Below are 115,343 nucleotides of genomic sequence, written 5' to 3'. Positions count from 1 at the left end.
CCGCAACCGAAGGCCGAGGCCAAACGCACGCCGCTGCTGCAACAGCCACGCGTGCAGCGCATCGCCTATCCACTGCTCGTCGGCGTCGTGCTGGTGGCGCTCTGGCAGGGCGTCGTGACCGCGATGGAGCTGCCGCCGTACCTGGTGCCATCGCCCTACCTGATGATGCAGACGCTGGTCACCGACTGGATGCCGCTGGGCATGGCGCTCCTGGTGACGCTGAAGATCACGGTGCTCTCGTTCGTGCTCGCGACCATCGCGGGCGTGCTGATCTCGTTCCTCTTCGTGCAGAGCAAGCTGATCGAGACCGCGCTCTTCCCGTACGCGGTGCTGCTGCAGGTGACGCCGATCGTCGCGGTCGCGCCGCTGATCATCATCTGGGTCAAGAACCCGACCGCCGCGATGGTGGTCTGCGCGGCGCTGGTGGCGCTGTTCCCGATCATCAGCAACACCACGCTCGGCCTGCGCAGCGTGGAGCCCGACCTGCAGAGCTACTTCAAGCTCAACCATGCATCGCGCTGGCAGCAGCTGGTGCGCCTGCGCATCCCGAGCGCGCTGCCCTACTTCTTCGGCGGACTGCGCATCTCCAGCGGCCTCGCGCTGATCGGCGCAGTGGTGGCGGAGTTCGTCGCGGGCACGGGTGGCTCCGGCGCGGGGCTGGCCTACCAGATCCTGCAGGCGGGCTTCCAGCTCAACATCCCGCGCATGTTCGCCGCGCTGCTTCTGATTTCACTGACCGGCGTCGCGCTGTTCGTCCTGATGGCGTGGCTCACCAAACTCGCACTCGGTTCCTGGCACGCCAGCGAACTCTCACAGGATTGAATCGATGAACGCACCCGTTTCCCCGATCGAGCGGCTTCACCTCGAACTGCCCGAGCTCGACTGGATCACCGACCCGAGCCGCATCGCGCGGCTGTCGCAGGACTTCGCCTGGTTCAGCCCCGTGCTGGACCGGCAGCTCAAGGACAAGCGCGCCGATGCTGTCGTGCGTCCACGCACCGAAGAAGAGATTCGTGCGCTTGTGAGTGCCTGCGCGCGCATGAACGTGCCGATCACGATCCGCGGCAGCGGCACCGGCAACTACGGCCAGACGACGCCGCTGGCGGGTGGCGTGGTGCTCGACATGACCGGCTACAACGCGGTGCAGTGGGTGCGCCCCGGCGTGGCGCGCGCGCAGGCGGGCATCCGTCTCGGCGAGCTCGAGAAGCACGCCAAGGCCAGCGGACAGGAGCTGCGCTGCCTTCCTTCGACCTATCGCAGCGCAACGCTGGGCGGGCTGTTCGGCGGCGGCTTCGGCGGCGTGGGCTCGATCAACTACGGGCCGCTCGGAGCGCCGGGCAATGTGCTGGGACTGCGGGCGATGACGATCGAGCCCGAGCCGAAGATCGTCGAACTGCGTGGCGCCGAGGCATTGCGCATGCACCACCTGTGGGGCACGAACGGCCTGGTGCTGGAGCTCGAAGTGGCGCTGGCGCCCGCGCATCCGTGGCTCGAAAACCTCGTCGTCTTCGATGCCTTCGACAAGGCGCTCGGCTTCGGCAATGCGCTCGCGAACGCACCGGGCATCGTGAAGCGCGAGGTCGCGTTCCTGGCGAGCCCGGTGCCCGACCATCTCGCGCAACTCGCGCAATACCTGCCGAAGGGCTGCCATGCGGTGCTCTCGCTGGTCGATGAATCGTCCGAATCCACGATGCTCGAATTGATGCAGGCGCACGGCGGCACGATGAGCTACCGCAAGACGGCCGAGGAGGTGCGCAAGAGCAACCGCACGCTGATGGAGTTCACCTGGAACCACACGACGCTGCACGCGCTGAAGGTCGACAAGTCGCTGACCTATCTGCAGAGCAGCTTCGTGCCGGGGCGGCAGGTCGAGCAGATCACCGCGATGGAGAAGCTCTTCGCGGGCGAGATCCTGATGCACGCGGAGTTCCTGCGCAATCTCGATGGGCTCATCACCTGCAGCGCGCTGCAGCTGGTGCGCTTCACCACCGAAGAGCGGCTGGGCGAAATCATCCGCATGCACCGCGAGCATGGCGTGCGCATCAACAACCCGCACACCTTCATCGTCGAGGACGGCAAGGCCGGCGGCGCGCTGCCGCCGGAGATCATCGCGATGAAGAAGCGCTTCGACCCGCAGGGCCTGCTGAACCCCGGGAAGCTGCGCGACTGGCCGGTCAGCCGATGACGACGGTGGCCTGCACGCGCCGGCGGCGTTGCGTCCACACGGTGGCCGCCACGACGGCGAGTGCGAGCCCCCAGAGCGGCCACAGGCGCAAGCGCGAGACCCAGATGGCATAGGGCGTGAGGCCGGTGCGGCCTTCGACTTCGGCTTCGAGCACGCCGCGCGTGAGTTTCGGCAGCTGGTGCGTCACGCGGCCGCGGTGGTCGATGACCGCCGTCGCGCCGGTGTTCGTCGCGCGCACCATCGGGCGCTGGAATTCGAGCGCACGCATGCGCGAGATCGCGAGGTGCTGGTCGATCGCGACCGAATCGCCGAACCACGCGATGTTGCTCACGTTGAGCAGGATGGTCGGCGCATCGGATTCGCTCCGGAAGTTCGCGCCGATCTCGTCGCCGAAGAGATCCTCGTAGCAGATGTTCGGCGCAATGCGCTGGCCCTGCCGGCGAAGGGCGCTTGCGCGAGGCCACCGCTGTTGAAGTCGCCGAGCGGGATGTTCATCATCTCTGTGAACCAGCGGAACAGACCCGGGACGAATTCGCCGAACGGCACGAGGTGGTGCTTCTCGTAGCGATAGGGCTGCGACTCGCCGGGGCGGAAGCCCACCACCGCATTGCTGTAGCCGTTGCGGTCGCCGAGCGGCAGGCCCACGATCGCAGCCTGGTTGCCGCTCGTGTAGCGCGCGGCGATGGCTTCGAGGTAGCCGGGGGGCAACTGCGAAGGCAGCAGCGGCAAGGCAGTTTCCGGCGTGATGACCAGCGGCGCGGTGGCGGCGTGGAGCTGTTCGCCGTACCAGCGCAGCGCGGTCGCGATGCCGCCGCCGGGGATGAACTTCTCGTCCTGCGGAATATTGCCCTGCAGCAGCGCGATGCGCAGGTGGCCGTGCGATCGCGCGGTGTCGTCGGCAGGCGTGCCGCGCACGGCGATCAGCAACGCCGGCACGCACAGCAGGACCAGCGCGAGTCCCGCGTTGGCCGCGAAGGAGCGACCTCGGGCGCGGCGGAGGGCGATTGGCGCAAGCGCTGCGATGGCCGCCGCCACCGCGCCGATGCCGTAGACGCCGATCCACGGCGCATAGACGGCCAGCGGGCCATCGACGTGCGCATAGCCGCCGGCGCCCCAAGGAAAGCCGGTGAACCAGCTCCCGCGCACCAGCTCCGCGAGCGTCCACAACGCAGCGAAGAACGCAGCCGAGCCGAGGGCATTCGCAGGCGCAAAGGCCACGTAGAGGCCGCATGCGGCCGCGTAGTAGAGCGAGAGCGCCGCCGCCAGGGCGAAGACCGCGATCGCGGCCAGCGGTGCCGGAAGGCCGCCGTAGGTATGCATCGAGATGAAGAGCCACCAGAACGTGCCGCAGAGCCATGCCGTCGTGAAGATCCAGCCCCGGAACGCGCCGCTGCGCCATGCGCGCCCAGGGCCATCGGCGTTGCGAAGGCCATCGAGCTGCCAGATGAGCGCAGCCAGCGAAAGAAGCTGGAGCCACCACTGCGGCTGGCCGTTCCACGGCGCGGCGATGGCAGCCGCCTGGGCAAGCCCCGCGAGCCCGAAGCCCAGGGCGCGGACGAGCGCGTTCAAGCGGCGGCGGCGTCGCCGCGCGCCGGCGAGACCTTGAACCAGCGCACCGCTCCCCCTTGGTGTGCAGCACGACGAAATCGAAGCTGCCGATCGCATAGTGCTCGCCGCGCTTGGGCACGTGGCCCATCTCGTGCGCGATCAGGCCGCCGATGGTGTCGAACGCCTCGCCGTGGGCCTGGTCGTCGAAGTTGATGCCGAAGGCTTCGGCCACGCGCTCGATCGGGGTGTCGCCGGCGACGCGATAGGTGTGGTCGGCGAGGCCGAAGATGTCGCCCTCGTCCTCGGGGATGTCGAACTCATCCTCGATCTCGCCGACGATCTGCTCGAGCACGTCCTCGATGGTGATCAGGCCGGCCACGCGGCCGAACTCATCGATGACCACCGCGAGGTGATTGCGGTTGCCGCGGAATTCGCGAAGAAGATCGTTGAGTCCCTTGCTTTCGGGCACGAAGGTGGCTGGGCGCAACAGCGCGCGGATGTTCAGGCCCGGCGCACGCTGGAGCTTGAGGAGATCCTTCGCGAGAAGGATGCCGATGATGTTTTCCTTCTCGCCCTCGTAGACCGGGAAACGCGAGTGGGCCGTATCGATGACCAGGTTCAGCAGCGTGTCGTAGGGCTCGTCGATGTTGACGAGGTCCATGCGCGGGGCCGCCACCATCACATCCCCCGCGGTCATGTCGGCCATGCGAAGCACGCCCTCGAGCATCACGCGCGATTCGGCACCGATGACTTCGTTGTCTTCGGCGTCGGCGAGCGTCTCGATCAGCTCGTCGCGCGAATCCGGGCCAGGGTTGATGAATTCGGCGAGCTTCTGGAAGAAACTGCGCTTGTCTTCGCGTTCGGCGGGCGCGCGTTCAGGGTGAGGTTCGGCCACTGCAGGAGGGCGGAGTTGGGGAGGTAGAAGGATACACCCCCAGCCCCGCCCGCTTACTGGGCGGAACGATCGCGGGCGGCTCGGACACCGCTGCGGATGTCCTGCAGTTCGGCCAGGAAGGCCCAGAACTGCTTGGCGCGGGTCTTGAGCTGGTAGTCGACCTGGGCGAACTGCTCCAGCGCGATCTCGCTCATGCGACTGTCGAAAGTGGCGGCCGGGAGTTCGAGGTGCGCTTCGGATTCGGAGCCGCTGCGCACGACGGTCGCGCCGGCTTTGCGGGCGATCTTCAGCATGGCGGCGTTCTCGCTGAGCGCATGGATGAACAGCATGCCGACACCTTCGTTGCGGGCGACGACCACGGCGCGCTCGAACAGGCGGGCGCCATAGCCCCGTCCGCGCGCGTGTTCGGCGACGGAAACACCGAACTCGGCGCAATCCTGCTCCTGATCGGCAGGCGGGAAGGCCAGGTGGGCCATCGCGATCAGGTCGAGGCGACGGTTGTAGATGCCGAAGAGTTCGTCGCGGTCGAAATCGAGCCCGTCGACATAGCGCTGGATCTGCTCGTCGGAGGCGGCATAGCCGAAACGCAGATACCGGTCGTGGGGAGAAAGCGCAAGCAGGTGCTGCGCGATGCGATCGCGCTCGCGCGGTCCGATCGAGCGGATCGGAACCATCACAGGAGCGGGCGCGGCCGCCCGTGGTTGCGCCTCAATCATCGGCGCCTTCAGGAACGAGCCGACGCCGAGTGAGGCTTTGAGGAGGGCCTTGGCGGTAAGCATGACCCGAATATAAGGGTTTTCCCCTAGCCCTCAACGATGTGGGGTCGCTTTGGCGTCTCATTGGTGAACAAATACCAGACTGGGTTCAACGCGGCGTCGCTCTGTCGCATCCACGTTACACCGGGACGGCCGTCGTGGCCTTGACCCGGTCCAGCACGAAGCTGGTCTTGCAGTCCTCTACGCTGGGGTGCTTGAGCAGTGTGTCCATGATGAAGCGGCTGTAGTGGGCCATGTCGGCGACCACGACGCGCAGGAGGTAGTCCATCTCACCCGTGAGCGCCGCGCATTCGACCACCTCCGGCCAAGTTTGCACGCTGGCCCGGAACAGGTCCATGGGGTTTCTCTTGTGGCTCTCGGTGTTCTTTTCGAGCCGAACGTTGAGGTAGGCCGTCAGGCCCAGGCCCACCGATTCGGGCTTCACCAGGGCCACGTAGCGGTCGATGACGCGCGCTTCCTCCAGGCGCCTGACCCGCCGCAGCACGGCACTCGCGGAGAGGCTGACCTCTTCGGCCAGCTGATCGTAGGTGGCACGCCCATCGGCCTGCAGGCTGCGCAAAATATGTCGATCGATCTTGTCCAGTGCGTCCATAGGATGGATTGTGCAACTTTCCTGCGTAAATCGCTTTCCACGGGCCCGATAACGCCGAAATCGTGATCGCCAGCGCTTTTACAGTTGCAAACGGACGTCGCAAGCCCTGCGGCGTGAAACTGAAATCCCTCCCCGAAACCACCCCACCCCGGAGACAGCGCCATGAGCAGCACCGACACCCCAGCCTTCACGCCTTGGGAGAACCCGATGGGCACCGACGGCTTCGAATTCATCGAGTACGCCGCACCCGACCCTGCCGCGATGGGCAAAGTCTTCGAGCAGATGGGCTTCCGGGCCATCGCGAAGCACCGCCACAAGAACGTGCTGCTCTATCGCCAGGGCACGATCAACTTCATCATCAACTCCGAGCCCGATTCGTTCGCGCAGCGCTTCGCCCGCCAGCACGGCCCGAGCATCTGTGCGATCGCGTTCCGGGTGCAGGACGCGAAGGCCGCCTACGAGCGCGCGATCTCGCTCGGCGCCTGGGGCTTCGCACCCGGCGCCGGCCCCGGCGAGCTGAACATTCCGGCGATCAAGGGCATCGGCGACAGCCTGATCTATTTCGTGGATCGCTGGCGCGGCAAGAACGGCGCGCAGCCCGGCGACATCGGCAACATCGGCTTCTACGACGTGGACTTCGAGGCGCTGCCGGGCCTCTCGGCCATCGAGGCGCTCGCGCCCCAAGGCCATGGCCTGACCTACATCGACCACCTGACCCACAACGTGCACCGTGGTCGCCTGAAGGAATGGGCGGACTTCTACGAGCGCCTGTTCAACTTCCGCGAGATCCGCTACTTCGACATCGAAGGCCAGGTCACGGGCGTGAAGAGCAAGGCCATGACCAGCCCGTGCGGCAAGATCCGCATCCCGATCAACGAAGAGGGCAACGAGAAGGCGGGCCAGATCCAGGAATACCTGGACAACTACCACGGCGAGGGCATCCAGCACATCGCGCTGGGCTCGCGCGACCTCAAGCACTCGGTGGACGCGCTGCGCGCTTCGGGCGTCAAGCTGCTGGACACGATCGACACCTACTACGAGCTGATCGACAAGCGCATCCCGGGCCACGGCGAAGACGTGAGCGAGCTGAAGAGGCGCAAGATCCTCGTCGACGGCAAGAAGGGCGCGCTGCTGCTGCAGATCTTCAGCGAGAACCAGCTCGGCCCGATCTTCTTCGAGTTCATCCAGCGCAAGGGCGACGAGGGCTTCGGCGAAGGCAACTTCAAGGCGCTGTTCGAGAGCATCGAGCTCGACCAGATGCGCCGCGGGGTACTGGCCGCCGCACAATAAAGCGCCATTCATCTCCAGGAGCTCCGCATGCGTCTCGCGACTTCGCTTCGTTCATCTCTTTCCGTGGTGGCTGTGGCGTTGACGTTGGGCGGATGCGCGATGCCCACGCAGCAGGGTGCTTCGGCGACGGCTTCGCGTCTCGATGCGGTCCAGAAGACCGGGGTGCTCCGCGTCTGCACGCCGGGCGACTACCGGCCCTTCAGCTTCCAGAAGACCGATGCAAGCTACGAGGGCATCGACATCGACCTGATGTCCGCCTTCGGCGCCAGCCTGGGCGCGAAGCCCGAATGGGTCAAGACGACCTGGGCCAACCTGCTGCCGGACCTTGCCGCCGGCAAGTGCGACATCGCGGTCGGCGGCGTTTCGGTGACGACCGACCGGCAGAAGCGCGCATTCTTCAGCGCGCCGTACATGGTCAACGGCAAGACACCGATCGCTCGCTGTGCGGACGTTTCCAAGTACCAGACCGTGGAGCAGATCGACAAGCCCGAGGTGCGCGTGATCTTCAATCCCGGCGGCAGCAACGAGCGCTTCGCGCGCGCGAACTTCAAGCGCGCCAGGCTCACGCTGCACGGCGAGAACCTGACCATCTTCGACGAGATCCTCGCGAACCGCGCCGATGTCTTCGTCACCGAATCGGCCGAAGCGATCACGCAGCAGAAGCTCAAGCCGGGCCTGTGCGCCATCAACCCCGACAAGCCGCTGCAGTACGGCGAGATGGCGTGGATGCTGCCGCGCGACGATGTGGCCTTCAAGGCGTATGTCGATCAGTGGCTGCATCTGTCGCAGGCGAGCGGCGACTTCCAGCGCACGATGGATCGCTGGCTCAAGTAATCACCCGTTGGACGCTGTCATGGACGCCCCCTCCGCAGTCACGCCGGCCGTCTACGGCGAATCGGATCGCCCGCCCCGGGGCGACTATTCGCGTGGAGGCGCCGTCCTGGCGGACTACACCTGCCCGCAGGACTGGGCCAGCTATACGCCGGCCGACCATGACACGTACCGGCGGCTGTACGAAAGGCAGGCCGCGCAGCTTCCGGGGCGGGCCTGCGATGCGTTCATCACCTCGCTGCCGCTGCTCGGGGCCAAGGATCGCATTCCGCGATTCGAGGAAATCAACGAGCGACTCTACAAGGCCACGCGGTGGGAGATCGTCGCGGTGCCGGGGCTGATTCCGGAACTGCCGTTTTTCACGCTGCTCGCCAACCGCAAGTTCCCGGTCACCGACTGGATCCGCAAGCCGGAGGAATTCGACTACATCGTCGAACCCGACGTGTTCCACGACCTGTTCGGCCACGTGCCGATGCTGTTCGATCCGACGTTCGCCGACTACGTGCAGCGCTATGGCCAGGGCGGCATCAAGGCGCACGAACTCGGGGCGGGAGAGAAGCTCGCGCGGCTCTACTGGTACACCGTCGAATTCGGGCTGATTCGCCAGCCGGACGGCCTGCGCGCCTACGGCGCAGGCATCCTGAGCTCGGTCGGCGAACTGCAGCACGCGGTGCGCAGCCAGGAGCCGCGCCGGCTGCCGCTCGAGCTGATGCGCGCCATGCGATCGCGCTACAAGATCGACAGCTACCAGACCACCTATTTCGTGATCGACAGCTTCGCCCAGCTCTTCGAGATGACGGCACCGGACTTCACGCCGCTTTATGCGGCGCTCGCAAAGCAACCCGACATTGAAGCCGGGGCGCTGCTGCCCGGCGAAGTCCAGATCGTGATCTGAGCGTTTGCTCAGTCGAGCAGGGCGAGCGTTTCTCGCCTGAGCCGCTCGTCGAAGGCCATTTCGACGTGGCCCTGGCCCGGGATCAAGCGGTTGTCCGCACCGGGCAACGTGGCCACCGACGGCGGGAACACGATGTTGTCGCTGTTCGAATGCCAGCAGGTGAAGGGGACATTCCGGGCGCTGGCCTGCTCGCATTCGATCTTCTGGAGCCACTCGCCGCCCATTCGCATTTCCCTGCCGTTCGCCGTGCGGCCGAATCGCGCGAGCCGGTGCCCTTGTGCGGCGTGGCGATCGTGACGATTCGGTGCACGCGCGAGCCGTCGCCATCGCGCAGCCACGCCCTCGCGGCAAGTCCACCCATGCTGTGGCAGATGAGAAGCGGCGGCCGGCCGGTCGCTCCGGTCACGCGCAGGATCGCGTCATCGATGGTGCGAACGTAGTTGTCGATGGAGCCGAAGGGCGGCTCCAGGTTGACCGCGACGAAGGTCCGCCCGCTCGCACTAAGCTCGCGCAACCAAGGGTTCCAAAAGCCACGGTTGCCGACGAAACCGTGAACCAGCACGGCCCCTCGGCGATCGTCAGCCTGTAGTCGGTCGGGAAATGATGCCCACCGAAATGGCTGCTGCCAGCTGAAGACGCGCGGCGCGGCACAGCACTCGGCGAGCCACGCGCGGAAGTATTGCGTCATGCTCGCGCGAGGTATCGGGTCTTTCGCGCCAACGCGATAGCTTGCGATGAACTCGATCGCCAGAAACGCCGCGTGCCCGAAAAGCACCACGCAAAGGCCGCTCAGCGCGATGGCCGGCGAGGGCCTCCACCAGTAGATCACCCAAAGGATTGCGATCAAGAGTGAACCCAACACCAACCATCGTTGCAGCCGCGCAATCATGGGCGCAACTATCGCACGCGCGCCGGGGCGTTCATTTCCCTCTTAGGACAAGCCCCGTGGCAGCGGGCGGGAACAGCCTTCGACAATCCGCGCCAAAGGAGATCACATGCAAACCGCCGCACGACTGAACTATCCCCCGGGTGTCCCGCACGAAGTGCATCCCGAGCAGTACCGCAATCTGGGGCAACTTTTCGGAGAATCCTTCACGCGTTATGCAGCGCGGCCATTTTCGGTCTGCATGGAAAGGTGGATGTCCTACGGGGAGCTCGACACGCTTTCGCAAGCCATGGGGGCGTGGCTTCAGGGACGCGGCCTCGAGCCGGGCGCGCGCGTGGCCATCATGCTTCCGAACATCCCGCAGTTTCCGGTGACGATGTGCGGCGTCTTGCGCGCGGGCTACACCTGCGTCAACGTGAATCCCCTGTACACCCCGCGCGAATTGGAGCATCAACTCAAGGACTCGGGCGCCACGGCGATCGTGATTCTCGAGAACTTCGCAGCGACGCTCGAGCAGGTCATTGACCGCACCGCCATCCGGCATGTCGTCGTGGCATCGATGGGCGACCTTCTGCGTGGTCTCTATGGAACCTGGATCACGCTGGCTGTCCGGCATCTCGCCAAGATGGTCCCCGCGTACAAGCTGCCGCTGGACAAGGGGCGAACGGTGACTCCGTTCTCCAAGGCAATCGAAGAAGGCCGCGGACGCTCGCTGGCTTCGGACCCGGGCACGCTCGATTCGATCGCCTTCCTGCAGTACACGGGCGGCACGACGGGGCTCTCGAAAGGCGCGGTCCTCACCCACCGAAACATCATCGCGGCGATGCTCCAGGTAGAGGCCTGGTTCACCCCGGCACTTTCACGCGCCGGCGATCTTTCGAAGGTCAACAGCATTGCTGCGCTGCCGCTCTATCACATCTTCGCTCTGACGCTTTGTCTGCTCGCCGTCCGGCAAGGTTCACATCTCACGCTGATCCCCAATCCGCGGGATTTCGACAAATTCATTGCCGTCCTCAAGCGGCGCCCCTTTCACATGCTGCCGGCCGTCAACACCTTGTTCAACGCCTTGCTGGTGCATCCGTCGTTCAAGACGGTGGACTTCTCCTCGCTCTTCGTTTCACAGGCGGGAGGCATGGCGGCGTCGGAGGGCACTGCGCGCAAATGGTTTGAAGTGACCGGGTGCCCCATGATCGAAGGATGGGGCATGAGCGAGACCTGTGCGATCGGCACCAACAACCCGGTCTCCAACACCCAGTTCACGGGCACGATCGGCCTCCCTCTGCCAAGCATCGAGATCGCGATCAAGGACGATGAAGGGCGTTCGCTTCCGCCCGGCGAAGCGGGAGAACTTTGCATCAAGGGGCCCAATGTCATGGCCGGCTACTACAACCAGCCCGCGGAGACCGCGGCGGCGTTCACGGCCGATGGCTTCATGCGCACGGGCGATATCGCCGTGATGCAGACAGATGGCTACAGCCGTATCGTGGATCGGAAGAAGGACATGATCCTGGTCAGCGGCTTCAACGTCTTTCCCAACGAGCTCGAGAACGTGATCTCTCTGTGTCCTGGCGTCATCGAATGCGCCGCAGTGGGTGTCGCCGATGAAAAGCAGGGGGAAGCTATCAAGGTATTCGTGGTTCGCAAGGACGCCTCAGTGACCGAAGAGATGGTCATGCGCTATTGCCACGATCAACTGACCGGCTACAAACGGCCGAAACACATCGAATTTCGGGAATCACTGCCGAAGACCAATGTCGGCAAGATCTTGCGCAGGGAACTGCGGGCGGCTGCACACCAGTGATCGCGGCGAAAAAGGCGGTCGATCGATGCCGCCTTCCCATTGCAGTGGCTGGGAATCGGGAGATGGGACTCCGGGGACCCAAAAAGCAAAAAGCCCAGCCTTGTGGGGCTGGGCTTTTTGGGGCTGTAAGAGCCTGACGATGACCTACTTTCACACGGGAACCCGCACTATCATCGGCGCTGAGGCGTTTCACTGTCCTGTTCGGGATGGGAAGGAGTGGGACCACCTCGCTATGGTCATCAGGCATAAAGGGTTGTCGTGCTGGTTTTTGGTCAGCACAACGAATTCATAGAGTTTGGAATCAGTTTTGTTTGATTGCGTCAACTTGGCATAACACCTTGATCTGACAGATCAAAGTTATAGGGTCAAGCCGCACGAGCAATTAGTATCGGTTAGCTTAACGCATTACTGCGCTTCCACACCCGACCTATCAACGTCCTGGTCTTGAACGACTCTTCAGGGGGCTCAAGGCCCCGGCAGATCTCATCTTGAAACGAGTTTCCCGCTTAGATGCTTTCAGCGGTTATCTCTTCCACACTTAGCTACTCGGCAATGCCACTGGCGTGACAACCGATACACCAGAGGTGTGTCCACTCCGGTCCTCTCGTACTAGGAGCAGGCTTCCTCAAATCTGCAGCGCCCACGGAAGATAGGGACCAAACTGTCTCACGACGTTTTAAACCCAGCTCACGTACCTCTTTAAATGGCGAACAGCCATACCCTTGGGACCGGCTACAGCCCCAGGATGAGATGAGCCGACATCGAGGTGCCAAACACCGCCGTCGATATGAACTCTTGGGCGGTATCAGCCTGTTATCCCCAGAGTACCTTTTATCCGTTGAGCGATGGCCCTTCCATACAGAACCACCGGATCACTATGTCCTGCTTTCGCATCTGCTCGACTTGTCAGTCTCGCAGTTAAGCACGCTTATGCCATTGCACTATCGTCACGATGTCCGACCGTAACTAGCGTACCTTCGAACTCCTCCGTTACGCTTTGGGAGGAGACCGCCCCAGTCAAACTGCCTACCATGCACTGTCCCCGATCCAGATGATGGACCTAGGTTAGAACCTCAAACACACCAGGGTGGTATTTCAACGTTGGCTCCACAAGATCTAGCGACCCTGCTTCAAAGCCTCCCACCTATCCTACACAGATCTGTTCAAAGTCCAATACAAAGCTACAGTAAAGGTTCATGGGGTCTTTCCGTCTTTCCGCGGGGAGATTGCATCATCACAAACATTTCAACTTCGCTGAGTCTCAGGAGGAGACAGTGTGGCCATCGTTACGCCATTCGTGCAGGTCGGAACTTACCCGACAAGGAATTTCGCTACCTTAGGACCGTTATAGTTACGGCCGCCGTTTACTGGGACTTCAATCAAGAGCTTGCACCCCATCATTTAATCTTCCAGCACCGGGCAGGCGTCACACCCTATACGTCCACTTTCGTGTTTGCAGAGTGCTGTGTTTTTAATAAACAGTCGCAGCCACCGATTTCTTGCAACCCTTTCATGCTCCGTTGTTCACTTCACACTAATAGGGCACACCTTCTCCCGAAGTTACGGTGTCAATTTGCCGAGTTCCTTCTCCTGAGTTCTCTCAAGCGCCTTAGAATACTCATCTCGCGCACCAGTGTCGGTTTGCGGTACGGTCGTCAATAGCTGAAGCTTAGTGGCTTTTCCTGGAACCTCGTTCAGTCACTTCACCAGCAAGCTGGCTCGATCATGGGCCTCGGTATATGTACGCCGGATTTGCCTAACGCACGCCTACTTCCCACTAAACCGGGATATCCAACACCCGGATGACCTATTAAGATCCGTCCCCACATCGCACTATTGATCGGTACAGGAATATTGACCTGTTTCCCATCAGCTACGCATCTCTGCCTCGCCTTAGGGGCCGACTCACTCTACGCCGATGAACGTTGCGTAGAAAACCTTGCGCTTACGGCGAGGGGGCTTTTCACCCCCTTTAACGCTACTCATGTCAGCATTCGCACTTCTGATACCTCCAGCACGCTTTACAACGCACCTTCACAGGCTTACAGAACGCTCTCCTACCACTTGCAATAAATTGCAAATCCGCAGCTTCGGTAACTGGCTTAGCCCCGTTACATCTTCCGCGCAGGACGACTCGATCAGTGAGCTATTACGCTTTCTTTAAATGATGGCTGCTTCTAAGCCAACATCCTGACTGTTTTAGCCTTCCCACTTCGTTTCCCACTTAGCCAATTTTAGGGACCTTAGCTGGCGGTCTGGGTTGTTTCCCTCTTGAGTCCGGACGTTAGCACCCGGTGCTCTGTCTCCCAAGCTGTACTCTTCGGTATTCGGAGTTTGCCTTGGTTTGGTAAGTCGCCATGACCCCCTAGCCAAAACAGTGCTCTACCCCCGAAGGTAATACTTGAGGCACTACCTAAATAGTTTTCGGAGAGAACCAGCTATTTCCAAGTTTGTTTAGCCTTTCACCCCTATCCACAGCTCATCCGCTAGTTTTGCAACACTAGTCGGTTCGGACCTCCAGTACCTGTTACGGCACCTTCATCCTGGCCATGGATAGATCACTTGGTTTCGGGTCTACACCCAGCGACTGGACGCCCTATTCGGACTCGATTTCTCTACGGCTTCCCTATTCGGTTAACCTTGCCACTGAATGTAAGTCGCTGACCCATTATACAAAAGGTACGCCGTCACCCTTGCGGGCTCCGACTTTTTGTAAGCATGCGGTTTCAGGATCTATTTCACTCCCCTCCCGGGGTTCTTTTCGCCTTTCCCTCACGGTACTAGTTCACTATCGGTCGATGATGAGTATTTAGCCTTGGAGGATGGTCCCCCCATCTTCAGACAGGATTTCTCGTGTCCCGCCCTACTTTTCGTCAGCTCAGTACCACACAAGTCTTTTCACATACGGGGCTATCACCCACTATGGCCAGCCTTTCCAAGCTGTTCTGTTAAGTCTTGTGCTATCACTGACAGGCTCTTCCGATTTCGCTCGCCACTACTTTCGGAATCTCGGTTGATGTCTTTTCCTCGAGCTACTGAGATGTTTCAGTTCACCCGGTTCGCCTCGCACCCCTATGTATTCAGAGTGCGATACCTTTCGGTGGGTTTCCCCATTCGGAAATCTCCGGATCAAAGCTAATTTGCCAGCTCCCCGAAGCTTATCGCAGGCTACCACGTCCTTCGTCGCCTATCATCGCCAAGGCATCCACCACATGCTCTTATTCACTTGACCCTATAACTTTGACGTTTCTTCACAGAAACCAAAGTCAATCAAGGAATGACCAGGTCTTTCACCTGGCGCGTTATGCCGTCTTCAGACTTCGAGTTTCCTCGAAATTGAAGTTCATTTGACGCAATCAAAAATTCAAGTTGCTGACGGCACGGTGAGCCATGACGCTCTTTCCGCCAGCAACGCTGATTCGACTCTATGAATTTTTAAAGAACAGCCGATTGATCGAGAGATCTCGATCAACAACAAAAATGCCTCTTGCAAAGCATCTTTGGTGTTGATGAATTCTTGTTGGAATGGTGGAGGATGACGGGATCGAACCGACGACCCCCTGCTTGCAAAGCAGGTGCTCTCCCAGCTGAGCTAATCCCCCAGGCCCCGTGAGCACCGCCACCGCGACACACACAACCATTGGAACGAACCATTGGAAGAATTTGGTGGGTCTAGTTGGGCTCGAACCAACGACCCCCGCCTTATCAAGACGGTGCTCTAACCAGCTGAGCTACAGACCCATGTCGATGGAATCGACTTCATCCAACAACCGATAAGTGTGGGCGTTCAATTTGAACAGCTTGTTTCCAGAAAGGAGGTGATCCAGCCGCACCTTCCGATACGGCTACCTTGTTACGACTTCACCCCAGTCACGAACCCTGCCGTGGTAATCGCCCTCCTTGCGGTTAGGCTAACTACTTCTGGCAGAACCCGCTCCCATGGTGTGACGGGCGGTGTGTACAAGACCCGGGAACGTATTCACCGTGACATTCTGATCCACGATTACTAGCGATTCCGACTTCACGCAGTCGAGTTGCAGACTGCGATCCGGACTACGACTGGTTTTATGGGATTAGCTCCCCCTCGCGGGTTGGCAACCCTTTGTACCAGCCATTGTATGACGTGTGTAGCCCCACCTATAAGGGCCATGAGGACTTGACGTCATCCCCACCTTCCTCCGGTTTGTCACCGGCAGTCTCATTAGAGTGCCCAACTAAATGTAGCAACTAATGACAAGGGTTGCGCTCGTTGCGGGACTTAACCCAACATCTCACGACACGAGCTGACGACAGCCATGCAGCACCTGTGTTACGGTTCTCTTTCGAGCACTAAGCCATCTCTGGCAAATTCCGTACATGTCAAAGGTGGGTAAGGTTTTTCGCGTTGCATCGAATTAAACCACATCATCCACCGCTTGTGCGGGTCCCCGTCAATTCCTTTGAGTTTCAACCTTGCGGCCGTACTCCCCAGGCGGTCAACTTCACGCGTTAGCTTCGTTACTGAGTCAGTGAAGACCCAACAACCAGTTGACATCGTTTAGGGCGTGGACTACCAGGGTATCTAATCCTGTTTGCTCCCCACGCTTTCGTGCATGAGCGTCAGTGCAGGCCCAGGGGATTGCCTTCGCCATCGGTGTTCCTCCGCATATCTACGCATTTCACTGCTACACGCGGAATTCCATCCCCCTCTGCCGCACTCCAGCGATGCAGTCACAGATGCAGTTCCCAGGTTGAGCCCGGGGATTTCACAACTGTCTTACATCACCGCCTGCGCACGCTTTACGCCCAGTAATTCCGATTAACGCTTGCACCCTACGTATTACCGCGGCTGCTGGCACGTAGTTAGCCGGTGCTTATTCTTACGGTACCGTCATGAGCCCTCTTTATTAGAAAAGACCTTTTCGTTCCGTACAAAAGCAGTTTACAACCCGAAGGCCTTCATCCTGCACGCGGCATGGCTGGATCAGGCTTGCGCCCATTGTCCAAAATTCCCCACTGCTGCCTCCCGTAGGAGTCTGGGCCGTGTCTCAGTCCCAGTGTGGCTGGTCGTCCTCTCAGACCAGCTACAGATCGTCGGCTTGGTGAGCCTTTACCCCACCAACTACCTAATCTGCCATCGGCCGCTCCATTCGCGCAAGGCCTTGCGGTCCCCTGCTTTCATCCGTAGATCGTATGCGGTATTAGCACAGCTTTCGCTGCGTTATCCCCCACGATTGGGCACGTTCCGATGTATTACTCACCCGTTCGCCACTCGCCGCCAGGATTGCTCCCGCGCTGCCGTTCGACTTGCATGTGTAAGGCATGCCGCCAGCGTTCAATCTGAGCCAGGATCAAACTCTATAGTTCGATCTTGAAGTTTTTGCTCGATCTCTCGAGCAACTCATAAAAACGGAATTGAAGTGAACTTCACTTCTATTCTCATGAGCGTTTAAAAGTCCGAAGACTTCGTTCCGAAGAACTTGGCCATTCGCCTCAAACGCCCACGCTTATCGGCTGTATATTTTTAAGGATCCAAACGCTCAACATCTTCTGTCTTACGTCTTGCTTGCTGCGATCAGCGAAGCCCTCTACTATAACACGCTTTTCGAAGATCAGAAAAAACTTTTTAAAAATCTTTTCTCTTCTTCCCTCCGCCCAACTCATCACATCCCGAAGAACCTGATTCGCTGCCGTGTTTGGCGGAGCCTTTGATTATGACAGGGTTTTTAATATCCAGTCAACCTCTAGGGTCTTTGCGTCTTCAACTTCTCTTGCGAGTCGCTGATTCAGCGGAGCCTGCGATTATGACCTATTTTTCAACAGACCGTCAACACATCGGCTCTTTCCTCTTTCCAGCCCCTCTTTCGAGTTCCTTTCGAGATCTCTTCGAAAGGGGCCCTGAATCGCTTGCGCGCCTTCAGTCGAGCCAGTGAGTATATGCCATTTTTGCCGACTGCCAATCGGCATTGCCACCAGCGTGTTGGACCCGATCGGATAATCCGGGACACATGGCACTCATCACCCTCCTCGACGCGCAACTGGCGTTCGGTCACGTCCCGCTGCTGGATCATGCGGATTTCTCCCTCATCGAGTCCGAACGGATTGGCTTGATAGGAAGGAACGGCGCCGGCAAGTCGTCGCTCCTGAAGATACTCGCGGGGATGGAGAAGCCCGACGATGGGACGCTCCAGGTGCAGCAGGGGCTCCGGGTCACGTACGTCGCCCAGGAACCCTCGCTTGACATGGATGCGGACGTCTTCACGGCGGCCAGTGCGGGTCTCAGACATGTCATTGCGCTTCGGGATCAGTATCTGTCGGCCGCGCCCGGCGTGGATCTCGACGCCCTCCAGTCGCAGATCGAGGCATTCGATGCATGGAACTGGGAACAGCGCGTCGAGGAAACGCTTCATCGCTTGCACCTGGACGGGTCGGCGCGTGTCGGTGCCCTGTCCGGCGGAACCCGCAAGCGGGTGGCACTGGCTCAGGCGCTGGTTGCCACCCCGGACGTTCTCCTCCTCGACGAGCCGACCAACCACCTCGACCTCGACTCCATCGAATGGCTCGAGCAGTTGCTTGTCGACTTCAAGGGCAGCGTGGTGACGATCACGCACGACCGGAGCTTCCTCAATCGCGTCGCGACCCGGATCGTGGAGCTGGACCGCGGCAAGCTCACCTCGTACCCCGGGAACTTCGAGCAATACCTCTTGCAGAAACAGGAGCAGCTCGCACAGGAAGCGATCGTGAACGCCAAGGCCGACAAGCTGCTCGCCCAGGAGGAGGTCTGGATACGCAAGGGCGTGGAGGCCCGCCGCACGCGCAGCCAGAGCCGCATCAACCGCCTCGTGGAACTGCGCGCCAACCGGGCGGCGCGGCGCGAGGCGCTGGGCAGCGTGAGCATGGATGTCGCTTCCGGTCAGTCCAGCGGCAAGATCGTCGCGGAATTGACCGGCGTATCCAAGTCCTTCGGCGACAAGACCATCGTCCGGAACTTCACGAGCACGATCCTGCGCGGCGACAAGGTGGGACTCGTCGGGCCCAACGGGGCCGGCAAGACGACCCTGCTGAAGCTGATCCTCGGTGAACTCGAACCCGATAGCGGCACGATCCGCCGCGGGACCAATCTGCAGGTCGCGTACTTCGACCAGATGCGCAACGCACTCAATCTGGATGCGACGCTCGAAGACTTCATCAGCCCCGGGAGCGAGTGGATCGAGATCGGCACCCAGCGCAAGCACGTCAAGAGCTACCTCGCGGACTTCCTGTTCTCGCCGGCACGGGCGCATTCGCCGGTGCGATCCCTGAGCGGTGGCGAGCGCAACCGCCTGCTTCTCGCGCGACTGTTCGCGCGCCCCGCCAACGTGCTGGTGCTCGACGAACCCACCAATGACCTCGATATCGACACGCTCGAGCTGCTCGAGGACCTGCTGCAGAACTACGACGGGACGGTGTTCCTGGTCAGCCACGACCGCACCTTCCTCGATAACGTGGTGACGAGCACGATCGCGTACGAGGGCGATGGCCGCTGGCGCGAATATGAAGGCGGCGTCCAGGACTGGCTCACCCAATCCAAACGCGCACGCGAGATCGCGGAGCAGCGCGCGATCGCCCCGGCGCCCGCGCCTGTCGCGCCGCCACCAGCCGCGCCCGCGCCGCAGCGTGGCAGCGCCAAGAGAAAGCTTGGCTACAAGGAGCAGCGCGAGCTCGAAATGCTTCCCTCCCGGATTGCCGAACTGGAGGACGAGCAGAAGCAGATCGCCGAGATCCTCGAGAAGGACGGCGGCGCGATCTACGGAACCGATGCCTCCCGCGCGGCGGAACTCGGCGAGCGCCACGCCAGGATCGAGGAGGAATTGCTCGCCGCACTCGAGCGCTGGGAAGAACTCGGCTCCGTCGGGCAGGGGTAGCGGCGTCTTCGTCCGACTCAAGGCTGATCGCGCACGCGCGCGAACACCTTCCAGAACGTTGCATCCTGCGCGGTCGCGAAATTGATCCGCATCAGGGTGGTCGGCGGCCGTCGCGCATGGAACAGGGAGCCCGGTGCGATGAGGTAGCCCTCGTCGAGCATGCGTTGCGTCAGGGCGTCCGTATCGACACCGGTGTCGACCCAGCCGAACAGGCCGGCGGGCTCCGCCGCCAGCTTGCAGCCGGCATGCAACGCCAACTTGACCGTGCGTCCGCGCGCGCCGTCGAGCCGCAGTCGAATGCGCTCGGCATGGCGGCGCAGCTGCCCCTGGTCGATGCACCAGGCCAGCGCACGCTCGAACAGCGAAGGCGTGGTCAGGGTCGCGATCAGCTTGGTCTCCAGAAAGCGCCCGACCAGTTCCGGCGAAGCGGCAAGGAAACCGATGCGCCAGTTCGGCGCGAGGATCTTGGCGAAGCCGCTCACGTAGACGGTGCGCCGCAGGCCATCGAGCGAGCTCAGCCGCGTCGCATGTTCGGGCGCAAGATGGCTGTAGGTGTCGTCCTCGACGATGTGGAAGTCGTACTTGTTCGCAAGCTGCAGCACCCGGTGCGCACTGCCCGGCGACAGGCTGTAGCCGGTCGGGTTGTGCAGCACGCTGACGCTCACGAAGAGCTTCGGCCGGTGGCCTTCGCCGGCATTGCAGTAGCGCTCCATCACTTCGAGGTCGGGGCCGTCGGCATTCCGCGGCACGGGGAGGATGCGCATGCCGAGCGCTTCGAGTCGCGCGAATTCGAGCGCCCATCCCGGCTCCTCGACCATCACCGGATCGCCGGGCCGCAGCAGGGTGCGGCTGACGATGTCGAGCGCGTGCGTGGCCCCGACGGTCGTCACGATCTGGTCGGGACCGGCCGGGACATTGATGCGCGCCAGCTTGGCGGAGAGGCTGCGCCTGAGACCGCTGTCGCCGGCCGGTTCGCCGTACTGCAGCGAGAACTCCTGCAATGCCTTGGTGCCGGTCACGCGCCGGACCGCCGCGGGCATGAACGTCGATTCGAGCCAGTCGGGCGGAAACACGCCCATTCCCGGCTGCGGCTTGTCGCTCGGACGGTGGAACATGCCGCGAATCAGTGTGCTGGCGTCGGCCGCGACGACCGGCAGGGGCGCCGGATGGGTGACGAAGCCCATGCTCATCGCCGCCGGGCCGCCATTGACCGTCGCGGCATCGCGCACGTAAAAGCCTTTCTGTCGCCGCGCCTCGACCAAGCCCTGGGCAAGCAGCTGGTCGTAGGCCGCAACCACCGTATGGGGACTTACGCCCTGCTGCTTCGCACACTCGCGCACGGAGGGCAGGCGGGCGCCGGGGGCGAGCAAGCGATTGCGAATCCGCTCGGCAAACCGGTCCGCGAGCTGGCCGGTGAGCGACTGGGAGGAAGTTCGTGTCAGCATAGCTGTCTGTTTCTGTGCCGATCGGTGAACCAATACAGACCGGCTTCTTGTTCGACCAACTGTACTGTTACTGTAATGGTCCAAAGTTTAAAGTGCGTCCTATGAACTGGCAAGAATTCACCGCGCTGCTGGTGCTGGCCACGGCGATGAGTTTCTCGCCAGGGCCGAACACGACGCTCTCCACCGCACTGGCTGCGAACGGCGGGCTGCCGCGCGCGATGCGCTTCGTGATTGCGGTTCCCGTGGGCTGGACGCTGCTGCTCATGCTGTGCGCGGCCGGCATCGGCGCCCTGGTGGTGGCGGTTCCGTCGCTGCGCTGGGCCATCAAGGCGTTCGGCATCGTCTACTTGCTCTGGCTCGCATGGAAGCTCAGTCGCAGCGCGTCACTCGGCCAGGCGGACGGCGCTCGCCTCAGTGTCGGATTCACACAGGGCGTGCTGCTGCAGTTCCTCAACATCAAGGCCTGGCTGCTGGCGCTGACCCTGGTGGCCGGCTGGATCGCCGGGCAGCCGGATGCGATGAGCCGTCTTGCGATCGTGGCGCCTGTGATGCTGGTCTACGCGTTCGTCAGCAACCTGACCTACGCAGTCGCTGGCGCGTTGCTTCGCGAATGGCTCGCGCAGGGACGCCGGCTGGTATGGTTCAACCGCTTCATGGGCGCCGTGCTGGTTCTCACTGCATGGTGGATGCTGGGCGTATGAAGAAGATCCGGGACGAAACGCTCGGCATGTGGCTCGGCGTGCTCGGCGTGGCCTTTTTCGCGGTCACGCTGCCGATGACACGGCTCGCCACCGGAACACAGGCCGATCCGCAGCTCTCGCCGTGGTTCGTGACGCTGGGTCGCGCGGCGCTCGCTGGCGTGCTGTCGGCGATCTTCCTCGTCGTCACGCGCGCGCCGCGGCCTCGGCCGCACCACTGGCGGCCACTGGGCATGGCAGTGCTGGGAAACGCCATCGGCTATCCGCTGCTGCTGGCCTATGCGCTGCGCGTCGTCAGCGCGAGCCATGCTGCGGTCATCACCGCGCTGCTGCCGCTGGTCACGGCGGCATGCGCTGCATGGGTGCTGCACCAGCGCGCGCGGCTGGGATTCTGGCTTTGCGCCGTGGCCGGCAGCGTGCTCGTGGTCGTGTTCTCGCTGCTGCGCGCTTCGGGCCACGGCGCGGGCTTCGGTTTCGAGTGGGCGGACCTGCTCCTGGTCGGCGCGGTCTTCGCAGCCTCGCTGGGCTACATCTACGGCGCGCAGGTCACGCCGGCGCTCGGCGCGGAGCGCGTGATCTGCTGGGTGTGCGTCCTCGCGCTGCCGGTCACGCTGCCGGGCACGATCCTGCTCTGGCCAGGGCAGGCGGTGGCTACCTCGGCATGGGTCGGCTTCGTCTATGTCGGGGTGTTCTCGATGTGGGTGGGCTTCTTCGCCTGGTATCGCGGCCTCGCGATCGGCGGCGCTCTTCGCGTGAGCCAGACGCAACTGCTGCAACCCTTTCTTTCCATCCTCGCCGCCATGCCATTGTTGGGCGAGCCCCTCGATATCGTTACGCTCGGCTTCGCGGCCGCCGTCGTCGCCACCGTGATCGCCGGCAAGCGGCTTTCACGACCCGCCACGCCTGCCGCACTGGTCCCGGCTTCGCGATAGCGATTCACACCTACCTTCAAGGAGTCAAAACATGCAATGGAAACTCGCCGCACGGGCCGAAAAGATGAATCCTTCGGTGATCCGTGAAATCCTCAAGGTCACCGAACGCCCCGGCATCATCAGCCTGGCCGGCGGCCTGCCTTCGCCGAAGACCTTCCCGATTTCCGCCTTCGCCGAAGCCTGCGCGAACGTGCTGCACAAGGACGGCCAGGCCGCGCTGCAATACGCCGCCAGCGAAGGCTACGGCCCGCTGCGCGAAGCGGTGAGCCAGATGCTGCCCTGGAAGGTGGACCCGGCGCAGGTGCTGATCACGACCGGTTCGCAGCAGGGCCTGGACCTGATCGCCAAGGTGCTGCTCGACCCGGGCAGCCGCGTGCTGGTCGAAACGCCAACCTACCTCGGCGCGCTGCAGGCCTTCTCGCCGATGGAGCCCGAGCCGGTCAGCGTCGCGAGCGACGACGAGGGCGTGCTGGTGGACGATCTGGTCGCCAAGTCGAAGGACGCGCGCTTCATCTACCTGCTGCCGAACTTCCAGAACCCGACCGGCCGCACGATGACCGAGGAGCGCCGCGCTGCCGTGTCCGACGCGGCCGCCAAGGCCGGCCTGCCGATCGTCGAAGACAACCCTTACGGCGAACTCTGGTTCGACGAGGCGCCGCCGCTGCCGCTCACCGCGCGCAATCCGGAAGGCTGCATCTACCTCGGCTCGTTCTCGAAGGTGCTGGCGCCCGGCCTGCGGCTCGGCTTTCTCGTGGCGCCGAAGGCCATCTTCCCCAAGCTGCTGCAAGCCAAGCAGGCGGCCGATCTGCATACGCCGAGCTTCAACCAGCGCATGGTTTCCGAGGTCATGAAGGATGGCTTCCTGAAGAAGCACGTGCCGACGATCCGCGCGCTCTACAAGCGCCAGCGCGATGTGATGCTGACGGCGCTCACGCGCGAAATGAAGGGCCTGCAGGTCGAGTTCAACAAGCCGAACGGCGGCATGTTCCTCTGGCTGCGCCTGCCGCCGGGCGTGGATGCGGTCGCGCTGCTGCCCAAGGCGGTCGAGCGGGGCGTGGCCTTCGTTCCGGGCCTTCCGTTCTACGCCGGCGCGGGTGATCCGCGCACGCTGCGTCTGTCCTTCGTGACCGCCAGCGACGAGGAGATCGACACCGCCATCGCCGCACTGGCGGACGCGATCCGCGAACAGCTCGCGCACAGCGCAGCGGCCGAAGTGGAGCGGCAGATGGCCGCCAACCCGGGCTGAGGCCACTCCGAAAGACCCGACATGCTCAACATCTGGGGACGCATCAGCTCCATCAACGTGCGCAAGGTCGTCTGGTGCGCGCAGGAACTCGGACTCGACTTCCAGCGCACGGAAGCGGGCGGCAAGTTCGGCGTGGTCCAGACACCCGAATACCTCGGGATGAATCCGAATGCGATGGTGCCGGTCATCGACGACGGCGAGGGCGAGGACCGGGTCGTGCTCTGGGAATCGAACGTCATCGTGCGCTACCTGTGCGCGAAGCATTCGATGGGACGGCTCTACCCGGAACGGCTGGCTGAACGCTTCGACGCGGAGCGCTGGATGGACTGGCAGCAGACCACGCTGAACCCGGTAAGCGGCGGCGCCTTCAAGCAATGGGTCCGGACCCCGGCCGCGCAGCGCGAGCCCGAGGTGATCGCCCGTTCGGTGAACGCCACGGAACCGCTCTTCGCCCTGCTCGACGCCCACCTCGCCACCCGCACCTTCCTGCTGGGCGACCGCTTCACGATGGCCGACATCCCGGTCGGCTGCGAAGCGCATCGCTGGTTCGGGCTGCCGCAGACCGAATACACGCGGCCCTCGTGGCCGAACGTCGAGCGCTGGTTCGCCGACCTGCGCACGCGTACCGGCGCGCGCGGCGTTCTCGATCTCCCCCTGGAATGACCCCGATGAAGATCCGTCCCTTCAAGCAAGTCGACGTTTTCACCTCGACACCGTATTTCGGCAACCCCTCGCCGTCGTGCTCGACGGCACCGGGCTCGACGACGCGACGATGCAGCGCTTCGCGGCATGGACGCATTTGTCCGAAACCACCTTCCTGCTGCCGCCGTCCGACCCCTCGGCCGACTACCGCGTGCGCATCTTCACGCCGGGCGGCGAGCTGCCCTTCGCCGGCCATCCGACGCTGGGCAGTTGCCACGCCCGGCTCGAGGCCGGCGGCAAGCCGAAGGCTGGCCATCTCATCGTGCAGCAGTGCGCGAAGGGCCCGGTGCCGATCCGGCGCGAAGGCGAGCGACTGGCGTTCGCCGCGCCCGCGCTGCGTCGCAGCGCGCCCAGCCCGACCCTGCTGGCGAAGGTGGCGGGGGCACTCGGCATCAAGGCACAGCAGATCGTCGCGGCGCAATTGCTGGACAACGGCCCGGTCTGGCTCGGGCTGCTGCTGAACGACGCCGACACCGTGCTCGCGCTCGCGCCCGATCACCGCGCGCTGGCGGAACTCGCCCAGAAAGTCGGCGTCGCCGGGCTGTATCCGGCAAGCGCTTCGTCGCCGTTGATCACGCGCTCGAACCGCGAGGCCCGCGCCTTCCCGCGCGCGGAGGAAGCGCTTGCGCCAGCCATCGAGGTGCGTGCCTTTGCCGCTCCCATCGGCGTGGAGGAAGACCCGGTCACCGGCAGTTTCAACGCGAGCCTTGCCGAATGGCTGATCGCCGAGGGCCACATGCCGGACCACTACGTCGCGTCGCAGGGGCAGGTGCTGGGCCGCGACGGACGCGTGCACGTCACGCGCGACGGCGACCGGCAGGTCTGGGTCGGCGGGGACTCGGTCACCTGCATCGACGGGCAGGTCGCGCTCTAGCTTGGCCGGCCATGAGCCGCCGGGCCGCCCCAAGGCAAATCCCGAAGCGCCGTTGCGCGAGGGCAGTCCAATGAGCCCCCGCCCGACCGTTCCGAAGGGGGCTCGCACCGCAGTGCGGCGCATGGAGGTTATCCAATGAATGCGCGCGTCGACCATCTGGTGATCGCGGCCCGCAGCCTCGACGAAGGCGTTCGCTGGTGCGAGGCGACGCTCGGCGTCACACCGGGCCCGGGCGGCGCGCATCCGCTGATGGGCACGCACAACCGACTGATGAAGATCGCGAGTGCCGCCTTCCCGCGCGCCTATCTGGAAATCATCGCGATCGCGCCAGGCGCGAAGCCAACGCGCGGCAGCACGAAGCATCGATGGTTCGATCTGGACGACGCCCACCTCCAGGCGACGCTCGCGCGCGGCGGGCCGCGCCTCGTGCACTTCGTCGCCGAGGTGCCGGACGCACATGCAACCGTGCATGCGCTCGGCCGGACGCGACTCGATCGCGGCCACGTGATCGAGGCCTCGCGCGACACGGCAGCCGGGCGCCTCTCGTGGCAGATCACCGTGCGCGACGACGGGCAGCGACTGTTCTATGGCGCGCTGCCCACGCTGATTCAGTGGGGGCCGGTCCATCCGAGCGACAGCATGGCCGATTCGGGCGTGGCGCTGCGCTCGCTCGATCTTGCGCACCCGCGTGCCCCGGATCTCGACGTCGCGCTGCGCACCATCGGGCTCTCCGGCGTATCGCTCGCAAACGGCGCACCCGACCTCCATGCCGTGCTCGAAACACCGCGCGGCACCGTCTCGCTGCATTCAGGAGGAATCTGACGTGCTGACGCCCACCGAAATCGCGTGGTTCACCCTCGCTGCTCTGGTGCTGGTCCTGACGCCGGGGCCCAACATGGTCTATTGCGTTTCCCGCGCGCTTTGCCAGGGCCAGGCCGCGGGACTGATTTCGCTGGGCGGGGTCCTGCTGGGCTTCGTCGTTCACCTGATGGCCGCGGCCCTCGGCCTGACCGCACTGCTGATCGCGGTGCCCTTCGCGTTCGACACGATTCGCCTCGCCGGCGCCGCCTACCTGCTTTGGCTCGCGTGGCAAGCGATCAAACCCAACGGCAGAGCGCCGTTCGAAGCCCGCCTGTTGCCGCAGGACCGGCCGGCCAAGCTCTTCAGCATGGGTTTCCTGACCAACGTGCTGAACCCCAAGGTCGCGATGTTCTACCTGTCGTTCTTTCCGCAGTTCCTGCATCCGGACCGCGGCTCCGTCCTCCTGCAAAGCCTGGAACTGGGTGCGATCCAGATTCTCGTGAGCGGCGGGATCAACGCACTGCTGGTTCTCGGCGCCGCAGGCATCACCGCCTTCCTCTCGCGCAGCCGGGGCTGGCTGCTGGCACAGAGGTACCTGATGGGAAGCGTTCTCGCGGCGCTGGCGGTCCGCATCGCCTTGTCGGGCAGGAAGTGAGGCGACCGGCGGTGCGGGCACGGACGCGCTTGCGATCGCCAGAGTTCATTCTTGGTGACATTGTTCACCGAATCCACCATACTGATTCGCATCTGCCTGGGGCTTGGCTTCTGGGGACTGGTGCCCCTGTAGAATGTGTGCCCTCGTCCCCTGGGGGCCAACCGTGGCCCTCAAGAATGGTTGGATTGCATGAACAAGCGCGTCATCGTCGCCGACGACCACCCCATCATCCGGGCGGGTGTGCGCATGGTGTTGGAAAGCGCGACGAACATCTCGGTCGTCGCGGAAGCCGATTCGCCGGAAGCGCTTCTGTCGACGTTGCGCGAGACGCCCGCCGATCTGCTCATCACCGATTTTTCAATGCCGGGCGGCCAGGAGGCCGACGGTCTCGGCCTGCTTCAGCGCATCCGGCGCCTGTACCCTGATCTACCGATCATCGTCCTCACGATGGTGGGCAATGTCGGCGTGATCGGCGCGATCCTCGGGACGGGTGTGCGCGGCCTGATCGACAAGTCGGCCGGGATGGCCGAGATCTCGCTTGCGATCCAGGCGGTGGGCCAAGGGCGGGACTATGTCAGCACCACTTTCAAGCAGAGCCTTCTGCAGAGCCAGTTCAACTCCGAAGCCGGTGTGGCTGCCCGGCTGTCGCCGCGGGAAGTCGAGGTGCTTCGACTTTTCGCATCCGGCATGACGGTGTCCGCGATTGCCGATCGGCTTTCACGCAGCGTCAAGACCGTCAGTCGTCAGAAGACGGATGCGATGAGCAAGCTCGGCCTCAAGAGCGACCTCGAGATTTACGCCTTCGCGCGCGAGCACAACCTGATTTCCTGAGCAGGTCCTGAAGGACTGCGCTCACCCCGCCCCGCCCCGCGCACACAGCGTGCAACGAACGCGGTCGCGCGCTGCATGACGGACTGGAGCGCCCGGCGAGCCGGCGGATAGAGCGCCAGGGCCAGCTGGTCGGAGTGGCCGTTCTCCACGGCCTGGAATGCGCGCACGGTCTCGTCCTCGTCCAGCTGGTGGCAGGCCGAGCTCAGGCGGTGCGCGAGCTGGCGCAGGACGGCGGGGTCGGCCGCGGCGGCCGCCCGGTCCATCGCCTGCAGGTCCTTCTCGGTGGCCTGCACGAAGACACGCACCAGCTTGGCGACCTTGGCCTCATCGCCATCGCACAGCTGCATGAGGCGGCTGTAGCGCGGCGCGGTGGTGGCGCCGGCCTCTTGCTGGGCGGCACCCTGGCGCAGCACCCTGGACAGCGCCTCGCGCAGATCCGCCAGCTGCAACGGCTTGGACAGATACGCATCCATCCCCAGCGCCAGACAGCGCTCGGCCTCGCCCTGCAGCGCATTGGCCGTCAGCGCCACGATCGGCAGCCGCGGCAGGCCCCGGGCGGCCTCGCCCTGGCGAAGGCGCGCGGTCAGCTCGTAGCCGTCCAGCCGCGGCATGTGACAGTCCGTCAGCAGCATGGCGTAGCCCGCGCCGCTCGCCTGCGCCGCCTCCAGCATCTCCCAGGCCTGCTGGCCGTCTTCGGCGCAATCGCAGACATAGCCCAGCTTGAGCAACTGGCGGGTGATGACCTCGCGGTTGATCGGATGGTCCTCGGCCAGCAGCACGCGCTGGCCCCGGCCGGTGGCGTCGGGTGATGTCCCCGCTGGCGCCGGCTGCCGGGCCGCCGCATCGATGGCCAGCCGGTGCGGCGCACTGCGCCCGGGCGCGGCGCCCACGCTGGGCACCCACGGGCGCAGCGGCAAGGTCACGATGAAGCGGCTGCCCGCACCCAGCGCGCTCTCGCAGCGCACGCTGCCGTGCATCAGCTCCACCAGCTGCCGGACGATGGTCAGCCCCAGGCCCGTGCCGCCGTAGCGCCGCGTGGTGGCGATGTCGGCCTGGCGGAAGGGCTCGAACAGGGTCCTGACCGCCCGCGGATCGATGCCGATGCCCGTGTCCTGCACGGCCAGTTCCAGCTCGCCCCGGGGGTGCGCCGCGCCTGTACCCGCACCTCGCCCTGGTGGGTGAACTTGATCGCGTTGCCGATCAGGTTGGTGAGCACCTGGCGCAGCCGCACCGAGTCGCCCACCACGAACTGCGGGATCGCCGCATCGACGTGAAAGCCCAGCCCGATGGCCTTGCGCGCGGTCTCGGCCGCGAAGGTGGCGCAGACATCCTCCACGAGGCTGGCCAGCGCCAGCGGCCGGCTCTCGATGGCCAGCATGCCCGCCTCGATCTTGGAGAAGTCCAGGATGTCGTTGATGATGGTCAGCAGCGACACCGACGACTCGCGGCAGCGCATGAGCATGCCGCGCTGCTCCTCGTTCAGGGGCGTGTCCAGCACCAGGTCGATCATCCCCAGCACGCCGTTCAAGGGCGTGCGCACCTCGTGGCTCATCATGGCCAGAAAGTGCGCCTTGGCCTCCACCGCCGAGCGCGCTTCCTCGGCCTTGGTCACCGGGCTCGCCTTCAGGGCCTCTTCCTCCGAGATGTCCTTGGCGATGCCGATGAAGGAGACGAGCGTGCCGGGGCCGTTCGGGTCGTCTCGCACGGCCAGGCTGCCGCGCACTTCCACCGTGCGCTCCACGCCGTCGGGACCGCAGATGCGGAACTGCTGGCGGTAGGCGCCGCGGCGCCGGCGATACACCTCCTCCAGGCGTGCGGCTACGCGGTGGCGGTCCTGCGGATGCACGCGCAGGAACAGCTGGCGATAGGTGACCGGCTCGTCCTCGCCAAAGCCGCAGATCTCGCGGATGCGGCGGTCCGTGGTGATGGGCACGTCCAGGAACGCCGGGTCACTCAGGTGGGCGCGCGCGCCCAGGCACGCCACGGAGCGCCACACGCCCAGCCCCCGATGCTCAGCGCCAGTTCCAGGTCGGTACGCGATTGTTCGAGTTCGGCCCGGATCTGCATGTCCGCGGTGACGTCGATCGCCAACCCGACAAGGCCGAGCGCCCGCCCGTGTTGATCGTAGATGGGTTGCTTACGCGACTTGAAATTGCGCAAGACACCATCGACCTCAATCTCATCGTCATAGGTGCGCGCGACGCCCGAAGCAATCAACTCGCGGTCCTGGGCGACAAAGCGCTTCGAAAGCGCGGGCCCGAAGACGTCCCGGTCGCTCTTGCCGATGACACGCTCGGATTCGACGCGGAAGACGCGCTCGAACTCCGTGTTCAAGGCCTTGAAGCGGAGCCGGGAGTCCTTGACGAAAAGAGCGTGCGGGACTGCATCGAGAATGGCATTGAGTGCATCTCCGCGCCGCTGCGCCCGCAATGAGCTGGCGAACCGCACCACCGCCAGCGCCGCGATGCCGACCGAAATCAGGGCCATCCACTGCCAGCTCAGCTCGATGGCCGTGGGCCGCCCGAACAGATAGCTCGCAACGCCCAGGAGGCAGGTCAACAGGGTCGCGCAGATGCCGCCGTCGAACACACGCCGCAGTGGCCCGGGCGCCGCACTTGGACGGAATCTCCCACCGGAATTCGACGAATAGAAGGACGACACGAACGGATTTCACGCCGGACGGCGAAGTTGGATGCTGAAAGGATCAAACCGAGAGCGCGCAACGCGATCGGTCATGGCGATGAAGCGAAGAAGCTAGGCCGGGGCCTTGAAAGCCGGATGCGAGGCGTCCGCAGGCAGACGCGGCGCCACCGCACCCCACGGTGACGCGAACCTGATCGGTGAGCACCGGCCGCGCAAAAGAATGGAATGCGTGCGCGAGTAACGCTCCCAGGCGGATGTTTCGAAGACTTCCATGGCGCCTCGCATGCCGAGCCCGACCAGCGCCGCCAGCGAGTAGACCTTCCAGGAGCCGAAATGCATGCGCGCACGCACGGCCAACCGCTCCAGGACAGCTTCCGCATCGCTCCGCGACACATGACCGACTGCGTGCGCGAGACGGACCAGATAGGCGAGCTGCTGGATGTCCCATGCCAGCACGCTGAGGTGGCCGTGGCTCATCTCGTCGCCGGAGGCAAGCCCGACGGTCGACCGGAGGCCGGGGCGGACACCTTCGCCCCCCGGACGCTGTTCTTCGAGCCATGCGGCAACCGCCTGCATTTCGGCAGGGGAGATTTTCCCCAATTGCTCCACGCGCTGCCCGATCACCCGAAGGCAATCCGCGCGGGTCTCGATCCCCCAGTGCTCGGCCAGCAGACGCCTGACACGATGTTCGGGCAGCGCGCTCGCCAACTGGTTGAAGTTGTCGTTCATGAGCACGGCGAAGTTCGCGCTGAGCAGGCATCCGAACAGCTGCTCGGGCGACATTTCCTCGGCAGGCGCGAACTCGACTTGTCGCGAGTCGCTGCCGAGTGCGCCGGACCTCGGTCGAACGAAAGCCCACGGCATCAAACACCACGCCAGCGCGGCAGCAAACAGAACCATCATGAGAGCTCCCTGGATTTGTCTGGAATAAGGAGAGGGCGGCGGTATCGCCCAATGCGGTTCGATTCAGACTGGGACACCCACGAATCGACTGAAACTGATCGTAAAAAGGGGGCCTGGAGCGCCCATGAGAACCATCTGAAAACACTGCGGCGACCACGCGCCGAGCCGGCTCTTCGTGAACAAAGTCCCACCGCGGATCGTTGAGGAGCGTCACCGCGGTGACGCGGCGAATCGCGGCGGAAGGGCAGAATTCGCCGCATGGGAACCCTCTATCTCGTCCGCCACGGACAGGCCAGTTTCGGCGCGGCGGACTATGACCAGTTGAGCGCCCTGGGCCACAAGCAGTCGGTGCGCCTGGGTGAGTACTGGCGCGAGCGCGGCACGCGCTTCGATGCGGTGATCACCGGCACCTTGCGGCGTCACCGGCAGACCTGGCAAGGCATCGCCGAGGGGCTGGGCCTGTCACCGGACGATGTCCTCCCTGGCCGGGGCTGAACGAATACGACAGCGAGGCCATCATCGCGACCCTCCACCCCGGCAAGCTGGAGAAGGCGGATACGCCAGAGATGTACAGGCACCACTTCCGGCTCCTGCGCGACGGACTCAACGCCTGGATGGAAGGCCGCACCGCGCCGGTGGGCATGCCGAGCTACGTCGATTTCCTGGCCGGCGTGACCAGCGCACTGGACCATGTGCGCGCCCGGCACCATGGCGCGAAGGTGCTCGTGGTGTCGAGCGGCGGGCCGATCTCCACGGCGGTGGGCCACGTTCTCGGCACCAGCCCGGCCACCACGGTGGAACTCAATCTCCGGATGCGCAATTCGGCCGTCACCGAATTCGCGTTTACACCGAAGCGCCACATGCTGGTGACCTACAACACACTGCCGCACCTGGACGGGCCGGCGTACGAGAACTGGGTCACTTACTCCTGAGCACGCGGCGGCGTGCTGCCGGCCCTGAGCCAGTCCAGATAGTCGGCCGAGCCGGCCGTGATCGGCACGCGGACGATCTCGGGCGTCTCATAGCTATGCCGCCCGCGAATGAACGCCTCGAGCGCGCCATAGCGCGCGTCGAGCGTCTTGATGTGCAGAACCCATTCGGGCTCGCGGTGCAGCACGTCCTGCCAGATGTAGAGGCTGCGCACCCGCTGCACCTGGACGCATGCGGCGAGCCGCGCCTCGACGATCGCTTCCGCGAGCGCCTCGGCCTCGTCCTCGGTGCCGATGCTCGTCATCACGATGCAAACGCCTGAATCCATGTGTACCTCCCGGATGAATGGCCTAGCCTTGCCAGACGCCGTATCCCGCCTCGCGCAGCGCAATGCCGAGTTCCACCTCCATCTCGCGCGCGGCTTCATAGGGCATCGGGTTGTACATGGCGTAGAGCGCAGGTAGCAACCGCAGGCCATGATCGCGCACGAAGGCGTTGGCCTGGATGCCGGCCTTGTGCTTGTCGAACCGCACGTCGGGGTCCAGCCCGGTCATGCCGACATAGACGAAAGGCATGCCCAGCCTGTAGCCGGGGTTGACTCGCCGGAACCGCGCCGCATTCCACACGCGGTCGTCGAGTTCGATCACATAGACGTGATGGTGATGGCGGCTGCGCAACTTGCGCATTGGCATGCGACAGACCGGCGCGATCTCACTTGCGCTTGATCAGGCCGTAAAGGAACAGCAGCACGATCGCACCAAGCACCGAGGCGATGAACCCGGCGCCCTGCCCCGCCGAGTACCAGCCCATGGCCTGCCCCGCGTAGGTCGCGAGCAGCGAACCGGCGATGCCGATCAGCGTCGTGACGATGAAGCCGGCCGAGTCGTCGCCGGGCTTGATGGCGCGCGCCAGGAGGCCCGCGACGAAGCCGATCAGAATGGTCCAGACGATGTGCATACGGTTGCCCCGGTTGAGGAAGGAAGGCGGCGCGAGCTGCCGCCATGCAATGCGGCTTTGATGATAGCCGCGTGAATCGCTCCTACACACCCGCTGCGCCCCGACGCTATATAAGAACGGCATGCTCGAGAAACTCCCGGATGCGATCGGCCATGCCCTGCACGATGTGCGGGCAGGACTCGAGAAGATCGCCTTCAACACCATCGGCCTGCGCCAGGGAATGGCGTCGATCACGATGTCCAGCCTCGCGTTCGCCGATCACGCGCCGCTGCCCGCGCGCTACACGGCGGACGGCGAAGGGCATTCGCCACCACTGCACTGGACCGGCATTCCGCCCGGCGCGGTTTCGCTGGTCCTGCTGGTGGAGGACGCAGACTCGCCCACGCCCCACCCGCTGGTGCATGCGATCGCGGTGGACCTGCCCGCCACCGACGGCGGGCTGGCCGACGGTGCATTGTCGGACGACAACACTGACACGGGCGTGCACACCGGCCGCAACTCCTACCTGCGAACCGCCTGGCTGCCGCCCGATCCGCCGCCGGGCCACGGCGTGCATCGCTATGCGTTCCAGATCTTCGCGCTCGGTGCAGCGCATGCGTTCTCCACGAGCCCCGGCCGTGACGAATTGCTCGATGCATTGAAGACTCACGCGATCGCGAGTGGCCTGCTTATCGGCACCTGCGAACGGCACGATGGGTCGATCAAGATCGGCAGCGCCGTGCCGACCGGCGCCGTGCCCGCGAGCTGAGCGATCAGGGATTCGGCGCGTTGCCGATGGTCGCGAGCGGCAGACGCGAAACCTCGGCGAGCAAGGCCGCGAGCTGCGTTGCCGCGGCATCGACGAGTGCGCGGCCTTTCTCGGCGGTGGCGGCGGCGGCGTTTCCGGCGGCGCCGGCGGGGTTGTAGTCCTCCATCGCCCAGCCCAGCTTGGCGCTCTTGCCGTTGCCGAGGATCGGGTAGTCGCGCGCTCGGCTGCGCGAGGTCGAATCGAAATTCCGGGCCGCGTCCATCGCGACGCCGGCCGGTTCGAGCGCCAGCATCATCGAGGTTTCCATCTCGCCGGCATGCACGCCGAAGCGGTGCTCGTCGGCGCTGAACTGCGCACCCGCATCGCCGAGCGGCAGATTGAACCAGCTGACGCCGTAGACGATCAGGTCGTGCGCCACGCGCAGTTCGCGCGCCACGATGTCCATCGCGCCGACATGCCCACCGTGCGCGTTGAACAGCACCAGCTTCCTGAGGCCCGCGCGCGCCACGCTCGCGCCGATCTCGCTCCAGAGCCGGATCAGCGTTTCGGACGACAGCGTGAGCGTGCCCGGGAAGCGCGCATGCTCGGGGCTGAGACCGATCTGCTGCGTGGGCAGGAAGAGCACAGGGAGCTCGGCCGGCAGCAAAGGCAGCGCCGCCTCGACGATGCCGTCCACCAGCGCCGAATCCACGCAAAGCGGAAGGTGCGGGCCGTGCTGTTCGGTCGCGCCGAGCGGCAGCACCGCGACGGTCGCGGCCGGATCGAGCGCAGCGAAGTCGCGCGTGGTGAGTCGGGACCAGAAGCGGCTGGCGGGGGCATTCATGCGGGCGATCTTAGTGTCCCGGCTTCACTTCCGGGCGACGCGCCACACCGCATTGCCGACATCGTCGGCGACGAGCAGCGCACCGCCCTTGTCCAGCGCCACGCCGACCGGGCGGCCTTGCGCCTTTTCGTCGGCCGAGAGAAAGCCTGTCAGAAAATCCACCGGCGGTCCGCTCGGACGGCCATCGGCAAAGGGCACGAACACCACCTTGTAGCCGGCCATCGGCTTGCGGTTCCACGAGCCGTGCTCGCCGATGAAGGCGCCGTTCGCGAATTCCGGCGGCATGCCGCGCGGGCTCGAGAACGCGATGCCGAGCGGCGCGCGGTGCGAGCCCAGCGCGTAGTCGGGCACCACGGCCTTCGCGACCATGTCGGGGCGCTGCGGCTCGACGCGGGTATCGACGTGATGGCCGAAGTAGCTCCACGGCCAGCCATAGAAGGCCCCGTCTTTCACCGAGGTGAGGTAGTCAGGCACGAGGTCGCTGCCGAGCTCGTCGCGCTCGTTGACCACCGCCCACAGCACCTGCGTTGCGGGCTCCCAGTCCAGTGCCACCGGATTGCGCAGGCCGCTCGCGAAGAGGCGCTTCCGGCCGGTCTTCGCGTCCACCTCCCAGACCGACGCACGCCCTTCCTCGGCCTCCAGGCCGTTCTCGCCGGCGTTGCTGTTGGAACCGACGGTCACGTAGAGCCTGGTGCCGTCGCGGTTCGCGACCACGTGCTTGGTCCAGTGGTGATTGATGTCGGCGGGCAGATCGGTCACCTTCACCGGCGCCGCGGCGATGCGCGTCTCGCCTTCGGTGTACGGCACCTTGACCAACGCATCGGCGTTGGCGATGAAGAGCTCGTTGCCGACCAGCACGACGCCGAAGGGCGACACCAGCTTGTCGATGAACACCTTGCGCACATCGGCGACCCCGTCGCCGTCGGTGTCGCGCAACAGGGTGATGCGGTTGGCGCTGGGCACCCCGGCGCCGGCCCATCCCTCGACGATGTCCATCGCCTTTTCGCGGACCTTCGCGGCCAGTCCCTTGCCTTCGCCGCCTTCGGGCTTGGGCGGCCGGTTGCTCTCCACCACGAGCACGTCGCCATTGGGCAATGTGTAGACCATCCGAGGATGGTCGAGCCCGCGCGCGAAGGCGGTCACGACGAAGCCTTCGGGCGCGATCGGGCCGGCCTTGTCCGCCCAGCCGACGGGCGGCGCGATGTGGATGGTCGGGATCAGGGTCTTGACCGGCGGCGGCAGTTCGGGCGCCTGGCCGATGCCCGCCTCGGCGGGCAGCTTCGCGGCCTCGCCGCAGGCGCCGAGCAGCGCGGCGACGGCCAGCATCGGGCCGAGGGTCGCCGCGCGCGCGGCGTGGGGAAGAAGCGCTTTCATCATCTTCGATGTCCTTGGATCGCCACGAAATGGCATCCGTTTGTATCCTGCCATCGGCATCGCGTCCGGATGTCGGCGACGGGCGCTTTCAGTCGTGGGAGCCACCCGGGCCAGGCGCGGCCGCTACCATCGCGCGATGACCGACGAACTGTTCCGCTCAGACGCCTACCTGCGCGACTGCGACGCCCGCGTGCTGCGCATCGAGGAAGGCGGCATCGTGCTCGACCGCACCGTGTTCTATCCGCAAGGCGGTGGACAGGCGGGCGACAGCGGCTGGCTGCTGCTGGCCGATGGCCGCGAAATCGCGATCGCCGACACCCGCAAGGCCAAGGATGCCGAAGGCAAGGCAACCCACGAGATCCTCCATGTGCCCGCACCGGGCCAGGAAGCGTTGCTGGGCACGCTGAAAGCCGGCGACAGCGTGAAGGCGCGTATCGATTGGGAGCGCCGGCACCGCCTGATGCGCTTTCACACCGCCACGCACCTGCTGTGCCACCTGGTGCCGCAGCCGGTCAACGGATGCTCGATCACGCCCGAGTACGCGCGCCTGGACTTCCACATGACCGAACCGCTCGACAAGGAAGCGCTCACCGCCGGTCTCGCGCAACTGGTCGCGGCCGGGCATCCGCTCAGCGTCGGCGCGATCACCGACGCCGAGCTCGATGCCAACCCCGCCCTCGTGAAGAGCATGAGCGTGCAGCCGCCGCGCGGCACCGGCACCGTCCGCACGATCCGCATCGGCGATGCGGCGCTGATCGACTTCCAGCCCTGCGGCGGCACCCACGTCGCCAACACGCGCGAGATCGGTGCGGTCGTCGTGACCAAGATCGAGAAGAAGAGCGCGAACAGCCGCCGCGTGGTGCTCGGGTGGGCCACGTGAAGCCCCCCGGAACTTCGACCGGGGCGTCCACTCCGACTGAACCGCATGGCAATCCTGATTCGTCGACGCGCCGCGGGCCTCTGGCTCGCCGCCCTCGCCGCCGTGGCCGTCTCGTTGCCGGCCGCAGCACAACTCTCCCCGCGGGTCGGCCCGGTCGTGACCACACCCCACGTGCGCGCCGAGCTGATCGCGCATGCGCCCGAGGGCATCTCGCCCGCAACGCCGGCCTGGGTCGGATTGCAGATCACGCACCAGCCCGAGTGGCACACCTATTGGAAGAATGCCGGCGATTCCGGCCTGCCGACCGAACTGGCGTGGACGCTCCCGCCCGGCGTGTCGAGCGGCGACATCGCGTGGCCCGTGCCGCGGAAGATCCCGATCGGCAATCTCGCCAACTACGGCTACGAAGGCACGGTGCTGCTGCCGGTGCCGCTCACGGTGGGGCCGGACTTCAAGCCGCCCGCATCGCTTGTCGGCGTGCAGGAGCTCGACATCAAGCTCAAGGCCTCCTGGCTGGTCTGCCGCAAGGAGTGCATTCCAGAAGAGGGCGAGTTCCAGCTCAAGGTGCCGCTGCATGGATCGACCGCCCTGCACAAGAGCGACTTCGAGGCCGCATGGGCCGCACAGCCCGTCGCGCTCGACAGGCCCGGCGACATCCGGATCGACGGCAACAAGCTTCAGGTCCGGCTCGACGGCCTGCCCGCGTCGATTCGCGGCAAGACGCTGGAATTCTTCCCGGAGACCGGCGAGGTCATCCACACCGCGGCGGTGCTCGGAAAGGACTGGACGCAGTCGTGGCAAGGCGAAGCGTGGACCGCGACCATCCCGCTCGCGGAGCAGCGCAGCGCGAGCCCCGCCGTGATGCCAATCGTCGTCGCGCTCGCGGATGCCGACCGGCAATCGGGCCAGCCGATTGCATGGCGGGTCGAGGCACCGGTGAGCGGCGCCCGGCCCGCGGTGACTTCCAAGGCCCAGGTCTCCCCGGCATTGCAGGCCGCGCTCGAAGCCAACGCCGGCGCGCCAACAGCATTGCGCCCCTCCGGCACGCTCGTCGCAGCCCTCCTGGGTGCGTTGATCGGCGGCCTGCTGCTCAACCTGATGCCCTGCGTGTTCCCGGTGCTGGCGATCAAGGTGCTGCACTTCACGCGGCATGCAGAGGATCGCCGAGGGCATCGTCTGGCCGCGATCGCCTACACCTGCGGCGTCATCCTGTCCTGCCCGGCGCTCGGCGGCGCGATGCTCGCGCTGCGCGCGGCCGGCACCCAGCTCGGCTGGGGGTTTCAACTGCAATCGCCGGCGGTCGTGGCCGCGCTTGCGGCGCTGTTCACGCTGATCGGGCTCAACCTCGCAGGGCTGTTCGAGTTCGCCAATGTCGCGCCGAGGTCGCTCGCGGCGGCGCAGGTCCGGCATCCGGTGGTCAACGACTTTCTCTCGGGCGTGCTCGCCGTGGTGGTCGCATCGCCCTGCACCGCGCCGTTCATGGGCGCATCGCTCGGCTTTGCGATCGGGCTGCCGGCGGCGCAAGCCCTGCTGATGTTCGCCGTGCTCGGGCTGGGTCTGGCATTGCCCTATCTGCTGGCGGGCTTCGTTCCGGCGGTAGCGCTTCTGTTGCCGAAGCCGGGCGCGTGGATGCAGACCTTGCGCCACCTGCTCGCATTTCCGATGTTCGCGACGGTGGCCTGGCTGGTCTGGGTGCTCGGCCAGCAAAGCGGCATCGACGGCGCGGGCGCGCTGCTCGGCCTGCTGGTCTGCCTCGCGGCCATCGTCTGGGCGTTCACCTTGCGTGGCCGGACCCGGGTCGTGATCGCGGGCATCCTCATCGCCGCGACGGCCGCGCTGACGGCCGCGATCGGCGGCAGCGTCCTGCGGGTCGCCGAGCCGGCCTCCGCATCGGCGGGCGACCGCTGGCAGCCCTGGTCCGAAGCGAAGGCCGCCGAACTCCGGGCAGCCGGCCGGCCGGTGTTCGTCGACTTCACCGCCGCTTGGTGCGTCACCTGCCAGTACAACAAGCGCGCCACGCTTTCGAGCGCCGAGGTGCTCGCCGATTTCGACGCCAGGAACGTCGCCCTGCTCCGGGCCGACTGGACGCGGCGCGATCCGGCCATCACCGCCGCACTGACCGCGCTGGGCCGCAGCGGCGTGCCGGTCTACGTGCTCCAAGCACCGGGGAAGGAACCGGTGGTCCTGACCGAAATCCTGAGCACGGAGGAGGTGCGCGCGGCGCTGGCCAGGCTGTGAGACCATGCGCCGGTACGGGTTGTCACAAACGCTTGAAGAATCCGTTCTAAGCTGTCGTGGTTGTTGAGTTTTATCGATTGGAGTTCAAGCTGACCATGTCGTCATCGTCATCTGTAGATTCCCGTTCGTACCGCGCCGCACGCGAGGCCAGGGCCGCATTGAGCCGCGCCTCGCGCCGCGCCGTGATGGCAGCCGCCGTCGCCCTCGGCGCCACTTTCCTCATGAATGCGCAGGCCACAGCCGCACCCGCCGTGGGCCAGCCGGCGCCCGATTTCATCGCCGTCGACACCGCCGGCAAGCAGCATCGCCTGTCCGATTTCGCGGGCAAGTACGTGGTCCTCGAGTGGACGAATCCCGGCTGCCCGTTCGTGCGCAAGCACTACGGCAGCGGCAACATGCCCGCCACGCAGAAGGCCGCCACCGACAAGGGCGTGGTCTGGCTCGCCATCAATTCGACCGAGCGCGCGGCCGGCGACTATCTGCAGCCGCAGGCGCTCGAAGCCTGGATGAAGGAACATTCCGGCGTGCCGACCGCGGTACTCATGGACGAGGACGGCGTGATCGGCCGGACCTACGGCGCGCGCACCACACCGCACATCTACATCGTCGACCCCAAGGGGACGCTCGTGTACGCCGGCGGCATCGACAGCATCGCCTCGGCCCACACCGAGGACATCAAGACCGCCACCAACTACGTCAACCAGGCGCTTGGCGAGGCCTTCGGCGGCAAGTCGATCAGCGCGGCGACGACGCGCCCCTACGGCTGCTCGATCAAGTACAAAACTTAGGTCCCCGCCGCCTCGCCCGCTGCACGCGGCTCCACCTCCTCCGGGGGCGCTCCCTGCGGCCCGGCCGAGCCGGTTCCGCGGGCGCCTGCGACGCGGCCGCTGTCGAAACCTCTGGCTGCGACAATCGGGGGATGCCTTTTGCGCCCCTCCAAAACGACAGCTTCCTGCGCGCCTGCTGGCGGCAGGCCACCGACCACACCCCCGTCTGGCTGATGCGCCAAGCCGGGCGCTACCTCCCGGAATACGTCGCGACGCGCGCGAAAGCCGGCAGTTTCATGGGGCTCGCGACCAACGTCGACTACGCGACCGAGGTCACGCTGCAGCCGCTCGCGCGCTTTCCGCTGGACGCGGCGATCCTCTTCTCCGACATCCTGACGGTGCCTGATGCAATGGGCCTCGGCCTTTCGTTCGAAGCCGGCGAAGGGCCGCGCTTCGCGCGCCCGGTGCGCGACGAGGCGGCGATTTCCGCGCTCGCCGTGCCGGACATGGACAAGCTGCGCTACGTCTTCGATGCGGTCACGTCGATCCGCAAGGCACTCGCCGGCCGCGTGCCGCTGATCGGCTTTTCGGGCAGCCCGTGGACGCTCGCCTGCTACATGGTCGAAGGCGCGGGTTCCAGCGACTACCGGCTGGTCAAGACGCTGATGTACAGCCGCCCGGACCTGATGCACCGCCTGCTCGGCGTCAACGCGGATGCGGTGGCGACGTATCTCAATGCGCAGATCGCGGCGGGGGCGCAGGCGGTGATGGTGTTCGACAGCTGGGGCGGCGTCCTGGCCGATGGCGCGTTCCAGGAATTCAGCCTCGCCTACACCGCTCGGGTGCTCGCGCAGCTGCGCCGCAACGGCGCCGACGGCAGGCCCGTCCCGCGCATCGTATTCACCAAGGGCGGAGGCCTCTGGCTGCAGGACATGCGCGCACTCGACTGCGAAGTGCTGGGGCTCGACTGGACCGTGAATCTGGGCCGCGCGCGCGCCCTCGTCGGCGACGGCGACGGCGGCAAGGCACTGCAGGGGAACATCGATCCGAATGTGCTGTTCGCACCGCCGTCGCAGATCGAAGCAGAAGTTGCCAAGGTGCTGCAAAGCTTCGGCACGCCGCACACCGATACCGAGACGAACGGCCCGACGCACATCTTCAACCTCGGCCACGGCATCAGCCAGTTCACGCCGCCCGAGCACGTCGCAGCGCTGGTTGCGGCGGTGCACACGCAGTCCCGAGCGCTCCGCGCATGACCGTATTGTTATGAGTTGTAAACAACGAGATCGTCGATCCGATGTTTGTCAAGGGGCAAAGAGCGTGAGGAGGGACTGACTTATGCACAAAACGGCTGTTGCGGTGCGCAAAACCATCTGAAGTGCGCCAACCCGTGCTCCTAAAGCGATAGCGTCGCTAAGTTATTGATTTATATGGGTTTTGAACTTTGCTTTTTTTGCGGGCATTCCAGCCGGAGCCTTGATTTCCGGGGCTTGGCGGCGCGTCGAGCCCCAATATCAACAAAGTTATCCACAGAAAATCTGGATGGTGTGCAAAGCACTGACAAATCAACAACTTAGGTCGTTTTGCTCAAAGTCGCTTTAACAAACCCGTCCTTCTGGAGCCCGCGTTGAATTGGCAAATCGACGTTGCGGTTCAGACACCGGCGCACAGCGCACTAGGGGATGTCCTTAGCTACGCCAGTGGTGCGCCGGTGACGCCGGGGACGTTGCTGCGGGTTCCGCTGGGGCGTCGCGAGGTGCTCGGCGTCGCCTGGTCGGTCCGGCAGGACGACGCCGGACCGGCGGCAATGGCGCTCAAGCCGATCGCCGCCGTCCTCGACGCGCTCGCGCCGCTCGGCGACGCATGGCGCGATCTCGTCGCCTTCGCCGCACGCTACTACCAGCGCTCGCTGGGCGAGATCGCGCTGGCCGCCCTGCCGCCGCAGCTGCGCGATCTCTCCGCGGTCCAGCTTGCACGACGGCTGAAGCGAAAAAGCGCCGAGGCCGCCGCATCGGCCGCGAGCGGGATGGCGCCTTCCCACGTGACGCTCAGCGCCGAGCAGGCCGAGTCGCTGGCGCGATTCGAGGCCGAAGCCGGCCCTTTCCTGCTTTTCGGCAGCACTGGCAGCGGCAAGACCGAGGTCTATCTGCGCGCCGTCGCCGCACTGCTGGCGCGCGAGCCGCAAGCCCAGGCGCTCGTGATGGTGCCGGAGATCAACCTGACGCCTCAGCTCGAAGCCCGCTTCAAGGAGCGCTTCGGCCCGGATGCGGTGGTGTCGCTGCACAGCGGAATGACGAATCCGCAGCGGCTCGCGAGCTGGCTCGCCGCACACAGCGGTGCGGCGAGGATCGTGCTCGGCACGCGCATGGCGGTCTTCACGTCGATGCCGATGCTGCGGCTCATCGTCGTCGACGAGGAGCACGATCCCAGTTACAAGCAGCAGGAAGGCGCCCGTTACTCGGCGCGCGACCTGGCCATCTGGCGCGGACGGCGCGAAAACGCGAAAGTGATCCTGGGCTCCGCCACCCCCTCGCTCGAGAGCTGGCACCAGAGCCGCCCCGCCGCGGGCGCCGATCCGGGCGGCCGCTACGTGCGGCTCGCGATGCCGTCGCGGATCGGCACCGGCGCGCTGCCCAAGGTGCGCCTCGTGGACATGAACCTGCAGCCGCCGAAGACGGTGCTTTCCGCCGTGCTGCTCGATGCGATCGGGCAGCGCATCGCGCGCGGCGAACAGAGCATGGTTTTCCTGAACCGCCGCGGCTACGCGCCGGTGCTGGCCTGTGGCGACTGCGGCTGGAGGAGCGAATGCCCGCATTGCAGCGCCTTCCGCGTGTTCCACAAGATCGACCGGACGCTGCGCTGCCACCACTGCGGCTTCACCGAGCGCGTGCCGCGCGCCTGCCCCGAATGCGGCAACCTGGACATCGCCCCCGTGGGGCGCGGCACCGAGCGGCTCGAGGAACACCTGGGCGAACTCTTCGCGGCGGTCCGGCGGCCGGACGGCAGCGCGGTGCGCATCGCCCGCATCGACGCCGACAGCACCCGCAAGCAGGGTGCGCTCGAATCGCAGCTCGCCGCCGTTCATTCGGGCGAAGTGGACGTACTCGTGGGCACGCAGATGATCGCGAAGGGGCACGACTTCCGCCGCATCACGCTGGTGGCGGCGATCAATCCGGACGGGGCGCTGTTTTCAAGCGATTTCCGCGCGCCGGAGCGGCTGTTCAGCCTGCTCATGCAATCCGCCGGACGCGCCGGGCGCGATGCGGCCTATGTCTCGGCGCAGGGGGCGACGGCGGAAATGTGGATCCAGACCCACCACCCGCAGCATCCGCTCTTCGCCGCGCTGAAGCAGCATGACTATCCGGCGTTCGCCCAGGGCGAGCTCGAAGAGCGCGCCGCCGCCGGCATGCCGCCCTTCGCCTACCGGGCGCTGCTGCGCGCCGATGCGCGTACGCAGGAGGCCGCGCAGGCATTCCTGGGCGCCGCGAATGCCGCAGCCGACGATTTGCCGGGCGCGGATCAGGTCACGCGCTATCCGGCGGTACCGCTGGCAATCCAGCGCGTGGCGAATGTGGAGCGGGCGCAGATGCTGCTGGAGAGTCCCTCGCGGGCGGCGCTGCAACGGCTGCTGTCCGGCTGGCAACCCGTGCTGCATGAACTGAGGCGTACGCCCGAGGGCAAAGGCGTGATCCGGTGGCTGGTGGACGTGGACCCCCACAGCATCTGAGCGATCCGCGCCGCCTGGCAACCGGCGGCGCACCCTGTCACAGCTGGCCGACCGGCTCCTTGCCCATCTCGACGTACTGCAGGCCCGATCGCTTTCGGCGAGTCGCGGCGCTGGGCCATACCAGCAGCACCATGCTCAAGAGCCCCGCGCTCAGCGCGGCGCCAGTGCGCAGAGCTCCCATGTGCCATAACAAAGCGGCCATGGTGAGCCAGACCAACCACAAAGCCCCTCGCAACCATGTCGTCATGTCAACTCTCCCGATCCAGAAAACCACTTTATCAGCGCTCGTGAAAACCTAAGCATTAAGGATATGGGAATATTTGGCACTATCGCTCTATTGCGTCCCCGGCGCGTAGGAAATACTCTGAAACAGTAGTTGACGGCGTATCGACGCGTTGCCCAAGCTACGGGGGAAAGCATGGTTCCATGCCGGTCCGACAAGGGGTGGACAAGTGAAATCGCCGTTCGGAGTTTTGTGGGGTATTTCGCTCGCGCTGCTGTGGCCGGCGGCGCATTCTGCGGAGCTGGATCTGCAGGGCAGCCGCCTTGTCGTGAGCGGCATGCTGGACGGCACGGTCATCAAGGCCTTCGAGGAGCATCTGGCGACCGGCCGCATCCGGACGGTGGTATTTGAGAACTCGCTGGGCGGCACGCCCGAAGTGGCCAACGAATACGCCCGCGCGATCCGGGCCAGCGGCGTCAACACCGAGGCCAAGGGGCAATGCCACGCCGCCTGCGCCTATGCGTTCCTCGCAGGCAAGGAACATCGCTTCGGCCGCGGCTTCCAGGTGAATGGCCTGCTGATTCCGGTTGCGGGACGGCCGCGCCCCGCCGATCTCGTGAGCCGCTGGAACGGGGACGATGGCGTCCGCGCGCTGGCGGACTTCATCGCCCCGCCGGCCGACGTGGCGCCCACGGGCGCCGCCGCGGTCGCTGACGCCTCAGCGGCTGTTCAGGCCGCGCCGCCCAAGGAACGCTGGCAACCCAACCAGGGCGTGCTGTTCGTCTCGACGCCGACGCTGTTCGGCCGCGTCTACAACAGCTACTACTGTGACGGAACACAGGGGCGCGACATGTCGCGCTGCGAGCTGCTCTCCGACGCCGACCCATACAAGCTCGGCGTCCTGACACCCTAAGGCGCCGCGCGCAGCCATCCCGCGACCAACGGGAAGCTGAAGAAGGCGGCCACGGTGGTCCAGAAGATGATCCGCGCCACACGCGCATTGTCGGCCCCGAAGCGCTCGGCCAGCATCGACACGTTGCTCGCGCTCGGCAGGGCCGCAATGAGCACGATCGTGACCAGCGTCGATGGCGCCAGCGCCAAGCCCTGAGCCATGGCGCCGCGCGCGATACCGTAGACCAGCAAGGGATGTGCAATCAGCTTGATCGCAATCACCGGCAGCACGTCCGAAAGCGGCGCCCTGGGCGGCGGTGCGGACGCGCTTCCCATGGCCTCGGCCACGACCGCGCTGGCCTGGTGCCCCCGCGCCAGCACCGCGGCGCGCGCGAGCACCGCGCCGATGGTGAAGAGGGCGACCGGCGACGCGGCCTCCGCGAGCATCGCGATCGTGCGGTCGACCGCGGCAGGCAGAACCAGCCCGGTCGCCGAGGCAAGGCCGCCCAGCACGATCGACCATGGCATGGGGTTCTGCGCGATGCCGCGCAGCGCCTGCCGCACCGCCCTGGCCGCGCCATGTTCGTCGGCGCCGTCGAGCCGCGACAGCGCGATGCACAGCGAGGAAGTCACGATCATGTCGAACGCGATGCTGATGATGGTGGGCGTCGCCGCCTGCGCACCGAGGATCGCCACCAGCAGCGGAACGCCCATGAAACCGGTGTTCGGAAAAGCCGCCACCAGGGCGCCGAAGGCGGCGTCGTTCCAGCCGATGCGCCGGTTGCGGCTCCATGCCACCGTCACGCCCACCACGATCAGGGCAGAGAGGCCCCAGATCAGAACGACGCCGGCGTCGAGAAGTTGGGCGATCGGAGCACCCGCACCGAACCGGAAAAGCATGCATGGCAGCGCGAAGTACAGAACGAAGACGTTCAGGCCCGGGATCGCCGCCAGCGGCAGCGCCCCGCCGCGAGCCGCCGCGTAACCGGCTGCAATCAATGCGAAGAAGGGAACGGTGACAAGGAATATCTGCAGCACGCGGCGATTGTCCCCGTGCCCGGCCGCAGGCCGCGGCAGCGCGCAACTAGCGCAAAAAACGGCGCGGGTCTAGCACAAATCACGGCGCCGGCGCATGCGAGCCGCCCCGTATCATTGCCCGCTTTGCGCCTCCCCGCTCCCGTCTTTCCATGTCCTCCGGTCTCAATCTCGCGCAGCAAGAAGCGGTCAACTACATGCACGGGCCCTGCCTCGTGCTCGCGGGCGCGGGTTCCGGCAAGACGCGCGTGATCACCCACAAGATCGCGCGCCTGATCCAGGCGGGGCTCGAGCCCAAGCGCATCGCCGCCATCACCTTCACCAACAAGGCCGCCGCCGAAATGCGCGAGCGCGCCAAGGGGCTGATCGGCCGCGATGCGAAGAACGTGGTGGTCTGCACCTTCCACGCGCTTGGCGTGCGCATGATGCGCGAGGACGGCGCGGTGCTGGGCCTGAAGCCGGCCTTCAGCATCCTCGATGCCGACGACGTGGCAAAGATCCTGAAGGATGCCGGCGGCACCAGCGACCTGGCGACCGCGCGCATCTGGCAGTGGACGATCAGCAAGTGGAAGAACATGGGCCTGAACGCGGCGCAGGCCGAAGCGCAGGCCGCGGATGACAACGAGCGCATCACCGCGCGCATCATGGCCCGGTACGAGGAGCGGCTCGTTGCCTACCAGAGCGTGGATTTCGACGACCTGATCGGCATGCCGCTCAAGCTGCTGCGCGAGTTCGACGAGGTGCGCGCCAAGTGGCAGGCCGCGCTCGGCCACATCCTGGTCGATGAATACCAGGACACCAATGCCACGCAGTATGAGGTGCTCAAGGCGCTGGCCGGCGAGCGCGGCCGCTTCACGGCGGTGGGCGACGACGACCAGTCGATCTACGGCTGGCGCGGCGCGACGCTCGACAACCTGCGCAAGCTGCCGATCGACTATCCCAGCCTCAAGGTCATCAAGCTCGAGCAGAACTACCGCAGCACGAGCGCGATCCTGCGCGCGGCGAACAACGTGATCGGCCCGAATCCCAAGCTCTTTCCGAAGACGCTGTTCAGCGAGCTCGGCGAGGGCGAGCCGGTGCGCGTCGTCGATGCCGACAACGAGCAGCACGAGGCGGAGCGCGCCGTCGCCCGCATCCAGAGCCTGCGCGCCGGCGATGCGAGCTCGCAGGGCCAGCAGTTCAGGGAATTCCGCGACTTCGCGATCCTCTACCGCGCGAACCACCAGGCCAGGGTGTTCGAGCAGGCACTGCGCAAGGCGCAGATCCCGTACAAGGTCTCGGGCGGACAGAGCTTCTTCGACCGGGCGGAAATCAAGGACCTTTGCGGCTGGTTCCGGCTGTGGGTCAACAACGACGACGACCCGGCCTTCCTGCGCGCGGTGACCACGCCCAAGCGCGGCATCGGACACACCACGCTCGCGAGTCTCGGCACCTTCGCGAGCCAGTACAAGCTCAGCCTGTTCGAAGCGCTCTTCAGCCCCTCGCTGCCCAGCGTGATGTCCAAGCGCGCGCTGGACGGCCTGCACGAATTCGGCCGCTACATCAACGACCTGGAATACCGCGCACGCCGCACCACGGGCGCCGAAGCCTCGCGTGCCTTCCTCGCCGAGTGGCTCAAGGAAATCGACTACGAGAAGCATCTCTACGACGGCGAGGACAGCGAGCAGGCCGCCGCGAGCCGCTGGACCAACGTGCTGGAGTTCTGCGACTGGATGTCCCAGCGCTGCGGCGGCCAGATCGACGATGCCTCCGGCGCGACGATCGAGAGCGAATCCAAGAGCCTGCTCGAAGTGGCGCAGACGATCTCGCTGCTGTCCACCATCAGCGAGCGGGAGCAGGAGCAGAACGTCGTCACGCTCTCCACGCTGCATGCATCCAAGGGACTGGAGTGGCCGCACGTGATGCTGATCGGCGTGAACGAGGGCCTCTTGCCCTTCAAGCTCGACGACGACAACGGCCGGCAGGAAAAGGTCAGCGAGAACACGCTGGAGCGCCTGCAGGAAGAACGCCGCCTCATGTACGTCGGCATCACGCGCGCGCAGCGCAGCCTCGCGGTGAGCTGGACCAAGCGCCGCAAGAAGGGCCGCGAGATGGTGGCCGCGCAGCCGAGCCGCTTCATCGCCGAGATGGCGCTCGACAAGAACACGGTCCGGGAAGACCCCCGCGAAAAGCTCAAGGCGCTGCGCGCCGAGTTCGCGCGCAAGGTCCAGGACAACGCAGCTGCGGCCGCCGCCGCGTCGGCACCATGAAGCGCGCGCTGCTCGCCTGCCCGGCGGCGGCGGCCTGCCTGCACTCGGGCCACGTGCTTGCCCAGGAGGCGTCGCCCGCCACGGCCGCGCCCGGCTGCCCCGCGACCGCCTCGGACATGCCGCTCGAAACGCTCTTCGGCACCTGGGAGGCGCGCTTCGAAGGCGTGCCCGGCGTCGCCAAGGTGCAGCTCGCCAAGCATCCCGACTATGCCGGCGTGCGCGGCACGATCACGCGCGGCGGCGGCGACACGCCGGCCGGCGTCTCGCAGCTCGCCGGGGACGTCGACGAGGACGGCTATCTGAGCCTCGACGAATCGGCGGACGGCCACGCAATCAGCGGCGTCTGGCTGGGAGAACTCCAGGCCGCCTCCTGCGGCAAGGAATTCAAGGGAGTCTGGCGGAACGCCGCGGACGAGAGCACGCGACCGTTCGTGCTGACCAAGATCAACAACAACAGCGGGAAATGACGATGAGAACAAGAACGATGGGGGAATCCGCTCTTTCGCGGCGGTTATCGCGGGGCTCGGCGCGACCACCGCTCAGGCGCAGGCCGCGGACAGGCCACCCAGCCCGCTCGCGGATGCGCAGCTCACCTGGCAGGCATGCCAACAGTTGACCGGCAACAACGAAGCGCGCCTGGCGTGCTTCGACCGGTGGGCCCAACAGCAGTCGCTACCCGCCGCAGCCGTGCCTCCAGCACCGGCCGTCCTTGCCGACACGCCGCCACCAACGCCCGTCGATGCCAGCGTGCCCGCGACGCGCGTGGTTACGGCGGGAACCGCGGACGGTTGCCGCGACCGCCAGTACAGCTCGCTGTCGCGTTTCTGGGAGCTCGAGGCGGGCACCGATTGCGGCACCTTCGGCTTCCGCGGATACCGCCCGCTCAATGTCTCTTTCGGCGTGGCAGCGCGCGATCCCGAAACCCCGACATCGCCGGCGATCGGCCGCAGCGCCCTGGTCGACCGCCCCTACCAGGCGCAGGACATGCGCATCGGACTCTCGCTTCGCACCAAGCTGGCAGAAGGTCTGCTGACCGGCGACGATCCGGCGAAAAAGGACTCCCTCTGGTTCGGCTACACCCAGCAATCGACCCGGCAGATCTTCAACGAGGACCTTTCGCGGCCGTTCCGGACCACCGACCACGAGCCGGAATTCATCTACGTCTACCCGACCGATTACAAGCTGCCGGGCGGCTGGCGCCTGCGCTACGGCGGGCTCGGCCTGAACCACCAGTCCAACGGCCAGGACCTTCCCCTGTCGCGAAGCTGGAACCGGGTCTACCTGATGGGCGGCGCGGACCTGGACGATCGCTACGTCATCACCGCACGCATCTGGAAGCGGATCAAGGAATCCACTGCGAAATTGGGCGACCCTGCCGGGGATGACAATCCGGACATCGAGGACTACATCGGCCGCGCCGAAGTGAAGGGCGTCTGGAACTTCGACCGCAACAACCAGTTCGGCGTCACCGTGCGCAACAACCTGCGCACCAGCGGCAACGGCTCGATCCGCCTCGAATGGCTGAAGGCAATCGGCGACCCGGCGCGCAGCAACCTGCGTTTCCACACGCAGTTGTTCTATGGCTACGGTGACACGCTGATCGACTACAACAAGAAGCGCACGGTCTTCATGGTGGGCATCAGCCTGGTCGACTTCTGAGGGCCTACCAAGTCACTTCGCGCTCGGGCGTTGCCGAGATGCGGTGGATGGAGATGTCCGCGCCGTCGTACTCCTCCTCCTGGGTGAGCCGGATGCCTACGGTGGCCTTGAGCGCGCCGTAGACAGCCGCGCCCGCCAGAGCGGCCCAGGCGACGCCGATCGCGACGCCGATCAACTGGGCGATCAAGCTGACGCCGCCGATCCCGCCCAGCGCCTTGCTGCCGAAGATGCCCGCGGCGAGCCCGCCCCAAGTCCCGCACAGGCCATGCAGGGGCCAGACGCCGAGCACGTCGTCGATCTTCCACTTGTTCTGCGTCAGCGTGAACATCACCACGAAGATCGCGCCAGCCACGCCACCGACCACGAGCGCGCCGAGCGGATGCATCACGTCGGAGCCGGCGCAAATGGCCACCAGACCCGCCAGCGGCCCGTTGTAGACGAAGCCCGGATCGTTCCTGCCCAGCGCGAGCGCGACGAGCGTGCCGCCCACCATGGCCATCAACGAATTCACCGCCACGAGACCGGAGATCTTGTCGATGGTCTGCGCGCTCATCACGTTGAAGCCGAACCAGCCGACGCAGAGCACCCATGCGCCGAGTGCGAGAAAAGGAATGTTCGACGGCGGATGCGCGCTCAGCGAGCCATCGCCGCGATAGCGGTTCCGCCGTGCACCCAGCAGCAGCACCGCCGGAAAGGCCAGCCAGCCGCCCACCGCGTGCACCACAACCGAACCCGCGAAGTCGTGGAACTCGCTGCCGGTCAACGAGGCGATCCAATCCTGGATGCCCAAGGCCTTGTTCCAGGCAATGCCCTCGTAGAACGGATAGACGAAGCCCACGATCACCGCTGTCGCCACGAGCTGCGGCCAGAACTTCGCACGTTCCGCGATGCCGCCGGAGATGATCGCGGGGATCGCTGCGGCGAACGTCAGCAGGAAGAAGAACCTGACCAGCTCGAAACCACTCTTCGCGGACAGCGCCTCGGCGCCGACGAAGAAATGCGTGCCGTAGGCCACGCCGTAGCCGACGAGGAAGTACACGACCGTCGACACCGAGAAGTCGACGAGGATCTTGACCAATGCATTGACCTGGTTCTTCTTGCGGACCGTGCCGAGTTCGAGAAAGGCGAAGCCGGCATGCATGGCCAGAACCATGATGGCGCCAAGAAGGATGAAGAGCGCGTTTGCGCCCTGAGTTAGTGCGTCCATGGGAGAGCTTGCGAAGGAATTGTCTTGTTGTGGTGCGATTCGCCTCATTTGCGCGAATGCCCGCAAGTAGCAAGCAAAAATGGTGCCTGTTAAGCTCGCTTGTGGTGCCTATTGATCCAGTTCATTGCGCTGCGCACCGAAAAAGGAGCGCGAACTTGGTGCACCGAAAACTGAAAAGCCCCCGAATCCTTTCGAATTCGAGGGCTTTTGATTTGGTGGCCTGGGGCGGAATCGAACCACCGACACGCGGATTTTCAATCCGCTGCTCTACCAACTGAGCTACCGGGCCGTTGTATGCAGCCTTAAATTATACAGTGCTTCGACGCCCTCTCGAAAGATCGACGCCGAGTTGCTTCAGTTTTCTATAAAGGTGCGTGCGCTCGAGCCCGGTCTTTTCGGCGACGCGCGTCATCGAGCCGTTCTCCATCGCGAGGTGGAACTCGAAATAGGCCTTCTCGAAGCCGTCGCGCGCATCGCGCAGCGGGCGATCGAGGTCGAAGCTCTGTGTCGATTGCGGACCCGTCTCGGCCACGGCCGCCTGAGGCGCGGCCGGTACCAGGGTGCTTTCGCCGACGGTCGTGACCACGGTCGAGAGATGGCTCGCCGGTGGCACGACGCTGGCTGCAGCGCGGCGTGCGCTTTCGCGTGCGAGGCCCTGCTCGACGGCCTTCAGCAGCTTCTGCAGGGTGATCGGCTTTTCGAGAAACGCGAAAGCGCCGATGCGCGTGGCATCGACGGCGGTGTCGATGGTGGCATGTCCACTCATCATCACCACCGGCATGCTCAGGAGGCCGGCTGCCGACCATTCCTTCAGCAGCGTGACGCCATCGGTGTCAGGCATCCAGATATCGAGAAGGACGAGGTCGGGACGGGCTCGCTGCCGCGCGGCCCTGGCCTCGGCTGCGTTCTCGGCGAGTTCGACGTTGTGGCCTTCGTCGTTGAGAATTTCAAAGAGCAGGTCTCGGATGCCCAGCTCGTCATCGACCACGAGGATGTTTGCCATGTGCTTGAGGTGTGCGCCGATGTATGTCTAGTAGGTGATGTGCCCGAAGGTCCATGCGATTGATCGCCCGCCGCGTACTCAGGTCGCGGGTGACTTCAAATCTTCTGTGTGAGCAACCGCTCCCCGCGGCCCCCCTGCAAGCGCGAATGATAGCGAGACTTGCGCACCAACCACAGCCCCATCGACCACGCGGTTCGAAAGTTCAATGCGCGCGCCGTGCTCGTCGGCGATCTTCTTGACGACGGCAAGGCCGAGCCCGGTGCCTTTCGCCTTGGTCGTGACGTAGGGCTCGAAGGCGCGCTTGAGGATGTGCTCCGCGAAGCCGGCGCCGCTGTCCTGCACCGTCAGTCGCACCCGCTGGCCGGATTCAGCGAGGCGCGTCCGGATGACGACCTCGCCGGCCTGCCCGGTCCGACCCGCATTGGCCTCCGCCGCATCCTGGGCGTTCTGCAAGAGGTTATGGATGACCTGCCGGATCTGCTGCGCATCGGCGCGGATCGGGGGGCAACGATCGTCGAGCTCAGGCCGCAAGGCAACCGAAGCATTCTCCACGGGGTAGAGATGAAGGATGTCGGTCACCAGCGCGTTGAGGTCCACCGCCTTCAGGTCGGCCGCCGGCAGCCGCGCGTACTCGCGGAACTCGTTGACGAGCCGCTTCATCGCGTCGACCTGGTCGACGATGGTCTTGACGGACTTGGTGAGCACCGCTTGCTCGGGAGCAGCCACTTTGCCGGAGAGCTTCATCTCGAGCCGCTCGGCGGAAAGCTGGATCGGCGTCAGCGGATTCTTGATCTCGTGCGCGAGCCGCCGCGCGACCTCGCCCCAGGCCTGGGCGCGCTGGGCAGAGACGATTTCGGAGATGTCGTCGAACACCAGCAGCCGGGTCGCGCCGGGCAGCTCGGCTCCCCGGGCGACGATGTTGATCGCGTCCTCGCCCATGGCGTCAGCGACCGCGTGCAGCTCAAAGGCATGCTGCCAGTGGTCGAGGCCGTGCTGCAGGCGCTCGACCTCGAAGTCGTCGAACTGCTGCTGCACGCTCTGCGCGAACTCGGAAAGGCCCGGTACTTCGGACAGATGCTGGCCTTCATACGCCGCGAGCGGCGCGCGCAGGACGCGCGTGGCGCCCGGGTTGGTCGAGACGATCACGCCGTCCGACTGGAGCACGATCACGCCCGAGGTCAGGTTGTCGAGGATGGTCTGCAGGTTGGACCTCGGCGGCATCCAGCTCGCCCATGGTTTTCTCGACCGCGCCGCGCGCCTCGGCCAGTTGCTGGGTCATCACGGCGAACGAGCGGGTGAGGCCGCCGAGTTCATCCTTGCCTTGCAGCACGACGGTCGGCCGCAGATCGCCGCCAGCCACCTGGCGCACACCGTCGGCCAGCACCAGCAGCGGCCGGGCAAGCTGATTGCCGAACAGCACGGCCAGGAGCACCGCCCCGAAGACCGCCAGGAACAGGGTCAGCGTGAGCGTGCCGATGTACATCCGTCGCAGGCCTTCGCGTGCGAGCGCCCTCTCCTGGTATTCGCGATTGGCTTCCTGAACGGCCAGCGCGTTGGCGACCACAGCCGGCGGCAGGGGGTGCGTCACCTGCAGGAAGCGCGGCTCGGTGTTGAACTCGAATCCTTGCCGCTGCACCAGCACGATCGCGCGGACGCTCGCGGGCGGCGGGGTGGCGGTGCCGGGGGCGGGGATTTCGTCGAGGCCTTCGATGTGCGCAATGGCCCGGTCGGCACGCACCTGCCGCAATTGCTGCGAGGTCGGCCGCTCGGGGCTGAGCTCGAAGCGCGAGGTGCCGGCGCCGGCGATGAGCTGGCCGCTGCTCGACCACAACACGACGTCGGTGGCGCCCAACTGGTCGCGAATCCGCTCGAGCACCAGTGCCCGCGCCTGCATCGGAGACGTTGGCCAACTGCGCACCCGCCGCCTTCGTCTTGTTCATGAGGTCGTCGGACAGCGAATCCAGCGTGGCCCGGCCGAGGTTCAGGCCTGCATCGAGCGCACCTTCGACCTTGACGTCGAACCAGCTCTCGATCGACCGCGCCACGAACTGGTAGGACACCACGTACACCAGCATGCCCGGCACCACGCCCACGAGCGCGAAGATGGCAGCCAGCTTGATCAGCAGCCGGCTGCCGAACTTGCCCTGCCGCAGCCGGCTGAGCAACCGGTACGCGACCCACCCGATCACGAGGATCAGCACCACCGCGACCACGACGTTGATGCCGAACAGCCGCGCATAGTTGCGCTCGTAGAACGCGCGGTTGTTGGTCGCCTGCGCGAGCAGGAACATCAGCACGAGGCCGATGGCCGTGACCATCGCCGCGCCCACCCCGATGGCCCAGCGGACCGCGCGCGAACGCCGCGCCGCCGGCGACTTGGAGCCGCCGCGCGATGCGATGCTCACTTCGCCTTCTCCAGCGGCAGGCGGGCGCTTTTCTCGATGGAGATGTTCCAGTCGGGCTGACCACCCAGCCCGCCGATCTGGAGCTGGAATGGCCTCGGCAGCTGCGAGGTATCGAGGCGGAAGCGGAACGTCACGGGATGATCCGGCGCGTCTCCGATTTCGGACAGATCGCCAAGGCGCATCCGGCCGACTCGCCGCACCCCATCGAGGGCATCGGCGAGAGTCTCGAAATTCTGGTTCAGCGAAACGCCGAACCCGGCATTGGTGATGGGCACGGGTGATACGTTGAGGCGCCAGCGCCGGCTGAGTGGCTGGTAGGCGAGCCGCATGTGCCGCACGGCTTGTGCCACTTTAAGGTCTGTCCAATACCAGCGTTCGCGGTAGACCTCGGCCTCGGCCACGAAATAGATCGCGACGCCCTTTTCCAGCACCTCCTCGACCAACGTGGGCAGCTCGAACTGGACCTGGGCGGTGAGGTAGACCCCGTCGTCCGCCTGCTCGAGCCGCATCTGGGTGACGGATGCGCCGTGCGGGTCGGCGAAGACGGCGCCCGGGAACCACGCGAGACACCAGGCGAGCACCAGCAGCACGGCCAGCCGGGCCGGGGAGCATCGGTCAGCGCTGCTGCTTCTCCAGCAGGGCGTAGAAGAAACCGTCGTGATCACCCAACGGATTGTCCGGGACGCCACGCGCGTTTTCCCCAGATTGCGGCAGCAAATGACCCGGCGAGGCCAGTAAACGGGCGTCGGTGTTGCGTGCAAAGAACGCCTCGATCTGGTGCGCGCCCTCTTCTTTGAACACCGAGCAGGTGCAATACAGAAGGCGGCCACCCGGCCGGACCAGCGGCCAAAGCGCCTCCAGCAGCATGGCCTGCTGCAGCGCAAGCTGCTCGACGTCGCTCTCACGGCGCAACCATCGCACGTCCGGATGCCGCCGGACGATCCCGGATGCGGTGCACGGCGCATCCAGCAGGATGGCATCGAAGGGGACGCCATCCCACCAGTCCGCGGGGCGGGACGCGTCTGCCACCAGGACCTTGGCGCTCATGCCGAGCCTCGAAAGCGTCTCGTCGATACGCCGGCTGCGCTTCGCATCGACTTCGAGCGCGGTGACCTCGATCTCGCCGGGAGCGGCCGTTTCGAGCAGATGCGCCGTCTTGCCGCCGGGTGCCGCGCAGGCATCCAGTACACGAAGTGGCGCGGTGCCGGCGCGGAGACCGGTCATCAGCAGCGGCGCGGCGATCTGGGCGGCTGCATCCTGCACGGAGCATTCACCTTCGCCAAAGCCGGGGAGTTGCTGCACGGGCCGGGCACGCGCCAGCTGGATGCCGCTTTCGCCGACCGGGAAGCCACGCAAGCCGGCAGCGGTCAGCTTGCGGAGGTAGGCGTCGACGCTGCCCTTGCGAAGATTGACGCGAAGGGTCATCGGCGCCTGTGAATTGTCGGCAGTGAGCACACGCTGCCATTCGTGCGGATGGTCGCGCCTGAGGCGCTCGATCCACCAGCGCGGGTGGTTCCATTGGGCGACAGGCTCACGGTCCGTGGCGGCGATCAGCGCCTCGCGATCCCGGAGAAAGCGACGCAGGCACGCATTGATAAAGCTCGCCTGCGCGCGGGTTTCCGGATTTCGCTTGGCGGCTTCGACGGTCTGGTCGACCAAGGTGAAAGGTTCGTACGGCGAGCGGCCGGCGTCCCAAGCCAGCGCGAGCGCCGTGCAAAGCAGCGCGTCCGCCGCGGGCGGCGGCGTGCGCTTGGCGAGCTGGCGGCGCAGCGCCTCGGCGCGGCCGAGCCGGCGAAGCGCCTGGAAACCGAGCGCCTGGACGCCGGGTCGCATCGAAGGCTCCACCGCTTCGAAGGCGGTGGACCCGGAGGCCCCCGCGCGGATCGAAGCCAGCGCGGCGGCGGTCAGGTGCAGTTGGCGCCAGAGGGGCGGCGAAACGGAATTGGGATCGGAGAAGTCTGACAAATCGGGTCGATGGTAATGGGGTGATGCGTCCGCCACGCAACACGGAAATCAGCGCAGCGCGGCGGCCCGCTTCAGCTGCATGATCCACGCCACCAGCACCGCCGGAAACTCGGCGATCGCGGCGTTGTACTGGGCCACGGCGACATTGAACTGGCCCCGGGCCATCTCGGCGGCGGCGGAGGGCTCCGGCCAGGCGATGGGCGCGGAGACCTCCGTGCCTTCCAGGTGGCCTTCGAGCGTCGCCGGCCGCGACAGGGTGCCATCGGCGTCGAAGCTGACGACCGCATCAGGATGCAGGCGCTGCCAAGCCACGAGCATGACGTGCATCGCGGTGCTCATCGCAGCCATGCCGGTCGGGTTCAATGGTCGAAGCCGCGTGGCCGCCAGAAGGGTCGAGAGCTGGTTCGCGGCAGCCCGCAGCGAAGCGCCGGGCGACTCGTGCGGCGTGGCGGGCGGTACCTCCTCGGCTACGCGGGCCTGGACGAAATCAAGCTGCCGCACCAGCGCCACATCGAGCACCGCGTAGGCCTGCAACGCGGCCGAACGCAAACGCATGAGCCGGTTGTAGGCCCCCACGAACCAGAAGAGCGCAATGGCACCGGCAATCCAGTACGGCAAGGATTCGGGCACGTCAGGCATTCAGCGCGCCCCCAAAGAAAAAGCCCCCGATCCGCGGGCGGAAAGGGGGCAGTTGAGGACCGGTCATGACCGGCGATGCTACTACCGCTTACTCGGTTGCAGCACCTTCGCCGGCATCGACCGTCGCGGTCGCGTCGTCGAGCGTTGCGGAGCCGGACAGCTCGGCCGCTTCGGCTTCGGCGATGGCGCGGCGCTCGGCCTCGTCCATGGCGTCCTTCGCCTTGCGTGCCTGGTGGTACGCCATGCCGGTGCCCGCAGGGATCAGGCGGCCGACGATGACGTTTTCCTTCAGGCCGCGCAGCTCGTCGCGCTTGCCCATGATCGCGGCTTCGGTCAGCACGCGCGTCGTTTCCTGGAACGACGCGGCGCTGATGAAGCTGTCGGTCGAGAGCGATGCCTTCGTGATACCCAGCAGCAGGTTGGTGTACGTCGCGGGGATCTTGCCTTCGGCGCGCAGGGCGTCGTTGGTGTTGAGCATCTCGCTGCGTTCGACCTGTTCACCGGCGATGTAGCTGGTGTCGCCCGGGTTCTCGACCACGACGCGGCGCAGCATCTGGCGAACGATCACCTCGATGTGCTTGTCGTTGATCTTCACACCCTGCAGACGGTACACGTCCTGCACTTCGTCCACGATGTAGCGCGCCAGTTCCTCGGAGCCCAGCAGACGCAGGATGTCCTGCGGATCGGCCGGACCGTCGACGATCGACTCGCCCTTGTTCACCACCTGGCCTTCGTGCACGAGGATGTTCTTTTCCTTCGGCACGAGCTCTTCCCAGACCTTGCCTTCCGGGTCGGTGATCTGCAGGCGGACCTTGCCCTTCGTTTCCTTGCCGAACGACACGGTGCCGGTCATCTCGGCCAGCATGCCCTTGTCCTTCGGCGAACGGGCTTCGAACAACTCGGCCACGCGCGGCAGACCGCCGGTGATGTCGCGGGTCTTCTGGCCTTCGACAGGAATACGCGCCAGCACTTCGCCGGGGCCCACGTCCTGGCCGTCACGCACCTGCACCAGCGCGCCGATCGGGAAGCCGATCGTCACCGAGTGGTCGGTGCCGGGGATCTTCACTTCGGCGCCCGAAGCGTCGATCAGCTTCACCTGCGGACGAACGACCTTGGCAGCGCCGCGGCGCTTCGGATCGATCACGACCAGGGTCGACAGGCCGGTGACTTCGTCCACCTGCTTGGCGACCGTCAGGCCTTCCTCGACGTTCTCGAACTTCGTCTTGCCGGCGAATTCCGTGATGATCGGGCGCGTCAGCGGATCCCAGTTGGCCAGCACGTGGCCCGCCTTGATCTGCTGGTCGGCCTTTACCGTCAGCGTGGCGCCGTAAGGCACCTTGTGGCGCTCGCGCTCGCGTCCGTGCTCGTCATGGATGACGATCTCGCCCGAGCGGGCGATCACCACCAGCTCGTTCTTGCTGTTGGTCACGTAGCGCATCGTGGCGTTGAAGCCGATCACGCCGTTGGACTTGGCTTCGACGCTCGAGGCCACCGCCGCACGCGATGCCGCACCACCGATGTGGAAGGTACGCATCGTCAGCTGCGTGCCCGGCTCGCCGATCGACTGCGCCGCGATCACGCCGACCGCTTCGCCGTTGTTGACGAGACCGCCGCGGCCGAGGTCGCGGCCATAGCACTTCGCGCAGAGGCCGAAGCGGGTCGCGCAGGTCAGCGCGGTGCGAACCTTGACCTCGTCGACGCCTTCGGCTTCGAGGGCTTCGATCGTGTCTTCGTCCAGCATGTCGCCGGCCTTTGCGAGCACTGCACGCGTTTCGGGGTGCAGCACGTCTTCCGCGGCCGTACGGCCCAGGATACGTTCGCGCAGCGATTCGATCACTTCACCGCCTTCGACGATCGCGCGCATCACGGCGCCGTCCTGCGTGCCGCAATCCTGTTCGATCACGACCAGGTCCTGCGTCACGTCGACCAGACGACGCGTCAGGTAACCCGAGTTCGCGGTCTTCAGCGCGGTATCGGCCAGACCCTTACGGGCACCGTGGGTGGAGATGAAGTACTCCAACACGTTCAGGCCTTCGCGGAAGTTCGCCGTGATCGGCGTCTCGATGATCGAGCCGTCCGGCTTGGCCATCAGGCCCCGCATGCCGGCAACCTGACGGATCTGCGCGGCGGAACCGCGAGCGCCCGAGTCAGCCATCATGTAGATGGAGTTGAAGGACTCCTGATCGACTTCCTTGCCGTTGCGGTCGATCACCTTCTCCTTCGAGAGCTTGGCCATCATGACCTTCGACACTTCGTCGCCGGCCTTGCCCCAGATGTCCACCACCTTGTTGTAGCGCTCGCCGGCGGTCACGAGACCGGAGACGTACTGCTGCTCGATCTCCTTCACTTCCTTGGCGGAGCGGTCGATGATGCCGTGCTTCTCCGAAGGCACGAGCATGTCGTCGATCGCGATCGAGATGCCGGCCTTGGTCGCGAGGCGGAAGCCGTTCTGCAGCAGCTTGTCGGCGAAGACCACGGTCTCCTTCAGGCCGCACTTGCGGAACGAAGCGTTGATGAGCTTGGAGATTTCCTTCTTCTTCAGCGCCTTGTTGATGTTCGAGAAATCCAGGCCCTTCGGCAGGATCTCGGACAGCAGCGCACGGCCGACGGTCGTGTCCACGAGCGAGGTCGAAGGCGTGAACTCGCCCGTGTCCTTGTTCTTCGCATACTCGGTGATGCGCACGCTGACCTTGGCGGTGAGCTCGACCACGTTGGCGTCGAGCGCGCGCTGGACTTCGCCGATGTCCGAGAACATCAGGCCTTCGCCCTTGCCATTGATGCGCTCGCGGGTTGTGTAGTACAGACCCAGCACCACGTCCTGCGACGGCACGATCGACGGTTCGCCGTTGGCCGGGAACAGCACGTTGTTGGAAGCCAGCATCAGCGTGCGGGCTTCCATCTGCGCCTCGACCGACAGCGGCACGTGAACGGCCATCTGGTCACCGTCGAAGTCGGCGTTGAAGGCGGCGCAGACGAGCGGGTGCAGCTGGATCGCCTTGCCTTCGATCAGGATCGGCTCGAAGGCCTGGATGCCCAGGCGGTGCAGCGTCGGTGCGCGGTTCAGCATCACCGGGTGTTCCTTGATGACTTCTTCAAGGATGTCCCACACCACCGGCGTGCCGGATTCGACTTCCTTCTTCGCCGCCTTGATGGTGGTCGCGATGCCCATGGCTTCGAGGCGCGAGAAGATGAAGGGTTTGAACAGCTCGAGCGCCATCAGCTTCGGCAGGCCGCACTGATGCAGCTTGAGCGTCGGGCCCACCACGATGACCGAACGGCCCGAGTAGTCGACGCGCTTGCCCAGCAGGTTCTGGCGGAAGCGTCCGCTCTTGCCCTTGATCATGTCGGCCAGCGACTTGAGCGCACGCTTGTTGGCGCCGGTCATCGCCTTGCCGCGACGGCCGTTGTCCAGCAGCGAATCGACTGCTTCCTGGAGCATCCGCTTTTCGTTGCGCGCGATGATTTCCGGCGCCTTCAGTTCGAGCAGGCGACGCAGGCGGCTGTTGCGGTTGATGACGCGGCGATACAGGTCGTTGAGATCCGAGGTCGCGAAGCGGCCGCCATCCAGCGGCACCAGCGGACGCAGGTCCGGCGGCAGCACGGGCAGCACGTCGAGCACCATCCACTCGGGCTTGATGCCCGACTTGCGGAAGGCTTCGAGCACCTTGAGGCGCTTGGAGTTCTTCTTGACCTTGACTTCCGAGCCGGTCAGGTCGCCGCGGAGCTTCTCGATCTCGGTGTCGAGCTCGATGCCCATCAGCAGGTCCTTGATGCCTTCGGCGCCCATCTTGGCGATGAACTCATCGCCGTATTCCTTGCGCTTCGCGTCGTAGTCGTCCTCGGACATGATGCTGAACTTCTTCAGCGGGGTCATGCCGGGGTCGGTCACCACGTAGGCTTCGAAGTACAGCACGCGCTCGATGTCGCGCAGCGTCATGTCGAGCACGAGGCCCAGACGCGACGGCAGCGACTTCAGGAACCAGATGTGCGCGCAGGGCGCGGCGAGGTCGATGTGACCCATGCGCTCGCGGCGCACCTTGGTCTGCGTGACTTCGACGCCGCACTTCTCGCAGATCACGCCGCGGTGCTTCAGGCGCTTGTACTTGCCGCACAGGCACTCGTAGTCCTTGATCGGGCCGAAGATCTTCGCGCAGAAGAGACCGTCGCGCTCGGGCTTGAACGTGCGGTAGTTGATCGTCTCGGGCTTCTTCACCTCGCCGAAGGACCACGAACGGATCTTCTCGGGCGAAGCCATGCCGATCTTGATGGCATCGAAATGCTCATCGGGGGTGAACTGCTTGAACAGGTCGAGTAGCGATTTCATAAGACTCTTTCCCCTTCCAATTACGAACGCTCGAGCTCGATGTCGAGACCCAGCGAACGGATTTCCTTGACCAGCACATTGAACGATTCCGGCATGCCGGCTTCGATCGAGTGCTCGCCCTTGACGATGCTTTCGTAGACCTTGGTGCGGCCTTGCACGTCGTCGGACTTCACGGTCAGCATTTCCTGCAGGACGTAGGAAGCGCCGTAGGCTTCGAGCGCCCACACTTCCATTTCCCCGAAACGCTGGCCGCCGAACTGCGCCTTGCCGCCGAGCGGCTGCTGCGTGACCAGCGAGTACGGGCCGGTCGAGCGGGCGTGCATCTTGTCGTCCACCAGGTGGTGCAGCTTCAGGAAGTGCATGTAGCCGACGGTGACCGGGCGCTCGAAACGCTCGCCGGTGCGGCCGTCGTACAGGTACGCCTGCGTGCGGGTTTCGGTCAGACCCTTGAGCTTGGCGACGTCGTCCGGGTAGGCAAGCTTCAGCATGCCCCGGATTTCCTCTTCCGAGGCACCGTCGAACACCGGCGTCGCGAAGGGCACGCCCTGCGACAGGTTCTGCGCCATTTCGATCACGTCGGTATCGGAGAGCGCGCTGAGCTCTTCCTTGCGGCCCGAGCCGTTGTACAGGTCCTCGAAGAACTTGCGCAGTTCGGCCACCTTGGCCTCTGCCTGCAGCAGGTCGCCGATGCGCTGGCCGACGCCCTTGGCGGCCCAGCCCAGATGCACTTCCAGCACCTGGCCCACGTTCATCCGCGAAGGCACGCCCAGCGGATTCAGGCAGATGTCGCACGGCGTGCCGTCGGCCATGTGCGGCATGTCTTCGACCGGAACGATCTTCGACACCACACCCTTGTTGCCGTGACGGCCGGCCATCTTGTCGCCGGGCTGCAGGCGGCGCTTGACGGCCAGGTAGACCTTGACCATCTTGAGCACGCCCGCGGGCAGTTCGTCGCCTTGCGTGAGCTTCTTGCGCTTTTCCTCGAACGCGAGGTCGAAGCTGTGGCGGGTCTGCTCGAGCGAGTTCTTGATCGACTCGAGCTGCGCGGCCACATCGTCTTCCGCCGGACGGATGTCGAACCAGTGGAACTTCTCGATCGACGACAGGTAGGCCTTGTCGAGCTTGGTGCCCTTGGCGAGCTTGTTCGGACCGCCGTTGGCGACCCGGCCCGTCAGCAGCTTCTCGATGCGGTCGAACGCGTCGGCTTCGACGATGCGAAGCTGGTCGTTCAGGTCGAGGCGGAAGCGCTTGAGTTCGTCGTCGATGATCTGCTGGGCGCGCTTGTCGCGCGTGATGCCTTCGCGCGTGAACACCTGCACGTCGATCACGGTGCCTTGCGAGCCCTGATCCACACGCAGCGAGGTGTCCTTCACGTCGGAAGCCTTCTCGCCGAAGATCGCGCGCAGCAGCTTCTCTTCCGGTGTCAGCGTGGTCTCGCCCTTCGGCGTGACCTTGCCCACCAGCGTGTCGCCCGGCTGCACTTCGGCGCCGACATAGATGATCCCGGATTCGTCCAGGCGGTTGAGCTGCTGCTCGGCCAGGTTCGGGATGTCGCGCGTGATTTCCTCGGCGCCCAGCTTGGTGTCACGGGCCATCACCACGAGCTCCTCGATGTGGATCGAGGTGTAGCGGTCTTCGGCCACGACGCGCTCGCTGATCAGGATCGAGTCTTCGAAGTTGTAGCCGTTCCAGGGCATGAAGCCGATCAGCATGTTCTGGCCGAGCGCGAGCTCGCCCAGGTCGGTCGACGCGCCGTCGGCGATCACGTCGCCCTTGGCGATCTTGTCGCCGCGCTTGACGATCGGACGCTGATGGATGTTCGTGTTCTGGTTCGAACGCTGATACTTGATCAGGTTGTAGATGTCCACGCCGACTTCACCGGCGGCCGCTTCCGCGTCGTTCACGCGCACCACGATGCGGGTCGCGTCGACATAGTCGACGACGCCACCGCGGGTCGCGGTCACGACGGTGCCCGAGTCGACCGCGGAGACGCGCTCGATGCCGGTGCCGACGAACGGCTTTTCGGGACGCAGCACAGGCACGGCCTGACGCTGCATGTTGGCGCCCATCAATGCGCGGTTCGCGTCGTCGTGCTCGAGGAACGGCACGAGCGAGGCAGCCACCGACACGATCTGCGCGGGCGACACGTCCATGTACTGGACGCGCTCGGCGCTCACGAGGATCGATTCGCCGGTTTCCCGGGCGGAAACGAGGTCGCCGGTCAGCTTGCCGTCCTTGTCGAGCGCGGCGTTGGCCTGCGCGATCACGTACTTGCCTTCCTCGATGGCCGACAGGTAGTCGATCTCGTTCGTGACCTTGCTGTCCACCACGCGGCGGTACGGCGTCTCGATGAAGCCGTACTCGTTGAGGCGGGCATACAGAGCCAGCGAATTGATCAGGCCGATGTTCGGGCCTTCAGGCGTTTCGATCGGGCAGACGCGGCCGTAGTGCGTGACGTGCACGTCACGCACTTCGAAGCCGGCGCGCTCGCGGGTCAGACCGCCCGGGCCGAGGGCCGACACACGGCGCTTGTGCGTGATCTCGGACAGCGGGTTCGTCTGGTCCATGAACTGCGACAGCTGCGAGGCACCGAAGAACTCCTTCAGCGCGGCCGAGATCGGCTTGCTGTTGATCAGGTCGTGCGGCATCAGCGGCTCTTGCTCGGCCTGACCCAGACGCTCCTTCACGGCCTTCTCGATACGCGCAAGCCCGGTGCGGTACTGGTTCTCGGCCAGTTCGCCGACGCAACGCACGCGGCGGTTGCCGAGGTGGTCGATGTCGTCGACTTCGCCACGGCCGTTGCGCAGGTCGACGAGGATCTTGACCACGGCCAGGATGTCTTCGTTCGCAAGGACCATCGGGCCGGTCGATTCATCGCGACCGACCTTGGCGTTGAACTTCATCCGGCCGACGCGCGACAGGTCGTAGGTGTCGGGGTTGTAGAACAGGCGCTGGAACAGGGCCTGCACCGCGTCTTCCGTCGGCGGCTCGCCGGGGCGCATCATGCGGTAGATCGCCACGCGCGCCGCGAACTCGTCCGCGGTTTCGTCGATGCGCAAGGTTTGCGAGATGTACGCGCCCTGGTCGAGTTCGTTGGTGTAGATCGCCTGGACGTCCTGCACGCCGGCAGCGCGCAGCTTCTTCAGCAGCGCTTCGGTCAACTCGTCGTTCGCCTTGGCCAGGATTTCGCCCGAGTCGGGATCGACGATGTTGCGGGCGACCACGCGGCCGATCAGGAAGTCTTCCGGCACGCTGATGTGCGTGGTGCCCGACTGCTCGAGCTCGCGCGTGTGACGCGCCGTGACACGCTTGTCCTTGGCGACGACGACCTTGCCCGATTTGTCGGTGATGTCGAAGCGCGCCACTTCGCCGCGCAGGCGCTCGGAGACGAACTCCATCTGAGCGCCGCTGTCCATGAGGCGGAAGTTGTCGTTGACGAAGAAGTTCGCGAGGATCGATTCCGGGTTCAGGCCGATGGCCTTCAGCAGGATCGTCACCGGCATCTTGCGGCGACGGTCGACGCGGAAATACAGCATGTCCTTCGGGTCGAACTCGAAGTCGAGCCACGAGCCGCGGTAGGGAATCACGCGGGCCGAGAACAACAGCTTGCCCGAGCTGTGCGTCTTGCCCTTGTCATGCTCGAAGAACACGCCCGGCGAACGGTGGAGCTGCGACACGATGACGCGCTCGGTACCGTTGATGATGAACGAACCCTTGTCCGTCATGAGCGGCACTTCGCCCATGTAGACCTCTTGCTCCTTCACTTCCTTGACCACCTTCGACTGCGGCGTCGAGGATTCGCGGTCATAGATGATCAGCTGCACCTTGGCGCGGACGGCCGAAGCGAAGGTCAGGCCACGGGTCTGGCACTCGCGCACATCGAAGGCCGGCTTGGCCAGGTTGTACTCGAGGAACTTCATCTCGACGAAGCCGTTGTGCGAGACGATCGGGAACGCCGCGTGGAATGCGGCCTGCAGACCTTCCACCGTGCGCTTCTGCGGCGGGACACCCGCTTGCAGGAACGCGGTGTACGCGTCTTTTTGCATCTGCAGCAGGTAGGGGATTTCGACGACGCTGTCGCGGCTGCCGAAATTCTTTCGGATGCGCTTGCGTTCGGTGTAACTGTACGTGGACGATTGGGCCATGAGAGCTCCGGTGCTTGAGATCTTCAGCGACTTGTCAGCCGCGCTTTCGCGCCGCTGCTTGGCGGCTGGCCACTACCAGCCGTTGGCGGACAGTGATGCGTTGCACATCACCCGAACCAAGGGGTCTTCTGTAGTCGGGGTCAGAAGACACTCAAAAATCGTCTTGATTTACTTGCTACAAGCCGGCTTTTGAGTGCGCTCTGAAAGCGGCAAAGGCTGGAGGGCCTTGCGGCGCACTCCAGCCCTCCAGGGTGACTGAATTACTTCAGTTCCACCTTGGCGCCAGCTTCTTCCAGCTTCTTCTTGGCGGCTTCGGCATCTGCCTTCGGCAGGCCTTCCTTGACAGCCTTCGGAGCGGCTTCGACCAGGTCCTTGGCTTCCTTGAGGCCCAGGCCGGTGATTTCGCGGACCGCCTTGATCGCGCCGACCTTGTTCGAGCCGGCTTCGAGCAGCACCACGTTGAACTCGGTCTTTTCTTCAGCGGCCGGAGCGGCTGCGCCACCAGCGGCAGCCGGGGCGGCCATTGCAGCGGCGCTCACGCCGAACTTCTCTTCGATGGCTTTCACCAGGTCGTTGAGTTCCAGGACCGTCATGCTGTCGAGCGCGGTCAGAAATGCGTCTTTATCGAATGCCATTTTTGTTTCCTAAAAATATGTTGGATCGAAAGTCGCCGCTTAGGCAGCGACTCCCTCTGCGGAAGCTTCCGCCTGCGTTTCGCCACCACCACGCTTCTCGGCGAGCGCGGCCAGGACACGGGCCGTGCGCGAGATCGGGGATTGCATCAAGCCCAGCAGCTGCGCCAGCAACACTTCCTTCGAAGGAATGTTGGCCAGTTGCTTCACGCCGTCGACGTCCAGGGCCTTGCCACCGAATGCGCCACCGCGGATCACCAACTTGTCGTTGGTCTTCGCGAAATCGGCCACCACCTTCGCGGCAGCCACGGCGTCTTCGGAGAAGCCATAGATCAGCGGACCGGTCATCTGGTCGCCGACGATCTCAAACGCGCTGCCAGCCACAGCACGGCGGGCCAGCGTGTTCTTCAACACGCTGAGGCTCACACCCTTGCTGCGCGCTTCGGTGCGCAGTTTGGTCATATCGGCAACCGTGATGCCACGGTATTCCGCCATCACGAGCGTTTGAGCTTTTGCGGCGAGGCTGGTCACTTCATTGATGACCGCTTCTTTCTCACTGCGATTCAGACTCAAGGTCTACTCCTTTTCAATGCGCCCCTCGACCAAAGTCTCGGAACGCGCTTCATGCAGCGACCAACTGTTCCGGAAACGGGTTCCTTTGCAGCGGGATCGCCATCTGCGCTGGCCGCATCACGGTGGTGAAGCGATTAAGTACAGGCAACCCTGTACGCCAGCGGTCTTGGATGGCCCGAAGCCGCTCGACGCAGCTTCGGCCCACCACATCGCCCGGCGACCTTTTGACGGGCCGCCAGGCAAATTCACATCAGCCCTGGGCGATGGTCTGCGTGTCCACGCGGACACCCACACCCATCGTCGAGGACACCGCCACCTTGCGCAGGTAGACACCCTTGCTCGCGGCCGGCTTGGCCTTGACCAGCGCCTCGATCAGCGCGGCAAGATTGCCCTGGAGCTTGTCGTTCTCGAACGAGCGGCGGCCGATCGTGCCGTGGATGATCCCGGCCTTGTCGACACGGAACTGCACCTGGCCGGCCTTCGCGTTCTTGACCGCGGTGGCGACGTCGGGCGTCACGGTACCGACCTTGGGGTTCGGCATGAGACCGCGCGGACCCAGGATCTGACCCAGGGTACCCACGACGCGCATGGCGTCCGGAGCGGCGATCACGACGTCGAAAGGCATGTCGCCGGCCTTCACCTGAGCGGCGAGGTCGTCCATGCCGACGATGTCGGCGCCAGCGGCCTTGGCTTCCTCGGCCTTGGCACCCTGCGCGAACACGGCAACGCGCTTGGTCTTGCCGGTGCCGTTCGGCATCACGACGGCGCCACGCACCACCTGGTCCGACTTCTTGGCATCGATGCCGAGCTGCACCGCGACGTCGATCGACTCGTCGAACTTGGCCGTGGCGGCTTCCTTCACGATGCCGAGCGCGTCAGCCAGCGCGTAGAGCTTGTTGCTGTCGACCTTGCCTGCGAGGGCCTTTTGCTTCTTGGTGATCTTGGCCATTTACACGCCCTCCACATTCACGCCCATCGAGCGCGCCGAACCGGCGATGGTGCGAACTGCCGCGTCCAGGTCGGCCGCGGTCAGGTCCTTCATCTTGGTCTTGGCGATTTCTTCGAGCTGTGCGCGCGTGATCTTGCCGACCTTGTCGGTGTGCGGACGTGCAGAACCCTTCTCGAGCTTGATGGCCTTCTTGATCAAGGTGATCGCCGGCGGCGTCTTGATGATGAAGGTGAAGCTCTTGTCAGCGAACGCGGTGATGACCACCGGCAGCGGCAGACCGGGCTCGACGCCCTGGGTCTGCGCGTTGAACGCCTTGCAGAATTCCATGATGTTCAAACCGCGCTGGCCCAGTGCGGGGCCGATCGGCGGCGACGGATTGGCTTTACCAGCTGGCACTTGCAGCTTGATGAAGCCGACGATTTTCTTCGCCATGCTTTTCTCCTTGCGGGTAATGACGCGTTGGCCTTCTCGGCCTCAGCTCCCCGGGGTTGATGACTCTTTCCAACCAAGATTCACGCCGAGTCGGAGGAACGTGAACCACACAAGTTCAAGGCCAGGGCACCTGGCCCTGTTTTCACCTGCTTATGTCTTTTCGACCTGCGCAAACTCGAGTTCGACCGGCGTGGCACGACCAAAAATCATGACCGACACGCGAACCTTGTTCTTTTCGTAGTTGACTTCCTCGACCGTGCCGTTGAAGTCGGTGAACGGACCTTCCTTGACACGCACGAACTCACCGACGACGAACTCGACCTTATGGCGCGGCTTCTCGGTGCCCTGCTGCATCTGGCTGACGATGTCCTCGACTTCCTTCTGCGAAATCGGGGCAGGCCGATTCTTCGCGCCGCCAACGAAACCTGTCACCTTGTTGGTGTGCTTCACGAGGTGCCAGCTCTCGTCGTCCATGATCATTTCGACCAGGACGTAGCCGGGGAAGAAGCGGCGCTCCGTCGTGCGCTTCTGACCGTTCTTGACCTCGACCACTTCTTCCGTCGGAACCAGGATTCGGCCAAACTTGTCTTGCATCCCGGCGCGCGTGATCCGCTCCGTGATGTTCCGCTCCACGGCCTTCTCCATGCCGGAGTACGCATGCACCACATACCAGCGGAAGTCGGGATTGGCGGCCGGAGCCAGCACATGCCCGCCCTCCGGTGCAACGTCGATGGCGTCGTCAGTCATTTACTTTCTCCAGCCCAGAATGAGATCAAAAAACACCCATTCGAGCGTCTTGTCGGTAAGCCAGAGGAAGATCGACATGATCGCCACGAAGGCAAACACGTATGCCGTCATCTGGATCGCCTCTTTGCGGGTCGGCCAGACAACCTTCTTGACCTCGCGCCACGAGTCGCGACCGAACGCCCACAACTGACGACCACCCTCCGAACTCGCAAACACCCCGACGGCGGCAGCAAGGCCGACCAGCAAGGCACCCCACTGCACCAGCGCGCCCTGCCGGGTCAGCAGATAGAACGCCGCAATGGCCGCCACAACCAGGACGACAGCCGTCGCCAGCTTGGCCTTGTCAGCACCTGTGCTTACGGTTTCGATTTGAGAAGAAGCCATCTTGGGCACTATTCCTGAAGCCTTTCGGCTTCTATTTCAATGCGTCTGCTGAGACGCCGAAGCCCGTCAGGACATGACGGGCTTTCTGGGTCCACCCTCAGGTGGCAGGGGCAGTAGGAATCGAACCTACAACCTTCGGTTTTGGAGACCGACGCTCTGCCAATTGAGCTATACCCCTTCGCGATTCCTAAATCAGATGTCGAGGATCTTGGCCACGACGCCCGAGCCGACGGTGCGGCCGCCTTCGCGGATTGCGAAGCGCAGGCCTTCTTCCATGGCGATCGGGTTGATCAGCTTCACCGTGATGGACACGTTGTCGCCGGGCATGACCATTTCCTTGTCCTTGGGCAACTCGATCGAGCCGGTCACGTCCGTCGTGCGGAAGTAGAACTGCGGGCGATAGTTGTTGAAGAACGGCGTGTGGCGCCCGCCTTCGTCCTTGCTCAGCACATACACCTCGGCGGTGAAGTGCGTGTGCGGCTTGATCGAACCGGGCTTGCACAGCACCTGGCCGCGCTCGACTTCTTCGCGCTTCGTGCCGCGCAGCAGCACGCCCACGTTGTCGCCCGCCTGGCCCTGGTCCAGCAGCTTGCGGAACATTTCCACGCCCGTGCAGGTGGTCTTCTGGGTCGGGCGGATACCGACGATCTCGATTTCATCGCCCACCTTGATGATGCCGCGCTCGACCGCGCCGGTCACCACCGTGCCGCGACCGGAGATCGAGAACACGTCTTCCACAGGCATCAGGAACGTGCCGTCCACCGCGCGCTCGGGCGTGGGGATGTAGCTGTCCAGCGCCTCGGCCAGCTTCATGATCGAGCCTTCGCCCAGCTCGCCCTTGTCGCCTTCCAGCGCCAGCTTGGCCGAGCCGTGGATGATCGGGGTCGCATCGCCGGGGAACTCGTACTTGTCGAGCAGTTCGCGAACTTCCATCTCGACCAGCTCGAGCAGTTCCTTGTCGTCCACCATGTCGCACTTGTTCAGGTAGACGATGATGTAGCCCACGCCCACCTGGCGGGCCAGCAGGATGTGCTCGCGGGTCTGGGGCATCGGGCCGTCAGCGGCCGAGCACACCAGGATCGCGCCGTCCATCTGGGCAGCACCCGTGATCATGTTCTTCACATAGTCGGCGTGGCCGGGGCAATCGACGTGCGCGTAGTGGCGGTTGGCCGTCTCGTACTCGACGTGCGCGGTGTTGATCGTGATGCCGCGCGCCTTTTCTTCGGGCGCCGCGTCGATCTGGTCGTAGGCCTTGGCTTCGCCGCCGAACTTCGCCGACAGCACCGTCGCGATCGCCGCCGTCAGAGTCGTCTTGCCATGGTCAACGTGACCAATCGTGCCCACGTTCACGTGCGGCTTCGTGCGGGTGAATTTTCCTTTTGCCATTTTCTCGACTCCGAAAAATAACTAGATCAACACACTGACATGGGGTTGCAGCCACCAGACTGCAACCCCAAAACTGGTGCCCATTGCGGGAATCGGACCCGCGACCTCTCCCTTACCAAGGGAGTGCTCTACCACTGAGCCAAATGGGCGAAATTCAAAACAACCTACACAGCGCCAACGGACCTTTTGGAGCGGGAGACGGGAATCGAACCCGCGTCATTAGCTTGGAAGGCTAGGGTTCTACCATTGAACTACTCCCGCATTGCGACACGATCTTTCCAGACCCGATCACACCGCATCGCGGTCAGAGCCGCCGCCTCGCTCAGCTCCGCACATCACATTCAAGCGCTCTCTCAAAAATCCATTTTCGCTGGTGGAGAGGGCTGGATTCGAACCAGCGTACTCGTAAGAGGGCAGATTTACAGTCTGCTGCCATTAACCACTCGGCCACCTCTCCGGCGAACCTCGAAATATAGCACGTTTACCAGCCTGCGTCGATGACAGTTTGGTGATTCCGGCCACTGCTCCGCGCCCGCACATCACGCGCCGGCGTTTCGCTTCGAGCCTTGGATTCTCGCATGAAATCAATCACTTACAGCGTCACACGCGCTGGGCGTCGCGCCAGGCCCTCGCCTCGCCGAAGTGACCACATCCGATGAATGGCACCGGCGGACGCATCGCAGACAAGGGCGATGGATGGTTGGCCATCAGCACCTTGTGACGAGTTGTATCGATCAACGATCGCTTGCTCTGCGCATGCGATCCCCAGAGCATGAACACGCTCGGGCGCCCCTCGTTCGCGACGTGGCGGATCACCGCATCGGTCAGGACTTCCCAGCCCCGGCCGGAATGGCTGGCCGGGCGCCCCTCCTCCACCGTCAGGCAGGTATTGAGCAGCAGAACGCCGTGCGTTGCCCAGTTGACGAGGCTGCCGCCGGGATCCGGGAACCTGGGCGGCTTCGCGCCCAGATCTCGCTCGAGCTCCTTGAAGATGTTGCGCAGCGACGGCGGCATCGGCACGCCGGGCGCCACCGAGAAAGCAAGGCCCTCAGCCTGACCACGCCCGTGATAGGGGTCCTGGCCCAGGATCACGACGCGAACGTCCTCGGGCGGCGTCAACTCCAGCGCCCGCAGCGGACGTGGCGGGAAGATCACCGCGCCCGCATCGAGCCGATCCTGCAGAAAGCCCAGCAGCCTCTGCCCGACCGGGCCGCCAAAGAACTCGTCGACCAACGGCTGCCAGCCGGGCGCCACGGGCCAGTCGGCCGGATGACAGCTGCCCAGTTGGTCCGCGCTCATTCGAGCCCCCACGCTCGGCACTTCGCGTCCTCGCTGCCCCCCGAGGGGGCGCGAGCTTGCTTGGGGCGGCCCGGCGCGGCGCTCAACGGAACATCTCCGCCAGCGCTTCGCCCGGCTCGTCGGCGCGCATGAACGCCTCGCCGACCAGGAAGGCATGGACGCCTGCCGCACGCAGCTTCGCGACATCCTCGCGCGACGAAATGCCCGATTCGGTCACGAGCAGCCGTCCTTCCGGCACCTCTGCCAGCAGATCGATCGTCGTCTGGATCGACACCTCGAAGGTGCGCAGATTGCGGTTGTTGACGCCGATCAGTGGCGTGCGCAGCTTCAGCGCGCGCTCGAGCTCGGCGCGGTCGTGCACTTCGACCAGCACCGCCATGCCCAGCCCGGCCGCGATCGCCTCGTAGTCGCGCATCTGGGCGTCGTCGAGGCATGCAGCGATGAGCAGGATCGCATCGGCGCCGATCGACCGCGCCTCGTAGACCTGGTAGGCGTCGACGATGAAGTCCTTGCGCAGCACCGGCAGATCGCACGAGGCGCGGGCCTGCTTCAGGTAGTCGATGCCGCCCTGGAAGAACTGGCGATCGGTCAGCACCGACAGGCAGGCTGCGCTGACCTTGCCATCACCCGCCGCATAGCTTTGCGCGATGTCGGCAGGAACGAAGTCCGGTCGCAGCACGCCCTTGCTCGGGCTCGCCTTCTTGATCTCCGCGATCACGGCGGCCGCGCCAGCGTCGATCTTCGAGCGCAAGGCACCGACGAAATCGCGCGTGAGCACCCGGCTTTCCGCGTCGAAGCGGATGGCTTCGAGCGATGTCCGTTTTTTCGCCGCCGCGACTTCCTCGCGCTTGACGGCAACAATCTTCTCGAGGATGTCCGACATGGTGCGCCGCCCTCCTCAAGCCGCCGCGGCCGTGGCCGCGACGAGCTCCGCGAGCTTGGCCTTCGCCGCGCCGGACTCGAGCGCCGCGCGCGATTTCTCGATGCCGGCCGCGATGGAGTCCGACACGCCGGCCGCGTACAACGCAGCACCCGCGTTCAGCAGGACGATGTCGCGCGCAGGGCCCGGCTTGTTGTCGAGCACGCCGAGCAGCATCTCGCGCGACTGATCGGGCGTCTCGACGCGCAGCGTGCGGTTGCTCGACATGGAAAAGCCGAAATCCTCGGGGTGGAGCTCGTATTCGCGCACCTCGCCGTCCTTGAGTTCGCCGACCATGGTGGCGGCGCCAAGGGAGATCTCGTCCATGCCGTCGCGGCCGTAGACGACGATCGCGTGTTCCGCGCCCAGTCGCTGCAACGCGCGAACCTGGATGCCGACGAGATCCGGGTGAAACACGCCCATCAGGATGTTGGGCGCCCCCGCCGGGTTGGTGAGCGGACCCAGGATGTTGAAGATGGTCTTGATGCCGAGCTCCTTGCGCACCGGCGCGACGTTCTTCATCGCCGGATGGTGGTTCGGCGCGAACATGAAGCCGATGCCCACGTCGGTGATGCACTTGGCGATCTGCTCGGGCTTCAGGTTGATGTTGACGCCCAGCGACTCGAGCACGTCGGCGCTGCCCGACTTGCTGCTCACGCTGCGACCGCCGTGCTTGCTGACCTTGGCGCCCGCCGCCGCGGCGACGAACATCGAGCAGGTCGAGATGTTGAAGGTGTGCGAACCGTCGCCACCGGTGCCCACGATGTCCACGAGGTGCGTGGTGTCCGCGACCGGCACCTTGGTCGAGACCTCGCGCATCACCTGCGCGGCCGCGGTGATCTCGCCGATGGTTTCCTTCTTGACGCGCAGGCCGGTGATCAGCGCCGCCATCATCACCGGCGAGCATTCGCCGCTCATGATGAGCCGCATGATGTGCAGCATCTCGTCGTGGAAGACTTCGCGGTGCTCGATGGTGCGCTGCAGCGCTTCCTGGGGGGTAATGGGCATGAGGATGTCTCGCTCGGTTCGGTGGATCGGGTCGTTGCGGGAGGCGGTCAGCTCAGGCATGGAAGAAGTTCCGGATGGCGCCGATGGCGCGGTCGATGCCGCTTGCGTCGACGTCGAGATGGGTCGCGAAGCGCAGCCGGTAGAGACCGGTGGCCAGCACGCCGTGTTGCTTCAGGTGCGCCAGCAGCTCGGCCGAACGGTGGCGCGCTTCGCCCTCCAGGTCGACGAACAGCAGGTTGGTCTGCGGCGCCTCGACGCGCAGCTCGGGAATGCCGGCCAGGCCGTCCGCCAACCTCCGTGCCAGTTCATGGTCCTGCGCGAGCCGGTCGATGTGATGCTCGAGCGCATGGGAGGCCGCCGCAGCCAGCACGCCGGCCTGCCGCATGCCGCCGCCGGCCATCTTGCGGATGCGATGGGCGCGCGCGATGAACTCGCGCGTGCCACACAGCGCAGAGCCCACGGGAGCGCCAAGACCCTTGCTGAAGCAGACCGACACGCTGTCGAAGCAGCTGGCGATCCGCCGGGCTTCCCCTCGCACGTCGGAGCCGACCTGCGCGGCCTGCGCCGTGGCCGCGTTGAAAAGGCGGGCCCCGTCGAGGTGGCGGCCGAGGCCTTTCCGACGCGCCAGTTCCGTGGCCTGCTGCACATACGCAAACGGCAGCAGCTTGCCGCCGATCGTGTTTTCGAGCGCGAGAAGCCGCGTGCGCGCAAAGTGCGCGTCATCGGGCTTGATCGCCGCCTCGATGGCCTCGAGCGCGATCGTGCCGTCCGGCTGGTGATCGAGCGGCTGCGGCTGCACGCTGCCGAACACCGCCGCGCCGCCGCCTTCCCAGCGATAGCAATGCGCCTGCTGGCCGACGATGTATTCGTCGCCGCGCTGGCAATGCGCCAGGACCGCACAGAGGTTGCTCTGCGTGCCGGTGGGCACGAACAGTGCCGCCTCGAAGCCCAGCATGCCGGCGATCTGCGCCTGCAGTGCGTTCACGCTGGGGTCGTCGCCGAACACGTCGTCGCCGAGCGGGGCGGCCATCATCGCTTCGCGCATGGCGGCGGTGGGCCGGGTCACGGTGTCGCTGCGCAGGTCGATCACATTCGTTGAAGTCGTCATGTCGCCCTCACGCGAGGAAGTTCTTCAGCATGGCATGGCCGTGCTCGGTCAGGATGGATTCCGGATGGAATTGCACGCCCTCGATGCGCACCTCGTGCGCAAAGCCGGTGTGCCGCACGCCCATGATTTCGCCGTCGTCCGTCCAGGCGGTGATCGCCAGTTCGGGCGGACAGGTGGCGCGCTCGATGGCCAGCGAGTGATAGCGGTTGACGCTGAACTTCTCGGGCAGCCCGGCGAAGACACCCTCGCGGGTGGTCGTGATCTGGCTGGTCTTGCCGTGCATCAGTTCCCTCGCCCGGACCACCTTGCCGCCGAAGGCCGCGCCGATCGACTGATGGCCCAGGCATACGCCGAGGATCGGCAGCCGCCCCGCGAATTCGCGAATCGCGGCGACGGACACGCCCGCTTCCGCAGGCGAACACGGCCCCGGCGAGATCACCAGCCGCCCGACCCCGCCGGCGATCCGCTCGCGCAGTTCGTCCAGCGTGATTTCATCGTTGCGGAACACCTCGACATCGGCGCCCAGTTCGCCGAAGTACTGCACCAGGTTGTAGGTGAAGCTGTCGTAGTTGTCGATCATCAAGAGCTTCATGGCCTGACTCCGATCCGATCCGCCGTTCATTCCAGTCCCTCCTCGACGAGTTCAGCGGCGCGCAGCAGCGCGCGCGCCTTGGCCTCCGTCTCCTTCCATTCGAGCTCGGGCACCGAATCGGCAACCACGCCGGCTGCCGCCTGCACGTGCAGCATCTGGTCCTTGACGATGCCGGTGCGGATCGCGATCGCCACGTCCATGTCGCCCGCATAGCTGATGTAGCCGCAGGCGCCGCCGTAGATGCCGCGCTTGGTCGGCTCGAGCTGGTCGATCAGCTCCATCGCATGCACCTTGGGCGCACCGGTCAGCGTGCCGGCCGGGAAGGTGGCCTTGAGCACGTCGATGGCGGTCATGCCGTCCTTGAGCGTGCCTTCGACGTTGCTCACGATGTGCATCACGTGGCTGTAGCGCTCGATCGCGAAGGCCTCGGTCACCTTCACCGTGCCGATCTTCGCGATGCGGCCGATGTCGTTGCGGGCGAGGTCGATCAGCATCACATGCTCGGCGCGCTCCTTGGGATCGTTGAGAAGCTCGATCTCCGCGGCCTTGTCGAGTTCGGGCGATGCGCCGCGCGGCCGGGTGCCGGCAAGCGGGCGGATGGTGATCTTCTGTTCGCCCTCGCCGGTGTGCTCCTGCCGCACGAGGATCTCGGGCGACGCGCCGACCACCTGGAAATCCCCCAGGTCGTAGTAGTACATGTAGGGGAAGGGTTCAGCGACCGCAGCGCGCGATACAGCGACAGCGGCGACTCGGTGTAGCGCTTGCTGATGCGCTGGCCGACCTGCACCTGCATGAAGTCGCCCGCCGCGATCAGTTCCTTCGCGCGCTCGACGGCGGCCAGGTAGTCGGCCTTGGCGAAGCTGCGCTGCGGCGGATGCGCCTGCGACGGCCGCACCTGCGGCGCGCTCACCGAGTACTTGAGCTGCTCGCGCAACTCGCGCAGCCGGCGCTTGGCGTTGGCGTAGGCCTCCGGCTGCTTCGGGTCGGCGTAGACGATCAGGTAGAGCTTGCCCGACAAGTTGTCGATGACCGCCAGTTCCTCGCACTGCAGGAGCAGGATGTCCGGGCAGCCGAGGGTATCGGGCGGGCAGGTCTTTTCGAGTTTCTTCTCGATGTGGCGGACCGCGTCGTAGCCGAAGTAGCCGGCCAGCCCGCCGCAGAACCGCGGCAGCCCTGGCCGCAGGGCGACCTTGAAGCGCTGTTGGTACGCTGCAACGAAGTCGAGCGGATTGCCTGAGACTTTTTCCACGACTTTGCCGTCCGTAACGACTTCGGTCACGGCCTCCGATCCGAAGCCGGAAGCTCTCAGGAAGGTGCGCGCCGGCAGGCCGATGAAGCTGTAGCGGCCGAAGCGTTCGCCGCCCACGACCGACTCCAGCAGGAAGCTGTTACGGCCGTTGTCCTTGGTGTAGGCGAGCTTGAGGTAAAGGGAAAGGGGAGTCTCGAGGTCGGCAAAGGCCTCGACCATCAGCGGAATGCGGTTGTAGCCCTGCGCGCTGAGGCTTTTGAATTCGAGTTCGGTGATCACGGGTGGGGTCTCCGTCTGCCAGCGGACGCTCCTCGGTCGCTGGCGGTTCATCCAGTTTGGCCGATCAGCGTGGCTGAGGGCCGCGGGCGCACGGCGTGCGCCGTGCAATCAAGCAAGCAACGTCGATGGCCAACGCCAAGGCCAGGCTCCCCGGCTGCCTTGACCTGTCTGGATGACGTGATGAATGAACATGGAATCGGGAGTTTAGCCGAGGGACAACGGGTATACAAAAAGATACATTGAGTTTATTAACTTGCATCTTGTCCCTCACAGGAACACCTCCATGCCCAAGTCCGCCCTTCGCCGCGCCGTCGCGCTGACCACCTTCGCCCTGGTGTCGCTCGCCGCCTCGGCCACGCCGATCGACGTGGCGGGCGTCAAGCTCGACGACGCCATCGACGTCCACGGCACCAAGCTGCAGCTCAACGGCGCCGGGGTTCGCTACAAGGCGGTGTTCAAGGTCTACACGGCCGGCCTCTACCTCGGCAAGAAGGTGGGCACGCCCGAGGAGGTGCTGGCGGCGCCGGGCGCCAAGCGCATCACGATCACCATGCTGCGCGACATCGACGCCAACGAGCTCGGCAAGCTCTTCACGCGCGGCGTGGAAGACAACTCGCCCAAGAACGAGATGTCGCAACTGATCCCCGGGCTGCTGCGCATGAGCGGCATCTTTTCCGATCAGAAGCAGCTCAGGACCGGCGACAACTTCACCATCGACTGGGTGCCCGGCAGCGGCACCGTCATCTCGGTCAAGGGCGCTGCACAGGGCGAGCCGATCAAGGAACAGGCCTTCTTCAATGCGCTCGCGCGCATCTGGCTCGGCCCCAGCCCCGCCGACTGGAAACTCAAGGACGCCCTGCTCGGAAAGGGCTGAGCCCCGCCCGGTCAGCGCAACGCGGCCAGTTCGGCCAGCGAGTCGACGAAGCCGTCCGCGTCCACGCCACGCACGGGCTCGCCGTGGTTGTAGCCATAGCTCACGAGCACGACGGGACATCCCGCCGCACGCGCGGCCTTCGCGTCGTTGCTGGAGTCGCCGACCATCAGCGTGCGCGCGGGCAGCGTTGCCAGCGCTTCGCAGGCCTTGAGCAGCGGCAGCGGGTCGGGCTTCTTCCGCTCGAAGGCGTCGCCGCCGAACATCACCTCGAAGAATCCATCGAGCCCCTTGGCCGCCAGCAGCGGGCGCGCGAAGGCGGTCGGCTTGTTGGTCAGGCATGCGAGGCGCAGGCCACGCGCTCGCAAGGCGGTCAGGCCTTCGACCACACCGGCATAGACGTCCGCGTGCTGCCCGTTGATGGCGAGGTAGTGGTGCTGGTAGCGGGGCCGGGCGCGATCGAACCATGCGTCGCCGTCGTCCGACGTGCCGCGCACATGCCGGAGCACGGAATGGATCAGGTGCTCCGACCCCTTGCCCACCATCCGCTCCACCGTCGCCCCGTCGATGCGCGGCAGCGCGAGCTCGTCGAGCATGCGGTTGAGCGAGACGACGAAGTCGCCGATGGTGTCGACCAGCGTGCCGTCGAGATCGACGATCGCCGCATCGAAATTTGAAAGTTCCAGCGTCATGCCCAAAGGATAAAGCCAGGAATCCCGCGGAACCGGCTCTGCCGGGCCGCCGGGATTGCCCCCTCGAAGGGGTGGAGAGCGACACGAAGTGCGCGAGCCTGGGGGTCAAGCCTCAGTCAATGACTGCGCAGCCACCACCGCCTCGGTCCGGTTGCGCACGTTGAGCGCACGGAAGATCGCCGCGAGGTGGATCTTGACGGTGCCTTCGCTGATGCCGAGCGCGCGCCCGATCAGCTTGTTCGGCTTGCCTTGCGAGAGCAGTTGCAGCACCTCGACCTGCCGCTCGGTCAACACGTTGCGCAGGTGTTCGAGGGTCTGGGCTCCGCCCGTCGCGCTGGCGCGGTGCGCCGCATCCGAGCCGGGTATTCCGGCGATGACGCCGGGCGGCACCGACGACAGCATCATCGGCGGCACGTAGACGCCGCCCGCGAGCACCAGCCGCACGGCGGAGAGCATGACTTCGGGCGAATACGCCTTGGGAATGAACCCGAGCACCCCGCGCTCCAGCGCACTGCGCATGACGGCCGGATCTTCATAGCCCGACAGCACGATGACGGGCACCGCCGGATGCCGGCGGCGGATTTCGTCGATGTGGGCCTGCCCCTCGGCGCCCGGCATGTTCAGGTCGATCATGGCCAGGTCGATGTCGTCGGACGCACCGGCGAGCAATTCGTCGACGCTCATGGCCAACACGAATTCGATGTCGGCTTGGATCTCCGACAGTTTGGCCTTGACCGCTTCGATGACGAGCCGGTGGTCGTCGGCGATCAGGATTTTCATGGCTTACCCCAGCGTCAGTGATGAACTCAGCGGGTCGAAGATACCGGCGAAACCGGCGCGCAGCAAGGCGGATTCGCTTTCCGAACGACATAGCACCCAAGCGGTATGGCGCGGGCGGAGGCGCGTGGAAGAATCAATTCGTATTCAAAAACGACAGGGGATATCGGCATGCGGGGCATGTGCCATCGATGCAGGCGCGGTCGCAGCGCTTCCCCCGTCGCCGGCGACATCTAGCCGCGAGCACCGCATGACGCGCCTGCTCGACTGCTTTTCGGCCCTGCTTTCCTTCGGGCTGGCCCTGGATGCCTCCATCGCCGCCGGCCGGGCCGGCTCCACCTGCGAAGAGGCGCAGCGCCGGGCGATCGAGCTGCTCGACGAAGCCCGTGCGGCGGCCGAGCGCCTGGGAAAGTCCGCCGGGCAGATCGATTCGGCTCTGTTCGCGATGGTCGCGTGGATCGACGAAATCCTCTCGCGCCATCCCGGCTGCGAAGCCGCGGTCGCACCGCTGCAGATGCGGCTCTTCAATTCGAGCAACGCCCAGACCGAGTTCTTCCACCACCTCTCGGCGCTGCCGGCCGACGAGCAGGAAGTTCGCGAGGTCTACTGGCATGCGCTGGCGCTGGGCTTCAAGGGCCAGTACTACTTCGAGAGCGACGACAACGGCGAACTCGGCAAACTCAAGGACCTGCACGGGCAGCAGCTCGCCATCCGCCCCGCGTCGCTCGACACGCTCGCGGAAGACCGCATCACGCCGCAGCCCTACGGCGTGCCCGATCCGCCAGTGCCCGCGGGACCCGCAGAGCCGCAAGCGCGCCCTGCTGCGCACCGTCGCGGCGCTGGCGGTGGCGGTGCCGCTCGCCTACCTGACCACACATCTGCTGACCCACTCCAGGGAGACGCCGCTCACGCTGGTCCAGCGCGTGGAGCAGCAGGTGCAGACCTACGCCTGCGCGGATCTTTCCGCGACGCAGACTCCGGAGGGCGTCATCCGCGTCAGCGGCTGGGTTCCGACCATGGAGGACGTGGCCCGCGTCCAGCGTGAGGTGCGCGGATTGCCCGGCGTGACCGAAACGAGCTTCGACCTGCGCCTGCGCGTCTGGCCGCACTGCGAGGTGGTCGAGATCCTGAAGCCCTACCAGGCGCGCAACCGCGAACTGGGGCACGGGCTCAAGGCCGAGGCGACGAGCGCGCACAAGGGACAGCTTCGCGAAGGCGATCCGGTGCTGTTCCGCGTCACCGGCCCCAATTACGACGGCTACCTCCGGATCGACTACTACACGGCCGACGGCGCGGTGATGCACCTCAAGGCCGGCCGCGGGCAACCCCTGGTGCGCGCGGGCGAGACCGTCGAGCTGGGTCGCGACATCCCGTCGAGCTGGCTGGTCGCGCCGCCCTTCGGCACGGTGCTGCTGGCCACGCTCTCCTCGCCGGTGCCTTTCAGCGAGGCCACGGAACGCCCTCCCTTCGAGCTGGCGTCCGCCTACCTGCAGCAGTTGCGCGAGTCGCTGGCGGCGGGCGAGTTCGGCGCCCGCGTGATCGCCGACACCCTGTTTCTCGAAACCGTTCCGCGCTGAGGCAGCGATGAGCCAGTTGCCGCCGATCCCCGTGCAGTTCTGGACGCTGCTGGCGCTTTGCCTCCTCGCGCTCCTGAGCCTCTGGTGGGTGCTCCTCGGCTCGGGCCGGGCCGCGCGACGCCGCTGCCTGCGCGCGCTGATCGCCGCGACCACGCCGGGCGGCGCGGCGGCCCTCGCTCCAGCGGAGGACGCCGCGATCCAGCGGTCGCTCGCGCAGCAGGTTCCACCGCTGCAACCCGCATCGTCCGGGGCGCCGCGGCGCAGCATGCTCTACACGACGCCATGGTTCCTTTTCGTCGGCGACGCATCGGCAAAGGTGACGGAGCTGCTCACGCTGGCGAGCGGCCAGCCGGCGGCACAGGACGCCCCGCCCAGCGGCCGACCGTTCTGGCGCTGGCACCGGCTGCCTTCGATGATCGCGATCGACGTGCACCCGGCCGTGCTGACCGACCCGCCGGACCCGCGCGAGCGCAGCCTCTGGTATCGCGCGCTGCTGGAACTGGCCGAGCGCCGCAAGCGCCTGCCGCTCAACGGCATCGTGGCGTGCGTGAGTGCATCGATGCTCCTCGAACCCGCGCGCGTGAGGAGCGAACTGGCCCGCCGCCTGCGCGCCCTGATCCACGAAGCGGCGGAGCATTTGCGGATCCAGTTGCCGGTGTACCTCGTGGTGACCGGCCTGGAGCGGCTCGACGGTTTCGAGGCGCTGCGCGGGGCCCTGCCGGCCGGCGTGCTCGAACAGGCCCTCGGGCACCGGCTGCACAACGGCGCGGCGCCGCGCGCAGCAGCCGACACGCAACTCGACGAGCTCTACGGCGAGATCATGCAGCGCATGTACGCGCTGCGCATGGCGCTGTTCCGGGCCGAGCGCAATCCTGCGCAACGGTATGCCATCCATGTCTTCGTGGAGCAGTTGCGGTCGCTGCAGCCGGGGCTGCGCTCGACGGCCGATGTGCTGTTCGGCTACGGCGCCGGGCCGAGGTCACCGCGCTGGCGCGGCCTCTACTTCACCGCCACGCCATCGAACGGCAGCGCCGGCGCCTTTGCGCAGGATCTGTTCATGCGCTTTCTTCCCTCCGACCAGCCGCTGGCGCACTCGCGCCGTCCCGGCTCGGCGAGCGACAGCGACTTCGCTTCGACACGGATGTGATCCGCGTCGAAGCCCTCAGTCGTCCTCGCGCACGCGGTGCTGGCTCGTCAAGGTCTGCTGGATCGCGGGCGGCACCGCTTCGTAGTGCGACAGCACGATGGTGTAGCGACCCTGCCCGCTGGTCATCGCATTGAGTCGCGACTGGTAGCTCGCGAGCTCCGACATCGGCACCTGCCCCTTGATGACGACGGTGCCGGCTGCGAGGCTCGAGGTGCCGGTGACCAGCCCGCGCCGCGACGACAGGTCGCCGGTCACGTCGCCCATGGCTCCGTCGGGCGCGGCGATCTCGATCTGCACGATCGGTTCGAGCACGATGGGCCGCGCGTCCCGGATGGCCGCCATGAAGGCCTTGCGGCCCGCCGTGGCGAAGGCGATGTCCTTGCTGTCGACGCTGTGGTGCTTGCCGTCGTAGACCACCACGCGCACATCCACCACCGGATAGCCGGCAATGGCGCCGGTCTGGAGCACCTCGCGCACGCCCTTCTCGACGGCCGGAATGAACTGCCCCGGGATCGTTCCGCCCTTCACCTGATCGACGAACTCGAAGCCTTCCCCGCGGCCCATTGGCTCGATGCGCAGGAACACTTCGCCGAACTGGCCCGCGCCGCCGGTCTGCTTCTTGTGCCGATGATGCCCCTCGGCCGGCGAGGTCACGGTCTCGCGGTAGGCGATGCGCGGCGGCCGCGTGTTGACCTCGAACTTGTAGACCTCGCGCAGCCGCTCGAGCAGCACGCGCAGGTGCAGCTCGCCGAGCCCGTACACCACCGTCTCATTGGTGGCGGCCACGTGCTCGACGCGCAGGCAAGGGTCCTCGCCGACCAGCTTGCCGAGGATTTCCCACATCCGTTGCTCGTCGCCGTGCCGCTTGGGCTCGATCGCCGAGGCCGTGCACCGGCACGGGGAAGTCGAGCGGCGCCAGATGCACGTGGTCATCCTCGGCCGCATCGTGCAGCACCGAGTCGAACCTGATCTCGTCCACCTTCGCGACCGCCACGATGTCGCCGGGCAGTGCCCGCGCGACTTCGACATGGTCCTTGCCTTGCAGCATGAAGAGATGGCCCACCTTGAAGGGCTTGCGGCCGTCGCCCACGTAGAGCAGGCTGTCGCGCGTGACCGTACCCTGGTGCACGCGGAAGATGCCCATCTTGCCGACGTACGGGTCCACCGTGACCTTGAAGACGTGCGCGAGCACGTGCAGCGACGGGTCCGGCTTCGCTTCCATCGGCCTCGGCGGCGGCGCCCTCGCCCAGAAGGAAGTCCGGCGGATTCGCTTCGGTCGGGTCGGGCAGCAGCTTGACGATCACGTCGAGCAGCTCGGCAATACCCGCGCCGGTGCGCGCGGAGACGAAGCACACCGGGATCAGGTGCCCTTCGCGCAGCGCCTGTTCCAGCGGCGCATGCAATTCGGCGGGGTCCACGTCGCCATCGTTGAGATAGCGGTCCACGAAGGCGGCGTCGACCTCGACCACCTGCTCCACCAGCGCGCGATGCGCCGCATCGACCGGGCCGAGATCGCTTGCGCCCTCGCGGTTGAAGAAGCAGTCGACCACCCGCGCACCGCCGTCGGCCGGCAGGTTGAGCGGCAGGCATTCGCGCCCGAAGGTCGCCTGGATCTGCTCCAGCAGCGCGGCCAGATTCACGCCCTGCGCATCGATCTTGTTCACGATGACCATGCGCGTCAGGTGGCGCGAGGCCGCGTACTCCATCATTCGCAGCGCCATCTGCTCGATGCCGGTCGAGGCGTTGATGACGATGGCCGCCGTCTCGACCGCTTCGAGGGCGGGCAGGCTCTGGCCGAGGAAATCGGGGCCGCCGGGCGTGTCGATGAAGTGGATGCGCGTGCCGGCATGCGTCAGATGCATGATCGAGGCGTTGAGCGAGTGCTGCATTCGCCGCTCGAGCGGATCGTGATCGCTCACGGTGCTCCCGCGTTCGACGCTGCCCGCCGCGCCGATGGCGCCGCTGCGCTGCAGCATGGCCTCCGCGAGCGTGGTTTTGCCGGAAGCGGACGCTCCGACGAGTGCCAGCGTCCGCACCGCTTCCATTTCGGCCGAGAGGCCGTTCGATCGGCTTGGCATGAGTGGTCTCCTCAACACCCGGGCGACCCAGCGTACGGGATTGACCGGCAGGACGCAAGCCGGGCGCCTGCCGGACAATGGCGGCACTCACGGCAGAACGCATGGCACAGCCACCCAACCCACCCCGCGCGACAGGCTACGCCCGCACGCAATTCATGTTCGTCAAGATCCCCGTCGTCGCCGACGTGGACGACCTGTACCACCAGCGCGAGGACCGCATCGACCAGGCGCTCAAGGCCAAGAGCCTCGGCACGGTGATCGGCTGGGGCGACTCGCTCGGCGAGGTGCGGGCCGGCGGATCGCCGCGGGTCGCCTACACCCGCGTCGATCTCGACGTGGCGAACGTCGAGGCCGCGCGGGTCGCGCTGCAGGAGGTGCTCGCGGCGATCGGCACGCCGGCCGGCACGGAGATCCACTACACCCGCGACGGCGCCAGCGTGGCCGACGTCTACGCTCCGCCGGAATGGCGGCTTGCGCAGCCGGTGGCGTACGGCGTACGGCAGCGTTAGGGGCCGAGCGGCAACGGCTGCGTCGTTTCATCGTCGGAGTGCAGCCACATCGCGACGGCGGTGTAGTTGTCGTAGCCGGGCGCGGCAAGCAGCCTGATCTCCGCGTCGATCGTGTCGATCCACTGCCGTGGATCCCGCGACGCCCGCAGGATCTCGCCCAGCCGCTGGTCGCCCAGCACCTCCCAGACGCCGTCGCTGCACAGCAGCACCACGTCGCCCGCCCACACCGGCATGAGCCCGGAAACGTCGATCTCGATGTCGCCGTCCGGTGCACCGAGGGCCGAGAGCAGGAGGTTGCGCTGCGGATGCAGCCGCGCGCGCTCCTCGTCGATCATCCCACCGTTGACCAGTTGCTGGACGAGGCTGTGATCGATGGTTCGCGCCACCTGCTCGCCATCGCGGAACAGGTAGGCGCGACTGTCGCCGGTATGGGCCCAGGCGAGTTCGCAAGCCTCCAGGTCGACGACGGCGAGCACCACGGTCGAACGCATGTCCGCCAGCCTGCCACCCTCCGCCTGGCGCGCGACCACATCGCGGTTGGCCTGTTCGAGCAGATGTCGCAGCCTGCCGCGCTCCAGCCCCGGCGAAGCGGCCAGGGCGTCGAGCACGCTCGATCGTGCGACGTCGGCGGCCACGTCCCCACCGCCATGCCCGCCCGCACCATCGGCCACGAGGCAAGCGGCGAAGCGGCCGTCGGTCCACTGCCCGAACACGTCCTCGTTGTAAGGGCGACCGCCCTGTTTCGAGACGGAGACGATATCGATATCCACCAGCCGGCCTCGCTTCGGTTCAGTGGACGCCGAACGCCAACCACACCGCAAGGGCGATGGCGAGCGGCAGGCCCGCGGCGACGCAGGCAGCCACGGCGAGCAGCCGGCGCTGGCGTTTCGTCGCGGGTGCGGTGGCTTGCAACGGCTGCGCTGCTTGGGCTGCCTGCCGGCCCGGCGCGAGACGCAGCGGCGCCGGCGCAGGCTCGAGCCCCAGCGCCTCCCGGAACGCCGCCATCGACTGCGGCCGCGATTCGGGCCTCACCCCGAGCCCCGCATCGATCGCGCTGAGCAGGCGTTCGCTATAGCGCTGGCGCAGCGCCTCGCTCCGCGCCAGCGGCAAGTAGCTGTCGGACAAGAGCCGCGCCACCGACGGCGGCGGCGGCCGTCCGCACACCGCGACGTGCAGCACGGCCGCGAGCGCGTACACGTCGGTCCATGCGCCCTGAACCATGTCGGGCGCGCTGGCGTACTGCTCGACCGGCGCATAGCCCGGCTTGAGGATCACGGTGATGGTCTGCGTCTTGTCGCTGATCACGCGCCGCGCCGCGCCGAAGTCCAGCACCACCGGCCGCCCGGAGCCTTCGAGAAGGATGATGTTGTCCGGCGCAATGTCGCGGTGATAGCAGTGCGCGGCATGCATGACCATCAGCGCCTGCGTGACGCCGTCCATCACCTTCAGCAGCCAGGCTTCCTGCGCGATACCCGGCGAGGCGGCCAGCGCCTGCTTCAGCGTGTCGCCGCGATAGAAGGGCATGACCATGTACGCCGTGCCGCCCTCCTGCCAGAAACGGTAGACCTTGAGCAGCGACGGATGACCGAACTGCGCCAGAAGCCGCGCCTCGTTGATGAAGCCGCGCATGCCGAGCTCGAAGGTTTCCCGGTGCCGCTCCGACAACGGCACCACCGCCCCGTCGGGCCGCCTCGCCGACAGCGACGACGGCAGGTATTCCTTGATCGCGACCACGCGCTCCAGCACCGGGTCCCAGGCCTCGTAGACCACGCCGAAGCCGCCCTGTCCGATGATGCGCGTGATCTCGAACTCCGCGAGCCGCGCGCCGACCGCGAGAAGGCCCGCGCCGACGCGGCGCGGCGCCGAGCGCACGGCGGGCGCCACGGTGGACGCGAGCGAAGGCGGAACTGCAACCGGCGCCTCCCGCCCCGCCGGAGGAGCCGAAGCCGACGCACGGGGATTCACGCTGCCTCCGGAGACGACTCAGGGAGCGTCAGTGTCCGGCGCTGAGGCTGCGCGGGAAATAACGCGAAAGGCCTACGGCGGAGGACGCATCCGCGTTGCACCCGCCGCTTGGCGTCGACGCCGGATGTTGCCTAGGATGGGCGCCACCTCCCCCAGAGTCAGGCCGGCCATGGACAGCGCTTCCCCACCCGTTCTCTTCGAAACCCACGACGCGATCTGCACCATCACGCTCTCCCGCCCCGGCAAGCGCAACGCGGTCGACGGTCCCACCGCCGCGGCGCTGCTCGCCGCCTTCGGGCGCTTCGAGGCCGACGAGACTCTGCGCGTTGCGATCCTCACCGGCGGCGGAGGCCACTTCTGCGCAGGCGCCGATCTCGCGGCGGTGGGCAACCCCGCGCTGCGCAACGAACTGACGCCGGAGGGCAGCGGCCACGGACCGATGGGGCCGACACGGATGGCGCTTTCGAAGCCGCTGATTGCCGCGGTCAATGGTTACGCGGTGGCAGGAGGCCTCGAACTCGCGCTGCTGGCCGACCTGCGCGTGGCCGACGAGGACGCGGTGTTCGGCGTCTTCTGCCGGCGCTGGGGCGTGCCGCTGATCGACGGCGGAACGGTGCGACTGCCACGCATCGTCGGGATGGGGCGCGCGCTCGACATGATCCTCACCGGCCGCGCGGTGCCCGCATCCGAGGCGCTCGCGATGGGGCTGGTCAACCGTGTGACGCCGCCCGGCGGCGCATTGGCGGCGGCCCGGGAACTGGCAGAGCAGATCGCCGCATTCCCCCAGCAGTGCATGCTGACCGACCGGCGCTCGGCCTATGCGCAATGGGATCTGCCGCTCGCCGAGGCCCTGCGGCAGGAAGGCGCGAAGGGTGTGCCGATGGTGTTTGCGGAAGGCGAGGCCGGCGCGGCGCGCTTCGTGCGCGGCGCCGGTCGCCATGGACAGTCCGCAGACCGGTGAGCCCGACCGACCTGCGCGCTCACGGCTCTTTCGCCGCGGGCACTTCCGCGCCGGCGGCACAGCCGAAGAGCGCATCGAACTGATCGTCCTGCGGCAACTCCTGGCCGGCCATGCCGAGCCCGTGCTCCGCGGTAGGGTCGGTCAGCCAGAGGGACTGGCCGACCACCGGCAGGGCCAGCGCCGCACCGGGATCGCCGGCCGGCGTCCCGGCAGAGGCGAAAAGCTGATGCAGCCGCACCTCGAAATGCGCCGCGTCGAGGTTTTCCTGCCAGCCTTCGCGCGCGGCGCGGCTTGCCAGCCCCCACCACTGCCGCAGGCGTGCCAATGCATCTCCGCGCAGTTCGCTTTCGGCCGCCCCGAGCTCGGCCGCGAGCGTAAAGGGAAATGGCGGCCCATGTCGTCGACCGAAGGGACGAGCACGCCGACCCAGCCTTGCGCGTCGACCACTTCGTTGCCGAGGACGAAGCACCAGCGCGGCGCGTCCAGGTAGTGATCGGCCCAATGCGGATGGCAAAGCTGCATGCGCGCGATGCCGGCGCGCAGCCAGCGGCCCCACGCCTCGCGAAAGCTCTGCGGCAGGCGACGGTGCGAGAAGTCACCCATGCCCGGCAGCCTCCCGAGCCAGCCCGGCGCCGCATCTGAAAAGAGGGAACTTGTCTGCCCGTGCACGACGCCTCCGGCTTGGCAAACATCCAGTTTCCTGCGTCGGCGCGTTGCAACATATCTGGCCGATGGCGTAAGGCGCCGAAGACGGTCAGCCTAATGCAAAGGACCTAGAAACGCCCTTCGGCTCGATTTTCTGTTACAAATAGAAAGGCTACTTTCCACTTGTAATGCAACGAAACCGTCTTCCGGCACGACCCCGCGGGGAAGGAATCCAAGGCGTTCGAATTGCCGTGCTCGTCCTTCTGCACAAATGGACGGACCAGCAGAAGCGCCTCGTCGAATTCCTCGCCCGCGAGTACGAGGTGTTCATCCATGCCGACAAGCGATCGAAGCTGACGATCGAGCCCCGCTCGCCGCGCGTCCACGTCTACAGCGAATACAGGAACTACTGGGGGCACCACAGCCTGAACAAGGCCACGCTCTTTCTTTTCCGGCAGGCCGCGCGGACCGGCTTCGACCGGTACCTGCTGATTTCCGGCGAGGACGTGCCGCTCAAGCCGCTGCACGAAATCACCCGCTTCTTCGCGACCAACGACCAGGAGTTCTTCGAGCACCACGCGATGCCGCGTGCGCAGTGGTCCGGCAACGGAGGCTTCGACCGGCTCGATTTCTTCTATCCCAAGGTGCTGTCCCGGGGCCCGGCCAATCCGCTCGCCAACAAGCTCAACATCCTGCTCGAGCGGCTTAACCGGCGCCTCCTGATTCCGGCAATGCGCAAGTTCGGGCGGCGGCCGCGCCTGCCGGTCGACTACTGGGGCGGCGGCCAGTGGCTGAATCTGTCGGGCCACTGCGTCACGCAGATGCTCGCGTGGCTCGATGCCAACCCCTGGTTCGAACGCAAGTTCCGATGGACCCGGTGCTCGGACGAGATCTTCTTCCACACCCTGATCTTCAACTTCGTTTCGGACGTGGAAGTCCGCAACGACCACCTGAGATACATCGAGTGGCACCCCGGGCCGGAAATCCCCCAGGTGATGCGCGAATCCGACCTCGACAAGATGCGGCAATCGCCCGCGCTCTTCGCACGCAAGTTCGACCTCGACGTCGATGCGGCGGTGATCGACGCGCTCTATGCAGGTCTGAACTGAGCAGCCGCCTGCCGCTCAGCGGCTGTCCGCGCGCAGCACCGCCTGCTGCTGGGCGTAAGCCTGCTCGATGCGGTCGAGCTTCGCCTGCCGCGCTTCTTCGCTGACCCAGCGGGCGTTGAGGGCGCTTTGCCGCGCGAGCTGGTATTCCAGCCGGGCGGCAGGAAGCAGCGCCTTGTTGTCTGCCGCCGCATAGCCGAGGCTCGCGTGCAGGTCCTTCAGCGTCTCGCGCTGCGCGTTGCCGCGCACGCCCGGCTCGCGCCCGTAGCCGGTGAAGAACGCACGCAGTTTCTTCTGGAACTCGGGCGGGAGGTCGCGCCGCGCCACGATCGGCGCCTGCGGCGTCGGGTCCGAGCGCCAGACGACCTGAAGCCGCCCCGCCTCGGCCGGGAACTGGTGCCGGAAGCGCTCGAAGTCGGTGGTGTTGTTGGTCGCGACGTCGGCATCGCCGTTGGCCACCGCGAGCGCCGTGGCCTGGTGCGTACCGACCATCTCGCTCTTGAAGCGCGTCTCCATCTCGACGCGGTGCGGCAGGAAGAGCTGCACCTGCGGCAGGATGAAGCCCGACACCGAGCGGCTGTCGCCGCGCGCGAGCCGCCATCGCTCCGGATGGGCCAGCAGGTCATCGAGGCTGCTCAGCGGCCCGTCCTTGCGCACGAGCAGGATGGCACGATGGTCCGGATCGCCGGGATGCCGCTTCACCTGCACGAGCACGTTCATGCGCCGCTCGGTCACCGCATCGAGCGCCATCTTCGCGGACAGCAACGCGAGGTCGACCTCGTTGCGCTCGATCGCCTGGCCGAGCGATTCGTAGGTCGTCACCGAAAGCACTGTCACCGGCCGCCCGACGGCGCGCGCCAGATCGGCCAGGAGCGGCGCCCAGCCGTCCTTCGACTCGACCGCGCCGCCGATCGGCAGCACACCGAAGCGCAGTGGCTCGGCCACGTCCCGCGCGACGGCGAAGGCATGCCAGCCCAGCGCCGCCAACAGCATGCAGCGGCCCACGAAGACGATCCAGGCTTTCCTCACGATGCGATCAACGCGGCGCGTCTCCGCGAAGCTCGGCCATCTGCTCGGCATAGGTGGCCTCGATCCGCTGCAGCCGCGCCTGGCGCGCGGCCTCGCTGACCCACTGCGAGTTCATCGCGCTTTGCCGCGCGAGCTGGTAGGCCAGCTTGGCGGCGGGCATCAGCGAGGTGTTGTCGGCCGCGACGAAGCCGGCGAGATCGTGCAGCGACTTCAGCACGGCGCGTTCCGCATCGCCGCGCGGGCCCTTGCCCTTGGCGTAGTCGACGAGGAAGCCCTGCACCTTGCGGCGGAAGGCGTCGTCGTACTCGCGGCGCATGACGATCTGCGCGTGGGGGATCAGCTCGGACTCCCAGATCACCTGCAGTCGGTCGGCCTCGGCCGGAAACTGGAGCTTGAAGCGCTCGAAGTCCGCGGTGTTGTTTGTCGCCACGTCGGCCTCGCCGTTGGCCACCGCGAGCGCCGTCACCTGGTGGGTCCCGACGACTTCGCTGCGGAAGCGCGTCTCCATCGCGATGTGATTGGGCAGAAAGAGCTGCAGCTGCGGCACGATGAAGCCGGACACGGAGCGGCTCTCGCCACGCGCGATGCGCCACTTTTCGGGCTCGGCCAAGAGGTCCTTGAGGCTGGTGTAGTCGCCGCTCTTGCGGGTGAGCAGCAGCGCCCGGTAGCCCGGCAGGCCGTCGTGGCGCGTCACCTGCGCGATCACGTTCATGCGGCGCAGCGTCACCGCATCGAGCGCCATCTTGCCGGACAGGAACGCCATGTCGACCTGATCGCGGCGGATCGCCTGTTCGAGCGCCTCGTACGACGTGACCGAGAGCATGCTCACCGGACGGCCGATCACGCGGCTCAAGTCCGCGAGCAGCGGCTCCCAGTCGTTGCGCGACTCGAAGGCACCGCCCAGGGGAGGATGCCGAAGCGCAGCGGTGCGGCGTTCGACGCGGTCTGCGCCGAGGCCGGCTGAAGATTCATCAGCCCCGCGAGGCCCATCAGTCCGACCAGAAGCATCGCCCCGACGTGCATCAGCCGCGCACACAGGCGACGCACCGCCGACCGGAACCGGTCCGGCCGGGCATGTGGCGCGCTGGAACTGCTGTGAACCGGGGCCTGCATCGGGCTTGGAAAAGAACGCGGACGGTTGAATTCACAATTAGAAACTATCTTGAACAATTCCCGTGTCGTTTTTCTCCATCCATGTTTTTCGATCGGTAACGTATAACGGGACCCGCGCGCCGCTCGACATCCGTCCATGAACTGGTCCTTCCGTGCCTTCCGCCTCCTGCACCTGACGCTGGCCCAACAACTCGTGCTGCTGGCCCTCCTGCCGGCCACGGTCGCCACCCTGGGCGTCATCGCGGTGCTGACGCGCCAGCATCTCTCGAACGTGACCGAACTGGTCCGCGCCAACGCGCAGACAGTGGCGCTGCAGGTCGCGACAGTGGCGCAGTCGCAGATCCAGCGGATGGACCGCCGCGCGCTGCAACGCACCGCGCAGTCGGGCAGCTACCAGCCGCATGTGCAACAGGTGCAGATCTGGTCGGAGGACGGCGAGATCGTCGCCAACTCGGAGACCACCGACCGCGCGCGCGGCGAAGGGCTGCAGGTGGTGGCGCCGATCATCGGTGACGACGGCAAGAACGCGGGCAAGGTGATGGTCGAGATGAGCCTCGACGCGGTGGGGAGCGCCAAGCACGCCGTGTGGTTCAACGTGGTGCTGGTGCTCGCCGCGAGCCTCGTGGGCGTCGGCCTCGCGGGCTGGTGGGCCGCGCGGCGGATCAGCGCCCCCATCCGCGAGCTCGGCGAGGCGGTGGAGCGCCTCGGCGCGGGCGAGGATGCGCAGGTGACCATCGAGGGCACGGCCGAGGTCCGCCGCCTGCAGGACGGCTTCAACCAGGCGGCGCGCGCGCTGTCCGAAAGCCGCAGCCAGCTCGAAAGCCGGATCACCAACGCCACGGCGGAGCTCGCGCGAAAGAACCAGCAGCTCGAAGTCGCGAGCCAGGCGAAGACCCGCCTGCTCGCCGCCGCCAGCCACGACCTGCGCCAGCCGCTGCATGCGCTCACGTTGTTCTCCGACGGCCTGGCCAACGGCGAGACCGACCCGGCGAGGCTTCAGCGCATCGGCCACATCCGCGAGTGCGTGGAATCGCTCGACCGGCTGTTCACCGAGCTGCTCAACCTCTCGCAGCTCGACGCCGGCGTGCTGCAGCCGCAATGGACGGACTTCCCGCTCGACACCCTTTTCGACGAGATCAGCCGCAACTTCCGCGCGGTGGCCGAGCAGCAGAACCTGCGCCTCGTGGTGCGCAAGACCGACGCGTGGGTGCGCTGCGACTACGTGATGCTCTCGCGCATTCTCAACAACCTCGTGTCGAATTCGCTGCGCCACACCGTCGAAGGCGGCGTGCTGATCGGCGCGCGGCGGCGGCGCAAGGGCATCCGCATCGACGTCTGCGACACGGGCGTCGGCATTGCGGCGCACCACCAGACGCGGGTCTTCGAGGAGTTCTACCAGGTCGAGCCGCAGGGCGGGCGGCAGGGCGGGCGCGACGCGCGCGGGATGGGCCTCGGCCCGGCGACGGTGCAGCGTCTCGCGGCCTTGCTGAACACGCGCGTCGAACTCAGCTCCCGACCGAACAAGGGCACCTGCGTGCGCGTGGTGGTGCGCGCCACCGAACCGCTGGTGCCGATGCCCGCGCCTCCCCTGCTGCCCGCGGGCCTGATGGCGGAGGACGATGGCGGGCTGCGCAACATCCGCGTGCTGGTGATCGACGACGAGCGCACCATCCTCGAGGGCCTGCAGGTGGTGCTCTCCAACTGGGGCGCCGAGGTGCTGGCCGCGCAGAGCCGCAGCGAGGCCCTCGCCCTCGCGAGCGCCTGGGACCGGCCGCCCGACGTCGTGGTGAGCGACCTGCTGCTGCAGGGCGGCGACAACGGCCTCGATGTGCTGGCCGCGCTGGAGCGCCACCCCAACGGCATCGGCCCGGCCACCGCCCGCCTGCTGGTCACAGGCGAGACCAAGCCCGACCGCCTGCGCGAGGTCGCGAGCGCAGGGGTCACGGTGCTATACAAGCCGGTCTCGCCGAAGGTGCTGCGGCAGGCGATCGCGGCCCAGCTCGCGACCGTGCGCGAGCTCGCGTGAGGTAGTCCGACCCTACGCCGTCAGACATAGGCCGTCAGGCCGCGAACCGGCTCGCGCGCCCCCTCACAATCCGACCACGCGTCGAGGGGACATAAGCCCTCTGCCTTATCGCGTGCAAAGAGCCGCGTCCGTACATTGGGCTCCATCACCCATTGCGGATGCGGTTCGATGTTCGCCACGCTTTTCCCCATGCTGCTTCGAAGGACGCGCACCATCCCGGTCGCGGCATTCGCCTGCGCGGCGACGGCATGGAGCGGCGCGTGCGCAGCCGGACTGACCACCGTGCTGATGGGCGACGAGAGCGCGCCTTATGCCGAGTTCGTCCAGCAGTTGCGCAAGATGCAGGAAGCGGGCAGCCACCTCGACCTGATCCGCCTGACCGCCGGGCAGCCCGCATCGGGACCGTTCTCGGGCGCCCCGTCCGCGGTGCGGCCCCGTGGCGCCGTCCCGGCGGACGCGCCGGTCACCATGGCCGTCGGCGTGGCCGCAGCGCGCTCGGCGATCGAGCGCCCCGGACAAGACCCGCTGGTGCTCGCCATGCTGAGCCGGATCGACTACGAAAGCCTCAAGACCAACCCCGCGATGCGGCACCCGGCACGCCAGATCGGCGTGCTGCTTCGCGATCCGGCCATGGCCGACCAGCTCGCGCTGATCGATGCGGTGATGCCGCACAAGCGGCGCCTCGGCGTGGTGGCCACCGGTGAATCGGCACCCATCTTGAACGAGTTGCAGAGCGCCGCACAGGGCTGGGACCTGCAGGTGGAGTTCGCGCCAGACGCGAAATCGCTCGCGGCGGCGCTGCGCGTGCTGGTGCCGCGCAGCGATGCGCTGCTCATCCTGCCCGACAGGATCGGCGACGACCAGGCCGCGACACTCGCGGTGCTGCGCGCCGGCGCGGGTGCCGGCTTGCCGGTCTTCGGCGCCAGCGACGGGCTGGTGCGCTCCGGCGGACTCGCGGCCGCGGTCTCCACACCGGCGCAACTGGCCCAGCAGGCGCTCGCGCTCGGGCAGAAGCTGGCCGCCAACATCGGGCCGCGCGGCGTGGTCGTCGAGGCCGCGACTCCGGCGACGGTGCGCGTCAACACCACCGTGGCGCGCGGGCTCGGCTTGCGGCTGCCCGAAGAACGTGAACTCACGGAGCGGGTCACCGCGATCAGATGACCTCCACCCCCTCCATGATCGCGCCGTCGTCCGACGCACGGCCGGACGACCCGGCCGCCACCCCGAGCCGCGACCTCGTCGTGGCCGGCAACCTGCAGCGCGACCTGTTCCGCCTGGGCGTGGTGCCCTGCGTCATCGTGGCGCTGGCACTCACCGGCTGGTTCACACACAGCCGCCTCGATGCGCTGGAAGCGGCCTTCGATGCCCAGGGGCAGGCGGTCGCGCGCCAGGTCGCGGCAATGTCCGACCTGAGCCTCTACGCGGGTGACGTGCCGGCGCTGCAGAACGTGGCCAACGCCGCGCTGCGCGGCGGACAGGTCACGCGCGTCGAGATCAGCAACAGCGCGGGCGTGTTCGTTTCCGCCGGACCGAAGACCGCGCCGATGGGCCAGCTTCGCATGTTCACCGCACCGATCACGCTGCGCGAAGCCTCGCGCGCCGCCGCCTTCGCGCCGGCCGGCTCGACCACCGCGGGCGACGCGCCGATCGGGCTGGTCCAGACCTTCCGCGACATCACCGCCTATGCGCACGAGCGCACCCGCCTGCTGATGGCCGGCATCGGCATCGCGATGCTCGCGCTGCTGGCCGCGTGGGCCTGGGTGCGCCATACCGCGCGGGCGGTCGCGCAGCCGCTGCGCCGCATCTCGCGCACCGTCGCCGCGCTGGAAGCCGGTCAGTTCGATGCGCGCTGCAACGTCGTCACCCCCGGCATGGACGAAGAAGACGACGATGCGCGCGGCGGCAGCCGGCGGGCGCGGCACGAGTTCGCCAACCTGGCGCACGACATCAACCGCCTCGCCGAACGGCTTCAGCGCAACCAGCAGATCAGCGACGAACAGGTCCGCGAAGCCACCGCCGTGGCCTTGCAGCGCATGGCCGAGGCCGAGCAGGCCGCGCTGTCCCGCGCGCGCTTCCTGGCCGCCGCGAGCCACGACCTGCGGCAGCCGCTGCACGCGATGGGCCTCTTCATCGACGGCCTGCTGCCCACCGCCAATCCGACGCAGCGCCCCGCGGTGCTTCGCCTCCAGGAAGCCACCGACTTCATGGGTGTGCTGCTCGACGATCTGCTGGAGATCTCGCGGCTCGATGCGCAGGTGCTGACGCCCGCGATCGCCGGGGTGTCGCTCGCGGGCCTGTTCGACCAGCTCGAGGCGCAGCATGCCGCCGCAGCGGCCGCGGCACGCGTGCGGCTGGTCTGGAAGGACCGGGGGCTCGCCGTCAACACCGACCCGGCGCTGCTGCTGCGCATCATCGGCAACCTGGTCGGCAATGCGATCCGCCACACGCCGTCCGACGGCACCGTGCTCGTGGTCGCGCGCCGGCGCAACGGCGCAGTGCGCATCGAAGTGCGTGACAACGGCGTCGGCATCGCGCCGATCCACCAGACGCGCATCTTCGAGGAGTTCTACCAGGTGGCGAACACCGAGCGCGACCGCCGCCAGGGCTTCGGCCTGGGCCCGGCGATCTGCGCGCGCATCGCGCTCTTGCTCGGCACGCGCATCAAGCTGCGCTCGGCGCTGCAGGCGGGCAGCACCTTCTGGCTCGACCTGCCGATCGCACATCCGCGCGAGGTCGCGCCGTCAGCGAAGGAACCCACGGCCGCGGCCCCGCTCGCCGGGCTGCATTGCCTCGTGGTGGACGACGACCCGGCCATCCTCGACGGCAGCCGGACACTGCTCGAACTCTGGGGCTGCCAAGTGGATTGCGCTTCCACGCGCAAGGAGGCGCTGACGCGGCTCGACAAGTCCGACGCGCATTTCGACGTCGTGCTGTGCGACCTCCAGCTCGAGGGCCAGGAAGACGGCATGGAAGTCATCGAGGACACGCGCCGCCTGCAGCCCGATGCGCTCGCGGTGCTGGTCTCGGGCGCCACCGGGCCCGAGGCGCTGCAGCGGCTGCGCAAGGGCGGTGTGATGCTGCTGACGAAGCCGGTTGCGCCGGCGAAGCTGCGGGCCCTGCTCTCGACGAAGCGCACCCCCATCCTCGCAGCCTGCTGAGCCGCGCTCTTGGACTTCGGCCGCGCGGGCAGGAGCCCGATGGCGAGAACCCCGGCCCTTTCGCTCTCCGCCGTTGTAGGACACCGGTCAATTGACAGGCGCCCGGCATCGGCGATGCTGGTGGAGAGTCCGGTGTCCTGCGCCGGGCCATGAAAGGGAATCCCCATGGACTCGAATTCCACGATCAACCCGCCTGCCGGGCCCGCAGCCCGGTCGTCGAAGGCACTCTGGGGTGTCATCGGCGTGCTGTCGATCGCGGTGGCGGCGCTCGGCGGCGCACTGCTTCACAAGGAGGTCGGCAACACCTCGCAGCCGCAAGCGACCTCGCTCGCCGCCGCGCCGCCGGTGCGTGCGCCCAACGACTTCAAGCCGCCGGTGGTGCAGGAGGCAGCACCCGAGCCGCCGCCTCAGGCTGTCGCGGCCACCACGATGCCACCGCCGCCGGTCAGGGCGCCGCAAGTCATCCCGCCGCACGCGGCGGCAGGCAACGCCGAACCGGTCGTGTCGGCGAGCGAAGGCACGGCGCCGCCGGCGCCCGCGCACAAGGTGTGTTCTGTCTGCGGGCACGTCGAATCGGTCAACACGATCCAGCGCCAGAAGCCCACCACCGGTGTCGGCGCGGTCGCGGGCGGTGTGGTCGGCGGCGTACTCGGCCACCAGATCGGCAGCGGCAACGGGCGGACGCTGGCGACCGTGGCCGGCGCCGTGGGCGGCGGCTTCGCGGGCAACGAGATCGAGAAGCGCACGCACACCGAAACGGTCTACCGGGTGAGCGTGCGCATGGACAACGGCACGCTGCGCACCGTCGAGACGACCGCCGCGCCGCCGATCGGCGAGCCGGTCACGCTGAAGAACAACGTGCTGCGTCCGGCGGACGGCCGCCACTGAGCGCGGCCGCCCACCGGCTGATCCGGTCGGCCGCCCACGGGCCGTCGTCGAGCGGCAGGTCGTGGCCTGCGGTCGGGTGCTCGATGATCGGCGCCCGCCATGCGCGCGCGACGCCCTGCGAGCAACGCACATCCACCAGCCCGTCGCACCGGCTCGACAGCACGAGCAGCGGCACGGCCGGCGCCTCCGCCGAAGCGCGGTAGCGCATGGCCGCGCACAGTTGCCTCAGCGCATTCGCGCCGCTCACCGGGCGGGCCTCGCGCAGCGCGGTCCACGCATCGACGGTGCCGGCCGCGTCCGGCGGGTGCCGCGTGGTCAGCCGCAGGAGGGTCTGCTCGCGCGCGCGAGGGCTGCTTCCGGGCCAGATCACGCCGAGCAGCGCTCGGTAGTTGGCAGGCCGCAGCCGCCGATACCACGGGCTGAAGGGACGCAGGCTGGTGTTCACGAGCACGCAGCCCGCCAGCTCCGCGGGATGGCGCGAAGCCCAGTCCGCCGTGACCATTGCGCCGAGCGACATCGCGACCACGTGCACCGGCGTCGCCACGCCGAGCGCGCGGAGCTGTCGGCGACAGTCGTCGACATAGGCCTCGATCCGGGCCGGACTGCGTTGATGGTTCAGGCGCCCGTTGCCGGGCAGATCGATCGCGATGACACGGTCGCCTTCTGGCAGACGCTCGCGCAGCACCGACGGGAACGCGCCCCAGTGGCCGGCTTCGCGCGTGAGGCCGCGCAGCAGCACCCAGGTGCTCACCGGCGGCCTCTTCCGCTCGCGGCGTACCAGCGCTCGAGGGCGCGGCGCGTGTGCTCCTCCCTCTGCGCGCCCGAGGGCAGCCAGCGCTCGTGGCTGCACGCGGCGCGCGTGAGGAAGTCCAGCCAGCCCACATGGCGGCGCAGCACGCGCTGCTGGCGGTGCTCGATCATCGGATTGAAGATGCCGTGCCGCGAGAAGAGCTGCTTCGGGTTCTTCTTCACCCAGAGCCACGAACCCATCTCCAGCGTGAGCGGCAGGAACACGCACCCGCGCTCGCAGGCGCGCAGGTAGAGGAAATCCCACAGGTCGCCATGGGTGAGGTACTGGCGGCTCTGCGGCTCCAGCACGTAGCGATGGTGAAGCAGCGCGTCGTCCACGATCTCGCACAACGCATGGATCTCGGCCAGGTGCGCGATCGGCCGCGAGGCATGCGCGAACGGAAACCAGATGCGGTCCGCGAGCCCGAAGCCCGAGTGGCAATCGATCGCGATGCTGAAGGGACGATTCAGCAACTCGGTCTCGACGAGTTCGCACAGCGCCGCGCTCTCGCGCTCCATCGGTGCGCCCGCCGCACCGCGAAACCACGGCAAGGTGGCGCTCACGCGCTGGCCGCCGATCAGGAAGGGAACACGCTCGACGGACTCGACCGGCGCATTGCGCATGAGATCCACCCCGTTCGGATTCGCGCGCGTGCCGAGCCACAGCCCGCCCGGATTGACGACCGGCATGAACACCAGCCGAACGCCTTCGAGCAGCCGCTGCACGGTGGCATCCCACGAAAGCCGCATCACGAGGCTGCGCAGATAGGCGATGGTGACTTCCGCACCGATGCGCTCCAGCCCGTGCACGCCGCCGAAGAAGCCGATCGCCGGCGCATCCGGCGCGCTGCTGCCGAGGATGAAGGCCTCGAGCGCGAAGCGTTGCGCACCGGCCTCGACCTCGCCCAGCGCGCGGCGCGTCATGCTCGCGCCCGCCCGTCGGGCGAGCGCCTGCAGTTCCAGCAGTTCGGGCAGATCGGTTGACTTCACGCGCGCAGGATAGCGAGGTGCGAGGACATCAAACAGTCATACAGGCGCGCTAGCGTGACGGGACCATGATCCGCATTTCCCGCCACGCCATCGCCCTGCTTTCGGGCGCCCTCGAACTCGCGGCACTGGCGCGCTCGCGCTGGTCCGTGCGGCACGGCACCCGCTAGGGCGCGTAGCCCAGTCGCTTCATCGCCGGCCCGAGCGCCTTCGCGCTCTTCGCCATGCCGTCCCACGGCGTGTTGCCGGCGGGAAGGCGGCGGCCGATGTTGCGCACGTTCCATTGCGATGCGCTGCTGAGGCCGGGCAACTCGTCCCACTCCACCGGCACCGACACACCCAGGCCCGGACGCGAACGCGCCGACCAGGCAGCAACAGTGGTCGCTCCGAAGCCGTTGCGCAGGTAGTCCACGAAGATCTTGCCCACGCGGTTGCGCGGCCCGCTCCTGGCGACGAAGCGGTCCGGAATGACGCGCGCGAGGTGCTGCACCACCGCCTGCGAAAAGCCCTTGACCGTGTCCCAGTCGTACTGCCGGCGGATCGGCACCATCACGTGCAGGCCCTTGCCGCCGCTGGTCTTCAGGAAGGGCTCCAGCCCGAGCTCGGTCAGGATCGTGTGCACCAGCAGCGTGGCTTCCTGCATCTGGGGCCACTGCACGCCTTCGCCGGGGTCGAGGTCGAAGGTCATGCGGTCGGGCCTGTCGATCGCGTTCGATGTCGCGTTCCACGTATGCAGCTCGATCACGTTCATCTGCGCGACGGACAGCAGCGCGCGCGCCGTATCGATCTGCAGCAGCGGCTCGTGGCCGCGATCGAGCGAAGGGTCGAGCAGCTTCACGCCCGGCAACTCCGTCTTCCTCGCGTGCTTCTGGAAGAAGAGCTCGCCGCCGACGCCCTCGGGTGCGCGCACGAGTGCCACGGGCCGGCCCTTGAGGTGCGGCAGGATGAGCTCGGCAACCTGCTGGTAGTAGGCGACCAGCTCGCCCTTGGTGATCCCGCTGTCCTTGTCGATCACACGGTCGGCGTGGGTCACGCGCTGCTTCGCTGATGCGGACGTGCCCTGCCTGCCCGGCCCGGACGACTCTGTGCCGGGCGTGAATGCGGTCTCGCGGCGGATCTGCCGCGCGGGCTTGTCGGTGCGCAGGCCCCGGAACACCGAGTGTCGGATGCGGTCGTCATCCGTCCATTCGCCGAAGGAGACCTCGCACACCAGCACCGGCGTGACCCACTGCGCCTTCACGCCGGCGGGCCGCTTGGCGAAAGGACATTCGTCGCTTGGCACCTCGTCGAGCCGCGCCTTGATGTCCGACAGCCGACCGACGTCGAAGCCGGCGCCCACGTTGCCGCAGTACTGAAGCGCGCCGTCGTCGTCATACACGCCGAGCAGCAGCGAGCCGAAGCCGGCCCGCGACCCCTGGGGCGCGGTGTAGCCGCCGATCACGAATTCCTGCCGCCGCTGGTTCTTCAGCTTGATCCAGTCCGGCGAGCGGCGCGACACATAGCCCGAGCCCCGCCGCTTGCCGATGATGCCCTCGAAGCCGATGCGCGCCGACGACGCGAGCAGGTCGCGCGGCGAGGCCTCGAAGGCTTCGCTGAAGCGCAGCAGCGGCTGCGGCTCGCTGGCGAGCACGGCGGCGAGCAGGTCGCGCCGCTCCTCCACCGGCACGCCTCGCAGGTCGCGCCCGTCGAGAAACGGCACATCGAAGAGCCAGTAGACGACCGAAGAGGTCGAGCCGCGATCGAAGGCGTTCTGCAGGGCCTGGAAGTCGGGCGCACCGTGCTCGTCGTCGACCACGATCTCGCCGTCCAGCCAGGTGGAACGGACCGGCAACTTCGCCAGCGCCTTCGCCAGTGCCGGCAGCTTCGAGGTCCAGTCATGGCCATTGCGGGTGATGCACCGGACCTTGCCTTTCTCGTCGATGCGCGTCAGCAGCCGGTAGCCGTCGAACTTGAGCTCGTAGAGCCAGTCGCCCTCGCGGGCCACAGGCTCGGTCGCCAGCGTCGCGAGTTGCGGCGGGAGCTTCGCGGGCAAGCCCGCCTTGCGCCCGGGCGGTTCGTCCCCCGGCGGATCGGACTGGCGCTGATAGGTCACGGCCGGCGGGCTGTCGACGTCGCGGCCGGTCAGCACGCTGTCGGGCTCGGCCTCGACCACGTCGTATTCGTCGATGCGACGCGCTTGCGGATCGCGTTCCTTGATGAGCAGCCAGGGCTCCTGCTTCTCGCCCGCCCTGCCGTGCATGCGCACCAGCGTCCAATGGCCGCGCAGCTTCCTGCCGCGCAGTTCGAACTTGAGCTTGCCTTCGGCCAGCGCCTTGCGTGCATCGCCCTGCGGCAGCCAGTCCCCGCGGTCCCAGACGATCACGGTGCCGGCGCCGTACTGCCCGGGCGGGATGGTCCCTTCGAAGTCGGCGTAAGAAACCGGGTGGTCTTCGACGTGCACCGCCATGCGCTTGACGGTGGGATCGAGGCAAGGCCCCTTCGGCACCGCCCAGCTCTTGAGCGTGCCGTCGAGCTCGAGCCGGAAGTCGTAGTGCAGCCGGCTCGCATGGTGTTTCTGCACCACGAACGACAGCGCGCCGGGCCGCCCGCTGCCGCCGGACTGCGGCTCCGGCGTCTTGCCGAAGTCGCGCTTGCGGTGATATGGCGCGAGTGCTTCGACGCCCACTTGCTTGCCCACGGTGCTGCCCTCCGCTGGTGATGCCGGACGACCGCTAGGCGGCTCGCCCAGCGAAACGCTCCATCTCGTCCGCGGCCGTGGTGCTCAGGTGCACCTCGCTCTGCGGCCTCGGCAGGTCGATGCCCGCGTCCGCGAGCGCGGTGCGGATGTTCTTCGCGAGGTTGCTGCGCACGACCAGCCAGTTCGCGCCCTCCACGGTCCACGCGCGCAGGCTGATCTGCAAGAGGCCGCCGTTCAGGCCCATCAGGATGGCTTCCGGCGCAGGCGACACCGACACGCCTTCGAGCTCGCGCGCCACGCCTTCCAGAAGCTCCATGGTGCGCTCCGCCGGTACGTCGGGCCGCGTGTTCACCTCGAGCTCGAAGCGGCGGCGGGTACCGCTGAGCGTCCAGTTCACCAGCTTGTCGGCGAGAAGCACGCCGTTGGGGATCACCACGTCCGCGCCTTCGAAGGTGGTGACGATGGTGGCGCGGATGCCGATGTGGCTCACCGTCCCCAGCAGGCCCGCGATGTCCACCACGTCGCCCGGACGGATCGGCCGCTCGAACATCAGGATCAGGCCCGCGACGAAGTTCTTGACCACGTCCTGCAGGCCGAAGCCGATGCCGACGCCCAGCGCGCCGAACACGATCGCCAGCTGCCCGAGGGGAAAGCCCAGCACCCCCAGCGCGGTCAGCAGCCCGAAGGTGACGACGAAGTAGTAGGTCAGCGACGAGATGCTGTTGCCGACGCCCCGCGGCAGCGACATCGATGGCAGCACGTCCTTTTGCAGCACCTGACGGATCACGCGCGCCACCCAGAAGGCCACGAAGACCGCGGCGACGAAGGCGACGATGTTGCCGAGGCTCAGCGACAGCGTGCCGAGCGTGAACACATGATTGAGCACGCGCGAGAGCATCTCTTCGAGCGGGCGGTAGATCCGGAAGCTCTGCAGCACGATCACCACGAAGGCGATCGCGAGCATGGCGCGGCCGAGCTGCGCGCCGGTCTGCGCCCACGACCGGCCGCCCTGCGCGACCTGCGACACGTCATGGCGGATGAACAGCACCTGCGCGAGCGCCACCACGATGGTGACCGCCGCATACATCACCAGCCCGAGGTAGCTGCTGTCGAGCACCGCCGAGGTCAGCGTGATGGCGAGCGACACGTTGCCGAGCAGGTTCGACACGGTGGCGAGACTGAGCACCACCCCGGCCGCACCAAGCAGCAGAACCATCGCCGGCTGCCGGTACGCCGGGATGCCCACGGGCACTTCGCGGCGCGCGCGCACGAAGAGCACCACCACGGTCGCGAGCATCACGAGGTCGAGCAGCAGCAACAGGCTTCGGTACAGGAACTCATTGCTCACGGGAAGGGACGCCAGCATGTTGAGCAGATAGAAGCCCGCGCTCAGGTACGCCCACGGGCCAACGGCCGACAGCAGCCGCGAGGGCAGCAGCCGCAGCATCGGCAGCCAGGCCAGCAGCATGAAGAGCTGCTGCCGCACCGCCGGCCCCTTGAAGTCGAACGCCACCGCGCCCAGGGCCACCAGCACGAGCCACGCGGCCCAGGGCCTGCCGAGCGGCTTGACCGATTCGGGCGTCACCAGCCCGTCGGCCATGAGGCGGTCGGCGCGGCGGCGCAGCCACAGCAGGAGCGGCAGCAGGACAAGTGCGCCCGCGACAATCACGCGCAGAAGGCCCGCGTTGGCCGCGTCGTGATCGCGCGCGAGTGCCGATTCGATCGCGATGCTCTGCCGGAGTCCGGCGCGGAACGGCTCCAGCTCGATGTCGTTGCGGCCCGCGCTTTGCCACAGCGGCCGCGCATCCATCGAGAGCAGACGGCGGTCCTGATCGTCGATGAGGCCTTGCACCGCCACCTCCTCCTCGCGCACCTGCCGCGAGAGTTCGCCAGCCACGCGGCCGAGGTGGAGCGCCTTCGCGAGCGGTTCGGCGCCGATCTTCTCGGCCTCCTCGATCTTCGAGATGAGCTCGTCGATCCGCTCGCGCAGTGCCGGCGCAATGGTGTGCGCATCGTTGCTGGTGGCACGCCATTGCGCGCGCATCCCGGCGAGCGCTGCGGCGTCTTCGGACAGCTCGCGCGCTTCCCGCGCGGCGCGGGTGCGCAGGTCGGCGAGCTCGCGCGCATAGAGCTGCCAGTGCCGGTGAAGGCTCTCGAGCCGGCGGATCGGCAGCTCGGCGAGCTTGCGCTCGGCCGACTGCTGCGCAAGTTGGTTGATCGATGCCGACTGCCGCTCGAGGCTCGCCTCGAGCCGCTGGAGTTCGTCGGTCTGGCTCGCGCGTTGCACCGCCGCCTGGATGCGATGCTCGTCGACGTCCGCGCGTGCGGTGATGTCGGCGGCGGGGATCGGCTCGACGGCGGCCGTCACCGGGACCGCGGCCGTCTCCTCGGTCGAGGCGGCGCGGGACGGCACGCCCCAGAGGCACGCCATGCCGGCCGCGATGCCGAGCACGATCGGCAGGATTCTCCTTCGTGCGCGCACAAGTCCATCCATGCGGCGGCATTGTGCTCACGATCGCCCGGTTGGCAAGCCGGGCGAAGATGCGCTGCAAACGCGTGGCGTCAGCTGCGCTTGGCGACCAGCGTGAGGATGTCGTAGCTGGCGACGAGTTCGCCGTCCTGGTTCGTCACCTCCACATCCCAGGCGACCACGCCCTGGCCGACGCCGTTGGCGTCCTTCTTGTTGCGGTCGATCTTGCGCTTGCAGGTCAGGCGCGCGCGGATCGTGTCGCCGATGCCCACCGGCTTGACGAAGCGCAGCGTGTCGAGCCCGTAGTTGGCAAGCACCGGCCCCGGCGCCGGCGAGACGAAGAGGCCCGCCGCCGCCGACAGCACGAAGTAGCCGTGCGCGATGCGCTTGCCGAACGGGCTTTCCTTGGCCGCGATCTCGTCGAAGTGCATGTAGAAGTAGTCGCCCGAGATGCCGCCGAAGGCGACGATGTCGGCCTCGCCGACCGTGCGGCGGTGCGTGAGCAGCGAATCGCCGATCGCGAGATCCTCGAAATGCTTGCGGAAGGGATGGACTTCCGTCTCGTTGAGCTTCGCGCCGCGCATGTACTCGCCGGTGACCGCTGCGATCATCGTCGGCGAGCCCTGTACCGCCGTGCGCTGCAGGTAGTGCTTGACCGCGCGCAGGCCGCCCAGCTCCTCGCCGCCGCCCGCGCGGCCCGGGCCGCCGTGCTTGAGGAAAGGCAGCGGCGAGCCGTGGCCGGTCGATTCGACCGCCGCTTCGCGATCGAGCACCAGCATGCGGCCGTGATACGCCGCTGCGATCGGGATGGCCTTGGCGGCAGTCGCCGGATCCTTGGTGACCAGCGTGCCCACAAGGCTGCCGCGGCCGCGCGCGGCGAGTGCGAGCGCTTCGTCGATGCCGTCGTAAGGCATCAGCGTGCTGACGGGGCCGAAGGCCTCGACGTCGTGCACCGCGTCATGGCGCAGCGGATCGCGTGACAGCAGCAGCGTCGGCGAGAAGAACGCGCCTTCGGCCACGCCCTCGCCCTGCGGCGCGAAGCCGTCGCGCTCGCCGTAGACCAGCTCGGCGCCCTGCATCAGCGTGCGCACGCGCTCGGCCACGTCGGCCTGCTGCGCGTGCGACGCCAGCGCACCCATGCGCACGCTTTCAAGCGCCGGGTCGCCGACCACGGTCTTCGCAAGACGCGCACGCAGCCGCTCGGCCACCGCATCGAGATGCTGGCGCGGCACGATCGCGCGGCGGATCGCGGTGCACTTCTGGCCGGACTTGACAGTCATCTCGCGCGCCACTTCCTTGACGAAGAGGTCGAACTCCTCGTCATCCGGCGACACGTCGGGCGCGAGGATCGCGCAGTTGAGCGAATCGGCCTCGGCGTTGAACGGGATCGACTGCCGCACGATGTTCGGGTGCACGCGCAGCTTCGCGGCGGTGTCGGCCGAGCCGGTGAAGGTGACCACGTCGGCGCCGTCGAGCCGATCGAGCAGGTCGCCGGTGCTGCCGATCACGAGTTGCAGGCTGCCTTCGGGCAGCAGGCCCGAGCGATGCATCAACCGAACGAGTGCTTCGGTGAGATAGCTGGTCGAGGTCGCCGGCTTGCCGATGCAGGGCATGCCCGCGAGGAAGCTCGGCGCCCATTTTTCGAGCAGGCCCCAGACCGGGAAGTTGAAGGCATTGATGTGCACCGCGACGCCGCGGCGCGGCACCAGGATGTGCGTTCCCGCGAAGCCACCTTTCTTGCCGAGCGGGATCGGAGGACCTTCATGCACGAGGTTGCCCGAGGGCAGCTCGTTGCCGCCGATGCCCGCATAGGCCGCGAGCGTGCCCGCGCCCCCTCGATGTCGATCCAGCTGTCGGCGCGCGTGGCGCCGGTGTGGGCCGAGACCGCGTACAGCTCTTCCTTGTGCTCGGCGATGTACTTGGCGAGCGCGCGCAGGCGCTGCGCACGCTGCTGGAAATCCATCCCGAGCAGGTTGGTCAGGCCGACGGTGCGCGCGTGGTGCAGCGCCTCGCCGAAGTCGATGCTCTCGGCGTGCGTGCTCGCCACGGGGCGCCCGTTGACGGCACTCTGGAGCACCTGCGCGCCCTGCTGGCCGAGCCAGCGGCCGGCGATGAAACTTTGAAGGATCTGGGTCATGAATTTCTCCGAAGGAATCAGGCGGCCACAGTGTTCTTGTTGCCCAGCCCGAGGTAGGTGTCGATGATCCGGCGGTCGTGCAGCAGCGCCTGCGCGGGACCGGTGAGCGCGACCGCGCCCGTCTCGAGCACATAGCCGCGATCGGCGACCTGCAATGCGGCGCGCGCGTTCTGCTCAACGAGCAGCACCGAGACGCCATGCGAGCGCAGCGACGAGACCACGTGCAGCACTTCGCGCACGATCAGCGGCGCAAGGCCGAGCGAGGGCTCGTCGAGCATCAGCAGTTTGGGCCGCGCCATCAGCGCACGGCCGATCGCGAGCATCTGCCGCTCGCCGCCCGAGAGCGTGCTCGCGAGCTGCGAGCGGCGCTCCTTGAGGCGCGGGAAGATCGCGAAGACTTCCTCCATGCGCTCGCGCTGGTCGCGCCGGCCGGTGCGCCAGCGGTAGAAGCCGCCGAGCAGCAGGTTGTCCTCGACCGGCATTTCGCCGAACAGCTCGCGGCGCTCGGGCACCAATGCCACGCCGCGCGCGACCATCGCCTCCACGCTGGGCCGCGCGATGCGCTCGCCCGCGAGCGCGACGCCGCCGGTGGAAGGCAAGAGGCCCATCGCCGCGCACAGCAGCGTGGTCTTGCCCGCGCCGTTGGGGCCGATGACGGTGACGATCTCGCCCTCGTCCACGCGCAGGTCGACGCTGTGCACCGCCTCGACCGCGCCGTAGGCGACGCTGAAGCCCTGGAGTTCGAATAGAGGATTCATGCTCATGCAGCCAACGGGACAAGTTCGTCGCCGCCGCCGAGGTAGGCGTCGAGCACACGGGGGTTGACCTGCACTTCGGCAGGCGTGCCTTCGGCGATGACGGTGCCGAACTCCAGCACCGTGATGCGGTCGGCGAGGTTCATCACGAACTCCATGTCGTGCTCGACGATGAGGATGCCGAGCCCTTCGGCGCGCAGCTGCGAAAGCAGCGTGGCAAGCGCCTGCTTTTCCAGGTGGCGCAGGCCGGCGGCAGGCTCGTCGAGCAGCAATGCGGCCGGCTGCCCGGCGAGCGCGCGGGCGATCTCGACCACGCGCTGCTGGCCCAGCGCGAGCGACGCGGCGGGCACGTCGGCGTACTCGCCGAGCCCGCAGCGCTCGATCTGGCGGTGTGCTTCGGCCAGCAGCGCCGCCTCCTCGGCGCGGTCCAGGCGCAGCATCGATGCGATCCAGCCGTGGCGACCGCGACGGTGCGCACCGAGCGCGACGTTCTCCAGCACGCTGCGGGTGCCGAGCAGGCGCACGTGCTGGAAGGTGCGGCCGAGGCCGCGGGCCGCGTAGTCGCGCGAAGGCTTGCCGTTCATCGTCTCGCCGATGAGGCGCACTTCGCCTTCGGTCGGGTCATCCACGCCCGAGATCATGTTGAAGAAGGTGCTCTTGCCCGCGCCGTTGGGACCGATGAGCGCATGCACCTCGCCGGCCTTGAGCGTCATCGCGACCGCGTTGTTGGCGACGAGTCCACCGAAGCGTTTGGTGACCTTGTCCGATTCGAGCAGCAGCGCGCCGGCCGCCGGCAGCTTGCGGCTCGCGAGCGATGCGGTCGCCTTCGGCACGGGAACTGCATCACGCTTGAGGAAGCGCGACGACCAGCGCGCCAGCGTCGGCCAGAGGCCCTCGGCGAAGCGCTGGAGCACGAAGAGCATCAGGAGGCCGAAGACGATCACCTCGAAGTTGCCACTGGCGCCGAGCAGCTTCGGCAGGATGTCCTGAAGCTGCTCCTTGACCAGCGTGATGAGCGTCGCGCCAAGCACCGCGCCCCACAGATGGCCGGCCCCGCCGACCACCGCCATGAAGAGGTATTCGATGCCGATGTTGAGGTTGAACGGCGTCGGATTCACGAAGCGCTGCATGTGCGCATAGAGCCAGCCCGACAGGGCCGCCAGCAGCGCGGCAAGCACGAACACCTTGACGCGATAGCGTGCCGTGTCGACGCCCATCGACTCGGCCATCACGCGGCCGGACTTCAGCGCGCGGATCGCGCGGCCTTCGCGCGAATCGAGCAGGTTGTGCAGCGCCCAAAGCGCCAGCAGCAGCACCGCCCAGATCAGCGGCCCGAGCGCGCGCGGCGAAGCGAGCGAAGTGCCTGCGATGGTCAGCGCCGGAAGTCCGGTGATGCCGGTCTGCCCGCCGAGGAACTCGAGGTTGCCGAACAGGAAGTAAAGGCTCAGTCCCCAGGCGATGGTGCACAGCGGCAGGTAGTGGCCCGACAGCTTCAGCGTGATCGCGCCCAGCGTCCAGGCAACTGCGAAGGTCAGCACGAGGCCGAGCACCAGCCCGGCCCACGGCAACGCACCCGACGGCACGAAGCCGCCCAGCATAGCCGCCGCTGCGGGCGACGTGCAGGCCCAGGCGGTGGCATAGGCGCCGATGGCGACGAACGCGGCCTGCCCGAACGAGGTCATGCCGCCGATGCCGGTGAGCATCACGAGGCCGGCCGCAACCAACGAATAAAGGCCGATGTAGCTGAACAGCGTGACGGTGAACTCGGGCAGCCAGGCCCAGCACAGCGCCAGCGCGGCGATGCAGAGAAGGGTGAGGTGGCGGCGCGTCATTCCTCGTCCTCCACATGGCGGCTATGGAGTGAACGCCACCAAAGAACGGGGATGATCAAAGTGAACACGAGCACTTCCTTGAACGCACTGGCCCAGAACGAAGAGAAGGCTTCGAGCTGCCCCACCAGCAGCGCGCCGAGCACCGCGATGGGATAGCTCGCGAGCCCGCCGACGATCGCCGCGACGAAGCCCTTGAGCCCGATGAGAAAGCCGGTGTCGTAATACACCGTGGTCAGCGGCGCGATGAGCAGGCCGGAAACGGCACCGATCAGCGCCGCGAGCGCGAAGCTCAGGTCGCCCGACAGGTCGGTCGGGATGCCCATGAGGCGCGCGCCGACACGGTTCATCGCGGTGGCGCGCAATGCCTTGCCGACGATGGACCGTTCGAAGAAGAGGAACATGAGGACAACGAGCACCGCTGCCACGCCGACCACCACCAGCGACTGGCCGGTGATCGCGAGCCCGCCGATGTCGATCCGCGCTTCCGAGAACGGCGGCGTGCGCGAGCCTTCGGCGCCGAAGAACAGCAGGCCGAGTCCGACCAGCACGCCATGCAGCGCCACCGAGACGATCAGCAGGATCAGCACCGTCGCATCCGCCAGCGGCCGGTACGCAAGTCGGTACAGCAGCGGACCGAGCGGCGTGATGAGCACCAGCGCGGTGACCGCCTGCATCGCGAGCGACGTGGATTTCACGCCGAGCACCAGCACGCTGGCCACGAGCGGGAACGCGAGGGTCCACACGGCCGTGGCCTTCCAGTCCACCGTCGCGCCGCGCTTCCAGCGCCAGCCTTCCACCGCCAGCGTGGCGACCGCCAATGCGAGCAGCAGCCACAGCGTGGCCGGCGTGCGGCCGGCGTTGAGTGCGGCCATCGACAACGCGCCGAACGCCACCAGCTCGCCCTGCGGGATGAAGATCACCCGCGTGACGGAAAACACCAGCACCAGCGCCAGCGCCATCAGTCCGTAGACGGCGCCGTTGACGATGCCGTCCTGCCCCAGCAACAGGGCGATGTCGAAATCCATGGATCCGCTCCAATCAGTCCATCAACCTGCGCGCATCGAAGTGCCAATGCCAGGGATACCGCGGAACCGGCTTGGCCGGGCCGCTGGTATCGCCCCCTGCAAGGGGTTGGCGAAGCGACACGAAGTGCGCGAAGCCCGGGGGTGAGTCAAGGTGCAGGCGGGATGTACTTCCAGGCGCCGTTCTCGATCTTCACCATCACGCGTGCGCGCTGGTCCAGGCCAAGGTGGTCGTTGGGCGTCATGTTGAACACGCCATGTGCGCCGGGCAGTTCCTTGACCTGTTCGAGCGCATCGCGCAGTGCCGAGCGGAACTCCGGCGTGCCGGGCTGCGCCTTCTTGAGCGCAACTGGAACGGCAGCGGCCATCAGGAGGCCGGTGTCCCAGGCATGCGCGCCGAAGGTCGAGACCGAACCCTTGCCGTATGCAGCCTCGTAGGCCGCCACATAGGCCAGCGCGGACTTCTTCACCGGGTTGCTGGCGGGCAGCTGCTCGGCGACGAGCACCGGGCCGGCCGGCAGGATGGTGCCTTCGACATCCTTGCCGCCCACGCGCAGGAAGTCGGCGTTGGCGACGCCGTGCGTCTGGTAGACCTTGCCGGCGAAGCCGCGCTCCTTGAGGCTCTTCTGCGGCAGCGCGGCCGGCGTGCCGGAACCTGCGACGAGGATCGCGTCGGGCTTGGCGGACATCAGCTTGAGCGTCTGGCCAGTGACCGAGGTGTCGGTGCGCGCATAGCGCTCGTTGGCGACGATCTTCAGCTTCTTGAGATCGGCGGCCTTGGAGAACTCCTGGAACCAGCCTTCGCCGTACGCGTCGGAAAAGCCGATGAAGCCCACCGTCTTCACGCCGTTGGAAGCCATGTGCTCGGCGATCGCGAGCGACATCATGATGTCGTTCTGCGGCGTCTTGAAGATCCAGCGCTTCTTGGCATCCACCGGCTCCACGATCCGCGCCGAGGCGGCCATCGAAATCACCGGCGTCTGGTTCTCGGCAGCCACGTCGATCATCGCAAGCGCGTTCGGCGTCGTGGTGGAGCCGAGGATGATGTCCACCTTGTTCTCGGAGATCAGCTTGCGCGTGTTGTTGACCGCGGCGGTGGTGTCGCTCGCGTCATCGAGCACGATGTAGTTGATCTTCTGCCCCCCGATGGTCTTGGGCATCAGCGCGATGGTGTTCTTCTCGGGAATGCCGAGCGACGCGGCCGGGCCGGTGGCCGAGACGGTCACGCCGACATTGATGTCGGCATGCGCGAGCGCCGACGCCAGCAGCGCCGCGATCACCGCGAGGGGTTTGAGGTGTTTCATGGGCATGTCTCCGTTTTGGTGGTTAAGAAAATGTTCGCAGGCACCCGCGGAACCGGCTTGGCCGGGCCGCTGGGTGCGTCCCCTTGAGGGGGTGCAGAGCCACACGCAGTGGGCGAGGCTGGGGGTGTTTCATATCAACGCGATGCGCTGGGGAATCTTCACGCCGGGAAGCCCCCGAGGAAGAGATCGGCCACCACCGGGGCCATGGCGTCGTAGTCGAGTTCGCCATCGGGGCGCATCCAGATGAACATCCAGTTGATCATGCCGAACAGCAGCATGGTCAGCGGCTTGGCGAGTGCGACGTCCCGCAGGTCGGGCCGCAGCTCGATCACCGCGCGCGCAAAGCCCGAAACGACCTTGCGCTGCGTGCCGAGCACGCGTTCGCGGTCCTCGGGCTCCATGAACTTCACGTCCTCGGTCAGCACGCGGTGCGCATGGCGCGCGCCGGCGTATTCCTGCACGAAGCGGCGGATGAGTTCGCGCAGGTGCGCTTCGGGCTTGAGCTTCTGAGCCTCGACATCGGCGACCAGGCCTTCGAGGCGCGACACATGGTTCTCGGCGATGCTGACCAGCAGGCTGTATTTGTCGCGGTAGTAGTGATAGAGCAAGGCCTTGGAAAACCCGCACGCTTCCGCCACCTGGTTCATCGAGGTGGCGGAATAGCCTCGGTTGCCGAAGAGCTGCGCGGCATGCTCCAGAATCATCTCGCGCTGATCGTCGTAACCGGGTGAGCGTCCACGGGCCATGGGGTTCCTTGTTCTAGCGTTCGTCGAATGAGAGGACCACCTTCTCGGTCAATGGATGGGCCTGGCAGGTCAGAACGAAGCCGGCCGCGACCTCGTTCTTGTCGAGCGCGAAGTTTCGCTCCATTCGCACCTCGCCTTCGACGACCTTGGCACGGCAGGTGCCGCACACGCCCGAGGTGCACGAGAACGGCACTTCGAGCCCCGAGGCCGATGCGCAGTCGAGGATGCTCGGCTGGTCCTTGCGGAACTCGATCTCGCGCTGCAGGCCATCGCGAATGATGACGATCTTCGCGACCTCGGCATCGCCGGGCTTGGCCTCGTGGATCACCGCGCCCACCGGCGCACCCTCGGGCGTCGCGACGCCGAAGCGTTCGATGTGGATGCGATCCTCCGGCACGCCGGCCGCAAGCAAGGCGGCCTCGGCCTCGTCGTTCATCTGGAACGGGCCGCAGATGTAGGCGTGGTCGATGCTTCCGGCCGGCACCACGCTGGAGAGGAACTCGCCGAGCTTCTCGCGGCTCATGCGGCCCATGTTGAGCGGCGCGTCGGTCGGCTCGCCGCTGAACACGTGGTGCAGCACGAGGCGCGTCATGTAGCGGTTCTTCAGGTCCTCGAGTTCTTCCTTGAACATCGTGGACTGCAGCTTGCGGTTGCCGTAGATGAGCGTGAAGCGCGAGTTCGGCTCGCGTGCGAGCACCGTCTTCATGATCGACAGGATCGGCGTGATGCCGCTGCCGCCGACGATGCCGACGTGGTGGCGCTTCGCCTGGGGCTCGATCGGCACGAAGAAGCGGCCCTGCGGCGCCATCACGTTGATGGTGTCGCCGGGCCGGAGCTTCTCGTTGATCCAGTTCGAGAAGGTACCGCCCTTGACCTTGCGCACGCCGACGCGCAGTTCGCCGTCATCGATGCCGGCGCAGATCGAGTAGGAGCGGCGCAGGTCCTGGCCGTCGATTTCCTTGCGCAGGGTGAGGTACTGGCCCTGCGTGAAACCGAAGACTTCACGCAGGTCGGGAGGCACGTCGAAGGAGACGATCACCGCCTCTTCGGTATCGGGTGCGATCTGGCGCACGCGCAAAGGGTGAAACATGACGCTCATGGGGTGCTCCGCCGCCTCAGATCGGCTTGAAATGTTCAAACGGTTCGCGGCAGGCAATGCAGCGATACATGGACTTGCAGGCCGTAGAACCGAAGGCCGACAGCCGCTCCGTGTTCTTGCTGCCGCAGCGCGGGCAGGTCACCGCATCGGCCTTGCGGCCGAAGATGCGGATCGGCACCGCGCCATCGGGCGCCGGCCCGGGCGGCGCGATGCCGTATTCGAAGAGCTTGCGGCGGCCTTCGGCGCTGATCCAGTCGGTGGTCCAGGCCGGCGCGCGCTGCAAGGTCACGTAGGCCGGGCCGAGGCCCGCCTTCTCGATCGCGGCCAGCACGTCGTGTTCGATGACCTCGGTCGCCGGGCAACCGGAATAGGTCGGCGTGAGCACCACTTCGAGCCCGTCGTCGTGTTCCACCACGTCGCGCACGATGCCGAGGTCGCGCACCGACAGCGCCGGCACCTCGGGGTCGAGCACCGTAGAGAGCACGTCCCAGGCCTGTTCGCTGCGCTTTGCCATGGCTTGAGCGGTGTTCACCACACGCCCCCGGGGTAGGCGCGCTGCAGGTACTGCATCTCGGCGAGGATGTAGCCCATGTGCTCGCTGTGCACGCCGCGCTTGCCGGTGCTGCGGAAGGCCGCGTCGTCGGGGCGCTTGAGCGTGGCTTCGCCCAGGATGGCGTCCATCTCTTCGAGCCACTTGGCCTGCAGGTCGGCCCAGCGCGGGCCGATGCCGTCGGCGCTTGCAGCGCCGTCGATCGCGTCGGATTCGAAGAGCTCGGGCACATAGAGCCACAGCTCGCGCAGGGCTTTCTCGATGCGCTGGCGGGCTTCATCGGTGCTGTCGCCGAGGCGCACGACCCAGTCGGCCGCATGCTGCTGGTGGTAGCGCGCCTCCTTGATCGCCTTGCCGGCGATCGCGGCGAGCTCGGCGTTGCTCGATTCGAGCAGGCGTTCCCACAGCAGCTTCATCAGCGTCGCGACCATCGCGTTGCGCACCACGGTGAAGGCGAAGTCGCCGCGGGGCAGCTCGACCATCGTGAGGTTGCGGAAGTCCTTCTCCTCGCGCAGGAAGGCGAGCTGGTCCTCGTCATGGCCGCGGCCTTCGAGCTGGCCCGCGAGCGTGAGCACCGCGCGGGACTGGCCGATGAGGTCGAGCGCCATGTTCGACATGGCGATGTCTTCCTCCAGGATGGGCGCATGGCCCGACCATTCGGAAATGCGCTGCGCGTGGATCAGGCAGGTGTCGCCGATGCGCAGCAGGTACTGCACGGCGGGCTGGAGGTCGACGGCGATGGATGCTTGCATCTCGCTCACCTCACATGTGGTCTACCGAACCCGGCAGCTTGTAGAAGGTCGGATGACGATAGACCTTGTCTTCCATCGGATCGAAGTACATGTCCTTGTCGCCCGGGTCGCTCGCGACGATCTGGTCGGAGCGAACGACCCACACGCTGGTGCCTTCCTGTCGGCGGGTGTAGACGTCGCGGGCCATCTGGATCGCCATCTTCGGGTCGGCGGCGTGCAGGCTGCCGCAATGCTTGTGGTCGAGGCCGGAGCGGCTGCGGACGAAGACTTCCCACAGCGGCCATTCAGTGGCGGTGTTCGACGGATTCGGGTTGCTCATGGTCGTATTCCTTGGGTCGTGGGTCAGGCGGCGAGGGGTTGGGGCTCGGCGCGCTTGGCGGCGTGGGCGAGCGCGGCATCGCGCACCCAGGCGCCGTCTTCCCATGCCTTGACGCGCGCGCCGAGGCGTTCGCGGTTGCACGGGCCGTCGCCGCCGACCACGCGCCAGAACTCGCTCCAGTCGATCGGGCCGTGGTCGTAGTGCTGGCGTTGCTCGTTCCACTTGAGATCGGGGTCCGGCAGCGTGACGCCGAGCACCTTGGCCTGCTCGATGGTGGCGTCGATGAACTTGGCGCGCAGCTCGT

General features: G+C 66.4%; 89 protein-coding genes, 7 tRNA genes, 3 rRNA genes and 11 pseudogenes (2 of these 110 running past the window's edge). 37 read left to right on the top strand and 73 right to left on the bottom strand.

What is annotated here, in order from left to right; translation table 11 throughout:
• Positions 1-822, top strand: partial view of an ABC transporter permease gene (locus ACQ858_RS01070; RefSeq protein ID WP_431275035.1) — the 3' portion only. 96 nt of this gene lie to the left of the window's left edge; 822 of the gene's 918 nt are visible here — the last part of the coding sequence; its start codon lies beyond the left edge, outside the window; the stop codon is at positions 820-822.
• Between the two features lie 4 nt (positions 823-826).
• Complete coding sequence (locus tag ACQ858_RS01065; protein WP_431275034.1) at positions 827-2,185, top strand: FAD-binding oxidoreductase; 1,359 nt, start codon at positions 827-829, stop codon at positions 2,183-2,185.
• On the opposite strand, the pseudogene lnt reads toward ACQ858_RS01065, so the two are convergent.
• The 4 genes and pseudogenes from lnt to ACQ858_RS01045 form a co-directional block, all read right to left on the bottom strand.
• Positions 2,175-3,754, bottom strand: a pseudogene (gene lnt, locus ACQ858_RS01060) (apolipoprotein N-acyltransferase). The gene ACQ858_RS01065 and the pseudogene lnt overlap by 11 nt on opposite strands.
• A pseudogene (locus ACQ858_RS01055) lies at positions 3,751-4,628 on the bottom strand (HlyC/CorC family transporter). Before ACQ858_RS01055 ends, lnt begins: the two co-directional pseudogenes overlap by 4 nt.
• A gap of 53 nt (positions 4,629-4,681) precedes the next feature.
• On the bottom strand, positions 4,682-5,407 hold the full coding sequence (locus ACQ858_RS01050; protein ID WP_431275033.1) for a GNAT family N-acetyltransferase: 726 nt from the start codon (positions 5,405-5,407) through the stop codon (positions 4,682-4,684).
• A 115-nt stretch (positions 5,408-5,522) separates the two neighbouring features.
• Positions 5,523-5,996: an Lrp/AsnC family transcriptional regulator gene (locus ACQ858_RS01045; protein ID WP_431275032.1), complete on the bottom strand. Its 474-nt coding sequence runs from the start codon at positions 5,994-5,996 to the stop codon at positions 5,523-5,525.
• A gap of 162 nt (positions 5,997-6,158) precedes the next feature.
• Here ACQ858_RS01045 and hppD point away from each other — a divergent pair, with 162 nt between their 5' ends.
• From hppD to phhA, 3 genes are read left to right on the top strand one after another with little or no spacing between them, the layout of a single operon-like run.
• Complete coding sequence (hppD, locus tag ACQ858_RS01040) at positions 6,159-7,286, top strand: 4-hydroxyphenylpyruvate dioxygenase (protein WP_431275031.1); 1,128 nt, start codon at positions 6,159-6,161, stop codon at positions 7,284-7,286.
• 27 nt (positions 7,287-7,313) lie between these two features.
• Positions 7,314-8,120: a transporter substrate-binding domain-containing protein gene (locus tag ACQ858_RS01035; protein ID WP_431275030.1), complete on the top strand. Its 807-nt coding sequence runs from the start codon at positions 7,314-7,316 to the stop codon at positions 8,118-8,120.
• Positions 8,121-8,139: 19 nt separating this feature from the next.
• Positions 8,140-9,012 (top strand): phenylalanine 4-monooxygenase, encoded by an 873-nt coding sequence (gene phhA / locus ACQ858_RS01030; RefSeq protein ID WP_431275029.1) that lies wholly within the window; start codon positions 8,140-8,142, stop codon positions 9,010-9,012.
• Positions 9,013-9,020: 8 nt separating this feature from the next.
• Here the strand turns inward: phhA and ACQ858_RS01025 are convergent, their stop codons facing one another.
• The gene (locus ACQ858_RS01025) at positions 9,021-9,236 is read right to left on the bottom strand and encodes a hypothetical protein (RefSeq protein WP_431276949.1); all 216 of its coding nucleotides are present in this window, start codon (positions 9,234-9,236) and stop codon (positions 9,021-9,023) included.
• A 53-nt stretch (positions 9,237-9,289) separates the two neighbouring features.
• Positions 9,290-9,700 (bottom strand): annotated as a pseudogene (locus ACQ858_RS01020) (esterase/lipase family protein); the annotation flags it as partial.
• Between the two features lie 307 nt (positions 9,701-10,007).
• Here ACQ858_RS01020 and ACQ858_RS01015 point away from each other — a divergent pair.
• Positions 10,008-11,699, top strand: a complete 1,692-nt coding sequence (locus ACQ858_RS01015; protein WP_431275028.1) for an AMP-binding protein — start codon at positions 10,008-10,010, stop codon at positions 11,697-11,699.
• Between the two features lie 131 nt (positions 11,700-11,830).
• Here the strand turns inward: ACQ858_RS01015 and rrf are convergent.
• The 5 genes from rrf to ACQ858_RS00990 all read right to left on the bottom strand — a co-directional run bounded on the left by rrf (position 11,831) and on the right by ACQ858_RS00990 (position 17,045).
• Positions 11,831-11,943, bottom strand: a 5S ribosomal RNA gene (gene rrf / locus ACQ858_RS01010).
• 117 nt (positions 11,944-12,060) lie between these two features.
• Positions 12,061-14,931: ribosomal RNA gene (locus tag ACQ858_RS01005) — 23S ribosomal RNA — on the bottom strand.
• Between the two features lie 294 nt (positions 14,932-15,225).
• A tRNA-Ala gene (locus ACQ858_RS01000) sits at positions 15,226-15,301 on the bottom strand.
• Between the two features lie 62 nt (positions 15,302-15,363).
• Positions 15,364-15,440: transfer RNA gene (locus ACQ858_RS00995), tRNA-Ile, on the bottom strand.
• A gap of 70 nt (positions 15,441-15,510) precedes the next feature.
• Positions 15,511-17,045 (bottom strand): 16S ribosomal RNA (locus ACQ858_RS00990).
• Together the 16S, 23S and 5S rRNA genes with 2 tRNA genes alongside form the textbook arrangement of a ribosomal RNA operon.
• A 641-nt stretch (positions 17,046-17,686) precedes the next feature.
• Here ACQ858_RS00990 and ACQ858_RS00985 point away from each other — a divergent pair.
• The gene (locus ACQ858_RS00985; RefSeq protein ID WP_431275027.1) at positions 17,687-19,582 is read left to right on the top strand and encodes an ATP-binding cassette domain-containing protein; all 1,896 of its coding nucleotides are present in this window, start codon (positions 17,687-17,689) and stop codon (positions 19,580-19,582) included.
• Between the two features lie 17 nt (positions 19,583-19,599).
• On the opposite strand, the gene ACQ858_RS00980 is transcribed toward ACQ858_RS00985, so the two are convergent.
• Positions 19,600-21,027, bottom strand: coding sequence for a PLP-dependent aminotransferase family protein (locus tag ACQ858_RS00980; protein WP_431275026.1), 1,428 nt, complete (start codon positions 21,025-21,027; stop codon positions 19,600-19,602).
• Between the two features lie 101 nt (positions 21,028-21,128).
• Here ACQ858_RS00980 and ACQ858_RS00975 point away from each other — a divergent pair, with 101 nt between their 5' ends.
• The 8 genes and pseudogenes from ACQ858_RS00975 to ACQ858_RS00940 all read left to right on the top strand — a co-directional run bounded on the left by ACQ858_RS00975 (position 21,129) and on the right by ACQ858_RS00940 (position 27,766).
• The gene (locus ACQ858_RS00975) at positions 21,129-21,728 is read left to right on the top strand and encodes a LysE family translocator (RefSeq protein ID WP_431275025.1); all 600 of its coding nucleotides are present in this window, start codon (positions 21,129-21,131) and stop codon (positions 21,726-21,728) included.
• A complete protein-coding gene (locus tag ACQ858_RS00970; RefSeq protein ID WP_431275024.1) occupies positions 21,725-22,657 on the top strand; it encodes a DMT family transporter in 933 nt (310 codons plus the stop codon). The genes ACQ858_RS00975 and ACQ858_RS00970 overlap by 4 nt, the downstream gene beginning before the upstream one ends.
• 31 nt (positions 22,658-22,688) lie before the next feature.
• The gene (locus ACQ858_RS00965; RefSeq protein WP_431275023.1) at positions 22,689-23,903 is read left to right on the top strand and encodes a PLP-dependent aminotransferase family protein; all 1,215 of its coding nucleotides are present in this window, start codon (positions 22,689-22,691) and stop codon (positions 23,901-23,903) included.
• A gap of 21 nt (positions 23,904-23,924) precedes the next feature.
• Entirely contained in the window at positions 23,925-24,566 is a 642-nt protein-coding gene (locus ACQ858_RS00960; protein WP_431275022.1) for a glutathione S-transferase family protein, read from the top strand.
• Between the two features lie 5 nt (positions 24,567-24,571).
• A pseudogene (locus ACQ858_RS00955) lies at positions 24,572-25,479 on the top strand (PhzF family phenazine biosynthesis protein).
• Positions 25,480-25,614: 135 nt separating this feature from the next.
• On the top strand, positions 25,615-26,301 hold the full coding sequence (locus ACQ858_RS00950; RefSeq protein WP_431275021.1) for a VOC family protein: 687 nt from the start codon (positions 25,615-25,617) through the stop codon (positions 26,299-26,301).
• A gap of 1 nt (position 26,302) precedes the next feature.
• The gene (locus ACQ858_RS00945; RefSeq protein ID WP_431275020.1) at positions 26,303-26,935 is read left to right on the top strand and encodes a LysE family translocator; all 633 of its coding nucleotides are present in this window, start codon (positions 26,303-26,305) and stop codon (positions 26,933-26,935) included.
• Positions 26,936-27,124: 189 nt separating this feature from the next.
• Complete coding sequence (locus tag ACQ858_RS00940; RefSeq protein ID WP_431275019.1) at positions 27,125-27,766, top strand: response regulator; 642 nt, start codon at positions 27,125-27,127, stop codon at positions 27,764-27,766.
• Here the strand turns inward: ACQ858_RS00940 and ACQ858_RS00935 are convergent.
• From ACQ858_RS00935 to ACQ858_RS00920, 4 genes are all read right to left on the bottom strand, one after another.
• Positions 27,730-28,884: a response regulator gene (locus ACQ858_RS00935; RefSeq protein WP_431275018.1), complete on the bottom strand. Its 1,155-nt coding sequence runs from the start codon at positions 28,882-28,884 to the stop codon at positions 27,730-27,732. The two genes, ACQ858_RS00940 and ACQ858_RS00935, sit on opposite strands and share 37 nt — an antisense overlap.
• Positions 28,770-29,762, bottom strand: coding sequence for a histidine kinase dimerization/phospho-acceptor domain-containing protein (locus tag ACQ858_RS00930; protein WP_431275017.1), 993 nt, complete (start codon positions 29,760-29,762; stop codon positions 28,770-28,772). The genes ACQ858_RS00935 and ACQ858_RS00930 overlap by 115 nt, the downstream gene beginning before the upstream one ends.
• Positions 29,720-30,355: a PAS domain-containing protein gene (locus tag ACQ858_RS00925; protein WP_431275016.1), complete on the bottom strand. Its 636-nt coding sequence runs from the start codon at positions 30,353-30,355 to the stop codon at positions 29,720-29,722. Before ACQ858_RS00925 ends, ACQ858_RS00930 begins: the two co-directional genes overlap by 43 nt.
• Positions 30,356-30,520: 165 nt before the next feature.
• Positions 30,521-31,192 carry a DUF1266 domain-containing protein gene (locus ACQ858_RS00920; RefSeq protein WP_431275015.1) on the bottom strand — a complete coding sequence of 224 codons (672 nt, stop codon included), beginning with the start codon at positions 31,190-31,192 and terminating at the stop codon, positions 30,521-30,523.
• A 378-nt stretch (positions 31,193-31,570) separates the two neighbouring features.
• On the opposite strand from ACQ858_RS00920, the pseudogene ACQ858_RS00915 reads away from it, so the two are divergent.
• Positions 31,571-32,244, top strand: a pseudogene (locus ACQ858_RS00915) (histidine phosphatase family protein).
• On the opposite strand, the gene cutA reads toward ACQ858_RS00915, so the two are convergent.
• From cutA to ACQ858_RS00900, 3 genes are read right to left on the bottom strand one after another with little or no spacing between them, the layout of a single operon-like run.
• Entirely contained in the window at positions 32,235-32,570 is a 336-nt protein-coding gene (cutA, locus tag ACQ858_RS00910) for a divalent-cation tolerance protein CutA (protein WP_431275014.1), read from the bottom strand. The pseudogene ACQ858_RS00915 and the gene cutA overlap by 10 nt on opposite strands.
• A gap of 22 nt (positions 32,571-32,592) precedes the next feature.
• Complete coding sequence (locus ACQ858_RS00905; protein ID WP_431275013.1) at positions 32,593-32,928, bottom strand: hypothetical protein; 336 nt, start codon at positions 32,926-32,928, stop codon at positions 32,593-32,595.
• A gap of 25 nt (positions 32,929-32,953) precedes the next feature.
• Positions 32,954-33,199: a GlsB/YeaQ/YmgE family stress response membrane protein gene (locus ACQ858_RS00900; protein ID WP_431275012.1), complete on the bottom strand. Its 246-nt coding sequence runs from the start codon at positions 33,197-33,199 to the stop codon at positions 32,954-32,956.
• Between the two features lie 121 nt (positions 33,200-33,320).
• Here ACQ858_RS00900 and ACQ858_RS00895 point away from each other — a divergent pair, with 121 nt between their 5' ends.
• Complete coding sequence (locus ACQ858_RS00895; protein ID WP_431275011.1) at positions 33,321-33,947, top strand: YbhB/YbcL family Raf kinase inhibitor-like protein; 627 nt, start codon at positions 33,321-33,323, stop codon at positions 33,945-33,947.
• 4 nt (positions 33,948-33,951) lie between these two features.
• On the opposite strand, the gene ACQ858_RS00890 is transcribed toward ACQ858_RS00895, so the two are convergent.
• Together ACQ858_RS00890 and ACQ858_RS00885 are read right to left on the bottom strand one after the other, a co-directional pair.
• Positions 33,952-34,770: a creatininase family protein gene (locus ACQ858_RS00890; protein ID WP_431275010.1), complete on the bottom strand. Its 819-nt coding sequence runs from the start codon at positions 34,768-34,770 to the stop codon at positions 33,952-33,954.
• Positions 34,771-34,794: 24 nt separating this feature from the next.
• Positions 34,795-36,144, bottom strand: coding sequence for a PQQ-dependent sugar dehydrogenase (locus ACQ858_RS00885; protein ID WP_431275009.1), 1,350 nt, complete (start codon positions 36,142-36,144; stop codon positions 34,795-34,797).
• Between the two features lie 136 nt (positions 36,145-36,280).
• Here ACQ858_RS00885 and ACQ858_RS00880 point away from each other — a divergent pair, with 136 nt between their 5' ends.
• The 5 genes from ACQ858_RS00880 (at position 36,281) to ACQ858_RS00860 (ending at position 43,756) form a co-directional block, all read left to right on the top strand.
• Positions 36,281-37,024 (top strand): alanyl-tRNA editing protein, encoded by a 744-nt coding sequence (locus tag ACQ858_RS00880; RefSeq protein ID WP_431275008.1) that lies wholly within the window; start codon positions 36,281-36,283, stop codon positions 37,022-37,024.
• Positions 37,025-37,069: 45 nt separating this feature from the next.
• On the top strand, positions 37,070-39,262 hold the full coding sequence (locus ACQ858_RS00875; protein WP_431275007.1) for a protein-disulfide reductase DsbD family protein: 2,193 nt from the start codon (positions 37,070-37,072) through the stop codon (positions 39,260-39,262).
• A gap of 95 nt (positions 39,263-39,357) precedes the next feature.
• Positions 39,358-40,050 (top strand): thioredoxin family protein, encoded by a 693-nt coding sequence (locus ACQ858_RS00870; protein ID WP_431275006.1) that lies wholly within the window; start codon positions 39,358-39,360, stop codon positions 40,048-40,050.
• Between the two features lie 131 nt (positions 40,051-40,181).
• Complete coding sequence (gene hemE, locus ACQ858_RS00865) at positions 40,182-41,285, top strand: uroporphyrinogen decarboxylase (protein WP_431275005.1); 1,104 nt, start codon at positions 40,182-40,184, stop codon at positions 41,283-41,285.
• 371 nt (positions 41,286-41,656) lie between these two features.
• Complete coding sequence (locus ACQ858_RS00860; protein ID WP_431275004.1) at positions 41,657-43,756, top strand: primosomal protein N'; 2,100 nt, start codon at positions 41,657-41,659, stop codon at positions 43,754-43,756.
• A gap of 37 nt (positions 43,757-43,793) precedes the next feature.
• Here the strand turns inward: ACQ858_RS00860 and ACQ858_RS00855 are convergent, their stop codons facing one another.
• Entirely contained in the window at positions 43,794-43,958 is a 165-nt protein-coding gene (locus tag ACQ858_RS00855; RefSeq protein ID WP_431275003.1) for a hypothetical protein, read from the bottom strand.
• Positions 43,959-44,208: 250 nt separating this feature from the next.
• Here ACQ858_RS00855 and ACQ858_RS00850 point away from each other — a divergent pair, with 250 nt between their 5' ends.
• Positions 44,209-44,892 carry a hypothetical protein gene (locus tag ACQ858_RS00850; protein WP_431275002.1) on the top strand — a complete coding sequence of 228 codons (684 nt, stop codon included), beginning with the start codon at positions 44,209-44,211 and terminating at the stop codon, positions 44,890-44,892.
• Here ACQ858_RS00850 and ACQ858_RS00845 read toward each other — a convergent pair.
• Positions 44,889-45,908 carry an AEC family transporter gene (locus ACQ858_RS00845; protein WP_431275001.1) on the bottom strand — a complete coding sequence of 340 codons (1,020 nt, stop codon included), beginning with the start codon at positions 45,906-45,908 and terminating at the stop codon, positions 44,889-44,891. The two genes, ACQ858_RS00850 and ACQ858_RS00845, sit on opposite strands and share 4 nt — an antisense overlap.
• A gap of 149 nt (positions 45,909-46,057) precedes the next feature.
• Here ACQ858_RS00845 and ACQ858_RS00840 point away from each other — a divergent pair, with 149 nt between their 5' ends.
• The 3 genes from ACQ858_RS00840 (at position 46,058) to ACQ858_RS00830 (ending at position 49,813) form a co-directional block, all read left to right on the top strand.
• Positions 46,058-48,154 carry an ATP-dependent helicase gene (locus ACQ858_RS00840; protein ID WP_431275000.1) on the top strand — a complete coding sequence of 699 codons (2,097 nt, stop codon included), beginning with the start codon at positions 46,058-46,060 and terminating at the stop codon, positions 48,152-48,154.
• Complete coding sequence (locus tag ACQ858_RS00835) at positions 48,151-48,621, top strand: hypothetical protein (protein WP_431274999.1); 471 nt, start codon at positions 48,151-48,153, stop codon at positions 48,619-48,621. The genes ACQ858_RS00840 and ACQ858_RS00835 overlap by 4 nt, the downstream gene beginning before the upstream one ends.
• Before the next feature lie 145 nt (positions 48,622-48,766).
• A complete protein-coding gene (locus tag ACQ858_RS00830) occupies positions 48,767-49,813 on the top strand; it encodes a phospholipase A (RefSeq protein WP_431274998.1) in 1,047 nt (348 codons plus the stop codon).
• 4 nt (positions 49,814-49,817) lie between these two features.
• On the opposite strand, the gene ACQ858_RS00825 is transcribed toward ACQ858_RS00830, so the two are convergent.
• The 26 genes and pseudogenes from ACQ858_RS00825 to trpE all read right to left on the bottom strand — a co-directional run bounded on the left by ACQ858_RS00825 (position 49,818) and on the right by trpE (position 77,058).
• Entirely contained in the window at positions 49,818-51,020 is a 1,203-nt protein-coding gene (locus ACQ858_RS00825) for an ammonium transporter (protein WP_431274997.1), read from the bottom strand.
• Positions 51,021-51,233: 213 nt separating this feature from the next.
• Positions 51,234-51,309 (bottom strand) — tRNA-Phe (locus ACQ858_RS00820).
• An 18-nt stretch (positions 51,310-51,327) separates the two neighbouring features.
• Positions 51,328-52,023 (bottom strand): response regulator, encoded by a 696-nt coding sequence (locus ACQ858_RS00815; RefSeq protein WP_431274996.1) that lies wholly within the window; start codon positions 52,021-52,023, stop codon positions 51,328-51,330.
• 78 nt (positions 52,024-52,101) lie between these two features.
• Positions 52,102-54,341, bottom strand: a pseudogene (locus ACQ858_RS00810) (ATP-binding protein).
• Positions 54,342-54,424: 83 nt separating this feature from the next.
• Positions 54,425-55,024 (bottom strand): DUF4390 domain-containing protein, encoded by a 600-nt coding sequence (locus tag ACQ858_RS00805; protein ID WP_431276945.1) that lies wholly within the window; start codon positions 55,022-55,024, stop codon positions 54,425-54,427.
• Positions 55,025-55,043: 19 nt separating this feature from the next.
• Positions 55,044-56,393 carry a 16S rRNA (cytosine(967)-C(5))-methyltransferase RsmB gene (gene rsmB, locus ACQ858_RS00800; RefSeq protein WP_431274995.1) on the bottom strand — a complete coding sequence of 450 codons (1,350 nt, stop codon included), beginning with the start codon at positions 56,391-56,393 and terminating at the stop codon, positions 55,044-55,046.
• Between the two features lie 48 nt (positions 56,394-56,441).
• Complete coding sequence (locus tag ACQ858_RS00795; protein WP_431274994.1) at positions 56,442-57,032, bottom strand: lema family protein; 591 nt, start codon at positions 57,030-57,032, stop codon at positions 56,442-56,444.
• Between the two features lie 88 nt (positions 57,033-57,120).
• Positions 57,121-61,356: a DNA-directed RNA polymerase subunit beta' gene (gene rpoC, locus ACQ858_RS00790; RefSeq protein ID WP_431274993.1), complete on the bottom strand. Its 4,236-nt coding sequence runs from the start codon at positions 61,354-61,356 to the stop codon at positions 57,121-57,123.
• Positions 61,357-61,376: 20 nt separating this feature from the next.
• Entirely contained in the window at positions 61,377-65,501 is a 4,125-nt protein-coding gene (gene rpoB / locus ACQ858_RS00785) for a DNA-directed RNA polymerase subunit beta (protein WP_431274992.1), read from the bottom strand.
• 260 nt (positions 65,502-65,761) lie between these two features.
• Positions 65,762-66,136: a 50S ribosomal protein L7/L12 gene (gene rplL, locus ACQ858_RS00780; protein ID WP_088958186.1), complete on the bottom strand. Its 375-nt coding sequence runs from the start codon at positions 66,134-66,136 to the stop codon at positions 65,762-65,764.
• A 39-nt stretch (positions 66,137-66,175) separates the two neighbouring features.
• Positions 66,176-66,706: a 50S ribosomal protein L10 gene (gene rplJ, locus ACQ858_RS00775; RefSeq protein WP_431274991.1), complete on the bottom strand. Its 531-nt coding sequence runs from the start codon at positions 66,704-66,706 to the stop codon at positions 66,176-66,178.
• Between the two features lie 250 nt (positions 66,707-66,956).
• Positions 66,957-67,655: a 50S ribosomal protein L1 gene (rplA, locus tag ACQ858_RS00770; protein WP_431274990.1), complete on the bottom strand. Its 699-nt coding sequence runs from the start codon at positions 67,653-67,655 to the stop codon at positions 66,957-66,959.
• Entirely contained in the window at positions 67,656-68,087 is a 432-nt protein-coding gene (rplK, locus tag ACQ858_RS00765; protein ID WP_028252759.1) for a 50S ribosomal protein L11, read from the bottom strand.
• A gap of 150 nt (positions 68,088-68,237) precedes the next feature.
• Complete coding sequence (nusG, locus tag ACQ858_RS00760) at positions 68,238-68,834, bottom strand: transcription termination/antitermination protein NusG (RefSeq protein WP_093169172.1); 597 nt, start codon at positions 68,832-68,834, stop codon at positions 68,238-68,240.
• A complete protein-coding gene (secE, locus tag ACQ858_RS00755; RefSeq protein ID WP_431274989.1) occupies positions 68,835-69,218 on the bottom strand; it encodes a preprotein translocase subunit SecE in 384 nt (127 codons plus the stop codon).
• Positions 69,219-69,320: 102 nt separating this feature from the next.
• A tRNA-Trp gene (locus tag ACQ858_RS00750) sits at positions 69,321-69,396 on the bottom strand.
• Positions 69,397-69,410: 14 nt separating this feature from the next.
• Positions 69,411-70,604 (bottom strand): elongation factor Tu, encoded by a 1,194-nt coding sequence (tuf, locus tag ACQ858_RS00745; RefSeq protein ID WP_431274395.1) that lies wholly within the window; start codon positions 70,602-70,604, stop codon positions 69,411-69,413.
• A gap of 74 nt (positions 70,605-70,678) precedes the next feature.
• Positions 70,679-70,753: transfer RNA gene (locus tag ACQ858_RS00740), tRNA-Thr, on the bottom strand.
• A gap of 38 nt (positions 70,754-70,791) precedes the next feature.
• Positions 70,792-70,865, bottom strand: a tRNA-Gly gene (locus tag ACQ858_RS00735).
• A 110-nt stretch (positions 70,866-70,975) separates the two neighbouring features.
• Positions 70,976-71,061, bottom strand: a tRNA-Tyr gene (locus tag ACQ858_RS00730).
• Positions 71,062-71,204: 143 nt separating this feature from the next.
• Positions 71,205-71,903 carry a uracil-DNA glycosylase gene (locus ACQ858_RS00725; protein WP_431274988.1) on the bottom strand — a complete coding sequence of 233 codons (699 nt, stop codon included), beginning with the start codon at positions 71,901-71,903 and terminating at the stop codon, positions 71,205-71,207.
• 82 nt (positions 71,904-71,985) lie between these two features.
• Positions 71,986-72,786 (bottom strand): indole-3-glycerol phosphate synthase TrpC, encoded by an 801-nt coding sequence (gene trpC, locus ACQ858_RS00720; protein ID WP_431274987.1) that lies wholly within the window; start codon positions 72,784-72,786, stop codon positions 71,986-71,988.
• Positions 72,787-72,801: 15 nt separating this feature from the next.
• On the bottom strand, positions 72,802-73,830 hold the full coding sequence (gene trpD, locus ACQ858_RS00715) for an anthranilate phosphoribosyltransferase (protein WP_431274986.1): 1,029 nt from the start codon (positions 73,828-73,830) through the stop codon (positions 72,802-72,804).
• A gap of 52 nt (positions 73,831-73,882) precedes the next feature.
• Positions 73,883-74,938 carry a low-specificity L-threonine aldolase gene (gene ltaE / locus ACQ858_RS00710; protein WP_431274985.1) on the bottom strand — a complete coding sequence of 352 codons (1,056 nt, stop codon included), beginning with the start codon at positions 74,936-74,938 and terminating at the stop codon, positions 73,883-73,885.
• 7 nt (positions 74,939-74,945) lie between these two features.
• Positions 74,946-75,530: an aminodeoxychorismate/anthranilate synthase component II gene (locus ACQ858_RS00705; RefSeq protein ID WP_431274984.1), complete on the bottom strand. Its 585-nt coding sequence runs from the start codon at positions 75,528-75,530 to the stop codon at positions 74,946-74,948.
• A gap of 26 nt (positions 75,531-75,556) precedes the next feature.
• Positions 75,557-77,058 (bottom strand): annotated as a pseudogene (gene trpE / locus ACQ858_RS00700) (anthranilate synthase component I).
• A gap of 283 nt (positions 77,059-77,341) precedes the next feature.
• Here trpE and ACQ858_RS00695 point away from each other — a divergent pair.
• Positions 77,342-77,932 carry a chalcone isomerase family protein gene (locus tag ACQ858_RS00695; protein WP_431274983.1) on the top strand — a complete coding sequence of 197 codons (591 nt, stop codon included), beginning with the start codon at positions 77,342-77,344 and terminating at the stop codon, positions 77,930-77,932.
• 11 nt (positions 77,933-77,943) lie between these two features.
• On the opposite strand, the gene ACQ858_RS00690 is transcribed toward ACQ858_RS00695, so the two are convergent.
• Both ACQ858_RS00690 and ACQ858_RS00685 read right to left on the bottom strand, forming a co-directional pair.
• A complete protein-coding gene (locus ACQ858_RS00690; protein WP_431274982.1) occupies positions 77,944-78,621 on the bottom strand; it encodes a phosphoglycolate phosphatase in 678 nt (225 codons plus the stop codon).
• Positions 78,622-78,726: 105 nt separating this feature from the next.
• Positions 78,727-79,401: a LuxR C-terminal-related transcriptional regulator gene (locus ACQ858_RS00685; protein ID WP_431274981.1), complete on the bottom strand. Its 675-nt coding sequence runs from the start codon at positions 79,399-79,401 to the stop codon at positions 78,727-78,729.
• Between the two features lie 247 nt (positions 79,402-79,648).
• Here ACQ858_RS00685 and ACQ858_RS00680 point away from each other — a divergent pair, with 247 nt between their 5' ends.
• From ACQ858_RS00680 to ACQ858_RS00670, 3 genes are read left to right on the top strand one after another with little or no spacing between them, the layout of a single operon-like run.
• Entirely contained in the window at positions 79,649-80,443 is a 795-nt protein-coding gene (locus ACQ858_RS00680; protein ID WP_431274980.1) for a DotU family type IV/VI secretion system protein, read from the top strand.
• Positions 80,415-80,975 carry a hypothetical protein gene (locus tag ACQ858_RS00675; protein WP_431274979.1) on the top strand — a complete coding sequence of 187 codons (561 nt, stop codon included), beginning with the start codon at positions 80,415-80,417 and terminating at the stop codon, positions 80,973-80,975. The genes ACQ858_RS00680 and ACQ858_RS00675 overlap by 29 nt, the downstream gene beginning before the upstream one ends.
• A 7-nt stretch (positions 80,976-80,982) precedes the next feature.
• Complete coding sequence (locus ACQ858_RS00670) at positions 80,983-82,122, top strand: type VI secretion system protein (RefSeq protein WP_431274978.1); 1,140 nt, start codon at positions 80,983-80,985, stop codon at positions 82,120-82,122.
• 15 nt (positions 82,123-82,137) lie between these two features.
• On the opposite strand, the pseudogene fusA reads toward ACQ858_RS00670, so the two are convergent.
• A pseudogene (gene fusA / locus ACQ858_RS00665) lies at positions 82,138-84,200 on the bottom strand (elongation factor G).
• Between the two features lie 155 nt (positions 84,201-84,355).
• On the opposite strand from fusA, the gene ACQ858_RS00660 reads away from it, so the two are divergent.
• Entirely contained in the window at positions 84,356-84,709 is a 354-nt protein-coding gene (locus ACQ858_RS00660; RefSeq protein ID WP_431274977.1) for a hypothetical protein, read from the top strand.
• Here the strand turns inward: ACQ858_RS00660 and ACQ858_RS00655 are convergent.
• Both ACQ858_RS00655 and ACQ858_RS00650 read right to left on the bottom strand, forming a co-directional pair.
• Positions 84,706-85,479 carry a PP2C family protein-serine/threonine phosphatase gene (locus ACQ858_RS00655; RefSeq protein ID WP_431274976.1) on the bottom strand — a complete coding sequence of 258 codons (774 nt, stop codon included), beginning with the start codon at positions 85,477-85,479 and terminating at the stop codon, positions 84,706-84,708. The genes ACQ858_RS00660 and ACQ858_RS00655 overlap by 4 nt on opposite strands.
• 19 nt (positions 85,480-85,498) lie before the next feature.
• The gene (locus ACQ858_RS00650) at positions 85,499-86,674 is read right to left on the bottom strand and encodes a serine/threonine-protein kinase (protein ID WP_431274975.1); all 1,176 of its coding nucleotides are present in this window, start codon (positions 86,672-86,674) and stop codon (positions 85,499-85,501) included.
• A gap of 169 nt (positions 86,675-86,843) precedes the next feature.
• Between ACQ858_RS00650 and ACQ858_RS00645 the strand changes: the two genes are divergently transcribed.
• Positions 86,844-87,635, top strand: coding sequence for a crotonase/enoyl-CoA hydratase family protein (locus ACQ858_RS00645; RefSeq protein ID WP_431274974.1), 792 nt, complete (start codon positions 86,844-86,846; stop codon positions 87,633-87,635).
• Positions 87,636-87,654: 19 nt separating this feature from the next.
• On the opposite strand, the gene ACQ858_RS00640 is transcribed toward ACQ858_RS00645, so the two are convergent.
• Entirely contained in the window at positions 87,655-87,960 is a 306-nt protein-coding gene (locus ACQ858_RS00640) for a hypothetical protein (protein WP_431276948.1), read from the bottom strand.
• Positions 87,961-88,067: 107 nt separating this feature from the next.
• A pseudogene (locus tag ACQ858_RS00635) lies at positions 88,068-88,238 on the bottom strand (TagF domain-containing protein); the annotation flags it as partial.
• 293 nt (positions 88,239-88,531) lie between these two features.
• Here ACQ858_RS00635 and ACQ858_RS00630 point away from each other — a divergent pair.
• Positions 88,532-89,389, top strand: a complete 858-nt coding sequence (locus ACQ858_RS00630; RefSeq protein ID WP_431274973.1) for a beta-1,6-N-acetylglucosaminyltransferase — start codon at positions 88,532-88,534, stop codon at positions 89,387-89,389.
• 15 nt (positions 89,390-89,404) lie between these two features.
• On the opposite strand, the gene phnD (ACQ858_RS00625) is transcribed toward ACQ858_RS00630, so the two are convergent.
• Positions 89,405-90,379 carry a phosphate/phosphite/phosphonate ABC transporter substrate-binding protein gene (phnD, locus tag ACQ858_RS00625; RefSeq protein ID WP_431276944.1) on the bottom strand — a complete coding sequence of 325 codons (975 nt, stop codon included), beginning with the start codon at positions 90,377-90,379 and terminating at the stop codon, positions 89,405-89,407.
• Between the two features lie 43 nt (positions 90,380-90,422).
• Positions 90,423-91,423 (bottom strand): annotated as a pseudogene (phnD, locus tag ACQ858_RS00620) (phosphate/phosphite/phosphonate ABC transporter substrate-binding protein).
• Between the two features lie 241 nt (positions 91,424-91,664).
• On the opposite strand from phnD (ACQ858_RS00620), the gene ACQ858_RS00615 reads away from it, so the two are divergent.
• From ACQ858_RS00615 to ACQ858_RS00600, 4 genes are all read left to right on the top strand, one after another.
• Positions 91,665-93,554 carry an ATP-binding protein gene (locus tag ACQ858_RS00615; RefSeq protein WP_431274972.1) on the top strand — a complete coding sequence of 630 codons (1,890 nt, stop codon included), beginning with the start codon at positions 91,665-91,667 and terminating at the stop codon, positions 93,552-93,554.
• A 189-nt stretch (positions 93,555-93,743) separates the two neighbouring features.
• Positions 93,744-94,715: an ABC transporter substrate binding protein gene (locus ACQ858_RS00610; RefSeq protein ID WP_431274971.1), complete on the top strand. Its 972-nt coding sequence runs from the start codon at positions 93,744-93,746 to the stop codon at positions 94,713-94,715.
• On the top strand, positions 94,712-96,712 hold the full coding sequence (locus ACQ858_RS00605; protein WP_431274970.1) for a hybrid sensor histidine kinase/response regulator: 2,001 nt from the start codon (positions 94,712-94,714) through the stop codon (positions 96,710-96,712). Before ACQ858_RS00610 ends, ACQ858_RS00605 begins: the two co-directional genes overlap by 4 nt.
• Positions 96,713-96,877: 165 nt before the next feature.
• Positions 96,878-97,600, top strand: coding sequence for a glycine zipper 2TM domain-containing protein (locus ACQ858_RS00600; protein ID WP_431274969.1), 723 nt, complete (start codon positions 96,878-96,880; stop codon positions 97,598-97,600).
• On the opposite strand, the gene ACQ858_RS00595 is transcribed toward ACQ858_RS00600, so the two are convergent.
• From ACQ858_RS00595 to paaA, 15 genes and pseudogenes are all read right to left on the bottom strand, one after another.
• Entirely contained in the window at positions 97,554-98,351 is a 798-nt protein-coding gene (locus ACQ858_RS00595) for an alpha/beta fold hydrolase (RefSeq protein WP_431274968.1), read from the bottom strand. The genes ACQ858_RS00600 and ACQ858_RS00595 overlap by 47 nt on opposite strands.
• Complete coding sequence (locus ACQ858_RS00590) at positions 98,348-99,379, bottom strand: M14 family zinc carboxypeptidase (protein ID WP_431274967.1); 1,032 nt, start codon at positions 99,377-99,379, stop codon at positions 98,348-98,350. The genes ACQ858_RS00595 and ACQ858_RS00590 overlap by 4 nt, the downstream gene beginning before the upstream one ends.
• Before the next feature lie 163 nt (positions 99,380-99,542).
• On the bottom strand, positions 99,543-102,053 hold the full coding sequence (ligD, locus tag ACQ858_RS00585) for a DNA ligase D (RefSeq protein ID WP_431274966.1): 2,511 nt from the start codon (positions 102,051-102,053) through the stop codon (positions 99,543-99,545).
• 34 nt (positions 102,054-102,087) lie between these two features.
• The gene (locus ACQ858_RS00580; RefSeq protein ID WP_431274965.1) at positions 102,088-104,547 is read right to left on the bottom strand and encodes a mechanosensitive ion channel domain-containing protein; all 2,460 of its coding nucleotides are present in this window, start codon (positions 104,545-104,547) and stop codon (positions 102,088-102,090) included.
• A gap of 68 nt (positions 104,548-104,615) precedes the next feature.
• Positions 104,616-106,660 (bottom strand): annotated as a pseudogene (paaZ, locus tag ACQ858_RS00575) (phenylacetic acid degradation bifunctional protein PaaZ).
• A gap of 17 nt (positions 106,661-106,677) precedes the next feature.
• Complete coding sequence (locus ACQ858_RS00570; protein WP_431274964.1) at positions 106,678-107,418, bottom strand: ABC transporter ATP-binding protein; 741 nt, start codon at positions 107,416-107,418, stop codon at positions 106,678-106,680.
• Between the two features lie 2 nt (positions 107,419-107,420).
• A complete protein-coding gene (locus ACQ858_RS00565; RefSeq protein ID WP_431274963.1) occupies positions 107,421-109,247 on the bottom strand; it encodes an ABC transporter permease subunit in 1,827 nt (608 codons plus the stop codon).
• On the bottom strand, positions 109,244-110,272 hold the full coding sequence (locus tag ACQ858_RS00560; RefSeq protein WP_431274962.1) for a branched-chain amino acid ABC transporter permease: 1,029 nt from the start codon (positions 110,270-110,272) through the stop codon (positions 109,244-109,246). The genes ACQ858_RS00565 and ACQ858_RS00560 overlap by 4 nt, the downstream gene beginning before the upstream one ends.
• Positions 110,273-110,418: 146 nt before the next feature.
• Complete coding sequence (locus ACQ858_RS00555) at positions 110,419-111,573, bottom strand: ABC transporter substrate-binding protein (protein WP_431274961.1); 1,155 nt, start codon at positions 111,571-111,573, stop codon at positions 110,419-110,421.
• 158 nt (positions 111,574-111,731) lie between these two features.
• Positions 111,732-112,319: a TetR/AcrR family transcriptional regulator gene (locus ACQ858_RS00550; RefSeq protein WP_431274960.1), complete on the bottom strand. Its 588-nt coding sequence runs from the start codon at positions 112,317-112,319 to the stop codon at positions 111,732-111,734.
• A 13-nt stretch (positions 112,320-112,332) separates the two neighbouring features.
• Positions 112,333-113,418: a 1,2-phenylacetyl-CoA epoxidase subunit PaaE gene (paaE, locus tag ACQ858_RS00545; RefSeq protein WP_431274959.1), complete on the bottom strand. Its 1,086-nt coding sequence runs from the start codon at positions 113,416-113,418 to the stop codon at positions 112,333-112,335.
• A 16-nt stretch (positions 113,419-113,434) separates the two neighbouring features.
• The gene (paaD, locus tag ACQ858_RS00540; protein WP_431274958.1) at positions 113,435-113,932 is read right to left on the bottom strand and encodes a 1,2-phenylacetyl-CoA epoxidase subunit PaaD; all 498 of its coding nucleotides are present in this window, start codon (positions 113,930-113,932) and stop codon (positions 113,435-113,437) included.
• A 14-nt stretch (positions 113,933-113,946) separates the two neighbouring features.
• Entirely contained in the window at positions 113,947-114,720 is a 774-nt protein-coding gene (gene paaC / locus ACQ858_RS00535; RefSeq protein ID WP_431274957.1) for a 1,2-phenylacetyl-CoA epoxidase subunit PaaC, read from the bottom strand.
• A gap of 10 nt (positions 114,721-114,730) precedes the next feature.
• Complete coding sequence (paaB, locus tag ACQ858_RS00530) at positions 114,731-115,039, bottom strand: 1,2-phenylacetyl-CoA epoxidase subunit PaaB (protein WP_431274956.1); 309 nt, start codon at positions 115,037-115,039, stop codon at positions 114,731-114,733.
• Between the two features lie 23 nt (positions 115,040-115,062).
• Positions 115,063-115,343: the 3' end of a 1,2-phenylacetyl-CoA epoxidase subunit PaaA gene (paaA, locus tag ACQ858_RS00525; protein WP_431274955.1), read on the bottom strand. Its footprint extends 733 nt past the window's final position; the window shows 281 of its 1,014 coding nt (coding positions 734-1,014); its start codon lies off the right edge, out of view; the stop codon is at positions 115,063-115,065.

Source organism: Variovorax ureilyticus, from assembly GCF_050632185.1.
In the GTDB taxonomy this organism is placed as follows: domain Bacteria; phylum Pseudomonadota; class Gammaproteobacteria; order Burkholderiales; family Burkholderiaceae_C; genus Variovorax; species Variovorax ureilyticus_A.
Note: the sequence above shows the minus strand (reverse complement) of the source record. Positions and strands in the feature narration are given on the sequence as shown.

Coding starts and splice junctions, on each gene's coding strand:
- ACQ858_RS01065 (WP_431275034.1), top strand. CDS start 827: ATGAACGCACCCGTTTCCCCGATCGAGCGGCTTCACCTCGAACTGCCC.
- ACQ858_RS01050 (WP_431275033.1), bottom strand. CDS start 5,407: ATGCTTACCGCCAAGGCCCTCCTCAAAGCCTCACTCGGCGTCGGCTCG.
- ACQ858_RS01045 (WP_431275032.1), bottom strand. CDS start 5,996: ATGGACGCACTGGACAAGATCGATCGACATATTTTGCGCAGCCTGCAG.
- hppD (WP_431275031.1), top strand. CDS start 6,159: ATGAGCAGCACCGACACCCCAGCCTTCACGCCTTGGGAGAACCCGATG.
- ACQ858_RS01035 (WP_431275030.1), top strand. CDS start 7,314: ATGCGTCTCGCGACTTCGCTTCGTTCATCTCTTTCCGTGGTGGCTGTG.
- phhA (WP_431275029.1), top strand. CDS start 8,140: ATGGACGCCCCCTCCGCAGTCACGCCGGCCGTCTACGGCGAATCGGAT.
- ACQ858_RS01025 (WP_431276949.1), bottom strand. CDS start 9,236: ATGGGCGGCGAGTGGCTCCAGAAGATCGAATGCGAGCAGGCCAGCGCC.
- ACQ858_RS01015 (WP_431275028.1), top strand. CDS start 10,008: ATGCAAACCGCCGCACGACTGAACTATCCCCCGGGTGTCCCGCACGAA.
- ACQ858_RS00985 (WP_431275027.1), top strand. CDS start 17,687: ATGGCACTCATCACCCTCCTCGACGCGCAACTGGCGTTCGGTCACGTC.
- ACQ858_RS00980 (WP_431275026.1), bottom strand. CDS start 21,027: ATGCTGACACGAACTTCCTCCCAGTCGCTCACCGGCCAGCTCGCGGAC.
- ACQ858_RS00975 (WP_431275025.1), top strand. CDS start 21,129: ATGAACTGGCAAGAATTCACCGCGCTGCTGGTGCTGGCCACGGCGATG.
- ACQ858_RS00970 (WP_431275024.1), top strand. CDS start 21,725: ATGAAGAAGATCCGGGACGAAACGCTCGGCATGTGGCTCGGCGTGCTC.
- ACQ858_RS00965 (WP_431275023.1), top strand. CDS start 22,689: ATGCAATGGAAACTCGCCGCACGGGCCGAAAAGATGAATCCTTCGGTG.
- ACQ858_RS00960 (WP_431275022.1), top strand. CDS start 23,925: ATGCTCAACATCTGGGGACGCATCAGCTCCATCAACGTGCGCAAGGTC.
- ACQ858_RS00950 (WP_431275021.1), top strand. CDS start 25,615: ATGAATGCGCGCGTCGACCATCTGGTGATCGCGGCCCGCAGCCTCGAC.
- ACQ858_RS00940 (WP_431275019.1), top strand. CDS start 27,125: ATGAACAAGCGCGTCATCGTCGCCGACGACCACCCCATCATCCGGGCG.
- ACQ858_RS00920 (WP_431275015.1), bottom strand. CDS start 31,192: ATGTCGCCCGAGCAGCTGTTCGGATGCCTGCTCAGCGCGAACTTCGCC.
- cutA (WP_431275014.1), bottom strand. CDS start 32,570: ATGGATTCAGGCGTTTGCATCGTGATGACGAGCATCGGCACCGAGGAC.
- ACQ858_RS00905 (WP_431275013.1), bottom strand. CDS start 32,928: ATGCGCAAGTTGCGCAGCCGCCATCACCATCACGTCTATGTGATCGAA.
- ACQ858_RS00900 (WP_431275012.1), bottom strand. CDS start 33,199: ATGCACATCGTCTGGACCATTCTGATCGGCTTCGTCGCGGGCCTCCTG.
- ACQ858_RS00895 (WP_431275011.1), top strand. CDS start 33,321: ATGCTCGAGAAACTCCCGGATGCGATCGGCCATGCCCTGCACGATGTG.
- ACQ858_RS00890 (WP_431275010.1), bottom strand. CDS start 34,770: ATGAATGCCCCCGCCAGCCGCTTCTGGTCCCGACTCACCACGCGCGAC.
- ACQ858_RS00885 (WP_431275009.1), bottom strand. CDS start 36,144: ATGAAAGCGCTTCTTCCCCACGCCGCGCGCGCGGCGACCCTCGGCCCG.
- ACQ858_RS00880 (WP_431275008.1), top strand. CDS start 36,281: ATGACCGACGAACTGTTCCGCTCAGACGCCTACCTGCGCGACTGCGAC.
- ACQ858_RS00875 (WP_431275007.1), top strand. CDS start 37,070: ATGGCAATCCTGATTCGTCGACGCGCCGCGGGCCTCTGGCTCGCCGCC.
- ACQ858_RS00870 (WP_431275006.1), top strand. CDS start 39,358: ATGTCGTCATCGTCATCTGTAGATTCCCGTTCGTACCGCGCCGCACGC.
- hemE (WP_431275005.1), top strand. CDS start 40,182: ATGCCTTTTGCGCCCCTCCAAAACGACAGCTTCCTGCGCGCCTGCTGG.
- ACQ858_RS00855 (WP_431275003.1), bottom strand. CDS start 43,958: ATGGCCGCTTTGTTATGGCACATGGGAGCTCTGCGCACTGGCGCCGCG.
- ACQ858_RS00840 (WP_431275000.1), top strand. CDS start 46,058: ATGTCCTCCGGTCTCAATCTCGCGCAGCAAGAAGCGGTCAACTACATG.
- ACQ858_RS00835 (WP_431274999.1), top strand. CDS start 48,151: ATGAAGCGCGCGCTGCTCGCCTGCCCGGCGGCGGCGGCCTGCCTGCAC.
- ACQ858_RS00825 (WP_431274997.1), bottom strand. CDS start 51,020: ATGGACGCACTAACTCAGGGCGCAAACGCGCTCTTCATCCTTCTTGGC.
- ACQ858_RS00815 (WP_431274996.1), bottom strand. CDS start 52,023: ATGGCAAACATCCTCGTGGTCGATGACGAGCTGGGCATCCGAGACCTG.
- ACQ858_RS00795 (WP_431274994.1), bottom strand. CDS start 57,032: ATGCCTGACGTGCCCGAATCCTTGCCGTACTGGATTGCCGGTGCCATT.
- rpoC (WP_431274993.1), bottom strand. CDS start 61,356: ATGAAATCGCTACTCGACCTGTTCAAGCAGTTCACCCCCGATGAGCAT.
- rpoB (WP_431274992.1), bottom strand. CDS start 65,501: ATGGCCCAATCGTCCACGTACAGTTACACCGAACGCAAGCGCATCCGA.
- rplL (WP_088958186.1), bottom strand. CDS start 66,136: ATGGCATTCGATAAAGACGCATTTCTGACCGCGCTCGACAGCATGACG.
- rplA (WP_431274990.1), bottom strand. CDS start 67,655: ATGGCCAAGATCACCAAGAAGCAAAAGGCCCTCGCAGGCAAGGTCGAC.
- rplK (WP_028252759.1), bottom strand. CDS start 68,087: ATGGCGAAGAAAATCGTCGGCTTCATCAAGCTGCAAGTGCCAGCTGGT.
- nusG (WP_093169172.1), bottom strand. CDS start 68,834: ATGACTGACGACGCCATCGACGTTGCACCGGAGGGCGGGCATGTGCTG.
- secE (WP_431274989.1), bottom strand. CDS start 69,218: ATGGCTTCTTCTCAAATCGAAACCGTAAGCACAGGTGCTGACAAGGCC.
- tuf (WP_431274395.1), bottom strand. CDS start 70,604: ATGGCAAAAGGAAAATTCACCCGCACGAAGCCGCACGTGAACGTGGGC.
- ACQ858_RS00725 (WP_431274988.1), bottom strand. CDS start 71,903: ATGAGCGCGGACCAACTGGGCAGCTGTCATCCGGCCGACTGGCCCGTG.
- trpC (WP_431274987.1), bottom strand. CDS start 72,786: ATGTCGGACATCCTCGAGAAGATTGTTGCCGTCAAGCGCGAGGAAGTC.
- trpD (WP_431274986.1), bottom strand. CDS start 73,830: ATGCCCATTACCCCCCAGGAAGCGCTGCAGCGCACCATCGAGCACCGC.
- ltaE (WP_431274985.1), bottom strand. CDS start 74,938: ATGACGACTTCAACGAATGTGATCGACCTGCGCAGCGACACCGTGACC.
- ACQ858_RS00705 (WP_431274984.1), bottom strand. CDS start 75,530: ATGAAGCTCTTGATGATCGACAACTACGACAGCTTCACCTACAACCTG.
- ACQ858_RS00695 (WP_431274983.1), top strand. CDS start 77,342: ATGCCCAAGTCCGCCCTTCGCCGCGCCGTCGCGCTGACCACCTTCGCC.
- ACQ858_RS00690 (WP_431274982.1), bottom strand. CDS start 78,621: ATGACGCTGGAACTTTCAAATTTCGATGCGGCGATCGTCGATCTCGAC.
- ACQ858_RS00685 (WP_431274981.1), bottom strand. CDS start 79,401: ATGAAAATCCTGATCGCCGACGACCACCGGCTCGTCATCGAAGCGGTC.
- ACQ858_RS00680 (WP_431274980.1), top strand. CDS start 79,649: ATGACGCGCCTGCTCGACTGCTTTTCGGCCCTGCTTTCCTTCGGGCTG.
- ACQ858_RS00675 (WP_431274979.1), top strand. CDS start 80,415: ATGGAGGACGTGGCCCGCGTCCAGCGTGAGGTGCGCGGATTGCCCGGC.
- ACQ858_RS00670 (WP_431274978.1), top strand. CDS start 80,983: ATGAGCCAGTTGCCGCCGATCCCCGTGCAGTTCTGGACGCTGCTGGCG.
- ACQ858_RS00660 (WP_431274977.1), top strand. CDS start 84,356: ATGTTCGTCAAGATCCCCGTCGTCGCCGACGTGGACGACCTGTACCAC.
- ACQ858_RS00645 (WP_431274974.1), top strand. CDS start 86,844: ATGGACAGCGCTTCCCCACCCGTTCTCTTCGAAACCCACGACGCGATC.
- phnD (WP_431276944.1), bottom strand. CDS start 90,379: ATGCTGTTGGCGGCGCTGGGCTGGCATGCCTTCGCCGTCGCGCGGGAC.
- ACQ858_RS00615 (WP_431274972.1), top strand. CDS start 91,665: ATGAACTGGTCCTTCCGTGCCTTCCGCCTCCTGCACCTGACGCTGGCC.
- ACQ858_RS00610 (WP_431274971.1), top strand. CDS start 93,744: ATGCTGCTTCGAAGGACGCGCACCATCCCGGTCGCGGCATTCGCCTGC.
- ACQ858_RS00605 (WP_431274970.1), top strand. CDS start 94,712: ATGACCTCCACCCCCTCCATGATCGCGCCGTCGTCCGACGCACGGCCG.
- ACQ858_RS00600 (WP_431274969.1), top strand. CDS start 96,878: ATGGACTCGAATTCCACGATCAACCCGCCTGCCGGGCCCGCAGCCCGG.
- ACQ858_RS00580 (WP_431274965.1), bottom strand. CDS start 104,547: ATGGATGGACTTGTGCGCGCACGAAGGAGAATCCTGCCGATCGTGCTC.
- ACQ858_RS00570 (WP_431274964.1), bottom strand. CDS start 107,418: ATGAATCCTCTATTCGAACTCCAGGGCTTCAGCGTCGCCTACGGCGCG.
- ACQ858_RS00565 (WP_431274963.1), bottom strand. CDS start 109,247: ATGACGCGCCGCCACCTCACCCTTCTCTGCATCGCCGCGCTGGCGCTG.
- ACQ858_RS00560 (WP_431274962.1), bottom strand. CDS start 110,272: ATGGATTTCGACATCGCCCTGTTGCTGGGGCAGGACGGCATCGTCAAC.
- ACQ858_RS00555 (WP_431274961.1), bottom strand. CDS start 111,573: ATGAAACACCTCAAACCCCTCGCGGTGATCGCGGCGCTGCTGGCGTCG.
- ACQ858_RS00550 (WP_431274960.1), bottom strand. CDS start 112,319: ATGGCCCGTGGACGCTCACCCGGTTACGACGATCAGCGCGAGATGATT.
- paaE (WP_431274959.1), bottom strand. CDS start 113,418: ATGAGCGTCATGTTTCACCCTTTGCGCGTGCGCCAGATCGCACCCGAT.
- paaD (WP_431274958.1), bottom strand. CDS start 113,932: ATGGCAAAGCGCAGCGAACAGGCCTGGGACGTGCTCTCTACGGTGCTC.
- paaC (WP_431274957.1), bottom strand. CDS start 114,720: ATGCAAGCATCCATCGCCGTCGACCTCCAGCCCGCCGTGCAGTACCTG.
- paaB (WP_431274956.1), bottom strand. CDS start 115,039: ATGAGCAACCCGAATCCGTCGAACACCGCCACTGAATGGCCGCTGTGG.